Source organism: Lacrimispora sp. YZC11 (assembly GCF_057543815.1).
In genome coordinates this window covers 519,043-634,385 of the sequence record NZ_BAAJYQ010000006.1, presented here as the reverse complement: position 1 = coordinate 634,385, position 115,343 = coordinate 519,043, and the positions used below count along the sequence as shown (strand labels likewise).

At 45.2% G+C, this 115,343-nt stretch carries 105 protein-coding genes and 4 tRNA genes (2 of these 109 only partly in view); 89 read left to right on the top strand and 20 right to left on the bottom strand.

What is annotated here, in order from left to right:
* From glnA to AC27IJ_RS09195, 7 genes are all read left to right on the top strand, one after another.
* Window positions 1–274: the 3' end of a type I glutamate--ammonia ligase gene (gene glnA / locus AC27IJ_RS09225; RefSeq protein ID WP_312442191.1), read on the top strand. Its footprint begins 1,064 nt before the window's first position; 274 of the gene's 1,338 nt are visible here — the last part of the coding sequence; the start codon falls outside the window, past its left edge; the stop codon is at window positions 272–274.
* Between the two features lie 42 nt (window positions 275–316).
* Complete coding sequence (locus tag AC27IJ_RS09220; protein WP_312442192.1) at window positions 317–865, top strand: ANTAR domain-containing response regulator; 549 nt, start codon at window positions 317–319, stop codon at window positions 863–865.
* Window positions 866–880: 15 nt separating this feature from the next.
* A complete protein-coding gene (gene dapF / locus AC27IJ_RS09215) occupies window positions 881–1,693 on the top strand; it encodes a diaminopimelate epimerase (protein WP_312501064.1) in 813 nt (270 codons plus the stop codon).
* Between the two features lie 17 nt (window positions 1,694–1,710).
* Window positions 1,711–2,940 carry an LL-diaminopimelate aminotransferase gene (locus AC27IJ_RS09210; protein ID WP_312442193.1) on the top strand — a complete coding sequence of 410 codons (1,230 nt, stop codon included), beginning with the start codon at window positions 1,711–1,713 and terminating at the stop codon, window positions 2,938–2,940.
* A gap of 134 nt (window positions 2,941–3,074) precedes the next feature.
* A complete protein-coding gene (locus AC27IJ_RS09205; RefSeq protein WP_312442194.1) occupies window positions 3,075–3,530 on the top strand; it encodes an Lrp/AsnC family transcriptional regulator in 456 nt (151 codons plus the stop codon).
* A 92-nt stretch (window positions 3,531–3,622) separates the two neighbouring features.
* On the top strand, window positions 3,623–4,393 hold the full coding sequence (locus AC27IJ_RS09200; protein WP_312442423.1) for an N-acetylmuramoyl-L-alanine amidase: 771 nt from the start codon (window positions 3,623–3,625) through the stop codon (window positions 4,391–4,393).
* A gap of 167 nt (window positions 4,394–4,560) precedes the next feature.
* The gene (locus tag AC27IJ_RS09195; RefSeq protein WP_312442195.1) at window positions 4,561–5,463 is read left to right on the top strand and encodes a DUF368 domain-containing protein; all 903 of its coding nucleotides are present in this window, start codon (window positions 4,561–4,563) and stop codon (window positions 5,461–5,463) included.
* 56 nt (window positions 5,464–5,519) lie between these two features.
* Here the strand turns inward: AC27IJ_RS09195 and AC27IJ_RS09190 are convergent, their stop codons facing one another.
* Both AC27IJ_RS09190 and AC27IJ_RS09185 read right to left on the bottom strand, forming a co-directional pair.
* On the bottom strand, window positions 5,520–6,785 hold the full coding sequence (locus AC27IJ_RS09190; protein WP_312500980.1) for a peptidoglycan-binding protein: 1,266 nt from the start codon (window positions 6,783–6,785) through the stop codon (window positions 5,520–5,522).
* 109 nt (window positions 6,786–6,894) lie between these two features.
* Window positions 6,895–7,092 (bottom strand): hypothetical protein, encoded by a 198-nt coding sequence (locus tag AC27IJ_RS09185; protein WP_312500982.1) that lies wholly within the window; start codon window positions 7,090–7,092, stop codon window positions 6,895–6,897.
* A 355-nt stretch (window positions 7,093–7,447) separates the two neighbouring features.
* Here AC27IJ_RS09185 and AC27IJ_RS09180 point away from each other — a divergent pair, with 355 nt between their 5' ends.
* Window positions 7,448–8,521, top strand: a complete 1,074-nt coding sequence (locus tag AC27IJ_RS09180; RefSeq protein WP_487148492.1) for a carbamoyl phosphate synthase small subunit — start codon at window positions 7,448–7,450, stop codon at window positions 8,519–8,521.
* Window positions 8,521–11,715, top strand: coding sequence for a carbamoyl-phosphate synthase large subunit (carB, locus tag AC27IJ_RS09175; RefSeq protein WP_487148490.1), 3,195 nt, complete (start codon window positions 8,521–8,523; stop codon window positions 11,713–11,715). Before AC27IJ_RS09180 ends, carB begins: the two co-directional genes overlap by 1 nt.
* A gap of 48 nt (window positions 11,716–11,763) precedes the next feature.
* Here carB and AC27IJ_RS09170 read toward each other — a convergent pair whose 3' ends face one another.
* From AC27IJ_RS09170 to AC27IJ_RS09160, 3 genes are read right to left on the bottom strand one after another with little or no spacing between them, the layout of a single operon-like run.
* Entirely contained in the window at window positions 11,764–12,384 is a 621-nt protein-coding gene (locus AC27IJ_RS09170; protein ID WP_312442200.1) for a manganese catalase family protein, read from the bottom strand.
* Window positions 12,384–12,680, bottom strand: coding sequence for a spore coat protein CotJB (locus tag AC27IJ_RS09165; protein WP_312442201.1), 297 nt, complete (start codon window positions 12,678–12,680; stop codon window positions 12,384–12,386). Before AC27IJ_RS09165 ends, AC27IJ_RS09170 begins: the two co-directional genes overlap by 1 nt.
* Window positions 12,680–12,877 carry a spore coat associated protein CotJA gene (locus AC27IJ_RS09160; protein WP_312442202.1) on the bottom strand — a complete coding sequence of 66 codons (198 nt, stop codon included), beginning with the start codon at window positions 12,875–12,877 and terminating at the stop codon, window positions 12,680–12,682. Before AC27IJ_RS09160 ends, AC27IJ_RS09165 begins: the two co-directional genes overlap by 1 nt.
* Before the next feature lie 244 nt (window positions 12,878–13,121).
* Between AC27IJ_RS09160 and AC27IJ_RS09155 the strand changes: the two genes are divergently transcribed.
* Window positions 13,122–14,045: an NYN domain-containing protein gene (locus AC27IJ_RS09155; RefSeq protein WP_312442203.1), complete on the top strand. Its 924-nt coding sequence runs from the start codon at window positions 13,122–13,124 to the stop codon at window positions 14,043–14,045.
* Between the two features lie 96 nt (window positions 14,046–14,141).
* Here AC27IJ_RS09155 and AC27IJ_RS09150 read toward each other — a convergent pair whose 3' ends face one another.
* A complete protein-coding gene (locus tag AC27IJ_RS09150) occupies window positions 14,142–15,140 on the bottom strand; it encodes a YeiH family protein (protein WP_487148487.1) in 999 nt (332 codons plus the stop codon).
* A 129-nt stretch (window positions 15,141–15,269) separates the two neighbouring features.
* On the opposite strand from AC27IJ_RS09150, the gene AC27IJ_RS09145 reads away from it, so the two are divergent.
* The 31 genes from AC27IJ_RS09145 (at window position 15,270) to AC27IJ_RS08995 (ending at window position 43,263) form a co-directional block, all read left to right on the top strand.
* Window positions 15,270–16,151: a LysR substrate-binding domain-containing protein gene (locus AC27IJ_RS09145; protein WP_487148485.1), complete on the top strand. Its 882-nt coding sequence runs from the start codon at window positions 15,270–15,272 to the stop codon at window positions 16,149–16,151.
* Between the two features lie 241 nt (window positions 16,152–16,392).
* Window positions 16,393–16,465 (top strand) — tRNA-Val (locus tag AC27IJ_RS09140).
* A gap of 37 nt (window positions 16,466–16,502) precedes the next feature.
* Window positions 16,503–16,576, top strand: a tRNA-Met gene (locus AC27IJ_RS09135).
* 306 nt (window positions 16,577–16,882) lie between these two features.
* Entirely contained in the window at window positions 16,883–17,842 is a 960-nt protein-coding gene (locus AC27IJ_RS09130; protein WP_487148483.1) for a uroporphyrinogen decarboxylase family protein, read from the top strand.
* A 14-nt stretch (window positions 17,843–17,856) separates the two neighbouring features.
* Window positions 17,857–19,275, top strand: a complete 1,419-nt coding sequence (locus AC27IJ_RS09125) for an ABC transporter substrate-binding protein (RefSeq protein WP_487148481.1) — start codon at window positions 17,857–17,859, stop codon at window positions 19,273–19,275.
* A 160-nt stretch (window positions 19,276–19,435) separates the two neighbouring features.
* Window positions 19,436–20,305, top strand: a complete 870-nt coding sequence (locus tag AC27IJ_RS09120) for a carbohydrate ABC transporter permease (protein WP_312500992.1) — start codon at window positions 19,436–19,438, stop codon at window positions 20,303–20,305.
* Window positions 20,306–20,316: 11 nt separating this feature from the next.
* A complete protein-coding gene (locus tag AC27IJ_RS09115) occupies window positions 20,317–21,156 on the top strand; it encodes a carbohydrate ABC transporter permease (protein WP_487148478.1) in 840 nt (279 codons plus the stop codon).
* A 23-nt stretch (window positions 21,157–21,179) separates the two neighbouring features.
* On the top strand, window positions 21,180–21,815 hold the full coding sequence (locus tag AC27IJ_RS09110; protein ID WP_312442210.1) for a GntR family transcriptional regulator: 636 nt from the start codon (window positions 21,180–21,182) through the stop codon (window positions 21,813–21,815).
* A gap of 178 nt (window positions 21,816–21,993) precedes the next feature.
* Complete coding sequence (locus AC27IJ_RS09105) at window positions 21,994–22,920, top strand: diacylglycerol/lipid kinase family protein (RefSeq protein WP_312442211.1); 927 nt, start codon at window positions 21,994–21,996, stop codon at window positions 22,918–22,920.
* Between the two features lie 84 nt (window positions 22,921–23,004).
* Entirely contained in the window at window positions 23,005–23,547 is a 543-nt protein-coding gene (ispF, locus tag AC27IJ_RS09100) for a 2-C-methyl-D-erythritol 2,4-cyclodiphosphate synthase (RefSeq protein WP_312500993.1), read from the top strand.
* A gap of 103 nt (window positions 23,548–23,650) precedes the next feature.
* Window positions 23,651–25,054, top strand: coding sequence for a cysteine--tRNA ligase (gene cysS, locus AC27IJ_RS09095; RefSeq protein ID WP_312442213.1), 1,404 nt, complete (start codon window positions 23,651–23,653; stop codon window positions 25,052–25,054).
* The gene (locus AC27IJ_RS09090; protein ID WP_312442214.1) at window positions 25,039–25,497 is read left to right on the top strand and encodes a Mini-ribonuclease 3; all 459 of its coding nucleotides are present in this window, start codon (window positions 25,039–25,041) and stop codon (window positions 25,495–25,497) included. Before cysS ends, AC27IJ_RS09090 begins: the two co-directional genes overlap by 16 nt.
* Complete coding sequence (gene rlmB, locus AC27IJ_RS09085) at window positions 25,494–26,231, top strand: 23S rRNA (guanosine(2251)-2'-O)-methyltransferase RlmB (RefSeq protein ID WP_312442216.1); 738 nt, start codon at window positions 25,494–25,496, stop codon at window positions 26,229–26,231. Before AC27IJ_RS09090 ends, rlmB begins: the two co-directional genes overlap by 4 nt.
* Window positions 26,232–26,250: 19 nt before the next feature.
* The gene (locus tag AC27IJ_RS09080; RefSeq protein WP_312442217.1) at window positions 26,251–27,234 is read left to right on the top strand and encodes a transglutaminase-like domain-containing protein; all 984 of its coding nucleotides are present in this window, start codon (window positions 26,251–26,253) and stop codon (window positions 27,232–27,234) included.
* A 29-nt stretch (window positions 27,235–27,263) separates the two neighbouring features.
* A complete protein-coding gene (locus AC27IJ_RS09075) occupies window positions 27,264–28,316 on the top strand; it encodes a type II secretion system F family protein (RefSeq protein ID WP_313257502.1) in 1,053 nt (350 codons plus the stop codon).
* 11 nt (window positions 28,317–28,327) lie between these two features.
* Complete coding sequence (locus AC27IJ_RS09070) at window positions 28,328–28,651, top strand: FXYD domain-containing ion transport regulator (protein WP_312442219.1); 324 nt, start codon at window positions 28,328–28,330, stop codon at window positions 28,649–28,651.
* A gap of 15 nt (window positions 28,652–28,666) precedes the next feature.
* A complete protein-coding gene (locus AC27IJ_RS09065; RefSeq protein WP_312500994.1) occupies window positions 28,667–29,158 on the top strand; it encodes a DUF4860 domain-containing protein in 492 nt (163 codons plus the stop codon).
* The gene (locus AC27IJ_RS09060) at window positions 29,151–29,561 is read left to right on the top strand and encodes a hypothetical protein (protein ID WP_312442222.1); all 411 of its coding nucleotides are present in this window, start codon (window positions 29,151–29,153) and stop codon (window positions 29,559–29,561) included. Before AC27IJ_RS09065 ends, AC27IJ_RS09060 begins: the two co-directional genes overlap by 8 nt.
* 13 nt (window positions 29,562–29,574) lie before the next feature.
* Window positions 29,575–30,069 carry a short-chain dehydrogenase gene (locus AC27IJ_RS09055; RefSeq protein ID WP_312442223.1) on the top strand — a complete coding sequence of 165 codons (495 nt, stop codon included), beginning with the start codon at window positions 29,575–29,577 and terminating at the stop codon, window positions 30,067–30,069.
* Entirely contained in the window at window positions 30,066–31,133 is a 1,068-nt protein-coding gene (locus AC27IJ_RS09050; protein WP_487148472.1) for a type IV pilus twitching motility protein PilT, read from the top strand. The genes AC27IJ_RS09055 and AC27IJ_RS09050 overlap by 4 nt, the downstream gene beginning before the upstream one ends.
* Window positions 31,134–31,198: 65 nt before the next feature.
* On the top strand, window positions 31,199–32,143 hold the full coding sequence (locus AC27IJ_RS09045) for an L-lactate dehydrogenase (protein WP_313257501.1): 945 nt from the start codon (window positions 31,199–31,201) through the stop codon (window positions 32,141–32,143).
* Window positions 32,144–32,348: 205 nt separating this feature from the next.
* Window positions 32,349–32,421: transfer RNA gene (locus AC27IJ_RS09040), tRNA-Thr, on the top strand.
* A gap of 165 nt (window positions 32,422–32,586) precedes the next feature.
* A complete protein-coding gene (locus AC27IJ_RS09035; RefSeq protein WP_312442226.1) occupies window positions 32,587–35,139 on the top strand; it encodes a transglycosylase domain-containing protein in 2,553 nt (850 codons plus the stop codon).
* A 350-nt stretch (window positions 35,140–35,489) separates the two neighbouring features.
* Window positions 35,490–36,839: a magnesium transporter gene (gene mgtE, locus AC27IJ_RS09030; RefSeq protein WP_312442227.1), complete on the top strand. Its 1,350-nt coding sequence runs from the start codon at window positions 35,490–35,492 to the stop codon at window positions 36,837–36,839.
* Between the two features lie 128 nt (window positions 36,840–36,967).
* Window positions 36,968–38,428, top strand: a complete 1,461-nt coding sequence (gene gltX, locus AC27IJ_RS09025; RefSeq protein WP_312442228.1) for a glutamate--tRNA ligase — start codon at window positions 36,968–36,970, stop codon at window positions 38,426–38,428.
* Between the two features lie 99 nt (window positions 38,429–38,527).
* Window positions 38,528–40,372: an ATP-dependent helicase gene (locus tag AC27IJ_RS09020; protein ID WP_312442229.1), complete on the top strand. Its 1,845-nt coding sequence runs from the start codon at window positions 38,528–38,530 to the stop codon at window positions 40,370–40,372.
* 79 nt (window positions 40,373–40,451) lie between these two features.
* Complete coding sequence (locus AC27IJ_RS09015; protein ID WP_312442230.1) at window positions 40,452–40,976, top strand: cob(I)yrinic acid a,c-diamide adenosyltransferase; 525 nt, start codon at window positions 40,452–40,454, stop codon at window positions 40,974–40,976.
* A 99-nt stretch (window positions 40,977–41,075) separates the two neighbouring features.
* Window positions 41,076–41,408: a DUF1292 domain-containing protein gene (locus AC27IJ_RS09010; RefSeq protein ID WP_312442231.1), complete on the top strand. Its 333-nt coding sequence runs from the start codon at window positions 41,076–41,078 to the stop codon at window positions 41,406–41,408.
* A gap of 201 nt (window positions 41,409–41,609) precedes the next feature.
* The gene (locus tag AC27IJ_RS09005; RefSeq protein ID WP_312442233.1) at window positions 41,610–41,978 is read left to right on the top strand and encodes a helix-turn-helix domain-containing protein; all 369 of its coding nucleotides are present in this window, start codon (window positions 41,610–41,612) and stop codon (window positions 41,976–41,978) included.
* Between the two features lies 1 nt (window position 41,979).
* On the top strand, window positions 41,980–42,594 hold the full coding sequence (yedF, locus tag AC27IJ_RS09000; RefSeq protein ID WP_313257499.1) for a sulfurtransferase-like selenium metabolism protein YedF: 615 nt from the start codon (window positions 41,980–41,982) through the stop codon (window positions 42,592–42,594).
* Window positions 42,595–42,921: 327 nt separating this feature from the next.
* The gene (locus tag AC27IJ_RS08995) at window positions 42,922–43,263 is read left to right on the top strand and encodes a DUF6465 family protein (RefSeq protein WP_313257497.1); all 342 of its coding nucleotides are present in this window, start codon (window positions 42,922–42,924) and stop codon (window positions 43,261–43,263) included.
* 117 nt (window positions 43,264–43,380) lie between these two features.
* Here the strand turns inward: AC27IJ_RS08995 and AC27IJ_RS08990 are convergent, their stop codons facing one another.
* On the bottom strand, window positions 43,381–43,953 hold the full coding sequence (locus AC27IJ_RS08990; RefSeq protein WP_313152526.1) for a hypothetical protein: 573 nt from the start codon (window positions 43,951–43,953) through the stop codon (window positions 43,381–43,383).
* Between the two features lie 105 nt (window positions 43,954–44,058).
* Between AC27IJ_RS08990 and AC27IJ_RS08985 the strand changes: the two genes are divergently transcribed.
* Together AC27IJ_RS08985 and AC27IJ_RS08980 are read left to right on the top strand one after the other, a co-directional pair.
* On the top strand, window positions 44,059–44,190 hold the full coding sequence (locus tag AC27IJ_RS08985; RefSeq protein ID WP_312442237.1) for a hypothetical protein: 132 nt from the start codon (window positions 44,059–44,061) through the stop codon (window positions 44,188–44,190).
* 44 nt (window positions 44,191–44,234) lie between these two features.
* Window positions 44,235–44,330, top strand: coding sequence for a methyltransferase RsmF C-terminal domain-like protein (locus AC27IJ_RS08980; RefSeq protein WP_442913615.1), 96 nt, complete (start codon window positions 44,235–44,237; stop codon window positions 44,328–44,330).
* On the opposite strand, the gene AC27IJ_RS08975 is transcribed toward AC27IJ_RS08980, so the two are convergent.
* Window positions 44,293–45,216 (bottom strand): RluA family pseudouridine synthase, encoded by a 924-nt coding sequence (locus tag AC27IJ_RS08975; protein WP_487148465.1) that lies wholly within the window; start codon window positions 45,214–45,216, stop codon window positions 44,293–44,295. The genes AC27IJ_RS08980 and AC27IJ_RS08975 overlap by 38 nt on opposite strands.
* A gap of 87 nt (window positions 45,217–45,303) precedes the next feature.
* Between AC27IJ_RS08975 and AC27IJ_RS08970 the strand changes: the two genes are divergently transcribed.
* Both AC27IJ_RS08970 and AC27IJ_RS08965 read left to right on the top strand, forming a co-directional pair.
* Window positions 45,304–45,576: a U-box domain-containing protein 56 gene (locus AC27IJ_RS08970; RefSeq protein ID WP_312442239.1), complete on the top strand. Its 273-nt coding sequence runs from the start codon at window positions 45,304–45,306 to the stop codon at window positions 45,574–45,576.
* 38 nt (window positions 45,577–45,614) lie between these two features.
* The gene (locus tag AC27IJ_RS08965) at window positions 45,615–46,493 is read left to right on the top strand and encodes a YitT family protein (RefSeq protein ID WP_312500999.1); all 879 of its coding nucleotides are present in this window, start codon (window positions 45,615–45,617) and stop codon (window positions 46,491–46,493) included.
* A 43-nt stretch (window positions 46,494–46,536) separates the two neighbouring features.
* Here the strand turns inward: AC27IJ_RS08965 and AC27IJ_RS08960 are convergent, their stop codons facing one another.
* Window positions 46,537–47,781: a DNA polymerase Y family protein gene (locus tag AC27IJ_RS08960; RefSeq protein ID WP_487148462.1), complete on the bottom strand. Its 1,245-nt coding sequence runs from the start codon at window positions 47,779–47,781 to the stop codon at window positions 46,537–46,539.
* Between the two features lie 192 nt (window positions 47,782–47,973).
* On the opposite strand from AC27IJ_RS08960, the gene AC27IJ_RS08955 reads away from it, so the two are divergent.
* The 9 genes from AC27IJ_RS08955 to citC all read left to right on the top strand — a co-directional run bounded on the left by AC27IJ_RS08955 (window position 47,974) and on the right by citC (window position 56,446).
* A complete protein-coding gene (locus AC27IJ_RS08955; protein WP_487148460.1) occupies window positions 47,974–49,293 on the top strand; it encodes a serine hydrolase in 1,320 nt (439 codons plus the stop codon).
* 281 nt (window positions 49,294–49,574) lie between these two features.
* The gene (locus tag AC27IJ_RS08950) at window positions 49,575–50,420 is read left to right on the top strand and encodes a YitT family protein (RefSeq protein WP_487148458.1); all 846 of its coding nucleotides are present in this window, start codon (window positions 49,575–49,577) and stop codon (window positions 50,418–50,420) included.
* A gap of 135 nt (window positions 50,421–50,555) precedes the next feature.
* On the top strand, window positions 50,556–51,134 hold the full coding sequence (locus AC27IJ_RS08945) for a hypothetical protein (RefSeq protein WP_312442244.1): 579 nt from the start codon (window positions 50,556–50,558) through the stop codon (window positions 51,132–51,134).
* A 6-nt stretch (window positions 51,135–51,140) separates the two neighbouring features.
* Window positions 51,141–51,671 carry a citrate lyase holo-[acyl-carrier protein] synthase gene (citX, locus tag AC27IJ_RS08940; RefSeq protein WP_487148456.1) on the top strand — a complete coding sequence of 177 codons (531 nt, stop codon included), beginning with the start codon at window positions 51,141–51,143 and terminating at the stop codon, window positions 51,669–51,671.
* Window positions 51,672–51,776: 105 nt separating this feature from the next.
* Window positions 51,777–52,079, top strand: coding sequence for a citrate lyase acyl carrier protein (gene citD / locus AC27IJ_RS08935; protein ID WP_312501003.1), 303 nt, complete (start codon window positions 51,777–51,779; stop codon window positions 52,077–52,079).
* Entirely contained in the window at window positions 52,076–52,975 is a 900-nt protein-coding gene (locus AC27IJ_RS08930; protein ID WP_313257489.1) for an aldolase/citrate lyase family protein, read from the top strand. The genes citD and AC27IJ_RS08930 overlap by 4 nt, the downstream gene beginning before the upstream one ends.
* Before the next feature lies 1 nt (window position 52,976).
* Window positions 52,977–54,539, top strand: coding sequence for a citrate lyase subunit alpha (gene citF, locus AC27IJ_RS08925; protein WP_312442249.1), 1,563 nt, complete (start codon window positions 52,977–52,979; stop codon window positions 54,537–54,539).
* 3 nt (window positions 54,540–54,542) lie between these two features.
* Entirely contained in the window at window positions 54,543–55,430 is an 888-nt protein-coding gene (locus AC27IJ_RS08920) for a triphosphoribosyl-dephospho-CoA synthase (RefSeq protein ID WP_487148453.1), read from the top strand.
* Window positions 55,418–56,446, top strand: a complete 1,029-nt coding sequence (gene citC / locus AC27IJ_RS08915; protein WP_312501006.1) for a [citrate (pro-3S)-lyase] ligase — start codon at window positions 55,418–55,420, stop codon at window positions 56,444–56,446. The genes AC27IJ_RS08920 and citC overlap by 13 nt, the downstream gene beginning before the upstream one ends.
* Here citC and AC27IJ_RS08910 read toward each other — a convergent pair.
* On the bottom strand, window positions 56,436–57,122 hold the full coding sequence (locus AC27IJ_RS08910) for a response regulator transcription factor (protein ID WP_312442253.1): 687 nt from the start codon (window positions 57,120–57,122) through the stop codon (window positions 56,436–56,438). The two genes, citC and AC27IJ_RS08910, sit on opposite strands and share 11 nt — an antisense overlap.
* A gap of 113 nt (window positions 57,123–57,235) precedes the next feature.
* Between AC27IJ_RS08910 and AC27IJ_RS08905 the strand changes: the two genes are divergently transcribed.
* Together AC27IJ_RS08905 and AC27IJ_RS08900 are read left to right on the top strand one after the other, a co-directional pair.
* Window positions 57,236–59,413, top strand: a complete 2,178-nt coding sequence (locus AC27IJ_RS08905) for an ATP-binding protein (protein WP_487148450.1) — start codon at window positions 57,236–57,238, stop codon at window positions 59,411–59,413.
* Between the two features lie 125 nt (window positions 59,414–59,538).
* On the top strand, window positions 59,539–60,876 hold the full coding sequence (locus tag AC27IJ_RS08900) for a CitMHS family transporter (RefSeq protein WP_312442257.1): 1,338 nt from the start codon (window positions 59,539–59,541) through the stop codon (window positions 60,874–60,876).
* 74 nt (window positions 60,877–60,950) lie between these two features.
* Here the strand turns inward: AC27IJ_RS08900 and AC27IJ_RS08895 are convergent, their stop codons facing one another.
* The gene (locus AC27IJ_RS08895) at window positions 60,951–61,493 is read right to left on the bottom strand and encodes a beta-class carbonic anhydrase (protein ID WP_312501010.1); all 543 of its coding nucleotides are present in this window, start codon (window positions 61,491–61,493) and stop codon (window positions 60,951–60,953) included.
* Window positions 61,494–61,791: 298 nt separating this feature from the next.
* Between AC27IJ_RS08895 and AC27IJ_RS08890 the strand changes: the two genes are divergently transcribed.
* The 23 genes from AC27IJ_RS08890 to AC27IJ_RS08780 all read left to right on the top strand — a co-directional run bounded on the left by AC27IJ_RS08890 (window position 61,792) and on the right by AC27IJ_RS08780 (window position 91,808).
* Window positions 61,792–63,246, top strand: a complete 1,455-nt coding sequence (locus AC27IJ_RS08890) for an acyl-CoA carboxylase subunit beta (RefSeq protein ID WP_312442260.1) — start codon at window positions 61,792–61,794, stop codon at window positions 63,244–63,246.
* A 17-nt stretch (window positions 63,247–63,263) separates the two neighbouring features.
* Window positions 63,264–64,034 (top strand): OadG family transporter subunit, encoded by a 771-nt coding sequence (locus AC27IJ_RS08885; RefSeq protein ID WP_312501012.1) that lies wholly within the window; start codon window positions 63,264–63,266, stop codon window positions 64,032–64,034.
* 21 nt (window positions 64,035–64,055) lie between these two features.
* Window positions 64,056–64,472: a biotin/lipoyl-containing protein gene (locus AC27IJ_RS08880; protein ID WP_312442263.1), complete on the top strand. Its 417-nt coding sequence runs from the start codon at window positions 64,056–64,058 to the stop codon at window positions 64,470–64,472.
* 56 nt (window positions 64,473–64,528) lie between these two features.
* Entirely contained in the window at window positions 64,529–65,677 is a 1,149-nt protein-coding gene (locus AC27IJ_RS08875) for a sodium ion-translocating decarboxylase subunit beta (protein WP_312501014.1), read from the top strand.
* 67 nt (window positions 65,678–65,744) lie between these two features.
* Window positions 65,745–67,157, top strand: a complete 1,413-nt coding sequence (locus tag AC27IJ_RS08870; RefSeq protein WP_312442268.1) for an oxaloacetate decarboxylase subunit alpha — start codon at window positions 65,745–65,747, stop codon at window positions 67,155–67,157.
* A gap of 186 nt (window positions 67,158–67,343) precedes the next feature.
* Window positions 67,344–69,005, top strand: coding sequence for a S8 family peptidase (locus AC27IJ_RS08865; protein WP_312442270.1), 1,662 nt, complete (start codon window positions 67,344–67,346; stop codon window positions 69,003–69,005).
* A 292-nt stretch (window positions 69,006–69,297) separates the two neighbouring features.
* A complete protein-coding gene (locus AC27IJ_RS08860) occupies window positions 69,298–71,640 on the top strand; it encodes a dockerin type I domain-containing protein (RefSeq protein ID WP_313260259.1) in 2,343 nt (780 codons plus the stop codon).
* Between the two features lie 24 nt (window positions 71,641–71,664).
* Window positions 71,665–73,497 carry a cadherin-like beta sandwich domain-containing protein gene (locus tag AC27IJ_RS08855; protein ID WP_313260260.1) on the top strand — a complete coding sequence of 611 codons (1,833 nt, stop codon included), beginning with the start codon at window positions 71,665–71,667 and terminating at the stop codon, window positions 73,495–73,497.
* Between the two features lie 358 nt (window positions 73,498–73,855).
* Window positions 73,856–74,242: a GntR family transcriptional regulator gene (locus AC27IJ_RS08850; RefSeq protein WP_312442274.1), complete on the top strand. Its 387-nt coding sequence runs from the start codon at window positions 73,856–73,858 to the stop codon at window positions 74,240–74,242.
* 22 nt (window positions 74,243–74,264) lie between these two features.
* Complete coding sequence (locus AC27IJ_RS08845; protein WP_312442277.1) at window positions 74,265–74,885, top strand: excinuclease ABC subunit B; 621 nt, start codon at window positions 74,265–74,267, stop codon at window positions 74,883–74,885.
* Window positions 74,878–75,909, top strand: coding sequence for an ATP--guanido phosphotransferase (locus AC27IJ_RS08840; RefSeq protein WP_312442279.1), 1,032 nt, complete (start codon window positions 74,878–74,880; stop codon window positions 75,907–75,909). Before AC27IJ_RS08845 ends, AC27IJ_RS08840 begins: the two co-directional genes overlap by 8 nt.
* 109 nt (window positions 75,910–76,018) lie before the next feature.
* The gene (locus AC27IJ_RS08835) at window positions 76,019–78,469 is read left to right on the top strand and encodes an ATP-dependent Clp protease ATP-binding subunit (RefSeq protein ID WP_312442280.1); all 2,451 of its coding nucleotides are present in this window, start codon (window positions 76,019–76,021) and stop codon (window positions 78,467–78,469) included.
* 101 nt (window positions 78,470–78,570) lie between these two features.
* Window positions 78,571–78,984, top strand: a complete 414-nt coding sequence (locus tag AC27IJ_RS08830; protein ID WP_312442281.1) for an endosialidase — start codon at window positions 78,571–78,573, stop codon at window positions 78,982–78,984.
* Between the two features lie 162 nt (window positions 78,985–79,146).
* Window positions 79,147–80,544, top strand: a complete 1,398-nt coding sequence (radA, locus tag AC27IJ_RS08825) for a DNA repair protein RadA (protein ID WP_312442283.1) — start codon at window positions 79,147–79,149, stop codon at window positions 80,542–80,544.
* A 213-nt stretch (window positions 80,545–80,757) separates the two neighbouring features.
* On the top strand, window positions 80,758–82,305 hold the full coding sequence (locus AC27IJ_RS08820; RefSeq protein WP_312501022.1) for an alpha-glucoside-specific PTS transporter subunit IIBC: 1,548 nt from the start codon (window positions 80,758–80,760) through the stop codon (window positions 82,303–82,305).
* A gap of 22 nt (window positions 82,306–82,327) precedes the next feature.
* Window positions 82,328–83,677, top strand: a complete 1,350-nt coding sequence (locus tag AC27IJ_RS08815; RefSeq protein ID WP_312501023.1) for a 6-phospho-alpha-glucosidase — start codon at window positions 82,328–82,330, stop codon at window positions 83,675–83,677.
* A 154-nt stretch (window positions 83,678–83,831) separates the two neighbouring features.
* A complete protein-coding gene (locus tag AC27IJ_RS08810; protein ID WP_312442290.1) occupies window positions 83,832–84,590 on the top strand; it encodes a MurR/RpiR family transcriptional regulator in 759 nt (252 codons plus the stop codon).
* Window positions 84,591–84,911: 321 nt separating this feature from the next.
* Window positions 84,912–86,333, top strand: a complete 1,422-nt coding sequence (locus AC27IJ_RS08805; RefSeq protein ID WP_312442292.1) for an MBOAT family O-acyltransferase — start codon at window positions 84,912–84,914, stop codon at window positions 86,331–86,333.
* Window positions 86,334–86,350: 17 nt separating this feature from the next.
* The gene (locus tag AC27IJ_RS08800; protein ID WP_487148441.1) at window positions 86,351–87,403 is read left to right on the top strand and encodes a GDSL-type esterase/lipase family protein; all 1,053 of its coding nucleotides are present in this window, start codon (window positions 86,351–86,353) and stop codon (window positions 87,401–87,403) included.
* An 861-nt stretch (window positions 87,404–88,264) separates the two neighbouring features.
* Window positions 88,265–88,756: an HD domain-containing protein gene (locus tag AC27IJ_RS08795; RefSeq protein ID WP_312442297.1), complete on the top strand. Its 492-nt coding sequence runs from the start codon at window positions 88,265–88,267 to the stop codon at window positions 88,754–88,756.
* Between the two features lie 354 nt (window positions 88,757–89,110).
* Window positions 89,111–89,299 carry a hypothetical protein gene (locus AC27IJ_RS08790; protein ID WP_487148439.1) on the top strand — a complete coding sequence of 63 codons (189 nt, stop codon included), beginning with the start codon at window positions 89,111–89,113 and terminating at the stop codon, window positions 89,297–89,299.
* Window positions 89,300–89,806: 507 nt separating this feature from the next.
* Entirely contained in the window at window positions 89,807–90,853 is a 1,047-nt protein-coding gene (locus tag AC27IJ_RS08785) for a hypothetical protein (RefSeq protein ID WP_312442298.1), read from the top strand.
* Window positions 90,854–91,346: 493 nt separating this feature from the next.
* Window positions 91,347–91,808: a phage holin family protein gene (locus AC27IJ_RS08780; protein ID WP_487148437.1), complete on the top strand. Its 462-nt coding sequence runs from the start codon at window positions 91,347–91,349 to the stop codon at window positions 91,806–91,808.
* A 485-nt stretch (window positions 91,809–92,293) separates the two neighbouring features.
* On the opposite strand, the gene AC27IJ_RS08775 is transcribed toward AC27IJ_RS08780, so the two are convergent.
* The 3 genes from AC27IJ_RS08775 to AC27IJ_RS08765 all read right to left on the bottom strand — a co-directional run bounded on the left by AC27IJ_RS08775 (window position 92,294) and on the right by AC27IJ_RS08765 (window position 94,523).
* Window positions 92,294–93,235 carry an alpha/beta fold hydrolase gene (locus AC27IJ_RS08775; RefSeq protein WP_312501026.1) on the bottom strand — a complete coding sequence of 314 codons (942 nt, stop codon included), beginning with the start codon at window positions 93,233–93,235 and terminating at the stop codon, window positions 92,294–92,296.
* Window positions 93,228–93,812, bottom strand: a complete 585-nt coding sequence (locus AC27IJ_RS08770) for a MarR family winged helix-turn-helix transcriptional regulator (RefSeq protein WP_312442300.1) — start codon at window positions 93,810–93,812, stop codon at window positions 93,228–93,230. Before AC27IJ_RS08770 ends, AC27IJ_RS08775 begins: the two co-directional genes overlap by 8 nt.
* Window positions 93,813–94,013: 201 nt before the next feature.
* Complete coding sequence (locus tag AC27IJ_RS08765) at window positions 94,014–94,523, bottom strand: hypothetical protein (RefSeq protein WP_487148434.1); 510 nt, start codon at window positions 94,521–94,523, stop codon at window positions 94,014–94,016.
* Between the two features lie 74 nt (window positions 94,524–94,597).
* On the opposite strand from AC27IJ_RS08765, the gene AC27IJ_RS08760 reads away from it, so the two are divergent.
* Window positions 94,598–95,053 (top strand): hypothetical protein, encoded by a 456-nt coding sequence (locus AC27IJ_RS08760; protein WP_487148432.1) that lies wholly within the window; start codon window positions 94,598–94,600, stop codon window positions 95,051–95,053.
* Window positions 95,050–95,838, top strand: coding sequence for a tyrosine-type recombinase/integrase (locus tag AC27IJ_RS08755; protein WP_487148430.1), 789 nt, complete (start codon window positions 95,050–95,052; stop codon window positions 95,836–95,838). The genes AC27IJ_RS08760 and AC27IJ_RS08755 overlap by 4 nt, the downstream gene beginning before the upstream one ends.
* A 90-nt stretch (window positions 95,839–95,928) precedes the next feature.
* Here AC27IJ_RS08755 and AC27IJ_RS08750 read toward each other — a convergent pair.
* Window positions 95,929–95,999, bottom strand: a tRNA-Trp gene (locus AC27IJ_RS08750).
* Between the two features lie 437 nt (window positions 96,000–96,436).
* Between AC27IJ_RS08750 and AC27IJ_RS08745 the strand changes: the two genes are divergently transcribed.
* On the top strand, window positions 96,437–96,679 hold the full coding sequence (locus AC27IJ_RS08745) for an HPr family phosphocarrier protein (protein ID WP_312442304.1): 243 nt from the start codon (window positions 96,437–96,439) through the stop codon (window positions 96,677–96,679).
* 150 nt (window positions 96,680–96,829) lie between these two features.
* Entirely contained in the window at window positions 96,830–99,196 is a 2,367-nt protein-coding gene (locus AC27IJ_RS08740; protein ID WP_313258147.1) for an ATP-dependent DNA helicase, read from the top strand.
* 48 nt (window positions 99,197–99,244) lie between these two features.
* Here the strand turns inward: AC27IJ_RS08740 and AC27IJ_RS08735 are convergent, their stop codons facing one another.
* On the bottom strand, window positions 99,245–100,120 hold the full coding sequence (locus AC27IJ_RS08735; protein ID WP_312442305.1) for a LysR family transcriptional regulator: 876 nt from the start codon (window positions 100,118–100,120) through the stop codon (window positions 99,245–99,247).
* Between the two features lie 140 nt (window positions 100,121–100,260).
* Here AC27IJ_RS08735 and AC27IJ_RS08730 point away from each other — a divergent pair, with 140 nt between their 5' ends.
* The gene (locus tag AC27IJ_RS08730) at window positions 100,261–100,869 is read left to right on the top strand and encodes a sigma-70 domain-containing protein (protein WP_312442306.1); all 609 of its coding nucleotides are present in this window, start codon (window positions 100,261–100,263) and stop codon (window positions 100,867–100,869) included.
* 18 nt (window positions 100,870–100,887) lie between these two features.
* Window positions 100,888–101,499 carry a histidine phosphatase family protein gene (locus AC27IJ_RS08725; protein ID WP_312442307.1) on the top strand — a complete coding sequence of 204 codons (612 nt, stop codon included), beginning with the start codon at window positions 100,888–100,890 and terminating at the stop codon, window positions 101,497–101,499.
* 53 nt (window positions 101,500–101,552) lie between these two features.
* Here AC27IJ_RS08725 and AC27IJ_RS08720 read toward each other — a convergent pair whose 3' ends face one another.
* On the bottom strand, window positions 101,553–101,870 hold the full coding sequence (locus AC27IJ_RS08720; RefSeq protein WP_312442309.1) for a hypothetical protein: 318 nt from the start codon (window positions 101,868–101,870) through the stop codon (window positions 101,553–101,555).
* A gap of 310 nt (window positions 101,871–102,180) precedes the next feature.
* On the opposite strand from AC27IJ_RS08720, the gene AC27IJ_RS08715 reads away from it, so the two are divergent.
* Together AC27IJ_RS08715 and AC27IJ_RS08710 are read left to right on the top strand one after the other, a co-directional pair.
* A complete protein-coding gene (locus AC27IJ_RS08715) occupies window positions 102,181–105,930 on the top strand; it encodes a phosphoribosylformylglycinamidine synthase (RefSeq protein WP_487148426.1) in 3,750 nt (1,249 codons plus the stop codon).
* Window positions 105,931–106,206: 276 nt separating this feature from the next.
* Entirely contained in the window at window positions 106,207–108,117 is a 1,911-nt protein-coding gene (locus AC27IJ_RS08710; RefSeq protein ID WP_312501034.1) for an APC family permease, read from the top strand.
* A gap of 21 nt (window positions 108,118–108,138) precedes the next feature.
* On the opposite strand, the gene AC27IJ_RS08705 is transcribed toward AC27IJ_RS08710, so the two are convergent.
* Window positions 108,139–108,933, bottom strand: coding sequence for a MerR family transcriptional regulator (locus AC27IJ_RS08705; protein WP_312442314.1), 795 nt, complete (start codon window positions 108,931–108,933; stop codon window positions 108,139–108,141).
* Window positions 108,934–109,251: 318 nt separating this feature from the next.
* Here AC27IJ_RS08705 and AC27IJ_RS08700 point away from each other — a divergent pair, with 318 nt between their 5' ends.
* Window positions 109,252–110,541, top strand: coding sequence for an FAD-dependent oxidoreductase (locus AC27IJ_RS08700; RefSeq protein WP_312442316.1), 1,290 nt, complete (start codon window positions 109,252–109,254; stop codon window positions 110,539–110,541).
* Between the two features lie 55 nt (window positions 110,542–110,596).
* Here AC27IJ_RS08700 and asnB read toward each other — a convergent pair whose 3' ends face one another.
* The gene (gene asnB, locus AC27IJ_RS08695) at window positions 110,597–112,447 is read right to left on the bottom strand and encodes an asparagine synthase (glutamine-hydrolyzing) (protein WP_312442318.1); all 1,851 of its coding nucleotides are present in this window, start codon (window positions 112,445–112,447) and stop codon (window positions 110,597–110,599) included.
* A 27-nt stretch (window positions 112,448–112,474) separates the two neighbouring features.
* Window positions 112,475–113,845, bottom strand: a complete 1,371-nt coding sequence (locus tag AC27IJ_RS08690) for a citrate transporter (protein ID WP_312442321.1) — start codon at window positions 113,843–113,845, stop codon at window positions 112,475–112,477.
* Window positions 113,846–113,976: 131 nt separating this feature from the next.
* On the opposite strand from AC27IJ_RS08690, the gene AC27IJ_RS08685 reads away from it, so the two are divergent.
* Window positions 113,977–115,343: the 5' portion of an ATP-dependent nuclease gene (locus AC27IJ_RS08685; RefSeq protein ID WP_312501038.1), read on the top strand. Its footprint extends 490 nt past the window's final position; the window shows 1,367 of its 1,857 coding nt (coding positions 1–1,367); the start codon lies at window positions 113,977–113,979; the stop codon falls past the right edge of the window.

Here is a 115,343-nt window from a genome sequence, read left to right as displayed (position 1 = left end):
TCTTGACGGGATCGAAAAAGAGATGACTCCGCCGGAGAGCGTTGACAGGAATATATTTGCCATGCTGCCGGAGGAGATTTTGGAAAAAGGAATCGAGCATTTGCCGGAGACTCTGGGAGAGGCCATCGAGGACTTCCGTAAAGATGATTTTATGAAAGAAGTGCTGGGCGAACACATCTTTACCAAATACCTGGAAGCCAAGGAAACCGAGTGGCATCTGTTCCGGGCCCAGGTGACAGATTGGGAAGTGGAAGAATACCTGTATAAATATTGATGGTTTCTGTTTTCTTGTACGGTTATCTGGAGGTGAGAGTGTTTGACCAATGTGATAGTGGCATTTTCCAGAGAAGAGGATGCAAAAAATATTAAAAATATTCTTGTGAGGAACGGCTTTTCGGTAGCGGCGGTCTGCACCTCTGGTGCCCAGGCGGTAAACAGCGCCGACGAGTTGGGCAGTGGAATCGTAGTATGCGGCTGCAGGTTTGCAGATATGGTATTTTACGAGCTTTACGAATGCCTTCCCAAAGACATGCAGATGCTTCTTTTGGTGTCACCCAGCCAGTGGAGCGGCAGGGCGCCTGAAGGTGTGGTCTGCCTGGGCCATCCTTTAAAGGTACAGGACCTGGTAAGTACCTTAGAAATGATGGTGGAATCCCTTGCAAAAAGGCGGAAGAAATTAAAAAGCCAGCCAAAAGAGCGAAGCAGCGAAGAGAAGGAATTGATCAGACAGGCTAAGGAACTTTTGATGGAACGGAACCATATGTCTGAAACGGATGCCCACCGGTACATTCAAAAATGCAGCATGGACAGCGGAACCAATATGGTGGAAACCGCCCAGATGATCATGAGCCTGATCAATCGATAGTTGTGGGAGAGAATGATGAAATTTACAAAGATGCAGGGAACTGGTAACGATTACGTATATATCAATTGTTTTGAAGAATCCGTGGAAGCTCCTAATGAGCTTGCGAAAAAGGTCAGTGACCGTCATTTTGGCATTGGATCCGATGGGCTGATCCTTATCTGTCCTTCAGAAACAGCGGACTGCCGCATGAGAATGTTTAACGCCGATGGCTCGGAGAGCCAGATGTGCGGCAACGGCATCCGCTGTGTCGGTAAATATGTTTACGATCATCGTCTGGTGGAAAAAACGGAATTCGATGTGGAGACAGGAGCCGGGATTAAACATTTAAAGGTAAAACCTGAGAATGGCAGGGCTGTTAAAATCACGGTGGATATGGGAGTGCCGGAGATCACCAGCCAGGTGCCCGAGGCGATCTGCATTGAGGGAAAGGACTATGAGTTCATCGGCGTATCCATGGGAAATCCCCATGCCATTTACTATATGGACCATATTGACGGCTTGGATTTAGAGGCCATTGGGCCTGCCTTTGAAACCCATGAGCGTTTCCCGGAACGGACGAATTCGGAATTTATCCAGGTGGTGAACCGGAATTACATCCGCATGAGGGTGTGGGAGAGGGGCAGCGGGGAAACCTGGGCCTGCGGAACAGGAGCCACAGCCAGCGCGGTTGCCTCTGCCTTAAGCGGCCGCACCTCCCATACTGTCGAGGTGGAATTAAAGGGCGGCAATCTGACCATCCACTGGGACCGGGAAGGAAGCGGCCATGTGTTCATGACCGGGCCGGCAGCAGAGGTATTTGAGGGTGAATTTGACATTAATAATCTTTAAAGTAACAGGAGGAACCTATGGTAAAAATCAATGAAAACTACTTAAAACTTCCGGGAAGCTATCTTTTTTCCACCATTGCAAAAAAGGTAAATGCCTTTACTGAAGCAAATCCTCACAAGAAGATCATCCGGCTGGGAATCGGCGATGTGACCCAGCCAATTGCACCTGCCATTATCCAGGCTCTTCATGAAGCAGTGGACGAGATGGGGCATAAGGAGACCTTTCATGGCTATGCGCCGGATTTGGGCTATGGTTTTTTAAGGGAAATTATTGCTAAGGAAGATTACATTGCCAGAGGCTGCGAGATATCCCCTGATGAAATCTTTGTCTCGGATGGGGCAAAGAGCGATTGCGGAAATATCCAGGAGATCTTTGACGAAAGCTGCCGTGTCGCAGTTTGTGACCCGGTTTATCCGGTTTATGTAGATTCCAATGCCATGGCGGGAAGAACAGGGGTATACGAGGAAGAGGCCGGTAAGTGGAGCAATGTGATTTATATGCCCTGTACGGCTGAAAACCAATTTGTGCCGGAGCTGCCGGAAGAAACGCCGGATCTCATTTACTTATGCGTTCCAGGCAATCCAACTGGAACGACCCTGACAAGGGAGCAGTTAAAGGTATGGGTGGATTACGCCAATGACAATGGCGCGGTGATCCTTTATGATGCCGCTTATGAAGCTTATATTGTCCAGGATGACGTACCGCATTCCATCTTTGAGATAGAAGGTGCGAAAACCTGTGCCATCGAATTTCGTTCCTTTTCCAAAAATGCAGGTTTTACCGGGATCCGACTGGGCTTTACCGTCATTCCAAAGGCTTTGGTAAGGGGAGGGGTCTCCCTTCATTCCCTATGGGCCAGACGCCATGGAACCAAATTTAACGGAGCCCCCTATATCGTTCAAAAAGCAGGGGCAGCGGTTTATTCAACCGAGGGAAAAGCCCAGCTAAAGGAACAGGTGGCCTATTACATGAGAAATGCGAAGGCCATATACATGGGTTTACAGGAAGCAGGCTGTCAGGTTTACGGCGGCGTCAACGCTCCATATATCTGGTTAAAAGTACCTGAGGGAATGACCTCCTGGGAATTTTTTGACTGCCTCCTTGAGGAAGCCGGCGTGGTGGGAACTCCTGGAAGCGGGTTCGGGCCAAGCGGTGAGGGATATTTCCGTTTGACGGCGTTTGGAACCTATGAGAATACCTTGGAAGCCATTGACCGGATTAAAAAAATGCCATCCCTTAATAAATAAACGTTGACAAGTTTTTGATGATTGGTTATGATAAATTTAAGAAAGATCCATAAGTGTGGAGTTTTATTTAAAAGAACAAAAGCGTTCAGTGCCTTGGCGGTACTGGCGCTTTTCTTCTTTTTCGGGAGGAAAAAATGGATGACATCGATAAAAAAATAGTGAAGACATTACAAAAGAATGCCAGGGCATCCCTAAAGAATATTGCGGAAACTACTTTTCTGTCTTCTCCAGCAGTTTCCGCCAGAATTGAAAAGCTGGAGCGGGAAAAAATCATTACCGGATACCATGCTGCAGTGGATTCAAGAAAGCTGGGATATCATATTACCGCTTTTGTAAGTCTTGATGTTTCTCCGGGTGATAAGATCCGGTTTTATGGGGAAATGGAGTCCTTTTCCAATGTTCTGGAGTGCAACTGCGTTACAGGAGAATACTCCATGCTGCTAAAAGTGGCATTTCCAAGTACCATGGAGCTGGATATTTTTATTGGACAGCTGCAAAAATATGGAAAGACCAGCACTCAGATTGTATTTTCTACTCCAGTAGGGCCAAGAGATATGGATGTGATGGCGGAATTGGGAGAAAAAGAATAAATGCGGTACAAAAAAGTGGTACCGAGAAGGCTGCCTTTACATACTTTATATAATAGAAGTATGTGAAGGGAGTTTTTCTTTTGGCTGAGAGAATGATCGTAGTAATAGATGCTGGTCACGGCGGCACGGACCCAGGTGCGTCTCATGGTGGACGGCAGGAAAAAGATGATAACTTAAGGCTTGCGATGGCTGTGGGAAGAATTCTTGCAGACAACGGAATTGATGTCAGGTATACCAGAACTGACGATACCTATAATACGCCCCTTGAGAAGGCCACGATGGCCAATGATGCGGAAGCAGATTTCTTTGTGTCCATTCACCGAAATGCCATGCCGGTTCCAGGTACCGGTTCCGGAATAGAAGTTCTTGTATTTGAAGATAAAGGGGTGCCGGGCATGCTGGCCAGAAACATAGGGGAAGCCTTAAATAAGACGGGATTCGTCAATTTAGGCACAGTGGAACGTCCGGGATTGGTAATTCTCAGGCGGACAAAGCTGCCAACGGTTATGGTGGAAGTAGGATTTATTGATAACGAAGAGGATAATGCTTTGTTTGACCAGAATTTTCAGGATATTGCCCAGGCAATTGCAGATGGAACCCTGAATTCTATAAGGGAACAGGAAGAGACGCGTCCCGAATATTATCAGGTGCAGGTAGGAGCATACCGGGTTCACACTTTGGCCGAAGATGAAGTTAATACTTTAAAGGCCCAGGGATTCCCGGCATTTGTAGTTTATGAAGATGGACTATATAAGGTTCGCGTGGGGGCATTCCGCAATATTGATAATGCGGTGCGCATGGAGCATACTCTCAGACGGAACGGATATGACACGTTCATGGTAAAAAGACCGGCTGTGTTTTGAAATCTGGCCGCAGGGACGCAGGCTTTTAGAAAAAGCAACGCCCTTGCGGCTTCTTGTCATCCGCTTAAAGCGCTGTTAAGTAATGGCTGGAACCAGGGGAAAGATGTATTAGAAGAGGTTAAAAAGGCATAGGATATATCATATATGTTAAATACAGGAGGAATTGCTTGGAGTATATCAGTGAACTTCTAAAGGGTGTTATCATTGGTGTGGCGAACATACTTCCCGGCATAAGCGGGGGAATGCTTGCCATTACCATGGGAGTGTATGATAAGATCATTCATGCGGTAACGCAGCTGTTTAAGGAGCCTTTAAAAAGCCTTCGGATTCTCCTTCCCTATGGGGTGGGGGCAGTGGCCGGCATCGTTTTTCTGTCTCTGGCATTTGAATATCTTTTTCATACATATCCGCTCCAGACCAAAATGACATTTTTGGGAATGATCGGCGGCGGGCTCCCTTCCTTGTTTCAAAAATCATTTTCAAAAGACCGGGCAGACAGAAGAAAAGGGATTTTAACGGCTGCCCTTACCTGCGGAGCGGTCATTCTAATTACCTTTATTGCTGAAACAACCATTACTTCCGGCAGCAGCGGTGAGGGAATGAATATGGCTTCCGGTGCAGCTTATCTTTCTTCTGAAAAGTTCTGGGTATTCACGTTGTTTCTGGTGGGCCTGGTAGCTGCGGCCACCATGGTGGTGCCAGGGGTGAGCGGGTCCATGATTATGATGATGCTGGGTTTTTATGAACCAATACTGCAAACAAACAATGCCTGCATTAGAGCTCTTTCTACCTTTGATATCCAAAGTCTTTGGTACAATGGTATGGTGCTGGCGCCTTATGCAGCTGGTCTTTTAATCGGCGTATTTCTGTTTGCAAAAGTGGTGGAACGTCTGCTCACCCGCCATGAACGCCAAATGTACCAGGTTATCATAGGTCTTGTATTTTCCTCTCCTTTTGTCATTTTTTGGGATATGCCGTGGGAAATGGTGAAGCTGTATGAGCTGATGGGAGGAATCGCTCTGGCTTTGCTTGGATATGTAGCGGCTGAGATGCTTGGAGGAGAAGGATAGCATGAAATGGAAAAAAGGAGAAAGGTCTTTTCATTCAATAAGACCTTTCTCCTTTTTTATGAGTACTCTGCGATTCGTGTGATCCCTACATAAATGTGGGAAATCCTATACCATGTGGCAAAATCAATGATGCCGGTTACCGGAAGTCCGAAAATGGATTGGAACTGCCGGACTGATTCGGCGGTCGCCGGACCGTAGATTCCGTCAGCCGTGATACGGGGAATTGCGGTATAGACGGTAGCAATTGTATCAAGCTGCTCCTGGACCTGGCGGACCTTATCTCCGCTGGCGCCGATGGTTAAGTTATAACCGGGGAAGGATGAGGGGATTCCGGAAACCTGTTCGGCGGTATTGATATACATATTGCTTCCATAAAAGTGCCGCAGTATTTCAATGGCGGAGTAGCCCTGTTCTCCAAGGGTTAAGCTTCCCCACTGAGTCATCCAGTTAGGGCACTGGACCCTGTTGCCGTCACAGTACTGGGTAAGTATGGGCTGCCTGATACCTGGGCGGGATAAGTAATTGTTAAAGATTTCGTCAACGACCTGGGAAATGCTTTCATAAATGTTTCGTCCATAGATCCATTTATGGTCAAAGGCTGTGGAAGATGTAATGGTGAAACTATATCCCTGGTTCCTATACCATTCCGTATAAACCCGGTTTAAAGTAAAACTCATAATTGCCAGTACATTGGCTGTTATGGTGGACTGGGGCCAGGTGGCGTAAATTTCGCTGGAAGCCACGTTTTTAATATAATCAAGATAGGGAACGTAATAATTGGTGGCTGTCGGATCGGTAGGAACTCCGTCGTGGACCACGATTGTCTGAGGAATTACCACACGGCTTAAAACGATTTCCCCAGTTTCCGCCGTGGGTTTTACTTCGGCTTCCGCAATTTTAGGAGGATATTCACCATATAGGGTGTGGTCCGGGATAACAATGGGAACGTCCGGAGATACTTCCTGCTGGATGGGAGTCATGCGCACCGGCTGTATGGCCGTGGTCTGTGCAAGGATTTCCGTGCCGGAGATGGCAACGGGCTCAAAGCCCTGGGCCCGGATGTTGAGTGTGTATTCCGAGTAAGGCTGGGCAAGGCCGGGGGATAAGCTTAAGTCAATGGGAGGAGCAGCAAGGTTTACCTGCTCCGTCTGGCCGGATGAATTGGTGGTAAGATGTTCCACCGGACTCTCAGGATCTCCTTTGTAGGCAATGGATACCTCCGCATCCCGGATGGGGAAGTTGTTTTCCTGGGAAACTACATCTACCTGAAGAGCGCCGGTAGATGCGGTTTCCTGTGCCACAGCTGTCATGTATTTTTTCATAGAATGCCCCTTAATGAATTGATTATTACTAAATATATTAAGGGGTAAAAGGAATAATTACAAAAGCTCCCGCAGGTTAAAGATAAAATTCAATCCTGCGGGAAGCTTTTTAAAAAAAGGATGATTTTGATTCATGAAACATGGACTCCACATAGTTCCGCATTTCATCCCGGCTATCAATGCTTCTGGCTCCGTCTACAATCCTGTCTCTCTCATGTTCTGCAAGTCCGGCAAACCGAGTCAGAATATCCGAGTGCTGAGCTAGCTCCATGGTAAAGCCAATGGGCAGTTCGCTGTTATCAATCATATTTTATCACCTCAGCCTTAGTCTGTGCGGATTGTCCCGAAAGTATACTTTTGAAAAAACAACCAGGCATTTTGTATTATTATGCATGATTTATTGATTAAATGATAAATTATGCAGGATTTATAAGAAAATATAAGAAAATTAATAAGAAGAAAACAGTTGAAAAATGTCGCGGTATCATGTATAATCTATTCAATTTGGGCATTACAGTTCTGACATGCAGAAACATTTGGCGGCATACATATTCGCCTATTGGAGATACATTCTATCCGCCAAATTATGAATGGCATGGTTGAACCGTAGCATTACGGCAAGCTCAATAACCATAGCATTAAGAAAGGACAGGACTTTGCGTATGAAAGCTTTTTTAATACTGGAAGACGGCACTGTATTTAAAGGATCGAGTATTGGTTCAACCCGGGAAGTGATCAGCGAGATCGTATTCAATACTTCCATGACGGGTTATCTGGAAGTCCTCACCGACCCCTCCTATGCGGGGCAGGCGGTTGTGATGACTTATCCCCTGATTGGTAATTACGGTATTTGTCATGAAGATATGGAATCATTAAAACCATGGCCGGATGGCTACATTGTCAGAGAATTATCTAGAATTCCCAGCAACTTTAGAAGCGGGGATACCCTTCAGCATTTCTTAAAAGAACACAACATTCCAGGTATCAGTGGTATCGATACGAGAGCCCTAACAAAAATTCTAAGAGAAAAAGGTACTATGAACGGCATGATCACAACCGATGAAGGTTTTGACCTTGGCGAAGTCATTTTGCGTATGAAAAACTATTCTGTGACCGGTGTGGTGGAGAAGACCACCTGCAGGGAGAAATATGTACTTCCCGGCTGCGGAAAAAAGGTGGCCCTTCTGGATCTAGGGGCAAAGAATAATATCGCCCGTTCCTTACAGGAGAGAGGCTGTGAGGTGACAGTTTACCCTGCATTTGCGAAAGCAGAAGAGATTCTCTCTTCCCGCCCGGATGGAATTATGCTGTCCAACGGACCCGGCGATCCCAAGGAATGCGTGGAAATCATTGGGGAGATAAAAAAATTATACGAATCCAATGTGCCTATTTTTGCCATCTGCCTGGGACATCAGCTCATGGCTCTTGCCGCCGGAGCGGATACCCATAAGCTGAAATACGGCCACAGGGGGGGCAACCATCCGGTAAAGGATCTAGAAACCGGACGTGTGTATATATCTTCCCAGAATCACGGCTATGTGGTTGATGTGGATACCATTGATCCGGTGGTGGCTGTTCCTGCCTTTGTCAATGTAAACGACGGGACAAATGAGGGACTGAAATATATGAATAAAAACATATTTACTGTGCAGTATCATCCGGAAGCATGTCCGGGGCCCCAGGATTCCGGCTACTTATTCGACCGGTTTATAAAAATGATGGAGGTGGGAAAATAATGCCAAAGAATCAGGATATTAAAAAAGTGCTCGTTCTTGGCTCAGGCCCTATCATCATCGGCCAGGCAGCAGAATTTGATTACGCCGGAACCCAGGCCTGCCGTTCCTTAAAAGAAGAGGGAATCGAAGTAGTCCTGCTAAATTCCAACCCGGCAACCATCATGACGGATAAAGACATTGCGGATAAGGTTTACATTGAACCCCTGACCGTAGAGGTAGTGGAACAGCTCATTTTAAAGGAAAGGCCGGACAGCGTCCTTCCTACCCTTGGAGGGCAGGCAGGCTTAAACCTTGCCATGGAACTGGAAGACAAGGGATTTTTAAAAGAACAGGATGTGCGCCTGATCGGAACCACGGCCCTGACCATTAAAAAGGCGGAGGACCGGGAGCTGTTTAAAGAGACCATGGAAAAGATCGGCGAACCGGTGGCTCCCTCTGATATCGTAGAAAATGTGGAAGACGGCCTTAAGGTGGCTGAAAAGATCGGATATCCTGTGGTACTTCGGCCTGCCTATACCCTGGGAGGTTCCGGAGGAGGCATTGCTGAAAATCCGGGGCAGTGCCGGGAGATCCTGGAAAATGGACTACGTTTATCCCGCGTTGGACAGGTTCTTGTGGAACGCTGCATTGCAGGGTGGAAGGAAATTGAATACGAGGTGATGCGTGACGGCGCCGGCAACGTGATCACCGTATGTAATATGGAAAACATCGACCCAGTGGGCGTTCATACCGGTGACAGCATTGTGGTGGCTCCTTCCCAGACATTAGGGGATAAGGAATACCAGATGCTCCGCACCTCTTCCTTAAAGATCATCAGTGAGCTGGGAATCACAGGAGGCTGCAACGTGCAGTATGCCCTTCACCCGGAGAGCTTTGAGTACTGTGTGATCGAGGTAAATCCCAGGGTCAGCCGTTCCTCGGCCCTGGCCTCCAAGGCAACCGGTTATCCCATTGCAAAAGTTGCGGCTAAAATTGCATTGGGCTATACCCTGGATGAAATAAAGAATGCGGTAACAAAGAAAACCTACGCCAGCTTTGAACCGATGCTGGATTATTGCGTAGTTAAGATGCCCCGCCTTCCCTTTGACAAATTCTTAAGCGCCAAGAGAAATTTGGGGACCCAGATGAAGGCCACCGGTGAGGTCATGAGCATTTGCACCAATTTTGAAGGCGGCTTAATGAAGGCAATCCGTTCACTGGAGCAGCAAGTGGACAGCCTGATGTCCTATGATTTTACAGGGCTTACGGATGAAGAACTGGTTGAGACCCTTTCCCTTGTAGATGACAGAAGGATCTGGGTCATTGCCGAAGCATTAAGAAGAGGCATCTCCTACGAAAAGATCCATGATATTACTAAAGTTGATATATGGTTCATTGATAAGCTGGCAATTCTTGTGGAAATGGAAGAAGCCCTTAAAAACGGGCCTCTTACCCTGGATTTATTAAAGGAAGCAAAGAGGATTGAATTTCCGGATACGGTAATTTCCAGGCTGACAGGAATTCCCTCGCCGGAAATCCGACGGATGAGAAGGGATAACGGCATTATGGCAGCGTTTAAAATGGTGGATACCTGCGCCGCTGAATTTGCCGCTGAAACCCCTTACTATTATTCCTGCTTTGGAAGCGAGAATGAGGCGGTAAAAACCGCTGGAAAAAAGAAGGTGCTGGTTCTTGGCTCCGGCCCTATCCGCATCGGACAGGGAATTGAATTTGACTTCTGTTCGGTTCACAGTACATGGAGCTTCCGCAGGGAAGGATATGAAACGATTATTGTCAATAACAATCCGGAGACCGTGAGCACGGACTTTGATATCGCGGATAAGCTGTATTTTGAGCCCCTTACCCCGGAGGATGTGGAGAACATCGTTGACATTGAAAGGCCTGACGGAGCGGTGGTCCAGTTCGGCGGCCAGACAGCCATTAAGCTGACGCAAGCCCTGATCAATATGGGGATCCCCATTCTTGGAACGGCTGCGGAGGATGTGGATGCGGCAGAGGATCGGGAACTGTTTGATAAGATCCTGGAGGAATGCAGGATCCCAAGACCTGCAGGCCAGACAGTATTCACGGCAGAAGAAGCCAAGAAGGTGGCAGGAGAGCTTGGATATCCAGTACTGGTAAGGCCTTCCTATGTACTGGGCGGCCAGGGTATGCAGATTGCCATCTCTGACCAGGATATTGATGAATTTATTGGGATCATCAACCAGATCGCTCAGGAACACCCCATTCTGGTGGATAAATATATCCCGGGCAAGGAAATTGAAGTGGATGCGGTTTGCGACGGCAAGGATATTCTGATTCCCGGCATTATGGAGCATATAGAAAGAGCAGGCGTGCACTCCGGTGACAGCATTTCCATATATCCGGCCCAGAGCATAAGTGAAGCGGTAAAAGAAAAGCTGGTGGAATATACAAGAAGGCTTTCGAAAGCCTTGCACGTCAAGGGAATGATCAACATTCAATTCATTGTAAGCGGGGAGGAAGTATATGTTATTGAGGTAAATCCCCGGTCTTCCCGTACCGTGCCTTATATCAGCAAAGTGACCGGAATCCCCATTGTCCCCTTAGCGACCCAGGTCATCTGCGGGCATACCATAAAGGAGCTGGGGTATGAACCCGGACTTATGCGGGAGGCAGATTATATTGCTGTAAAAATGCCGGTATTCTCCTTTGAAAAGATCCGGGGCGCCGATGTAAGCCTTGGACCGGAGATGAAATCCACCGGAGAGTGCTTAGGAATAGCAAAGACCTTTAATGAGGCTCTTTACAAGGCATTCGCAGGGGCAGGGATCAAGCTTCCAAGGCATAAAAACATGATCATAACCGTGAAGGATTCCGATAAGGAGGAGATCATTGACATTGCCAGAAGGTTCCAGGCCCAGGGCTATAAGATATTTTCCACATCAGGAACGGCAAGAGCGCTTAACAGCCATGGGATAAAGGCTTTTATGGTTCGCAAGCTGGAGCAGGAATCACCAAACCTTCTGGACTTAATCCTGGGCCATGAGATCGATCTTGTCATTGATACGCCTACTCAGGGAGCGGACAGAAGCAGGGACGGATTCGTAATCCGCAGAAATGCCATTGAGACCGGTGTGACGGTATTGACTTCCTTAGATACGGCGGCAGCCTTAGTGACCAGTATGGAGAACAAAGCCAAAGAACTTACCCTGATTGATATTGCCAGGATTTAAATAAAGAAAGAGCTGAAACAGGTGGGAAACCTGTTCCAGCTCTTTTGCTTATTGCATAGAGTTCTTGACAAATTGTTTGTCAAATTCCGGGTTATAATAATAAAAGTTTTTAGAATTTAAATTGGATTTGATTTTTTCTAGAGCTTCACCAAACCGCTGAAAATGCACTACTTCCCTTTCCCGAAGGAATTTTAACGGTTCCCTTACATCAGGATTCGGTATGATCCGGATGAGGTTTTCATAGGTTGTCCTTGCCTTCTGCTCGGCTGCCAGGTCTTCGATTAAATCGGTAATGGCATCACCCTTGGACTGGAATTCACAGGCATTAAAAGGAACTCCGGCCGCAGCAGTGGGCCAAAGTGCCGTGGTATGGTCAACATAGTAGGCATCAAACCCTGCGGTCTTAGCCTGTTCCACAGTCAGATTTTTCGTCAGCTGATAAATGATAGAGCAGATCATCTCCAGATGCCCAAGCTCTTCTGTACCAATGTCCGTTAAAAGTCCCCCCACTTCCTTGCATGGCATGGAATATCTTTGGGAAAGATAACGCATGGAAGCTGCCAATTCTCCATCAGGTCCGCCAAACTGGCTGATAATGAGAGAAGCTGTTTTCGGGCATGTTTCTTTGATATTTACAGGGAACTGCAATCTTTTTTCGTAATTCCACATTATAAGTTACCTCCTTCCCAAGGCAGCGGGCCGTCTACCCAGGTAAAATGCTTTTGTCCTGCATATTTTGTATTGGTTTCTGTTTTGTTGTTGGTATCAGGGCAGACACAGTTTATGGTAAGAGGTTCAAAGTTTTCCGCATAGGTTTTTAAAAGTTGTTTTCTTTGATCCATAGCCTGTTTAAAGGCTGTTAATGCATTTTCATCCACAGGATGAGTATCTAAATATAATGTTAAATCATTAACAGTAAAGCTTACTTCTGTGATCTGCTTTAAAAGAGCTTTTTGATCAGCCATTATTGTTCACCTCCCGTTACATAAAAAGGCAGGTTAAGGGATGGAAAAATAGTCCCATGTTTTAAGGCTGTCTGTGGATCATAAGGCTGTTCCCAGGGCTGCATGGGAATCGTAGCAATAGCCAGTTGAACCGTTTTTGAAGGTGTTGCAGAATTTCCCTTTGATGTGTCACATCCACATGAGGTACTTGAATTCATAATAACACTCCTTTCCTGTTTCTTGCCCATTTTTTAGGCATAAAGGTGCACCTGTAAGGTGTTTTTAGTTATTCTTTAAGCTTTCTTCCTTAGTATGGTTGAAATAAAATAAAATACGTTGCAAAAATTATCCCATTTTATCCACTGTAATGATATTGTAATATATTGAAAAATGAAATATAATGGAAAAGCAGGAGCGAATTGACAGAAAAAATGAAAATAATAAAGACGGGAGAGCAGAGTATTGAGCGATAAGAAATTTGCAGTATTGATTGATTCGGATAATATCTCCGCAAAGTATATTACAAGTATTCTGGATGAAATGACCCGCTATGGGGTCATTACTTACAAAAGAATTTACGGGGATTGGACAAGCTCCCAGATGGGAAAATGGAAAATGGAGCTATTAGAAAATTCAATCACTCCCATCCAGCAATTCTCCAATACCGTAGGAAAGAATGCAACCGATTCCGCCATGATCATTGATGCCATGGACTTGCTGTATACGGACAATGTGGAGGGATTCTGCATCGTGTCCAGTGACAGCGATTTCACCCGTCTGGCCAGCAGGCTTCGGGAGTCCGGTAAGGAAGTCATTGGAATGGGAGAGGATAAGACTCCAAAATCTTTCCGGGCGGCCTGCACGGTTTTTACAAATCTGGAAGTCCTCCTTGATCAGGATGAAGAAGGTACCGGAGGAGGCGCCATAGGCAAAGAGGTGATTGAACAGGATATCACTTCAATTATTTTAGAGAATGAAGATAAGAATAAGGCAACAGGCCTTGGGGAGATCGGCAACCGCCTTGTGAAGAAATATTCCGATTTTGATGTAAGAAACTACGGCTACAGTTCCCTGTCCAAATTTTTGGAGGAAATGGGCGGCTTTGAACTTAGAAAATCCAATAATGTGGTAACTGTTCGGATGAAGGACAACCGTACCAAAAAGCATGAGCTGGATGATTTTGCAGTGGGACTGGTAAAGGGCAGCGGAAAGAACGGTATGGAGCTGGCAGCTTTGGGGAATGGCATACACCGTAAATTTGCAGATTTTAAGGTAAAGGATTACGGGTATTCCACTTTCTCAAAATTTGTCCACAGCATCGGACAATTAGAGGTTCGGGAGAATAAAAATAATAATAAGACAGTGTATCTGAAAAAAGAAGAGTAAATAAGGTTGGCCAGGAAAATGAAATCCATGTTTCCTGGCCGTTTTATTTCTGTTAATGCGTCAGGCGCAGGAATTCCTGCTTTCCTGCATCTGGCTTTACCAGATTCCTAGAATCACTTGAAGGACCAGGCTTACCACAGATATCCCTAACCAGCAGCAAAAACCTAATAAAAGAGGCTTTTTGCCTGTCCGTATCAGCTTAATTAAATCGGTATTGGTTCCAATCGCTCCCATAGCAAGGATAATAAAGAGCTTGCTTAAGTCTTTTAATGAACCGGTAATGCCTGCTGGTATGGGAAATACCGTGGTGATTATGGAAGCAAGCAGGAAAAAGAGTACAAAGGACGGAAAAACTTTCCCAATGGAGATGGAGCGTTCCGAAGTTTTTTTTTCTTTTCCGGTTTTGTAACACGCCAAAAACAGCGTAATGGGGATGATGGCCAGGGTTCTGGTCAGTTTTACGATAGTGGCTGCTTCCAGGGTGTTGCTGCCGTACATGCCATCCCAGGCGGATGCGGCGGCCGTTACGGAAGAGGTATCGTTAATTGCAGTTCCGGCAAACAGGCCAAAGCCTTCATTGGAAAGTCCCAAAGCCGAACCTAAAGCAGGAAAAAGCAGAGCGGCTATGATGTTGAAAAAAAAGATGACAGATATGGACTGGGCGATTTCACTGTCATCGGCGTCAATAACCGGAGCTGTTGCGGCAATGGCAGAACCTCCGCAGATGGAAGAGCCCACGCCGATTAAAATGGAGGTTTTGCCGGGAAGCCGCAGCGCACGGGAAAGGAAGTATGCAATCAAAAGGGAAGTGGAGATGGTTGCCAGGATGATTGGCAGGGCTTCCCTTCCCTTTTGAAGAACCGTAGCCAGATTCATGGAGAAGCCCAGGAGTATCACGGCGTATTGCAGGATTTTTTTGGAAGCAAAAGCCACTCCCGGCCGGAAAAATTCCTTCTCTTTTACAAGCGGTGCCAATGCCATGCCGATGAGAATAGCAAAAACAGGGCCGCCGATAACCGGGAAGGCTTTTCCTAAAAACCATGCGGGAGCGGATATTAAAAGGCAGAGAAGAGCGCCTGGGGCGTATTTTTTCATAAGTTAAATCCTCCTTTTTGAATTGGCTTTATTATATTGGATAATAACAATAAAATAAAATTATTTATATTTATTAAATCATAAAAATATGTTATGGTTAATGGAGAAATAAAAAGGAGAATATAATTTATGCTGGATTTTCGGATTGATACTTTTCTTACAGTATGTCGTTACATGAACTTTACAAAGGCAGCCGGTGAACTTCATATCACCCAGCCTGCGGTATCCCATCATATCCATTATTTAGAAAACAAGTATGGAGTCAGGCTGTTTGAATACAATGGAAAAAAGGTGAATTTAACGGAGGCGGGAAAAGTTTTCTTATCGGCTGCCATAACCATGAAGGATGATGAGCTGCATTTAAAGAAGATCATGGAGCAGCAATCCGGAAAAGGCGGGAGGCTGGTGTTTGGCGCTACCATGACCATAGGAGAGTATGTGATGCCGGAAGCTCTGATAAGGTTCCTTCGTCTTTATCCGGAGACAGCGGTTCAGATGGTGGTTGGGGATACCAGGGAGCTGCTTTTAAAACTGAATGAAGGGGAGATTGAATTCGCTTTGGTTGAGGGGTTTTTCCAGAAAAAGGAATATGATTTTCTGGTATTTGCCTCGGAGCCGTTTGCAGCCGTCTGTGCCCCGGACTATGAGTTTCAGCGGGAGATCGTAAAAGTGGAGGATCTTCTAGGGGAAAGGCTTTTTATCCGGGAACCCGGCTCAGGAACCAGGTATGTCTTTGAGCGTTATCTGGAAGGGAAGAATTTACTGCTCCATGATTTCCTTAATATAATGGAAATCAGCAACATTGGTGCCATGAAACAAATGGTGGCAAAAGGGCAGGGAATTACATTTCTTTATGAAGCTGCAGTAAAGGAGGAATTAAACAGGGGCATTTTAAAAAGAATAGAATTGGAGGATTTTCAGCTGATCCATGATTTTACTTTCATATGGAGAAAGGGAAGTATTTATAAATCTTATTATAAGGAGTTGTTTGACATTCTCCATGGGGAATGAAGGTTGGTTAAAGGCATCTATCGACCTCCTGCTTGCGAATCAACCGGATTTACCGGAATATTTCCTCAATTCAACCGCATAAAAATGACAGAATTCCCCGTAAAACCGAGGTTTTAAAAAAGACAGGAAAAAATGAAAATAATTGACAAAAAAGTGTTGACAATTAATACAATTAATATTATACTAATGTAGCAGTCGGGAACGAAAGAAAATTAAAGAGTTTCTGGACAAAGAAAGCACTGGGATCTTAGCTCAGCTGGGAGAGCATCTGCCTTACAAGCAGAGGGTCACAGGTTCGAGCCCTGTAGGTCCCATTGATAAGCGGACACGCTTATCCATTCAATTAAATATGGCGGAATAGCTCAGTTGGCCAGAGCACACGGTTCATACCCGTGGTGTCGAGAGTTCGAATCTCCCTTCCGCTACTTTTTAAGACATCTGTTATATAACAGATGTCTTTTTTTTGCGCATTCCCGTATAAACCAGAGGCATACCATGGTGTTTAAAAGAAAACTTATGGAACTGATACAATCACAGGATTGTAATGAGGCGTAGCATTGTAAAGTAAAGTGCATCTTCCCGTAGTCAGAAAGCAGTACGCAAAGACAAATTGCACAAAATAAAAAAAATATATCAAGAAAAGTATAAAATATGACCATAGATATATTGACAATTGATAATAACAGTGATAATATCAGTAGTATAAACAGAAGAGCAAAGGAGATATGGTTATGACAAAGAGAGAGCGGGTTTTGGCAGCCATCCAGGGAAGAGAGGTGGATTATGTGCCCACCGGATTTTCATTACACTTTCCGGAAAGCGAGGCAAAAGGAGAGAAGGGAGTGGAGTCCCATCTTGAATTTTTCCGTCAGACAGATACGGATATCATCAAGATCATGAATGAGAACCTGGTTCCTGATGCAGGAGAAATCAGGATTCCTGAGGACTGGAATAAAATACCACGCTATTCCTTAAATGATGCCTTCATGAAAAGCCAGATTGAGATGGTAAAGAGAATCATGGATAAGGCAGATCCTGATGCATTCTCTCTGGGCACGCTTCACGGCATTTGTGCATCCGCCATTCATCCCATTGAAGCGCGTTATGGTTATGAGAGCGTAAGAGAATTGTTCTGTACCCATATCAGGGAGAATAAGCAGCCGGTTCTGGAAGCATTTAAGAGAATAGCAGACGGCATGTGCCAGCTGGCAGTAAAATATAAGGAGCTGGGACTGGATGGAATATATTACGCAGCATTAGGCGGAGAGAAGCATTACTTTACGGATGAAGAATTTTCAGAAATGATGGAGCCTTTTGACAAGGAGATATTAAAGGCTTCCAAAGAAGCAGGAGGTATTAATTTCCTTCATATGTGTAAAAATAATTTAAATATGAAGAGATATGAATCCTACAACGGCTTGGCTGATGTGGTAAACTGGGGTATTTATGAGACAGATTTCAGCCTTGAAGAGGGGAAACGGCTATTCAACGGCATAACCGTCATGGGCGGACTTGCCAACAGAAGCGGAGTCATGGTAGAAGGGACCATAGATGAACTGAAAGCAGAAGCTAAGAAGGTAATTCGTGATTATGGAAAAACATCATTCATCCTTGGCGCTGACTGTACACTTCCTACAGAGATTCCTTATGAGAGGATCCGTGCAATCACAGAAGTGGCAAGAGAGATGTAAGAGGAGGAGAAAAAATGAAAAGAACAGTAGCAAGCTTTTTGGCAGCAGTGATGACGGCAGGCATGATTGCAGGCTGCGGGGGGAACGGCGCCGGTACGGGCAGTACAACGGCATCCGCCGGTGACGGCACCCAGACAGCAGACAAGGAGAAAAGTACGGCAGAGGATAAAACCGTTTATCCGGCAGGTACCATCACCATTTACGGCACAGGCCAGCCCCAGTATCTTCAGGAGTACTATGATGCCTGGCTGGCTGATCACAAAGATATTGCTCCGGACGTAAAGATTGAGATTGTGCAGACAGAGGGACATGCCCAGAGCCGTGAAAAAATCACCATGACTGCATTGGCAGGTGCAGATGACGACCTTCCTGATGCTACATATCTTGACCCGGTGAATATCATGGACCTTTCTCAGGCAGGGATCCTAAAGGATGAGACAGACTTTCTAAAGTCCTACATGGATAAGATGGTGGAGGGCGCCGCCAATGATGCTACATTAAATGGCAAGATTTACGGACTTCCGGAATCTGTACGCCCTAATGTGTTATTCTATAACAAAGACATATTTGAAAAATACGGTGTGGATCCGGCGATGATGGAAACCTTTGACGGTTATGTGGAAGCAGGGCGCCTATTAAAGGAAAAGAGCAATGGTGAGGTATATTTATCCTACATCAGCCCCAGCAGCAAGACCTGGAGGTACTGGGGGAGAAGAGGTCTTATGCCTCAGGCCAATGGGAGAATCTGGGATGATAACGGCAGTATTGTAATAGGAGAGGATGAAGGAACAAAGCTGGCTTTGGGAACTTTGGACACTTTATATTCCGAAGGGCTGCTGTTAAAATCTGAAATCATGGAACCTGCATTATATGATGAAATATATGGGCAGAAAGTGGCCACCTTCTATATCGGTGCCTTCTGGGATGAATTCATGAGAAAGAACTGCCAGTCGACGGCAGGACAGTGGCGGGTCATGTCTTCCCCTGTGTTTGACGGCGTTGGCAAGGCAGGGGCTCCCGTATCATCCTATTTCTGTATCGTAAACAAGGGGGATAATGTATATGCCGGGCTTCTGGAGCAGCTTTGGAAAGATTTTACCTTTGATACCCAGTCCAGGAATACATGGGTAAAATCCATGGAGTCCCAGAATGCTCCATATGCCAACCCTATTTCCTTAGAAATGCTTCAGGATAACTTCTGGAAAGAGCCTTCCAGTTTCTATGGCGGTATGTCCTTCCGGGAGATAGAGGGCAAGTGTCTGGAGAACGGTGCAGCCAATCTGGTTGTCACACCTCAGGATGCAGAGGCAGATGGAATTATCTCGGCAGAGATTGAGAATTACGTGGCAGGCAACCAGACCATGGATCAGGCCATCGCCAATATGGATAAGAACTTAAAGGCTAAAATCGGCCAGGCGGAAATCATCAAGTAGCATAAAACTTTATAAGGGGAAGGAACTGCCTTCCCCTTGTATTTGCGCCAGCCATAAGCCGGAGGAATATGCTAGCACATTCATCAGGCAAGTGCCGCGTTAACGAAGAAAAACTCCCATAGCCCGTTTTTCTTCGTTGTAAAATGTGAGGAGAAATCATATGCTTAAAACATTGAATAAATATAAAACTCCCTATCTGTTCATACTGCCGTTTTTCCTGTTGTTTCTTGTATTCCAGCTGATCCCTGCCATCTGGACCTTTTACATCAGCCTTACCAACTGGAAGGGGATCGGGACGCCGAAGTTTTGCGGAGTTGGCAATTATAAGAAGCTGCTGATTGACAACATGTTCTGGGATGCTCTGGGGAATACCGTAGAATACTGGATTACAGGCCTTCTATTCATACTGGTGCTGTCTGTGCTCATTGCAAGCCTGTTAAATTCCGATCTGCTCAAAGGAAAAGCATTTTTCAGGACAGTTACATTCCTGCCTAATATTTGTGCGGCCATTGCCATGGGATTGATTTTCAGAATGCTCTTTGATGAGAATGTGGGCCTGTTTAATGAACTGCTGGTTTCCCTTGGAGTGGAAAAGGTCCCCTGGCTCACCAGTACTAAGTATTCCAGGATTCCGGTTATTATGCTGAACGTATGGAGAAATACCCCCTGGTTTACCATGATCGTATTTTCCGGCCTGTTAAACATACCCAGGGATTACTATGAAGCAGCCACTGTGGATGGTGCCAATAAGTGGAAACAGTTTTTTTATATTACCCTGCCTTCCCTGAGCAATATTCTGTTTTTCTGTTCCATTACCCTTACTGTGGACAGCTGGAAGATTTTTAATGAATCCTACATTTTGCCTGGGCCGGGTACGTCCAACACATCCTTGTTCCAGTATATGTATGAATCGGGATTTAATATTTTCAATATGGGTTATGCGTCCGCCATCGGCGTAATCCTGATTGTGATACTGGCTGTCCTTTCAATGATACAGATGACAGTGAAGAAAAGACAGGGAGAATTATAGGAGGAAAGATTATGGGATATACGAATAAGAAAAATCTGGCATCCTTTGCAGTTCATGGGGCATTAATCATAATCTCCCTGATCTGCATTCTTCCTATATTATGGATGTGCCTGATTTCCATTAAGCCAACTTCAGAAAGCATCAGCGGATTTCAGTTCATTTGGATTGCAAATCCTACGTTAAGCAACTTTAACAAGTTATTTTCCATGATACCTGTTGCTGCAAACTTTTTTAACAGTGTATTTACCACAGTTATGGGAACGGTGACTTCTCTGTTCTTCTGTTCTCTGGCAGGATTTGCCTTTGCAAAGTACAAGTTTCCGGGAAGAAATTTCCTGTTTTATTTTGTTATTGCAACCATGCTGGTTCCGCCGGAGGTAGGGGCTGTTCCCATGTTTGTCATCATGAAGAAACTGAATCTGATTAACAGCTTATGGTCCCTGGTGATTCCGAGGATTGCTACAGCTGTAGGCATTTTCTATATGCACCAGTATATAAGCGACGTGCCCGATGAACTGATTGAGGCGGCTAAAATAGACGGATGCAGGGATTTTGGGATCTTTCGGCGGATTATCCTGCCGGTTATTAAGCCGGCTCTGGCTTCCTGGGCGTCCGTAACCTTGATTGCCAGATGGAATGACTTCTTCTGGCCTTTGCTCTTCTTAAGAAAACAGGCGAAATATACACTGATGGTCACCATTTCTCTGCTGCCTGTCAGTGAGGGTCTTTCAACGCCCTGGCCTGTAATTCTTTCAGGTACAACACTTGTAATTATTCCGATAATTGTGTTATATTTAATATTACAGACATTTCAGAAAGCTGGAATGATGGCAGGGGCTGTAAAAGGCTAATAACGAAAAGAAAAAGGGGAAACATGATGCAGGGCCAATCTATAAAAAACCAGGTGTATGAGGGCATATTGAAAGATATCCTGGATGGTGTCTACCAGGCAAATGACATTATTAATGAAAGAACAATCATAGAAAAATACGGGGTCAGCAAGACTCCGGTGAGAGAGGCCCTGGTACAGCTGTGCAGTGAAGAGGTGCTTAATAATATTCCAAGATTCGGCTACCAGCTTACTGCGATACTTCCAAGCCAGATAATGGAGATTATAGAATACAGGAAAGTGATTGAATTGGGTGCTCTGGAGTTGTGTTTTTTCCGCCTTACCAAAGAACAGATTGATGAATTAAAGCGTCAAAACGAAGAGGCGGTACGGCTTATCGATACCAGGGACTCAAAGATACACTGGGAAGCCAATAATCTTTTTCACAGGACATTGTGCAGCTACTGTGGGAACGGCTATATACAGAAATCACTGGCAGATGCTATGAATATCTGTACCAGGATATCCAACCAATATTTTACAAAGCTATGGAATGAAAGTAAGGTTTCCGATGGAACCAACCATGTCAATCTGGTAGCGGCCATTGAGTCCGGAGATTTGGAGCTGGCAAAGGCGATTTTGATTAATGATGTGGAATCATTTAAGCATGAGATATTATAAAGAACGGGATTAATACAGGAATGTAAGAAGGGCGCCGCTGTCCGGACTGATTGATCAGCCTGGGCAGAGCCGCTCTTTTCTGTTACGGTATAAGTGCCAATGGGTTTTTCCATAATTTTTATATTCATTTCTCCTGTTTTATGATATACTAACAAATAGCAAAAAGTGGAGGGATTCCATGTACTATTTTATCGTAAACCCGAATTCACGCTGCGGACGGGGAAGAAACGTTTGGAAGAAATTGGAAAGAGTGTTAAAAGCCGGTCATGTGGAATATTCAGCATTTCTTACGGAGAAGCCAGGAGATGCCAGGAGATTTGCCAGAGAACTGACAGAAGGCTGCAGGGAATCAAGCGTTATCATAGGGGTAGGCGGAGACGGAACTGTAAATGAAATCCTGGATGGGCTTTCCTTTTGCGGCTCTGTTACTTTTGGGTATATTCCCGCCGGATCTGGTAATGATCTGGCAAGAAGCTTAAAGCTGCCAAAGAATCCGGTCCGGTGCTTAAAGAAAATACTACATCCAAAATACTATAAGCTCATGGATTACGGTGTTCTATCCTATGGAGATGGAGAGATATCCCACCGCCGCTTTATGGTCAGTGCCGGAATTGGGATGGATGCGGCTGTTTGTCATAACATCCTTAATTCAAAGTCAAAGGGATTGCTCCATAAGCTTTGCATCGGGAAACTTATCTATCTTCTTGTAGGGATCAAGCAGCTGATCCTTGCCAAGCCCTCAAAAGGGTATATTCTTTTAAATGGGGTCCAGAAAGTTGAGTTTAGCCATGCTTATTTTATATCCGTACACATCCACCCTTATGAGGGCGGCGGATTTAAATTTGCACCGGATGCAAATTTTGAAGACGGGCAGTTGTCAGTCTGTGTCATGAATAACCGAAAAAAAAGGAAACTGATCCCTGTGCTGATCCGATCCCTTATGGGAAGAAAGTCCTTACACATGGGCATCAGGTTTTATACCTGTGAGGAAGTTATGATTCATATGGACCGTCCAATGGCAGTCCATGTAGATGGAGAAAGCTGTTTTTGCCAAAACGATGTGCAGCTTCGATGTATTAGCAAAAAGCTGCGTATGATTGTATAGAAATATATATATTATAGAAGAAACACCCTACGGGTATACCATTATGCCCAAAAAACGTGGGCAAGAAAGAGGAAAGGAAGAATTATGAGAATTGGACAGGGATATGATGTGCATAAATTAGCGGAAGGAAGAGATTTGATCCTGGGCGGCGTAAAGATTCCTTATGAAAAGGGACTTATGGGCCATTCTGACGCAGATGTGCTGGTCCATGCAGTTATAGATGCTCTTTTAGGTGCTGCTGCTCTGGGAGATATCGGAGAACATTTCCCGGATACGGATCCAAAGTATAAAGGGGTATCCAGCATTGAACTTTTGAAGCACGTAGGCGGACTTTTGGAGGAGCAGGGATATGTGATCGAGAATATTGATGCCACTGTCATTGCGCAAAAGCCAAAGCTTCTTACCTATCGGCGGTCCATGGTACAAAACATTGGGGATGCCCTGAAGCTTCCCGAAGGAAAGGTCAATGTAAAAGCCACTACAGAAGAAGGTCTTGGCTTTACCGGAAAGGAAGAGGGAATATCTTCACAAGCGATAGTCCTGTTGACATCCATGGGAGACTACTGTTTTGATGACAGGATCATGGCTCCTGATTGTAAAGGCTGCTGCGGAGGCTGCAAGAAATAAAAACAGGTTTGATGGGACACCCTGCGGGTATATCATTTCGCCCGGTAAAGAGGGGCGGGCCCTGCCCAAAAAGCGTGGGCAGTAAAGAGGAAAGGAAGAGACTATGAAAATTTATAATACATTATCCAGGCGGAAAGAAGAGTTCGTTTCCCTGGAGCCTGGAAAGGTCCGCATGTATGTTTGCGGACCAACGGTTTACAATTTCATACACATTGGAAATGCAAGGCCCATTATCATATTTGATACGGTCCGGAGATATTTTGAATATAAAGGCTATGAGGTTAACTTTGTATCAAACTTTACCGATATAGATGATAAGATCATTAAAAAGGCAATTGAAGAGGGCGTGGATGCGGATACCATTTCCAAGCGTTATATTGAGGAATGCAAAAAGGATATGGAAGGGCTGAATGTAAAGCCTGCAACCAGAAGTCCCCTGGCAACAGAAGAAATCTGCGGTATGCTGGATATGATCCAAAATCTTATTGCCTCCGGCCATGCCTATGCGGCGGAAGACGGAACGGTTTATTTCCGCACCAGTTCCTTTGAGGGATATGGAAAGCTGTCCCATAAGAATCTGGAAGATTTACAGTCCGGTTTCCGTGAGATCAAGGTGACCGGTGAAGATGGAAAAGAGGATCCGACTGATTTCGTGCTTTGGAAGCCGAAAAAGGAAGGAGAGCCTTACTGGGAGTCTCCATGGTGCGAAGGGCGGCCTGGCTGGCATATTGAGTGTTCCGTAATGTCCAGGAAATATCTTGGGGAACAGATTGATATTCATGCTGGCGGAGAAGATTTAATCTTCCCTCATCATGAGAATGAGATCGCCCAGAGTGAGGCGGCAAATGGAAAAGAATTCGCAAAATACTGGATGCACAACGGCTTCTTAAATATCGATAATAAGAAGATGTCCAAGTCCCTGGGCAATTTTTTCACTGTCCGGGAAATCAGTGAAAAATATGATTTACAGGTGCTGCGCTTCTTTATGCTGAGTGCCCATTACAGAAGCCCAATCAATTTCAACGCCGATTTGATGGAATCATCAAAGAACGGATTAGATAGAATATTAACCGCAGTTGAAAAATTAAAGGGCTTAGAAGCTTCTGCGAAGACAGATAAACTTCGTGACAATGAGGATAAAAATGCCGCACAGGAGCTGGTTTCCAAATATGAAGCTGCAATGGATGATGACTTCAATACAGCAGATGCTGTTTCCGCCATATTTGAGCTGGTAAAATTAAGTAACTCCACCACAAATGAAGACAGTTCCAGAGAATATGTGACTTATTTAAAAGAAACCATTGAAAAGCTGTGCGATGTTCTTGGAATCATTACGGAAAAGGATGAAGAGATCCTGGATGACGAGATAGAAGCCATGATCGCGGGCAGGCAGCAGGCCAGAAAAGACAAGAATTTTGCTCTTGCCGATGAGATCCGCGGTAAGCTTTTAGAAAAGGGCATTGTTCTGGAGGACACCAGGGAAGGTGTGAAATGGAAGAGAATATAACATCACTTGCAGCGTTTTCAGAATTTTTTAAGGATACATTAAAGCTAAAAGAAGTGGATGTGAAATCCTATTCCCCACTGGCATTAGCGTATATCGGAGATGCGGTTTATGAATTGATCGTTCGGACAAAGGTTATGAACCATGGAAGCACCCAGGTGCATAATATGCATAAGAAGAGTGCTATGCTGGTGAACGCAGGAGCGCAGGCTGGGATCATCCGCCGGCTTCTTGAAGACGAAGACTTAACTCCGGAAGAGGTAGCAGCATACAAGCGGGGACGCAATGCCAAGGCAGTGACAACTGCAAAGCACGCTACCGTTGCTGATTACAGGACTGCAACCGGATTTGAAGCCCTGTGCGGCTATCTGTATTTAAACGGCAATTTTGACCGTCTGATCACTCTGGTAGGCAGAGGACTTGAACGAATAGGAGAACTGGAATGATAGAGGAATTTACCATAGAAGGAAGGAATGCGGTATTGGAGGCATTCCGTTCCGGAAAGACGATTGATAAGCTGTATGTACAAAAGGGAGTCCAGGATGGCCCCATCCAGTCCATTATCAGGGAAGCAAAAAAAAAGGACACCATCATTAATTTTGTGGAAAGAGAGCGCTTGGACCAGATGTCTGAGGAAGGGCACCATCAGGGTGTCATTGCCCATGCTGCGGCCTATGAATACGCAGAGGTGGAAGATCTGTTAAAGGCAGCGGAAGAAAAGGGGGAACCTCCCTTCCTCTTCTTATTAGACGGGATCGAAGACCCTCACAATCTGGGGGCGATCATCCGTACGGCCAATCTGGCTGGGGCCCATGGGGTCATAATTCCCAAGCGCCGGGCCGTGGGACTTACGGCAACGGTTGCAAAGACCTCGGCAGGAGCGCTTAATTATACACCTGTGGCTAAAGTGACCAATCTCACAGCTACCATGGAAGAATTAAAGAAAAAGGGGATGTGGTTTGTCTGCGCCGATATGGCTGGAGAAGTGATGTACCGGCTCGACTTAAAGGGGCCCATCGGCCTTGTGATCGGCAGTGAGGGAAGCGGCGTGGGAAAACTGGTTAAGGAAACCTGTGACATGGTGGCTTCCATACCCATGAAGGGGGATATTGATTCCCTGAATGCTTCTGTGGCAGCAGGAGTGCTGGCTTATGAGGTCGTAAGACAACGTTTGGGATAATAGATGAGGAGTGATGATTATGAAAAAGAATGGTACGGCTATGGCGGCTGCTTGCGCGGTGATACTGTTTTCTTTCAGCGGCTTTGTATCAGGCAGTAATATTGCTGCGGCGGACAGCACAGAGGGAAGCATTGAGTGGAAGACCGTAGTGAGCATTGAAGATGAAGCGGTTCCTCTTTATTCAAAGCCTTCCGGGAGCAATGTGAGAATCCCTCAGGCTCCGGGAACAGTCACATATGGAAACGGTTCTGCGCTGGTAGATGCTTCCAACGCCAGTCATGGTTATGTGATGGTCCAGTATAGTGGAAATTCTTCCAAGATAAAAGTACAGGTAATAAAAAGCGGAGGGGAAACGTATTCCTATGATTTAAATGCCAGATCTGCTTATGAGGTATTTCCTCTTACGGAAGGAAACGGAAAATATACGGTCCGTGTTTTAGAGCAGGTGCAGGGCAACCAGTACGCCATAAAATCCAGCAGTGAAATCAATGTAACACTTGCGGATCAGTTTGATCCATTCCTTTATCCAAATCAGTACGTAAATTTTTCCACAGGCAGTGCGGTGGTGAAAAAGGGGGAGGAGCTTGCGGCTTCTGCGCCTGATTCCATTGGCGTTGTGACCAATGTCTATAATTATGTGGTAAAGAATTTTACCTATGATACGGCACTTGCAAGCTCGGTTCAGTCCGGCTATCTGCCTAATGTAGATCAGGTGCTGTCCCAGAAAAAGGGAATCTGCTTTGATTATGCGGCAGTTATGACTGCCATGCTGCGTTCTCAGAATATCCCTACGAAGCTTGTGGTTGGTTATACAGGCAGCCTTTATCATGCATGGGTCAATGTTTATATTGACGGCCAGGGCTGGGTGGATAATATCATTTATTTTGACGGATACGACTGGAAGCTTATGGACCCGACGTTTGCATCCTCCGGAGGCGCTGACCCAAACATACAGCAATACATCACAAACAGCTCCAACTATAAGGCGAAATATACATACTAAAGAACATCATTATAAAGGAGATACGACAGATGAAAACGAAAGCGAAAATGGGATATTCCGCAAGGGAACTTTCCGCTTTTTGCCTTCAGATATCAATTCTTCTCCACGCTGCAATCCCTCTTGATGAGGGATTGTCTGTTATGGCGGAGGATTCCGTATGGGGGGAAGAGAAACATATTCTTATGCAAATGGCAGAAGAAGCTGAGCTAGGTGTTCCTTTCTCAAAAGTACTTGAAAATACAGTTTTTTTTCCAGCCTATGTGATCCGGATGGCAAAGCTGGGGGAGGAAACAGGAACCCTGGATCAGATCATGGAATCATTAGCCGGATATTATGAAAAAGAGCATATTCTTATGAAAAGTATAAGGAATGCAGTCACTTACCCAATCATCATGATTTTCATGCTTCTGGTGGTTCTTCTGGTCTTATTTACCAGGGTTATGCCCATATTTGAAAATGTATACCAACAGCTGGGGGCAGAGATGTCGCCGGTTTCTCTTGCTGCAACAAAGCTTGGAGGCGTGTTCTGTGCAGTTTCTCTGGTTCTTGGGATCCTTTTGGCTTTTGCGGCTGCCCTGGTGTGGCTTCTTGGCAGAAAGGGGAAAAAGCTCCTGATTGCGGAACGGCTGATCCAGTGGATAAAAAGAAGGAGCCGCATGGCTCTTGCAATTTCCAACCGGCGCTTTACCTCGGTCCTGGCACTGACCCTTCACAGCGGACTTGAGCTGGAAAAGGGCATGGAGCTTGCAGGGCAGCTGGTTGATAATCAGGCTGTGGAAGAAAAGATCAGGCAGTGTGCGAAAGAGCTTGAGGCAGGAACCGACTATTATACCGCCATGAAGAACACCGGGCTGTTTAAGGGCTTTTATGTGCAGATGATAAAGGTAGGCACCAGAAGCGGGCGGCTGGACCGGGTCATGGAGGAAATCTCCAAGAGTTATGAAGATGAAGCGGATACGGTCATGGAACATATGGTCAGCCGGTTTGAACCTACGGTGGTAGCTGTGCTTGCCGTTGCGGTAGGGTTGGTGCTTCTGTCTGTCATGCTTCCTCTTGTCAGTGTCTTGTCGGCGATCGGATAGGGGGCACTTAAATGAAGAAATGGAAACAATCTCCCAGGGAGGACCTGGGCCAGGTGATTTCACTGGTGGGTTTTGTCTGTGCGGTGGTTCTTTTTGTGTCAGGGATCCTCATTTTTTCATGGAAAGCCGATACAAAGGGAGCAGAGACTCTTCGGGATGCCATACGCAGGGCTTCGGTGCAGTGCTATGCCATTGAGGGAAGATATCCGCCAAACGTAGAATATCTGGAAGAAAATTATGGAATACAAATTGACAGAAACCGGTATGACATATTTTACAGCGGCTTTGCTTCCAACTTTATGCCGGATATAACAGTCAATCCCCATGAACGATAACCAGGAGGTGGGCATTTGAGCGGAAAAGAAAACCAAAGAGGCCAGATGGCCAATGCTCTGTTTACCATACTGCTGTTTCTTGTCTTTGTACTCTGCGCTTTATTTTCGGTACTCATTGGAGGTAAAGTCTACGAGAATATCAATGGCAGGGCAGAGGATACCTACCAAAAGGATGTGGCCTTAAGCTACATAGCCAATAAGGTGAGGCAGGGAGATGAAGCCGGCATGGTTTCTCTGACGGAGATGGCTGGAATCCCTGTTCTTAAGCTGGAACAGGAGATACAGGATTCGGTTTATGTGACCCTTATTTATTACCAGGATGGCAGACTATGGGAATTATTTACAGATGAAGAAAGCGGCCTGGGGGTAGGAGATGGAAATGAAATTCTGGAATGCAGCCCCGTTACCCTGGAAATGGATGGCAGGCTTCTACATATAAAAACGGAGGGGGAAGGCGGAGGCAGCCTCTGGCTTTCCCTAAGAAGCGGAGGGATGGACGATGCATAGAAAACACCCCTCAGGCGTATTTATGATGGAGATGATCGCTGTAGTTTTTTTCTTTATCCTTTGTTCAGGCATCTGCATAAAAACATTTGTTACAGCAGATTTCATGAGCCGGGAAGCGGCGGATTTAAACCAGGGTGTGCTGATCGCCCAAAGCGTAGCGGAGGTCTGGAAGGATCATGGCCCGGAGGGACTTGTAAAAAGATTTCAGGCTTATGGACCGGAGGACGGTTCTGAAAGCTATGTTATGGGATTTGACGGGGCCGGTAATCCCTGTGAAAAAGAGAAGACTGTTTTTGGTGTAAAGGCAGAAGTTTCTGAGCCCGGACAGACGGAAGTGACTGTAAGCAGAAACGGAAAACATGTCTATTCCCTTACGGTGTACGGACATGAGACGAAACATTGACGGAGGTGGGACCATGGCAAAACAGGAAAAAGCCTACAAGGCCAATATAGGAAGTCCTTCCTTTATACTTATATTCATTGTTATGTGCCTGATAACCTTTGGGATGCTTTCCCTTAGCACGGCAAAAAGTGAGCGGAATCTGGCGGAGCGCAATGCTTTCGCTGTGACGGAGTACTACCGTGCAGATGGAGAGGGAGAGGCATTTTACCAGATGGTTTTAATAAAGGCGGCAGATGCCCGGGGAAAGAACCTTGGTCCTCAGGAGCGAAAGGAGTTTTTAGTCCGGGAGCTTGGTGATGCCTATGCGCCGGAGGAGGAAACTGTAACCGTAAATATTCCCATGGAACGGTCCCAGGCCCTTTCCATAGAACTGGTTTTGAATCCGGAGGAGAAGGAAGATATCCGGATATCAAAGTGGAAGGTGGTTCAGACAGAGGATTATGAAATTGATAATTCCATGCCGGTGTGGACAGGCGGGGAGACAGAGAATCAGGAGACTGGAAGATGAAGGCAATCGATTTGTTAAGTGCTGCCGTGGCGCAGAATGCATCGGATATTTTTCTGGTGCCAGGCATGCCGTTTTCCTATAAAATAGGAAGCAGAATTATAAATCAGAATGAAGAAAGGCTGTCTCAGGCTCAAATGGAGGAATTGATCACGGAACTATATGAGCTGGCAGGAAACAGGACCATGGAAAAGGTTCGGGAGCATGGGGATGATGATTTTTCCTTTGCCCTTCCCGGAGTTTCCAGATTTCGTTCCAGTGTGTTCCGCCAGAGAGGTTCCCTTGCAGCGGTGATCCGGGTGGTGACCTTTGAACTGCCTGATTACAGGACACTTAATATTCCTGAGACGGTTATGGATATTGCCAGAAAGACAAAGGGATTTATCCTGGTCACAGGACCGGCGGGAAGCGGCAAGACGACTACCCTGGCCTGTATCATTGACAAGATCAATAATACCCGCAACTCCCATGTGATCACCCTTGAAGATCCTCTTGAATACCTTCACCGCCACAAAAAGAGTGTGGTGACCCAGAGAGAGGTTACGACGGACACGGACAGCTATGTGACCGGCCTTCGTGCGGCTTTGCGCCAGGCTCCGGACGTGATCCTTCTAGGAGAGATGAGGGATTATGAGACCATACGAATTGCCATGACGGCTGCGGAAACCGGTCATCTGGTGATATCAACCCTTCATACGGTGGGAGCGGCCAATACCATTGACCGCATCATTGATAATTTTCCGCCAAACCAACAGCAGCAGATCCGGATGCAGCTTTCCATGGTGGTTCAGGCCGTGGTTTCCCAGCAGCTGATCCCTGCCGTGGATGGCAGTGTTTATCCGGCGTTTGAAATTATGTTTTTCAATAATGCCATCCGGAATATGATCCGAGAGGCCAAAACCCATCAGATCGATTCCGTGATCGCCACCGGCCAGGGAGAAGGTATGATTTCCATGGATACCAGCCTTTTGAGTTTATATAAAGAAGGAAAGATCACCAGGGAAAACGCCATCATTTACAGCGGCAACAGCGAATTAATGGCAAAAAAGATCGACCGGGTGCTGTAAGCGCGCATAGTTTGCATTCCAGGCTGATACACTATCCATATCAATGAGAGGAGAGCGGACGGATTATGAGAACAGATAAAAGAAAGGTTGCATTAGTCGGAACTGGCATGGTTGGAATGAGCTATGCCTACTCCCTTTTAAACCAGGGTGTTTGTGATGAACTGGTTTTGATTGACATCAACCGGAAAAGGGCAGAAGGCGAGGCAATGGATTTAAATCATGGACTTGCTTTCTCCACATCCCACATGAAGATTTATGCAGGTGAATACAAAGATTGCTCGGATGCGGACATTGTTGCGATCTGTGCGGGAGTAGCCCAAAAGCCCGGGGAGACAAGGCTTGATCTGCTAAAGCGCAATGCGTCCGTTTTCCAGTCCATCGTGCAGCCGGTAACGGAATCAGGCTTTAATGGAATTTTCCTGGTGGCTACCAATCCGGTGGATATTATGACGAGAATTACCTATTCTTTGTCAGGCTTTAATCCTAAGCGGGTGCTTGGAAGCGGCACTGCTCTGGATACGGCCAGGCTCCGGTATCTGTTAGGGGAATCCTTGCGGGTGGATCCGAGAAATGTCCATGCCTATGTTATGGGAGAGCACGGGGACAGTGAGTTTGTGCCCTGGAGCCAGGCCATGATCGCCACAAAGCCCATCCTGTCCCTTTGCGAAGAGGAGGGGTTGGCGTGCAGGGGAGAACTGGAGCGGATCGAAGACGAAGTCCGCGGAGCGGCTTACCGGATCATTGAGGCCAAGCAGGCCACTTATTATGGGATCGGCATGGCCCTCACCAGAATCACCAGGGCCATACTTGGAGATGAAAACAGCGTTTTTACGGTATCTGCCATGCTGCGGGGAGAATACGGGCAGTCGGAGGTATACGCAGGAGTCCCTTGTATTATCAATAAAAACGGAATTCAGAGAATCATTTCCCTGTCATTGACGGAAGAAGAGATGAAACAGTTTCATCATTCATGTGATACTCTTCGGGAAGGTTTCGAAGGTATTTTATAAAAAAACGATGGAAGAGAACAGAAAACAGAAAGCTGGTTTCCTGTTCTCTTCCGGGTCTATGGACCCTGATATGAGAATGAAATAAGTGGTTAAAATCTGAAGTTTTTGCTATTGTTTGTATATCAGTAAAAAAATCAAAAAAGCGTTGACAAACAGATTTTCCCATGCTATGATATACGAGGTTCAGCGATGAACGAGTAAAGATGCTGATGTGGCACAGGTGGTAGCGCACCTCATTGGTAGTGAGGAGGTCACGGGTCCGAGTCCCGTCATCAGCTCTGAAAACAAACGGGAAGTCTTAATAAAGAGGCTTCCCGTTTTTGTCATATGCTGAGGTTGAAAGAAGGACTTCTTTCGGTCTTGAGCTTGTGAATCAACCGGATATGCAGCATATCCCCTTGATTCAATTGGATACAAAAATGATGAAAAGGAGGTACATTGATATGGGGAAGAAAAAAAAGAAACGCAAAAGTCCCTGGGCCATATTCTTTCGGCCCATTAAAGTCATTCTTTTCGTATTTCTGGGAATTATGGTTTTGGGATGCCTGGCCGGCGGCGTTGTATTCTTAAAATATCAGAATGATATTATGGCCTGCAAAGAAAAGGCAGATGCCATTATGAGCAAAACGGTAAAGACTGATTTTTCCCAGCCCACGGATACGAGAATTTATGATTCTGCCGGAACTTTGATCGGAACTATCAATTCCGGTCACTATGAATACGTCCCGATTTCAGGGATCAGCAAGAACCTTCAAAATGCTTATATTGCCCAGGAGGACAGAAGGTTTTATAAGCATCATGGCATCGACTACAAGGGGTTATTGCGTGCAGGTGTCGTATACTTAAAAAACAAAGGGACAGCCACCCAGGGAGGAAGCACCATCACCCAGCAGGTTATTAAGAATACCTATCTGACCCAGGAAAGAACTATACAGAGAAAGCTGACCGAATTTTTTGCAGCGCCCCGCATGGAGGATAAGTATTCCAAGTCAGACATCCTGGAATTTTACTGCAACACCAATTTCTTTGCGAACCGGTGCTATGGTGTATCTGAGGCCAGCCGCTATTATTTTGATAAGGAAGCAAAGGATTTGACTGTCTGGGAGGCGGCCACCCTGGCGGGCATCAGCAATAATCCGTCAAGGTATGATCCGGTGGCCCATCCGGAAACCTCAAAATGGAAGAGGAACCAGATCATCGACAATATGGCTATCTGTAAGTATATTACGGAAGAGGAAAAGGAGAATGCCAAGGCGCAGCCCTTGACGGTTGCTAAGATCTATGAGCCGGGAACAAAGGAAAATTATCTGACAAGCTATGCCATACACTGCGCTGCCCTGGAATTAATGAAAAATGAGGAGTTTGTTTTTCAGTATGTATTTGGCAACCAGGCCTCTTATGATTCTTATAAGGAACAGTATCAGGAACTTTATCAGGCGAAGAGCGATATGATCCGGAACGGAGGCTTTGAAATACATACAAGCCTGGAATCGTCTATCCAGAACTCCTTGCAGGAGACCATTGACAACCGGCTGAAAGGCTTTAAGGATCTGCAGGAAAATGGAAAATTTGCCTTACAGGGTGCGGCGGTATGCATTGACAACGATACCGGATATGTGGTAGCCATTGTGGGCGGCCGGGGTACGGATGATGAGTACAACCGGGGATTTTTAAGCAAGCGCCAGCCGGGGTCTACCATAAAACCGCTGATCGACTATGCTCCCGCCTTTGAAACCGGATATTATTATCCTTCCAGGCTGGTGAATGACCATCTGTTTGATAAAGGGCCCAAGAACAGCGGCGGAAATTATTATGGCAATGTTTCCGTGAGAGATGCATTGAACCGAAGCCTTAATACGGTGGCCTGGCAGGTTCTGGGAGACATCGGTGTTGACAAAGGCATCGGCTATCTGGGAAAGATGCATTTTGCAGGCATAAGCTATCTGGATAACGGAAACAGCAGTATGAGCATCGGAGGCTTTACCGAAGGTGCCAGAGTAGTAGATATGGCAAAAGGATATTCGGTCCTGGCAAACAAAGGGATGTACAGCAATAAGACCTGTATCGTCAGCATAGAAAGCCAGTATGACGGTGAGGTATATAATGGAAACCAGGCGGATGAGAGAATATTTACGGAAGATACTGCTTACATGATCACCGACGTGTTAAAGGGTACGCTGGATAAGCCTTACGGAACAGGCTATGGCCTGGGACTTGGCATTCCGGCTGCCGGAAAGACAGGAACCACCAACAGCAATAAGGACACCTGGTTCTGCGGGTATACAAAACATTACACCACGGCTGTCTGGGTAGGTTACGACACTCCAAAGGCCATGCCCGGAGTTTATGGAAAAACCTATTCAGGAAAGATCTGGCAGGACTTCATGACCGGGATAAACAACGGACTTCCGGTTCTGGATTGGGATATGCCTGCAACGGTCTCTCTTTGGAATGTAAATTCCACAGGGGAGAAAACCGATGCCGAAACAGGGAGGAAGGATTTGTTTTCCTCTGTAGCAGAGTCAGCGGCAAAAGCTAATGGAAGTAAATGGAAGGCAGAGGAAGAGCGTAAAAAGCTGGAGGCCCAGTCCCAAAGAGATCTAGAGGCTTCCCAGCAAGCCAGGCAGGCGGTGGATCAGACGGTTTCTTCTCTCCAGTCCCTGATCGGGGAAATCTCTGCCCTGGGGCACAGGGACAGCTTCACAGAGGAAAAGATAAGTACCGCTTACAGCCTTTTAGACCAGTTGGCTGGCACCGAATATTATGATGGATTAAAGACGCAGCTGGATGAGGCAGCAAACCGCGCCGCATCCCTGCCCATACAGGAAGATTCTTCGGGAAAACCCCAGGAGATCGGTCCGGGAGTCACAAAGCCAAAAGAGACGGTTCCGCCTGTTTTCCCGGGAGATATAGATTCGGATGAGGAAAATGGTCATATCTTTAGTCCGGCAGGCCCTGATTCTGGAGTGGAAGCGGTAGGGCCAGGTATGGATTAATAGAGAAAAAAGGGTTAGGGGTTGCATTTTATGATGGCAGCTGTTATCCTTAATTGAGAAAATCATTTAGGAAAGGAAGTGAATCAGAGTGGAAGGTCGAAGTCAGAAGATGGAAGCAGACAGTGATCATAGGCGTATGGCAGTGAGGGCAGAATCCTGTACTTCGGGTCTGCTCTGGTCTCGCTGCCGTTAACAGAGTACGGTTCTCTGCGTTTATGATAGCCATGAATTACAGGCTGGTTCTGTAATTGTGGCTATTTTGCGTTGTAGGAAACTGCCTGCAATGCAGAATTTGTTTTGCTTCCATATAGCCGCGACGGAAAAACAAGTTCATGTGGAGGAAGAGTGAAATGCAGGAGAGTTACAATATGGAAGAGCTGATGGGTCTAGCAGACAGCCGTCAGTTCCGAAAGCTTAAGGATATGCTGATGGAATTCAATGAAGTGGATATTGCAGCGTTCATTGAAGCTTTGGATTCAGAAAAAACAGTGGTGGTGTTCCGGATGCTTCCTAAGGAGATGGCCAGTGATGTGTTCGCATGTCTGGAGGTGGACAAGCAGGAACACATTATAAACAGCATGACTGATCACGAACTGGGAACAATAGTAGAAGATTTATTTGTGGATGATGCGGTGGACATGCTGGAGGAGCTGCCTGCCAGCGTGGTAAAAAGGGTTCTGCGGAATGCGACCACTGACACCAGAAAGCTGATCAACCAGTTTTTAAACTATCCGGAAAACAGCGCCGGAAGCATCATGACGGCTGAGTATGTGGGGCTTAAGAAGACCATGACTGTGGCCCAGGCCTTTGACTATATCAGGAAGCATGGAGTGGATAAGGAAACCATTTACACCTGCTATGTGATGGATGCAACAAGAAGGCTGGAGGGAGTGGTCACGGTCAAGGATTTATTAATGAATCCCTACGAGGTAGCCATCGGCGACATCATGGATGCCCATGTGATAAAGGCGGTCACAACGGAGGATCAGGAAGCCGTGGCGGACAGCTTTCGGAAATACGGTCTTTTAAGCCTTCCGGTGGTGGATCACGAAGACCGCCTGGTAGGCATCGTTACCGTTGATGACGTAGTGGAGGTTATGGAACAGGAGGCCACAGAGGATTTTGAGAAAATGGCAGCCATGATCCCAAGTGAAAAACCCTATTTAAAAACCAGCGTGTTTCAGCTGGCGAAAAACAGGATTATGTGGCTTCTGGTACTGATGATCAGCAGTATGGTGACCGGCGGGATCCTGGCCAGATATGAATCGGCCTTTGCGTTGATTCCTTTGCTCGTGACCTTTATCCCCATGCTTACGGATACAGGCGGCAACGCAGGTAGCCAGAGCAGCACCATGATCATCAGAGGGATGGCTGTGGGAGAGATTGGAACAAAAGATGTTTTCCGTGTGTTATTTAAAGAATTAAAGGTAGCCATCCTTGTAGGACTGATTCTGGGGCTTGTGAATTATGTCCGTCTGATCATCCTTTATCCCGGGCAGGAGATGCTTTGCCTGACGGTGATGCTCAGCCTTTTGATCACAGTTATCGTGGCAAAGACCATTGGAGGAATTCTTCCCATTGCTGCCAAGGTGTTCCACATGGACCCGGCAATCATGGCGGCCCCTCTCATTACCACAATCGTGGATGCGGTCAGCCTGATCATATATTTTAAGCTGGCCTGCAGGCTCCTGGGATTATAATTGCTTTGGAAATTTCCGCTAAATCATTGTTTTTTCCAATGGTTCGTTATATAATGAACTACGTGGCTTTGGCGTGACTTCCATTAACCGGCCCATTACGAGAAAGAAGATATAGGAGTGTGTTCACAATGAGTAAAATAAGAACAAGATACGCACCAAGTCCTACGGGCCGTATGCACGTAGGGAATTTAAGAACTGCATTGTATGCTTACCTGATTGCAAAACATGAAGGCGGTGATTTCCTTCTCCGCATTGAAGATACGGATCAGGAGCGTTTTGTGGAAGGTGCTGTCGAGATTATTTATAGAACCTTAAAAGAGACAGGGCTGAACCATGACGAGGGCCCGGACAAGGATGGCGGCGTAGGCCCCTATGTACAGAGTGAGCGCCAGGCCTCCGGTATTTATTTAGAATACGCGAAAAAGCTTGTAGAAAAAGGGGAAGCTTATTACTGCTTCTGTACCCAGGAAAGGCTGGATTCCCTTAAAAAGACTGTGGATGGCCAGGAGATCATGACTTATGATAAGCACTGCCTCCATCTTTCCAAAGAAGAGGTAGAAGCCAATTTAGCGGCAGGTCAGCCTTATGTTATCCGCCAGAACAATCCTACAGAAGGAACAACTGCTTTCCATGATGAGATATACGGCGACATTTCCGTGGACAACTCGGAGTTAGATGATATGGTCTTAATCAAATCCGACGGATTCCCCACTTATAATTTTGCAAACGTGGTAGATGATCATCTCATGGGAATTACCCATGTAGTGAGAGGAAACGAATACTTATCCTCTTCCCCGAAATATAACCGTCTTTATGCCGCATTTGGCTGGGACGTTCCGGTATATGTACACTGTCCGCTGATCACCAACGAGGAGCACAAGAAGCTGAGTAAGAGAAGCGGCCATTCCTCTTATGAAGACCTGATCATGCAGGGCTTCATTTCCGAAGCTGTTGTGAATTACGTTGCTCTTTTGGGCTGGTCCCCTGTGGGCAACCAGGAGATTTTCTCCCTGGATGATCTGATTAAAGAATTTGACTTCCTCAATATCAGCAAATCCCCTGCAGTTTTCGACATGACCAAGCTGCGTTGGATGAACAGCGAATATATGAAATCTATGGACTTTGAAAGTTTCTACCAATTGGCGGAGCCTTATCTGAAGGCAGTTATTAAGAAAGATCTGGACTTAAAGATGATTGCGGCCATGGTTAAAACAAGAATCGAAGTTTTTCCGGACATTGCAGAACACATTGACTTTTTTGAGACTTTGCCGGAATACGATACTGCCATGTACACCAATAAGAAGATGAAGACAGGCAGCGAAACCTCTCTTGACCTATTGCAGGATGTGCTTCCAATTCTGGAAGCTCAAGAGGATTACAGCAATGGTGCGCTGTATGAAACGCTTTCAAAGTATGTTTCCGAAAAGGAGTATAAAACCGGTTTTGTTATGTGGCCCATCCGCACCGCGGTTTCAGGAAAGCAGATGACCCCCGCAGGCGCTACCGAGATTATGGAGATCCTTGGAAAAGAAGAAACCCTTAGGAGAATTAGAAAGGGAATCGAACTTTTAAGCAATGGGGCTCAATAAGTTATAGTTATAGAAGCAGAGGCTCCGGATATTACCGGACCTCTGCTTTTCTTTGATGGGGTCTGCCGCTTAAGGCATGATTCCAAAATGGAGGAGAACATGAAGGAACAGGTCACATATGAGGGAGCCCAGAAGGAGGCGGTCCTTCACCACAAAGGTCCCATGCTGGTCCTTGCCGGTCCAGGTTCAGGAAAGACCTTTACCATCACCCACCGGATATGTCATTTGATTGAGGCGTACGGTGTGGACCCGACAAATATCCTGGTCATCACATTTACAAAAGCAGCTGCCAGAGAGATGAAGGAACGTTTTGAAAGCCTTGTGGACGGCAGGCCGTCTGCGGTCAGCTTTGGAACCTTCCATGCCATATTTTTCCGGATCCTGAAGTTTGCCTACCGGTACGATGCCCGCAGCATTGTGAGGGAGGAGCAGAGGATCCAGTACATAAAGGAAGCCATGGATAAGAACCAGGTAGAAGTAGAGGATGAGGCGGAATTCGTGACCTCCGTCCTTTCAGAAATCAGCTCCGTAAAAGGAGAGATGATTGACCTGGATCACTATTATTCCAAAAACTGCTCTGAGGAAATATTCAAACAGATCTATCTCACGTATGAGGACCGGCTCCGCAGGGCCAATCTCATTGACTTTGACGACATGATGGTGATGTGCTATGAATTATTTGTCCAGCGGAAGGACATCTTAGACGCGTGGCAGAAAAAGTATCAGTATATCCTGGTGGATGAGTTTCAGGATATTAACCGGGTGCAGTACGAAATTGTCCGGATGCTGGCAGCACCGGAAAATAATCTGTTTATCGTGGGTGATGATGACCAGTCTATCTATCGTTTCCGGGGAGCAAAGCCGGAAATCATGCTGGGTTTTGAAAAGGATTATCAGGGAGCTAAAAAGGTCCTTTTAAATATTAATTTCCGAAGTACCAAAGAAATTGTGGAAGCTGCCGGAAAGCTGATCGCCCACAATGAGATGCGTTTTCCTAAAAGGATCATTACGAAAAAGGGGCATGGAAAGCCGATTGTCACAAGAGTCTGGCAGGACCCCCAGGAGGAAACTATAGAAATTGTCCAGGAAATCATGGCTTATGCAAAGGCAGGGTTTGATTGGCAGGAGATGGCGGTCCTTTACCGGACAAACCTGGGACCAAGGCTTTTGATCGAAAAGTTCATGGAATATAATATCCCCTTTTCCATGAAGGATTCGGTGCCCAACCTATACGACCATTGGATCGCAAAAAACATTATTTCTTATATCCATGCGGCGTCCGGCGATTTATCCAGGGCCAATGTTCTCCAGATCATCAACCGGCCGAACCGCTACATCAGCCGGGACGCGGTGGAAAACAATCCGGTGAACTGGGAAGCGGTAAAATCTTTTTATCAGGATAGGGGCTGGATGGTGGAGCGGATCGAACAGCTGGAATATGATTTAAAGATGATAAGGAATATGGCGCCTGTGGCTGCTGTAAACTATATCAGGAAAGCGGTGGCTTATGACGATTACATCCGGGAATACGCCCAGTACCGGAGAATGAAGCCGGAGGAGCTTTTGGAGGTTTTAGACCAGCTTCAGGAGAGCGCGGCCGGTTATCCCACTGCGGCGGAATGGTTCCGGCATATGAAGGAATATGGAGAAGAATTAAAAGCCCAGGCTCAGTCAGGGGAAGGAAATTCCAGGGGAGTCGCCCTTATGACCATGCACAGCTCCAAGGGCCTGGAATACAGGATCGTCTACATTCTGGATGCCAATGAAGGCGTGACGCCTCACCATAAAGCAGTTCTTCCGGCAGATTTAGAAGAGGAGCGGCGGATGTTTTACGTTGCCATGACAAGACCTAAGGAGCGGCTTCACATCAATTATGTGCGGGAAAGATACAGCAAAAAGCAGGAGGTTTCCCGATTTGTCCGGGAATATCTGGAACGGGAATGACCTTGAATAAGGAAACACCCTGCGGGTATACCTTTATGCCCTAAAAGCATGGGCAGTAATAAGGAAAGGAGAAAGAGATATGAAATCCTGTGTACACATATACTGTGGGGATGGTAAGGGAAAGACAACGGCTGCCATAGGACTGGCCGTGCGCGCCTGCGGCAGCGGGAAACGGGTGCTCATTACCCGATTTTTAAAAACTGATCATTCCGGCGAAGTAAAGGCACTATGCGGGCTTTCCGGAATTACAGTCACGCCCTGTGAGCGGAGCTTTGGCTTTTTTTCCAGGATGTCCCCTGAGCAGAAAAAGGAGGCAGGCATCTACTATTCCCAATTATTGGAGATGACCTTAAACAAGGCGGTAATGGAGAATTATGACCTGCTTGTTCTGGATGAGATCATGGCAGTATGCAATTTTGGTCTTGCAGAGGAAAAAAAGGTTTTGGAGTTTCTCTCTGCACGTCCGGAGGGGCTTGAAGTGGTTCTCACAGGAAGAGATCCCTCAGAAAAGCTTGTAGAAACAGCGGATTATGTGTCGGAAATCAGAAAGGTGAAACATCCATACGACCGAGGAATTTCAGCAAGACAGGGAATTGAATATTAAAGGTAAAATCCCTTGATTTTTGCCGGATTGTTTGATAGAGTGGAAATAGGCGTTAGAAAGCGCCGTACAACTAGATTAAGAAAAAAGAGAGGTATCGGGATGGCACAGGATCCTAATTTAGAGCGAGATGATATGGAACCGCAGGAGGAAATGACAGTTACACTGACCCTGGATAACGGATCAGAGCTGGAGTGCGTAGTACTTACCATTTTCACGGCAGGCGAAAGAGATTATATAGCACTGCTTCCGATGAATGGCCCTGAGGCGGAAGAGGGAGAAGTTTATCTGTACCGTTATTTTGAGAAGGAGGACGGGCAGCCGAATCTTGAAAATATTGAAGATGACGAGGAATATGAGATTGTTGCGGATGCCTTTGACGAATTACTGGACGATGCGGAATATGATGAACTGGTAGACGAAGACGAAGAGTAAACAAAGGAAAAGCCGGGGCAGGTCCTTAAAAGGGACCGGTCCCGGTTTTAAGATTTATATGGAACATGTGTTTATAAAACCTTACAAATCATAGAATACTACTACTAATAATGGAAGTATATGCAGCAAGTATTGCAATCTATAAAACCTGCGTTCTATATACTACTATAATTGTATCTATGGGAAGTGAGGAATATCTGTATGGACAACGAGGCGGTACTTAAGAAAATCGAGGAAATCAACAGAAGCAAAGAGTGGTCTATGTACAGGTTATCAAAAGAAAGTGGGATTGCTCAGTCCACATTGTCCAGTTTGTTTGGAAGAAGAGCCAATATCAGCCTTCCAAAACTCGGCAGGATTTGCAATGCATTTGGTCTAAAAATGTCGGAATTCTTTTCTTTGCTGGAGGAAGAGGCAAAATGCGGGGAATCACGGCAGAATGATTATGAAATCATTGAGATGGTACAAAAGGCGACAATGCTGTCTAAGAATAACAGACGGCTTTTGCGGTCTATGATTATTGTAATGGAAGAACTGGAAAGAGAAAATAGAAGAAAAGGAGAACGGTAAAATGGAAAAAATTGTTGATGCCAGAGGCCTTACTTGCCCTCAGCCGGTTATTAAGGCAAAAGAGGCATTAAAGGATATGGGAGAGGGTACATTGAAGGTCCTTGTGGACAATGAAATTGCTGTTCAGAATGTAATGAAGCTTGGGAATTATGAGGGTGTTGCTCCGGTTTCAGAGAAAAAAGCGGAAGGGGAATATGAAATCCTGTTCCACGTAAACAGAAAATCCGGCAGTATGGAAGAAACGGTCAACGAAGAAGAATGCCTTCCCGATGCCAGAAAAAAAGGCCTTGTAGCGGTACTTTCATCGGATCAGATGGGAGGAGGCAATGAAGAGCTTGGACGCATTCTGATGAAGGGATTTGTTTATGCTCTTACCAAGCTGGAAGAGCTTCCTGAGACGGTTCTCCTTTACAATGGGGGAGCCAGGTTATCCGTGGAAGGCTCTCAGTCCCTGGAGGATCTAAAGAGCTTAGAGGCGCAGGGCGTGGAAATCCTCACCTGCGGAACCTGCCTGAATCATTATGAATTAACAGACAAACTGAAAGTTGGCTCGGTAACCAATATGTATGAAATTGTAGAAAAAATGGCTGGCGCCCGTCTGGTGATCAGGCCTTAACACTCCCGGTTTCATGGGCAGTGGATGGTTTTTATTGACAAAACAGAGGTTTTTGTTCTATAATTCACTCAGCTAATTTTTAACATCACTGGCAGGCTTGACTTGTAGTTACAGTTAAGTCATGCAGAAACATCTGTTTAATTTGTGCGTGGGAGCTTGCTCCTTAAGCACAAATTGTACAAATATTTCTTAGGGCGGACGCCCGGCATGAATAATTTGGCGGTTTACGCATATGTCTTTTAGAAGTACGTTCTATCCGCCAAATTATGAGTGGCATGACTGAGTTGCAATGGTTGTCACCGTTTTATTTGTTTGAGGAGGAGAATTATGGAAAACAATAAAAATGCAGGAAAAAAACCAGCAAAAGCCCCAGAAGAAACGGCAGTTGGAAAAATAGCGGCTGCTGCCAAGAAAGCACCTGTGAAAAAAAGCACTGCGCCAAAGAAAACATCTGTAAAGAAAAAAGAGCCGGAAGTTTCGTTCTTTCTGGAATATTCCGGAAAACAAGTTGCCGCAGGAGAAGTGCTGGAAGCAGTTAAAAAGGATTATCTGTCAAAGCATGAAGACGCTGAAGTGAAAACACTTGAAATATACATAAAACCAGAAGAAGATACCGTTTATTATGCTGTGGACGGAGAAGGCTCCGATCAGTATAAGATCTTATTGTAGTATTTCCGCTGACACTGCCCCGGTATGTTCTTATATCCGGGGTTTGTGCCCGGCAAAAGGTCAGTGCCCGTAAGAAGATTCTTTCTTCCGGGTACTTTCCTTTTTTAACATGGGTTTTTATCTCCGCAATCTCCACATGATTTTAGGAGCCTGGATCCTGCGGTAAAGCTTTTCAAGCAGGATCGTACAGGAGAGAGTAAAAAATATTTCCAAAACTGTGCTCACGATTCCTGTCAGGAAAAAGAGTAAGGCAGACAAAACCGTTATCACCAGTAAGCATTGCAGATAGGGCTGGTAAACCGCCTGATTCATGCAATAGAGCTTCCAGATGATCATATACAGGCAGATAAGAAGAGAAATTGATGCTAAAAAGGATAAAACAACATGAAGGACCGCATGAAAAGGCTGTGAGTCCGGCAGATAAGGCGTGATGACTGCCAGAGCCAGAAGCAAAAGGGCAGTGGTGCTGATCACGGTTTCCTTTCTGTTCCGGGGAAGTCCGCCTATGATCCGTTTTAAAACATAATAAAAATACGTTCCAACGATAACGCCCCATAAAAGAAACAGGTTTTTTCTGGAAGATAAATTTCCTAATACGGAAAAATTCAATGAGAACCAGTCGGTTCCCCAGGCAAACAGAATGGTATATATGGGTATAATGAAGTAAGCAGTAATGGTTATTAAGGACATAAGGCACCTCCGGACAGTCGTCTCTTCCTATTTTGGCACTTACTTCGAAAAATAATGACAGATTGTGTTATTTTTATATAAAAATTAAAATTCAGAGGATAAACAATGATTCAATTACCGGATGAGTTCAGAGAAAAAATGAAAGGGCTTTTAGGAGCAGAGTATGATTCATTTATAGAAAGCTATGATAAGGAACGGGTTCAGGGCTTAAGGGGAAATTCTTTAAAGATTTCCTGAGAGAAATTTGATGAGATCTGCCCATTTCAGTTGAGAAAGATTCCATGGGCAGCCGAAAGATATTATTACCAGTTGGGTTTTCCAAGCTGGCCGGGGGGATTCTTAAAAATCATTATCCCAAAGGCCTCCGTTGGATGTGATTCCAATGAACTGCATGTCCTCAGGTAAGGGCGCCTCAAAAGAAAGAGGCTCCTTTTTGATTGGGTGGAGGAAATCCAGCCGGAAGGAATGAAGGGCCTGGCGAGTGATGTAACGGTAGTCCGGATGATAAAGAAAATCTCCTGGCAGGGGATGGCCGATGGATTTTAAATGGACCCGGATCTGATGGGTGCGGCCGGTTTCCAGACAAAGTCCTGCAAGGGAATGCCCTGTCACAGGGTCATAATAAAGCCGCTTATAATGAGTGCGAGCCTCTTCTCCATTTATCCGGTCCACACACCGCTCAATGGTGGAGCCGTCTACCCGGGAAATGGGAGCGTCAATGGTTCCGCTTAGAGGAAGCATTCCCTGGACAACCGCAAGGTAACGGCGGTGAATCTCTCTTTTTTTCACCATATCTGAAAGAATGCAGGCGCTTAAGGGATTTTTTGCCAGCACTAAAAGCCCGGTGGTATCCCGGTCCAGCCGGTTGATGGCCCGGTAGATAAAGGCCTCGTTTTTTTCTTTAAAATAATATGCGATTCCGTTGGCAAGGGTATGATCAAAATTACCCTGGGACGGATGGATAGGAACGCCGGCTGCCTTGTTGATGACCAGGATATGTTCATCCTCGTACTGAATTTGAATCGGCATGGGTGTGGGAACAATATTCTTAGAGCTTTCTTCCTCACAGATAAAGACAGATAAAAGCTCTCCCGGCTTAAGAACCCGAGTCGTATAGACAGGCTCTCCTTCCACCGTTATTCCGTTTGACCTGTTCCGAAGCTGCCGGATCAGGCTCTGGGAATATCCCAGGTTTAAGAGATACTGTTTCACGGTCATATCTTCAAGGGTCTGTTTTATGGTATAAGTCATAGTCATTTTCATAAACCGATTCTATCATGCAGGGTTGTGATTGACAAGGAGAATCTATGGGTTATAATTAGCTGGTAGAAATTGAAAAAAGGGGGTTTGATGATGTTTGATCAGGATATTTATGAAGTATTGGAAATGGAATTTGAAAGAAACCACATAATGGAAGATGTGGATGAGGTTCTGCTTGATTTGGCCGAAGCAATTGCTGACAGGGGGATTATGGATAAAGAATTGGTTTTGACGGAATCCTATGGTAAGACACAGATTCAGGTGTCCGGAGTCTGCTCCGATGAAGAGGGGGAAGTGAACGTTCTCATTAAACAGGTGCGGATTGGAAAACAGGAATTTGAAATTAATGATTATTTTCTATAAGGTGAAAGCAGGGCGGAAGAAATGGAGGCAGCATACTCATGATGAAAATCAAACAGGAATATTCGCCAAAGGAGCTGGGGATCGATCTTCTGTGCGATCTGGTGGGAGCATTTTTATTTAATATTGGAATCTATAATTTTGCGGTAAATGCGGAATTCGCTCCGGTAGGAGTATCCGGTATCGCACTGATTCTGCGCCATCTGTTCGGTCTGCCAATGGGCATTACCAGCATGGTTCTTAACATTCCCATCGTGTTAGTCAGTTACAAGCTTTTGGGAAGGCGGTTTTTGCTCCGTTCCATGAAGAGTATGGTCATCTTTGCCCTTGTGCTGGACTATGTAGTTCCTTATCTTCCGGTTTATCTGGGAAATCCCTTGTATGCTTCTGCCTGCACCGGAATTTTTTCCGGTCTGGGGCTGACCATCGTCTATTTAAGAAACTGTTCCACAGGAGGCACGGACTTTCTGGTCATGGCGATCCGGAAGATTTTTCCTCACCTGACCATTGGTCAGATATCTCTTGTGGTGGATGCCATAGTAATCATTGCCGGAGGTTTGGTGTTCCGCAATTTAGATGCGGTCATCCTGGGTATGCTCTCCACCATAGTGACCACCATGGTAATCGACAAGATCATGTATGGCCTGGGAGCCGGAAAGCTGGTTTTTGTGGTCACCTTCCATGCGATAGAGGTGGCTCAGAGAATCGAGGAAAATACCGGACGGGGCTGCACGTTTCTTCAGGGCCAGGGCTCCTATTCCCTGGATGAAAAGAAAGTGATCATGTGTGCCTGCAACAACAGCCAGGTGGTGCCTATCCGCCGTGCGATCCACGAAATAGACAAGGAAGCATTCCTCATTATTACGGATTCCAATGAGGTTTATGGAGAAGGATTTAAAGCCATTGAAGGGCAGCTTTAGGCTAAGGGTGTATCTGAAAACATAGCAGTTTTCAGATACACCCTTATTTTATGCCGGATTTCCCGTGTCCGGATGTATGGTCTACGATGGCGTCTTTTTTTAAAAAGCTGGCTCTTTTGACGCTGTCTGTCCCGAATTTGCTGCGGATATGATCCACTGCCTTTTCCATTTCCTTCATCTTGCGGACTTGCTCGGACTCAAAAAGATTAAGCTGGCAAAAGCCTTCCTCTGAAATCTTGGTGGTACGCACGCCGATTAATCGCAGGGGGGTGCGGTCCCAAAGCTCTTTAAGCAGCTTACAGGCGTTTTCATAAATCACTGTGGTGGAGTCTGTAGGATTGTTTAAGGTCATCTGATGGGACTTGGTATTAAAATTCCAGTCCTTGATCTCCACACAGACGCAGTCGCTCATGACATGATCTGCACGTAGGCGGGCACCTACGGTCTCACTTAATGAAAGAAGTACCTGGCAGGCAATGTCAAAGTCGTTTATATCATGGGAAAGGGTGGTGCTGTTTCCGTAGCCCTTATTTAAGGGCTCCCGCTCTTCCACGGGAGAGGTATCAATGCCCAGGGCATAATCATGGATCAGCAGGGCATACTTTTCCCCCAGCAGGGGCTTTAAGTGGCTTACGTTGCAGGCCGCAAGCTCCCCTATCGTGTGTATGCCGATGCCTTCCAGCTTTTTCTGGGCGGAATGGCCCACAAAAAACAGTTCCCGAATGGGGAGGGGCCACATTTTGGAAGGTATTTCATGGGCAAACAGGGTGTGGCAGAGATTGGGCTTCTTAAAATCCGAGGCCATCTTAGCCAGGAGCTTGTTGGGAGCGATACCGACGTTCACCGTGAACCCCAGGTTCCGCCAGATCCTTTCCCGTATCTGGTTTGCCACTTCAAGCGGGGAGCCAAAGAGGTGGATGGTGGAGGTCATGTCGAGAAAGGCTTCGTCAATGCTGAATTTTTCAATATCAGGGGTGTAATCGGACAAAAGCTCCATCAGTTCCCGGGATTTTCTTAGGTAAACATCAAACCGGGCCGGAACAACGGTCATGGCAGGGCACTTGCGCAGAGCCTGGGTGATGGGTTCCCCGGTTGTTATTCCAAATGCTTTCGCGGGCGTGGATTTTGCCAGAACGATCCCATGCCTTAAAGAGGCGTCACCGCCTACTGCCGATGGAATGGTGCGTAAATCCAGGGCACCTGGGTCAGCTTCCAGACGGCTGACAGATTCCCAGCTTAAATATGCGGAATTTACGTCTATGTGAAAAACTAAGGGTTCCGGTACCATATCCGTCTCTCCTTTGACATAATTTACTTAATAAAGGCAAGCCTTAATTCAGCCTGAATTTTACCCTAAAGGGCATTTAAAGAATCGAATTTCCTTTTCTCTCATTATACCGAAAATACGTTCGGAAAGTAAAGGGAATAATTAAAAAAACTGCGGAATAGGATAAATTAAATTCATGGGGGAGGCTCTTTCATGAGGCATGCCATAGGAATACTGCTGGCAGCAGTGTTTGTCTTTCTTATAGGGACAGGAACTGCTGCGGTCAGGCTGGCAGGAAAAGAGGCCGTAAATGAGAACACAACAGTAACAGAGGAGAAAGGAGAAAAAAACGCACCGGTTCAGACAAAGGATGAGCTAAATCTTTATGCCCAATCAGCAGTTTTGATGGATGCCTCTACCGGCCGCATTTTATACGGAAAAAATGAGAATCTGGTCCGTCCCATGGCCAGCACCACAAAAATCATGACCTGCATCCTCGCTTTGGAGCATGGGAATCTTTCTGACACAGTAACTGCCAGCCAGAATGCGGCTTCCCAGCCTAAGGTCCATCTAGGGGTCTATAAGGGAGAGAAGTTTCTACTTAAGGATTTACTTTACAGCCTTATGCTGGAATCCCATAATGACGCTGCCATGATGATCGCAGAGCACGTAGGAGGGAGCCAGGAGGGATTTGCCAGGCTGATGAACCAAAAAGCCAGGGATTTAGGCTGTGAAGATACATATTTTATCACACCCAATGGTCTTGATGCCAAAGAAGAAAAGGATGGACAGGTGAAGCTGCATTCTACAACGGCAGCGGATTTAGCCAGGATTATGAACTACTGCATCGGTCAGTCGCAAAAAAAGGAGGAATTCTTAGAGATTACGGCAACAAGAAGTTATTCCTTTGCTGACCTTGAAGGAAAACGCTTCTTTTCCTGTAATAACCACAATACCCTTCTGGGGATGATGGACGGGGCGTTTTCAGGAAAGACAGGATTTACCGGAGGAGCCGGCTATTCATATGTGGGAGCAGTCCAGGATGACGGAAGGACCTATACCATTGCTCTTCTAGGCTGCGGCTGGCCGCCCCATAAGGCCTATAAATGGTCAGATGCAAGAAAGTTGTTTCAGTACGGGATGGAACGCTTTCATTTGAAGAATGTTTATAAAGATGTAAGCCTTCCTGATATTCCGGTAAAAGGGGGGATTCCTTCCTCCGGCCGCCTGGATGAACCGGTCATGATAGCCTGCGGCATTGGCGGAGAGGAAGAGAAGACCATAAACCTTCTTCTGGCGGATGAGGAGGAGGTCACGGTGCAGACAGAGATTCCAAAGGAATTAAATGCACCGGTGCGTAAGGGACAGACGGTGGGAAATGTCATTTACCGCTTAAACGGAGAAGTCATTAAAAGCTATCCGGTATATTTAACCGAAGGGGCGGACCGCCTGACTACGTTTTGGTGTATTAAAAATATTTTCATTAAATATCTGTCCATGCCGGGGGTCATGGGAATTATCCCTGACCTATAGGATACGTGTAAAAGGAGGAAGGAAACGTCAGCGTTTCCTTCCTCCTTTCTGTTCTCTATTAACGGCAGGTCTGTTCACATTCCGGTTTAAAGGAAATACGGTATTGATCCGGTGTCTTAGATTTATAAAAAACTGTCCAGTGGGAATCATATCATATTAAATTGATGTTTCAAGCACTGAATGAAATAAGGACAGGATCGGCAGAAAATAAATTGTATAAAACGATGGCACATGGTATATTAAGAGTGTTTGTTTATACAAGGAAAGGAAATTACAAAAGTATGAATATGAAAAAAATCGCAACAGTGCTTGTGGGAAATACCATTTATGCCCTGGCTGTATCCCTGTTCATTCTGCCGGGGGGGCTGATCACAGGCGGAACGACTGGACTTGCTTTGGTGGCCCATCACCAGTTCGGGATTCCCGTAGCTGCTTTTGTGGGAGCCTTTAATATTATAATGTTTGTGGTGGGAGCCTTGTTTTTGGGAAGGCAGTTTGCATTTACCACCATGATCAGCACCTTTTATTATCCGTTTATTTTGGGGATATTTGAAAATCTGTTCGGTCAGGCGGCAATGACAGATGACCGGATGCTGGCAACTGTTTTTTCCGGACTTTTAATCGGCGTGGGAATCGGCATGGTGATAAGGGCCGGTGCTTCCACCGGCGGAATGGATATTCCCCCTTTGATCCTGAACAAAAAATGGAATCTGTCCGTATCCATGACCATGTCGGTTTTTGACTGTCTGATCCTGCTGTCACAGATGATATTTTCCAATAAGGAGCAGATCCTTTACGGAATCCTGCTGGTGCTATCCTATAGCACGGTGCTTGATAAGGTGCTTTTGATCGGCCGCAATCAGATGCAGGTAAAAATCATAAGCGAAAAGTATGAAGAGATCAGTCAGGCCATCCAATCCCGGATGGACAGAGGAACCACCCTGCTTGCCAGTGAAGGAGGGTATTTAAGAAAAGCTTCCTTTACGGTTCTTACCGTAATTTCAGGGAGGCAGCTTTCAAAGGTCAATGAACTGGTCATGGGGATCGATCCTAATGCATTCATGATCATCAACCAGGTCAATGAGGTGCGGGGAAGAGGATTCACCCTCCATAAAGAATATAAATAATGGATAAAGAACCGACGAGAATCTTACAGAAAGATGACTAAGGTTTACGGTTTTAGAAACTCTATTGACTTATCATCCTGACAGGTGCTATACTGTGCCCGGATTAGAAAATGGACGCAGGGAGGAATCGGAAAAATGCTGAAAAAGAAAATCAGTTTATTTTGTTTGGCCGTTGCGTTTGCTGTGTTGTTTACAGCTGGCTGCGGCAGGAAGCAAGCTGCAGATTTGGGCGGAGCTCCTTCGGAAGCGGCAAAAACAGAAACTGCGGCCGACAGGATGGAGAAATTAAGGACGGAAGATAATGCGGATGATGAGACTGTTCCGGAAGAGGATGTGAACCAGTCAGGGCCGGGAATAGAGGCCGTGGAAAGTGAGGAAAGCGCCGGGACGGAAAAAAAAGTGGAGGCGTTTGCTGAAAAGATCCAGGAAACGGTAGGAGACCGGGATCTGCAGGCATTTGCGGACCTTCTGTTTTATCCCTGTACTTTCATAACAGGCGATGGGGAGACAATCACCTTTAACAACCGGGAAGACTTATTTAAGCAAAACCCTGACATGGTGTTTGGAGATGACTTAATGGTAGCGGTAGCCAATGTGGATACGGTTTCACTGAAGATGACGGATAAAGGCGTGATCATGGGAGAAGGAACATCGAAAATCACCTTCCAGGAAAGACAAGATGGAAGCTTTGGGATAACAGAAATCAAGGAATAAGACAGAATGAAAGAGAATGTAACTTTACATGAGATGCTTTCTTTCCGTGAAAAGAAAGTAGGAATGCAGGAAGCACTTCGAAGAAAGCACGATAAGGCCACGATTGTGGCTCTAGGAATGAATATTCCCGGCCCAACAAAAACCTCTCCCGGCATCCTTGTGGCATTTTCCGCAGGGGGAGAGGAATTGGACAGCCTTTTTTTTGAAAATGGGCTGACTGTGTTGGAAGAGACCGTGGTAAAAGAGAAGGCTGGTTACTTAAAGCTCTATGCAGTGAAAAGCCTTGATCCCCTTCTTGTGAAAAGATTAACGGTTCGCATGGAAGAAACCCATCCTCTTGGAAGGCTGTTTGATATTGACGTATACGATGAGGCAGGAAACGGGATCGGCAGAGCAGAATTAGGATCCCCTGTGCGGAAATGCCTGATATGTGAAAAAAATGCAAAGCTATGCGGCCGCAGCCGGAGCCATACGGTGGAGGAACTTTACGGACGTGTTGAGAGCATCATAGATTCCTGGTTGAAAGGGGGCAGATGAAAATCTGCCCCCTTTCTTAATAAATTTTAAGGTTCCTTTTTTCCCTGATTAAGATTCTCCCTATAAAATGAAGATATAGTAAATAAAAGGGAGGCTTTAAGCAAAATGGAGATAAAAAAACCAGCCATGGCCGGTACATTGGAATCAAGTGACTGTCAGGTGACTGTTGAGCCAGGTGATGGTAAAATCGATTTTGTACTGGAAAGCGCAGTAATAAACCAGTATGGCAACAAGATCCGGAAGGTGATCATGGAGACTCTTAAGAATCTGGGAATCAATAATGTGAGGATCACGGTTGTTGATAAGGGAGCACTGGACTGCACCATTAAGGCGCGTGTGGAAGGAGCGGTATCCCGTTCCACGGACCAGTTCGAAAATATTCTCTGGGGAGGCATAAGGAAACGATGAATCCGAATAAGAAACGGCTCAGAAGAACCATGATGTTTTTAAATGCCCAAAAGCCGGGCCTCATTAAAGATCCGTATATTTATAAACCAGATTCCATTATGCTGGATTTGGAGGATGCGGTCGCAGAAAACCAGAAGGATGCAGCAAGATTTTCCCTCTATCATGCACTTTTGGAGATCGATTACAGGGACTGTGAGCGGGTGGTCCGGATCAATGGTCTGGATACCCCATATTGGAAGGAGGATATCCGCTGTGCGGTTGCAGGCGGCTGTGATGCGATCCGGGTTCCTAAAACAGAAAGGCCTGAGGAGATAAAAGCAGTGGAAGCGGAGATCCGGATTGCAGAAGAGGATTTCGGCATTCCGGAAGGAAGGACCCTCATTATGGCAGCTATTGAATCCGCAAGAGGGGTGGTTAAGGCGCTGGAGGTTTGTGAGGCTTCCGGGCGGCTGTTTGGAATCGCACTTTCCGGCGGGGACTATACCAAAGACCTTCAGACCTATATTACAGGAACCGGAATTGAGCTGATGGGAGCCAGACAGAACTTAATCATAGCGGCCAGGGCAGCAAAGATCCAGTGCTTTGATACCGTTTATACCAACCTTGATGATATGGAAGGCTTCCGGCGGGATGTGGAAACTATTCATTTGATGGGGTTTGACGGGAAATCCATTATCAATCCGCGTCAGATTCCGGTTGTCCATGAGATCTTTACGCCTTCACAGAAGAATATTACGTTTGCAGAAAAGGTCGTTAAGGAAATCGAGGACAAACGTGCAATGGGAATTGGCGTATTTACCGTAGACGGAAAGATGATCGACATTGCATTCTATGACGGGGCCAGGAGAACTATAGAGCTTGCCAAGGCCTCCGGTGTATATAAAGGAGATTTGTAAGATGATTAATGCAGTAGGGAGAGAGATTCCGGAAGAAATCTTAAAATTGACAGGAAAAAAACCTTTTATGGGAGTTCATCACTTTGATGGATATGAGTATAAAAAAGACGGTCCGGTGACAAAGTGCATGATCAATTCGGAGGAAAGCAAGCTGGCGGACAGCATTCACGGCTGTCTGGTAAAATGCGGGATCAAGGATGGCATGACCCTGGGCTTTCATCACCATTTCCGGGAAGGCGATTATGTGGTAAACATGGTGATGGAGGAGGTCCACAACATGGGAGTCAAGGATATCACCATCTGTGCAAGCTCTCTTGGCAAGGCCCATGATAAACTGGTGGATTACATTGAAGATGGGACCATTACCGGAATACAGTCTTCCGGTGTCAGAGGGAAGATCGGCAGGGCCATATCGGAAGGAAAATTAAATGGCCTGGCAATTATGCGTTCCCACGGTGGCAGAGTCCGCGCCATTGAAACCGGAGAGGTGAGGATCGATATCGCATTTATCGGTGCCCCCACCTGTGATGACTATGGAAACTGCAGGGGCATCGGCGGAAAGTCGGATTGCGGGGTTCTCTCCTATTCCATGGTGGACGCAGATTACGCCGATAAGGTGGTCGCAATCACGGACTGCCTGGTGCCATTCCCAAACTTCCCCGCCCATATTTCCATGACAAAAGTAGATTATGTGGTAGTTGTTGATGAGATTGGTAATCCGGAGAAGATTGCAACCGGGGCCGCAAAACCCACCACAGATATGCGCAAGCTTATGATGGCCGATTACTGTACCCAGTTTGTCGTCAATACCCCGTATTTTAAGGAAGGATTTTCTTACCAGACCGGGGTAGGCGGAGCTTCCATCGCCTCCACCATTTCTCTTGCAAAAATCATGAAGGAGAGAAATGTGCGCATGCGCTTCGGGGTAGGAGGCCTTACAAAGCCCATGTGCGACTTATTGGAGAACAATCAGGTAGATGCCCTGTTAGATACCCAGGATTTTGATCTGGATGCAGTGGAATCCGTCATCAATCCCAAACATTTTCGAATCAGTGCCGGAGAATATGCGGATCCCTTTAACAAAGGGGCCGTTGTAAACAAGTTGGATTTTGTAATTCTGGCTGCCCTGGAAGTAGATGTGAATTTTAACTGCAATGTAGTGGTGGGTTCTGACGGCATGATCACCGGCGCTCAGGGAGGGCATCCGGACACTGCGGCCGGAGCAAAATGTACCATAGTGATCTCTCCATTGCTGCAGGGAAGGATTCCGGCTGTTTGCTCAGAGGTCACAACGGTTACGACTCCCGGCGAATCCATTGATGTGGTGATCACGGATTATGGCATTGCAATTAATCCGGGAAGGCAGGATTTGATCCAGTGCATGAAAGACGTGGAACTGCCGTTTAAGACCATAGAGGAACTGCGGGACATCGCATACTCCATTGCGGGAGAACCGGAAAAGGTGCAGTTTGATGAAAAAATTGTAGGAATCATCGAGGGCCGGGATGGTACCATCATGGATGTGGTGCGTAAGATCAAGGAGTTTCAGTTTGCAGGAGAATAAACAATGAATAGCAGTTCTGGTGTGAATTTTAAAGGGGCATTGGAAAAGGCGGCTTTCCACATCGGGAACATGGCTTACCAGGCTATGCTTGAAGAGGTTTATACGACGCCCAAGCCCGGCCTGGTGGATCTATATTCTGCAGGTGCCCATAAAGACATGGACGTTACTTCCTTTGAGAGGAGTGCCAAAGCCCTGGAGCCGTATTTTGCCTCTATGGCCTTAGAGGGCATGAGCCTTTTGCACACGCCGGGGCTGCTGTTTGAACGCATCCGCCGGATTGGCCTGTCCGCAGAGAAGGCCATGTACAAGGCTACGGCAGGAGTGAATACCCATAAGGGGATGATCTTTCACATGGGAATCTTAAGTGCGGCCGCCGGAGCATGCATTGGAAGGCAGAGAGCTGTGACCATAGAATGCCTGGTAAAGATGGAGCAAGCCATGGTAAGAGAGACTCTGGTAAAGGAAGTGGAGGAAATGCAGTCCCTGAACCAATGTAGGATTACGGGTGCAAGGGGAGAGGCCATAAGCGGCTATGCTTCCGTACGCGGCATCGCCCTTCCCATCATGGCAAAAGGACTTAAGGAAGGCAGGGACTGGAATCAGATCAAACTGGAAACTTTGTTTATGCTCATGAGCCGGGTAGAGGATTCCAACATCATTGCAAGGCATGATCCGTCCGTCCTTTTGAAGGTTCAGTGCACGGCAAGGAATTTTCTCCGTGCCGGAGGGGCTTACGGGGATAAAGATATGGTGATGCTGAAACGAATGGATGCGGATTTTATAAAGAGAAATATAAGCGCCGGAGGGTGTGCGGATCTTCTGGCTGTGGCAATTTTCATGAATGAACTGGTAAAAGTGCCGGTGATGGGGAGGATTCTATGGAATTCGTAAAGCTGGAAGGAAGGCCGTTAAAAGGTAAAGAGCTGGAACTGTTAAAGGATTTTTTAAAACGGAATGACCTGGACTATGACCAGGGAATCGAATACAGCGTATGTCTCCTTGATGAGAATTACCGGATCCAGGCTACCGGCTCAGCGGAGCAGAATGTTTTAAAATGCATTGCAGTTGATAAAAGCGTAAGAGGAACCGGCCTGACCGGGTCGGTCATCTCATGTTTGACCCAGTATGAATTTGAGAACGGCAGATCCCATATTCTTATGTACACAAAACCGGAAAACAGGGAAATGTTTGAGGATCTTGGATTTTTTACGGTGCTACTGACCGATGATGTCCTTTTTATGGAAAACAGGAAGAGCGGGTTCAAAGAGTTTGTGAACCGTCTGATCTCAGAGTCTCCGGCTGAGGCGCTGAAACCAGGCATGGTCATCGGCTCCATCGTTGCCAATTGCAATCCATTTACTTATGGCCACCGGTATCTGGTTGAACAGGCCCTTAACTGCTGTGACTATGTCCATGTACTGGTTCTTGCCGATAACAGAAGCAGTTTTGGAGCGGATGAACGATTTTTTATGGTACGGGAAGGAATCAAAGACCTTCCCCGTGCGGTTGTTCACCAGGCAGCTGATTATGTCATCTCCGCAGCGACCTTTCCAACTTATTTTATGAAGGAAAAGGTCCATGCGGTAAGAGCCGGCTGCCGCCTGGATTTAGAGCTTTTCGGCAGGCGCATCGCCCCGGCTCTTGGGATAACAAAGCGCTTCGTAGGAACAGAACCAGTATGCGCAGTCACCGGTCATTACAATGAGGAAATGAAAAAGATCCTGCCCCGGTATGGAATCTCGGTATCGGAATTCGAGAGGATGTGTTCCGGGGGAGAGGCAATCAGTGCATCTGCAGTCCGGAAATGGTATGAAAAGGGAGACTTTGAAGGATTAAAGGGCCTGGTGCCTGAAACGACACTGGAATACCTTGAACAGAAAAAAAAAGGCCGGAGGCCTACGGGATAAACCGGTATCCAAGGCCTCTGACTGTTACGATATGGACCGGCTTTTGCCGGTCTTCTTCGATTTTACCACGCAGGCGGTTGATATACACCATGATGGAGTTATCGTCTATGGCAACACTGTTTCCCCACACATGATCGTAAATCATGTCTTTTGTAAATACCTGGCCCGGATGCTTTAAGAACAGCAGCATCAGACTGCTTTCTTTGGAAGAAAGTACAATCTCTCTTCCGTTTTTATAAAACCGCATGGTAGAATTATTGTAAGTGAAAGATCCGCATTCCAGGATATCCGAGCTTTCTAACATCTGATTTTTGTTCCGGCGGATCAGCGCTTTTACCTTGGCTCCCAGAACCAGGGGACGGAATGGCTTGGTTATGTAATCATCGGCGCCGACAGAAAGTCCGTAAAGTGAATCGTAATCCTCGTTCCTTCCGCTTACGATCATAACCGGAGTCTGGTTGCCCTGGCTGCGCAGTCGTTTGATGACCTCAAAGCCTTCCATATCACCCAGCATCACGTCCATGAGGATCATATCGTAAGTGTGGTTTTTGAGTTGATTCAGTGCGGCAATTCCACTGTCCGCGACGTTGGTTTCCAAATCATTGCTGTGCATGACTTTCTCCAATAACTTGCAGACTGCCGGATCGTCATCCACAATTAATACTTTATCAGACATAGCTTCCCCCTAAGATTAAATTTATGTAGAAAAATATCGAAATAATTCTAAAATTATTATAATATTAACCCGGAGACAAGTCAATGAGGAACAGGTAAATAGAGGATGGATTCATGAGCGATATAAAGGAAAACAAGAGATATGGGACGGGATTCATGATTTGCGCCATGGCCTCCGTGCTGCTCATTTTCTGCTGTCTTTTATTCAGCATCTGGGAGGAGTATAAAGAAACGATTATAAATAATCAAAAGAAACAGATGCTTTTGACAACCCAGAGCATGGGAGAAAATTTAAAGATTTTCATTGAAGGATATCAAGCGGATTTAAATGCCCTTTGCGCGATAGAAGATGAGAACAACAAAAAGACAGGCAGGGAGGATTGGAGCATACTCCAGAGTTATGTGACGAATCACAGCCGGTTTGTTTTTGATGTTATTTTGGAGGATGAAAACGGAAGATTATTAAAAAGTGTGAATGGATATGGAGTGACGTCTACGTATTCCGTCACAGAGATCGGACAGGATATAAGCTTTCGGCAGTGCAAACTGGGAAATGGAGAAATGTATTTGATTTTAAAGAAAATTCTTCCTAACCGCAATTCTCTTTCCGTAGTCTTAAATGAAAAAAATTATTACAATTTTCTTGTTTCCAATATCCGCCTGGGAACCAATGGGTATGTGGTAATCAAGGACTCAAAAGGGATTATCCTCATTCACCCTCAGGAAAGACAGTGGGGGATCAATGTGATTTCAGGCAGACAGGAGATGTTTCCGGATAAGGATTTGACAAGCCTGCAGCAGATGATAGAAAACCAGAACAGAGGAGAGGCAGGAGTCTCTGAGTATTATTCCTACTGGTGGCTGGACCCGGAGGTTCCTGAGGTGAAAAAGATCAGCGCCTATTCCCCGGCTATCATAGGAAGCGGTTTTTTGGTAGTCAGTGCGGTGATTGACTATAATGATATCTATATCCCTGTTGCAGCCGGATTTTTCAAGCTGGGCCTGGTCTTTTTGGGAATTGTTTCAGTGGTCCTCGGAATGGTGTTCTATATAGGCGATCTGCGGGTCCAGAAGAGGAAGGATACAGAAGAGATCGCCTATCTTTGGGAGCTTAATAAAATTTTAGAAGAACTGCACCAGAGTGAGGAAACGACTGCCCACCAGCAGAGGCTTCAGATCATGGGAACTATGACCGGAGGCATTGCCCATGAGTTTAATAACTTACTGACGCCGATCATGGGATATGCCGAATTGCTAATGCTTGATCTTACGGAGGGAGCGGAAAACTATGACAATGCAACGGAGATATATGAAGCTTCCAGAAAGGCAAAAGAGATAATCCAGCAGATCTCTTCCTTAAGCCGGAAAAATTTGGAGACTGCCTTTAAAAACATAAATGCCGCAAAGGTACTGGGCCGTGCCATAAAGATGGTAAGCTCCGTATGCCCTGCCCATGTGCATCTGAAGAAAGAAATCGCCTTATCTGATGAATGTTTCTTAGGAAACGAAACCCAGATGAATCAGGTGATATTAAATATCTGTGTGAATGCAATCCACGCAATCGGTCACAGGGGAGGGACGATCACCATAAGCGGCAGCAGGGTGGGTTCCGAGGAATTAAAACAGTACAAGGTTTTCCCTGTTTCAGAAGAGTGGAACTACTACTTAAGGATTGACATCGCTGACGACGGGGAAGGCATGAGCGAAGAGGTGTTAAAGCAGATTTTTGATCCGTTTTTTACGACAAAGAAAAATGGAGGCGGTACGGGCCTTGGTCTTTCTCTGGTTGAGCAGATTGTCCATTCCCACAAAGGTTTTGTTTTTGCTGAAAGCAGACCGGGGGAAGGAAGCATCTTTCATATTTTCCTTCCTGTAAATGAACAAAAAGAGCAGGAAGGGCAGCAGGAAACAGAGGCGGAAAATGGAGACCGCTTAAGACTTCTGGTCATCGATGATAATCCAAAGGTATTACGGCTTCTGGAAAAGAATTTCAGCAGGCTTCATGTGCCGTTGACGGCCTGCATGGACTTTGAGGAGGCCAGGAGAGTTTTGAAGGAGCGGGAAATAGATGCCATTGTGGCGGAGCATTATATTGCCGGGAAAAGCGGTACGGATTTTTGCATGTCCCTTCAGGGTCAGTATCCGGAAATCATCCGGATCATTATGACGGACCGGGTAACGAAGGAAATTCTGGAAGCAAAGAGACGTAAAATAATTGATGAATACATCGACAAACCGGTTTCTGACTCCGCCATTTTAAAGGCAGTTAAAAACTGTGAGGAAAGAGTGTAAAAAAGGCCTAATCTTAACAACTTTTAATTTTTCTCTTAAAGAAGTGAAAGAGAGAAGGAGGAAGGGTGTAAGGTTAGGCTTTTATAATGTCCCTATAAATAAAAAGTATAGAGGAGGAAGAAAACATGAATGAGACAATGCTTGCATTATTAGGTTTTGCAACCATTATCATGATCATTGTTTTACTGCTGAAAAATGTTACTGTTCCGGCACTGGCATTTATCGGAGTATCTACCGTAAGTGCACTGATCCTGGTTTTGACCGGAACCTTCACAGTCAGTGAAGTTGGAAAGTTTATTTCGAAGGGGGTATCCGGGGTACACTCGACGGCTGCGCTGTTCATATTTTCCGTGCTTTTTTTCGGGATTATGACCGACGCAGGAATGTTTGACCGCATCATAGATGCGCTTATGAAAAAAGTGGGGAACAATGTGGTTGGCGTGGCTTTTATGACCAGCATTATCGCCATAATCGGCCATTTAGATGGAGGCGGTGCTTCTACGTTCTTGATCACCATTCCAGCCATGCTGCCAGTATATAAGAAATTGAAAATGCGTCCGACCACGCTGCTTTTAATATGCGTCACCTCCATGGGTGTCATGAACCTGCTTCCCTGGGGCGGCCCGACCATGCGTGCAGCCTCTGTATTGGAAATAGAAGCCAATGTCCTTTGGATGAAGCTTTTGCCGATGCAGGCGGTGGGTATCGCAGTTGCTCTGTTTACTGCGTTTTTCTGGGGAGTTGTTGAAAAGAAGAGAGGGGCTGGAATCAATAGCACTCTGGTCATAGAAGATAACGAAGCTTTGGAAGAAAGTGCTTCTACCGCCACTATCGGGGAACTGGCAAGGCCAAAGCTGTTTGCTTTTAACGTGATCCTCACATTAGTTGTCATTGTTGCGCTTGTTTTCATGCCGATGCCTTCCTATTATATTTTCATGATTGGATGTGTCGTAGCACTTTTAGTCAACTATCCGGGTGCGAAACTTCAAAATAAGATCATTAAGTCCCATGCGGGTCCTGGTCTTATGATGGCATCCACCATTCTGGCAGCCGGTGTATTTCTTGGAGTATTGGAAGAAAGTGAGATCATGAACCACATGGCTAACGCACTGGCTTCATTCATACCCCAGTCCATGGGTCATTTCCTGCCATTAATCATCGGAGTGCTGTCCGTGCCGCTGACCTTATTGTTCTGTACGGATTCCTATTTCTATGGTCTGCTTCCGGTTTTGATCGGTATAGGAAACAAATTTGGCGTAGATCCTGCCCATACTGCCATAACTATGGTGGTCTGCCGAAACTGCGCAACGTTCATAAGCCCTGTTGTACCGGCCACGTTCCTGGGAATCGGCTTGGCAGGAGTGGAGATCAAAGACCATATTAAGACCTGCTTCCTGTGGATATGGGGAGTGAGCCTGGTTTGCCTGGTGGCCGGCCTTTTACTTGGTGTACTGACTATTTAATAGAATCCAAAAATAAAATTCAAATGGAAAGACGCCGGAATTTAATTCCGGCATCTTTCTTTCCTATGTCTGGATCAGGAAACCGAGTCCAGCCTGCCGCAGGTAATATCCATTACAAAGCCTTGAATCTCTACATTGGCTGGCATGAGAGGATGGGTTTTCAACAGGGAAACGGATTTCTCAACTGCGGCTTCCGTGTCTTCAAAGCCTTTAAACCAGGCTTCAAAGTCCAATCCATCCTCTTTCAGCCCGCGTATGGTTTCCCTGTCAATGCCACGTTGAATCAGATGGGCAATGATTGCTTCAGGTGATATAACGGCTGCTCCGCAGTCGGTATGGCCGATGACCATGATTTCTTCCACACCCAATTCCAGAACTGCGATCAGCAGGCTGCGGATTGTGTTGTCAAAAGGATCTAAAATGATACCGCCTGCATTTTTTATTAGCTTTACGTCTCCGTTATGGATTCCAAGTGCGGCTGGCAGAAGCTCTACCAGGCGGGTATCCATGCAGGTTAATATGGCAAGCCTTTTTTGAGGATATTTGTTTGAAGCAAAGGATTTATAAGAACCGTTGCTGACAAAAGTATCGTTGTACTTTAAAATTTCTTTGATCATAATCTGCCTCCTTTTTATCGTATAGGTCAATAATAGAGGAGAAACCTTAATCAGGAATAAAATACTGTCTTAAAGATTGTTTAGTTTGTTATATCAGGATTTTAGACTGCTTTGCACAAATTGTGCTGTATTTGAAGTTAAAATTTTCAATATAATATGAAAAATACTCTGTTCAGTACTTGAAATTTACCTAAATTAGTTATACAATTATAATTGGCAGAAATTGGTGTTATTGCATAGGACTTTGTTAATAGTTTAACAAATGACTGTAAAAAATTACAAAATGGAGGATTGCAAGATGAGTAATTCAACAGAAACATCGGCAAGCGGCCGGATTCATGCTTTGCTTGACGAGAACAGTTTTGTTGAAGTTGGCGGCCATGTTACCGCTAGGAACACAGACTTCAACATGACGGCAAAGGAAACTCCTGCTGACGGTGTTGTTACTGGCTATGGTACCATTGAAGGATGTCTTGTTTATGTGTACAGCCAGGACGCATCAGTTCTGGGCGGCTCTGTAGGCGAGATGCATGCAAAAAAAATCACGAAACTCTACACTATGGCAATGAAGACCGGCGCACCGGTCATCGGTCTGGTCGACTGTGCCGGCTTAAGACTTCAGGAAGCAACCGACTCTCTAAACGGATTTGGTGAGATTTATATGAGCCAGACCCTGGCGTCCGGAGTAATTCCTCAGATAACAGCAATATTTGGAACATGTGGCGGCGGCATGGCCGTTTCCGCAGCAATGGCAGACTTCACCTTTATGGAAACCAGGGGCGGCAGACTGTTTGTCAATTCCCCCAATGCCATTCAGGGAAATTATACAGAAAAGTGCAATACTGCTTCCGCGGACTATCAAAGCAGGGAAACCGGCATGGTGGATTTCACGGGAGAAGAGGATGACATTTTAAATAATATCAGGACTCTCATTTCCATACTTCCTGCAAACAGTGAGGATGACATGTCTTTTGATGAGTGCAATGACGATTTAAACCGTATATGCTCCGATCTGGAGAATTATATTGGGGATACGGCGATTGCATTGACTCAGATTTCCGATAATCATTTCTTTATGGAGACCAGGAAGGAATATGCTGCTTCCATGGTAACCGGTTTTATCCGTTTAAACGGCATGACAGTTGGCTGTGTTGCAAATAGAACGGAATCCTATAATGAAAGCGGCGTTAAGACAGGGGAATATGATGCTCTTTTAAGCGGGCGGGGCTGTGAAAAGGCTGCAAGATTTACTAATTTCTGTAATGCATTCAGCATACCGGTTCTCACTTTTGTAAATGTAAAAGGGTATGAAGCCTCCAAGTGTTCTGAGAATAAGATTGCCAGGGCGGCTGCAAAGCTTACCTATGCCTTTGCCAATGCCACGGTTCCAAAAGTGACGGTTATTCTGGGGCATGCCCTTGGAACCGCCTATCTGACCATGAACAGCAAATCCATTGGGGCAGACATCGTTTATGCATGGCCGTCGGCCTGCATCGGAATGATGGAACCGGACGAAGCGGTAAAAATCATGTATGCGGATGAGATTGCAAAGGCTGAGGATGGAAAAGCACTTTTCAGCGATAAGGCGGAAAGCTACAGGCTGCTTCAGTCCAGCGCCCTTTCTGCAGCTAAGAGAGGATATGTTGATGATATCATAGATGCCGGCGAAACAAGAGCACGGGTCATTGCGGCATTTGAGATGCTGTTCACAAAGAGAGAGGATCGTCCGGCAAAAAAACATGGCACGATTTAGAATGAGGTGACAGGTATATGAAACTGAATATGAAACGAGTAGCATTGGGACTTATTATGGCAGCCTGCCTCTTTTCATTATCTGCGTGCAGCAAAGCCGATACCCCAGCCGAAGAAATTGATGCCAGAATCCAGACACAGATGGAGCAGCTTCCCGGTTCCTTCCTGGAGCTGTATACCGGCCTTGAGGATAGCCAGGTCTCTGAATTCAGGAAGAACATGCAGTCCCAGGATGAGTATGCTGCCCTGGCTGAGGGCGTGGATTCCTGGGAGAATATAAAGAATGAGCTTGGCGCCCTGGTATCAATCGGCGATACGGTGAAGGTAGAAGCCATTGACCATGGGTACAGCGCTACAATCGAAGCAGAATTTGAAAAGAGAAATATGGAATTTTCCATTACAACAGATACAAAGCTCACGAAGATCACAAGTGTGGCGTTTGTACCGGAATATTCCTTGGGCGAGCGGATGGAAAAGGCCGTGTTCAACACCCTGATGGGAATGGGAACTGTATTTATCGTGCTGATTTTCATCAGCATGCTCATCGGATGCTTCCGATATATCGGTAAGTTTGAAGATAAGATAAAGGGCAAGGCACAGGAGCCTGCTCCAGCACCCCTTCCTGTGGTGTCTGTGACTGCAACAGAAGAGGAAGAAGAACTTTTAGATGACTTAGAACTGGTAGCAGTAATTACTGCGGCTATTGCAGCATCTGAAGGAAGTTCGCCAAGGGGCCTTGTGGTCCGCTCGATCAGACGGGCGCCGGCCGGTAAATGGAAAAAAGCTTAATCAATCAGGAGGAAGATCATCATGAAAAACTATACAATTACAGTAAATGGGAATGTTTATGAAGTAACCGTAGAAGAAGGTCCAGCCATAAGTGCACCGGCAGTTGCTAACAAGGCATCGGCGCCTGCCCCTGCCCCAGTTCCTTCTGCCCCAGCTCCCTCTGCCCCGGCGGCTGCGCCAGCACCGGCAGCTTCGGTGAAGGCAGCCAGCGCAGGTTCAGAAGGCGGTCTTAAGATAGCAGCTCCCATGCCAGGCAAGATTCTTGGAGTTAAGGCAAGCCAGGGACAGGCTGTTAAACGGGGAGATGTGTTGATTCTTCTTGAGGCAATGAAGATGGAGAACGAGATCGTAGCACCTTCCGATGGGACCGTTGCCAGCATTAATGTAGCGACCGGCGATTCAGTAGAAGCAGGAGCAACCTTGGCTACATTAAACTAGTACGGAAGGATCCGCTGTAAAGACAAACAGAGCGGATCACATATGGAGGGATTAACATGGATTATATTAGTAATACATTTACAAATCTTCTTCAGCAGACCGCATTTTTTAATCTGACCGCAGGAAATATGATCATGATCCTGGTAGCCTTCGTGTTTTTATACCTGGCTATCAGGAAAGGCTTTGAACCCCTGCTTTTGGTGCCGATTTCCTTTGGTATGCTGTTGGTTAATATCTACCCGGATATTATGAAGGAAGCTGGAGCGGATGGCTCCGGAGGCGGACTGCTGCATTATTTCTTTAAGCTGGACGAATGGGGCATCCTGCCTCCCCTGATTTTCATGGGCGTGGGAGCTATGACGGATTTTGGACCTTTGATCGCCAATCCAAAGAGTTTTCTTCTGGGAGCGGCGGCTCAGTTCGGTATCTATACCGCGTATTTTCTAGCCATTTTCATGGGCTTTAGCGATAAGGCGGCTGCCGCTATCTCCATTATCGGAGGGGCTGACGGACCTACTTCCATATTCCTTGCAGGAAAGCTGGGAATGACTTCCCTCATGGGTCCCATTGCGGTTGCGGCTTATTCCTATATGGCGCTGGTGCCCATTATCCAGCCGCCGATCATGAAGCTACTGACAACGGAAAAAGAGAGAAAGATCCGGATGGAGCAGCTTCGTCCCGTATCAAGGCTTGAGAGGATCTTGTTCCCGATCATCGTAACAACGGTCGTATGCATCATTCTTCCTACAACAGCTCCTCTGGTGGGCATGCTGATGTTAGGCAACTTATTTAGAGAATCCGGCGTGGTGAAGCAGCTGACGGAGACTGCCGGCAATGCCTTGATGTATATCGTGGTAATCCTGTTAGGTACTTCCGTAGGTGCTACGACCAGTGCGGAAGCATTCTTAAACATGGATACAATTAAGATCGTTATTTTAGGCCTGGTGGCATTTGCGGTAGGAACAGCCGCCGGTGTGCTGTTTGGCAAGCTGATGTGCAAGGTTTCCGGCGGCAAAGTAAATCCCCTCATCGGCTCCGCAGGCGTATCTGCGGTCCCCATGTCAGCCCGTGTATCCCAGAAGGTCGGTTCTGAGGCAGATCCTACCAATTTCCTGCTGATGCATGCCATGGGACCAAACGTGGCAGGTGTTATCGGCACGGCGGTTGCGGCTGGTACATTTATGGCAATATTCGGAGTAAGATAACTATCCCATGGAAAGGCTTTATGCCTTTCCGTTAATCAGAAGAATTGACAAACATGGAGGTAAGACAATGGCAGAAATAGAGAAAAAGCCGGTTAAGATTGTGGAGACAGTCCTTCGTGACGCTCATCAGTCTTTGTTTGCTACAAGAATGACAACCGAGCAGATGCTTCCCATCATTGAGAAGATGGATAAAGTTGGCTATCATGCGGTAGAGTGCTGGGGCGGCGCAACCTTTGACGCATGCCTTCGTTTCTTAAAGGAAGATCCCTGGATAAGGCTTAGACAGTTAAGGGATGGATTTAAGAATACAAAGCTGCAGATGCTGTTCCGGGGACAGAACATCCTGGGCTATAACCATTATTCCGATGATGTGGTAGAGTATTTTGTCCAGAAATCCCTGGCTAACGGCATTGATATTATCCGCATTTTTGACTGCTTTAATGATCTCCGCAACTTACAGACTGCAGTGACTGCGTGCAATAAAGAAAAAGGCCATGCACAGGTAGCTTTAAGCTATACCCTGGGAGAAGCTTATACACTGGATTACTGGAAGGACATTGCAAAGAGGATCGAGGATATGGGAGCTGATTCCATCTGCATCAAAGACATGGCAGGGCTTTTAACGCCCTACAAGGCAGATGAGCTGGTACGGGCGTTAAAGGAATCCACAAAGCTTCCGATTGACTTACACACCCACTATACCTCCGGCGTAGCTTCCATGACTTATTTAAAGGCGGTTGAAGCAGGCTGTGATATCATTGATACCGCAATGTCCCCTCTTGCCCTTGGAACCAGTCAGCCGGCTACTGAGGTCATGGTTGAGACTTTCCGCGGAACGGCTTATGACACGGGCTACGACCAGAACTTATTGGCGGAAATCTGTGCATACTTCCAGCCCATCCGGGAGGAAGCGTTAAAGAGCGGACGTTTAAATCCAAAGGTATTGGGCGTAGACATCAAGACCCTTCAGTATCAGGTACCTGGCGGCATGCTATCCAACCTGGTGAGCCAGTTAAAGGAAGCAGGTCAGGAAGACAAGTATATGGAAGTACTGCAGGAGATTCCTAAAGTACGAAAAGACTTTGGGGAACCACCCCTTGTTACCCCGTCTTCCCAGATCGTCGGGACCCAGGCTGTTTTAAATGTCATTAGCGGTGAACGCTATAAAATGGTAACGAAAGAGACAAAGAAGATTTTCATGGGCGAGTTCGGACAGACGGTTAAACCATTTAATCCGGAAGTCCAGAAGAAGATCATCGGCGATGAGACGCCGATCACCTGCCGCCCTGCCGATTTGATTCCTCCCCAGCTTCCTCAGTTTGAGAAGGAATGTGCACAGTGGAAGCAGCAGGATGAAGATGTGCTTTCATACGCCCTGTTTCCTACGGTTGCCAAGGAATTCTTCCAGTACCGGGCCGCACAGCAGACCGGCGTAGATTCATCTTTGGCAGATAAGGAAAATAAGGCTTATCCGGTATAGCCTTCATAAAAAAGGTCTCCCAATATTGGGAGGCCTTTTTTTACTTTATAGGAAAATGGATTATACCGCCCGGGATTCCAGCAACCTGAGGTGGAGACTGGATTAACGAAAGTGTTATTTTTCCGTACAGATGATCATATAATGACTTGAAATGGGACTTGTTGTTCGCGGAGGTTTATCATTAAAATGCCAGACGAAAAATATTTTGATTTATTAATAAATAATGAGTTTGCAAAAGGCTTGCAGCAAACATATGATTTAACTTTTATAAACGACAGATACTCTGTTCTTCATGTACCTGCCAGAGAATTCAATATGTGTCTTCTCGGACACCGGCCATATTCTATATTTCCCAATATTTTCACCCTTAACTCTACTTATAGTCTGGAAAAATCAAGTGTAAAACCATTTCAATACAACCCTGACTTTTCTTTGTTTGGCCAGGGCATTTTGATCGGATTTGTTGATACCGGAATTGACTATCAGCATCCGGCTTTTCTTAACAATGATGGTTCCACGCGGATTCAGTCTATATGGGATCAGACCATAGAAGATGGAACACCTCCGGAAAATTTCACCTTTGGCAGCGAATATAGTAAGGATTCCATTAACGGCGCATTAGTTGACGATGATCCCTTTTCCATTGTCCCGACCCGCGATGATAATGGACATGGCACCATGCTGGCCGGTATTGCTGCCGGAACTCCTGATTTAAGCGGAGATTTCAGTGGAGTGGCTTCTAAAGCTGAACTTGTGATTGTCAAGTTAAAGCAGGCTCAATCATACAACCGCCAAATTTTTTGTGTCAGAGATGATATCGACTGCTATCTTGAAACCGATATCATGCTTGGTATCGAATACCTTCGTTCCGTAGCTTTAAGGCTGGATCGCCCCTTGGTTATATGTATTGGACTGGGATCCAGTCAGGGCGGCCATGGCGGACACGGAGCTCTTTCCGCTTATTTAAACAACCTGTCCACCTACTACGGGATAGCGGTATGCATTAGTGCTGGGAATGAAGGGGGAATGAACAGACATTATCAGGGGAATTTTGAAGAACCATATTATAATAAAAATTTTGAACTGCGGGTCGATCAATCAGATCCTGATTTCTTTTTGGAGCTATGGAACCATTCTCCATACCGGATATCCATTTCCATTACAACGCCCCTTGGTGAAAATACCCAGATCGTCTCCCCTAAATTTAATGAATGCCGTGAATTTAAATTTATTTATGGACCCACCACCTTATACATCAATAATTTCATTATGGAAGAAAAGAGCGGCAAACAGCTTATACTGGTGCGGTTTAAACAGGCTGTGAGCGGCCTGTGGAAAATCAGAGTCACAAATATGGATAAGCGCCCATCTGCCTTTAACGCATGGTTACCTTCCGGTCCTATCATAACAACGGGTACATTCTTTCTTGAAGCAACAGCGGATATTACCATTACAGATCCTGGAAATGCAAATAATTCTCTTACTGTAACCGCATATAATCAATTAAATGACAGCATTCTCATCGATTCCAGCAGAGGATTCTCTGCAACCAGGATTCCCCTTCCCGATCTTGCTGCTCCCGGATTTCAGCTTACATGTCCATTGCCTGGGAGGAGATATGGAAGTGCCACCGGTACCGGAGCCGCTGCTTCACACGTTGCAGGAATACAGGCTATGATCATGGAGTGGGCCATTCTCCGTGGCAATTATACTACGATCACAGGCAGAGATATTAAAATGCTCCTGATAAAGGGCGCCTATCGTAACAATTATCTTGTATACCCCAATTCCATATGGGGGTATGGAGTTGTCAACGTTATGGGAGTTTTTATGCAGATTGCTACTTAAATAACAGATAAAAAACAAGGCACTGGAACTTCTATTATGGTATACTGCATCCAGAACATCCTACATTAACAATCTGGCTTTTTTTGCACAGGTATTTACACTCCTAAGTGAAGAGCAGGAAGCTGAGAAATCTTTTATAAGTATAAAGATTTTCTTACAAATATTTCCATTTGTCTGAACTTTAGCTGATTCAGTTGACACATGGTATCATTTGTCATTATAATAAATAAATGTATAATTTACATGTAATTGGAAATTTATTAAATACAAGAGGACATATTGGGAGAAACAGATGAAAAAGTATAAAAGAGCTCGTAAGATGGCCGTTATTCTGGCCAGTGTCCTGGTGATGGACTCTTACATGGGAGCGGTTTCGCCATACATAAATGCTTATGCTTATACGGAGAAGGCTGCAACGGTTAATGCCACCTCATTGAATGTGAGAAGCGGCCCGGGTACGACTTATTCTGTCGTTACAAAATTAACGAATGGGGCATCGGTAACAGTGATCGATGAAAAGAACGCTTCGGATGGAGCGCTTTGGTATCAGATCCGGGTGTCCGGTTCCGGCGGCCAGGCGGTTACCGGATATGTTTCTAAAAGCTTTCTAAAGTTTCCAGCCTCCTATACCAATGATGCGGATTTTGAGTCACGGCTTACGGCAGAAGGTTTTCCTGAAAGCTATAAAGCAAAGCTTCGTTCGCTCCATGCCCAGTATCCCAAGTGGGTATTCCGCGCACAGCATACAAATCTGGACTGGAAAACGGCCATTAAAGAAGAAAGCCAGGCAGGAAAAACCCTGGTCCACACCAACAGCCTGTCATCCTGGAAATCTACGGTAGATGGCGCTTATAACTGGGACTCCAGTACATGGATCGGATATGACGGAAGCACCTGGGTCACCGCTTCTGAAGATATTGTAAAATATTATATGGATCCCAGAAATTTTCTTGATGAGACCAATGTTTTCCAATTTATGACCCACACCTATGACAGCAACAAGCATACGGCAGAAGGATTAAAGACCATGGTAAAGGGGTCGTTTTTATCCGGGGAATCTGCTGGCGGAAGCAGTAACCAGGGAAATACGGACAGTTCTTCCGGCGGCGGCACCGCCATAGGACCAGGGGGGGCCACAGGACCGGGAGAGGCGATTAATCCTGGGGCTGGGGCAGGATCGGAAACCGATTCAGGAAAGGCCAGCTTAGAAGGGCCGCCGCAGGCTTCCATAACGCCAAAAAACCTTCCCATCGCCATGGAATACGGACCGGGAGCCAGCCTTACGGGACCGTCCTCATCAAGTACCACTGGAACGGTTTCAGGCAGCAGCGCCTTTGTGAACATGATCATGAATGCGGCTGCCCAGTCTGGCGTGAATCCTTACGTCCTTGCAGCTATGATCATTCAGGAACAGGGATCTTCCGGAACAGGCAAAAGCATCACAGGAACAGAGTCCGGTTATGAAGGATATTATAATTTTTTCAATATAGAAGCATATCAATCCGGAAATATGACTGCGGTGCAAAGAGGCTTATGGTGGGCGTCCCAGTCCGGCAATTACGAAAGGCCATGGAATTCTCCTGAAAAATCAATTTTAGGCGGAGCGTTCTATTATGGTAATAACTATGTAAAAGTTGGGCAGGATACCTTTTATCTGAAGAAGTTCAATGTACAGGGGTCTAACTTATATAAACACCAGTATATGACCAATGTGCAGGGAGCTGCATCAGAGGGTGCTGTTTATTCAAAGGCCTATAACAGTGATATGAAACAGACAGAGCTTGAGTTTAAGATACCGGTTTATAACAACATGCCTGAAAACGCCTGCAGCCAGCCTACCGGCGATGGCAATCCCAACAATAAGCTGTCCGGCTTAAGCGTGGAGGGATTTGCCATGACTCCGACCTTTAGCCGTGATACCCTTGAATACAACTTAATTGTGGATTCCGGAGTATCTAGCATAAACGTGTATGCAACTGCCCTTAGTTCTTTGGCTTCTGTCAAAGGGACAGGGACGATAGCACTTTCAAGCGGAAATAATGATATTAGGGTGGCGGTTACTGCCCAAAATGGAAGTGCCAGGGAATACGTCCTTCATGTAGTGCGCCAGAACAATGGCCCGACTTATTCCTCAGGTGCTGGTACCGGAACAAGCTCCGGCTCCGGCGGCAATACTTCTTCCGGTTCCGGCGGCAATACTTCTTCCGGCCCTGGCAGCAACACCGGCCCCGGTGTATCCAAGCCTTCCGGTACGGATAATGCAGGAACACCAGGAGGAAGCAATGTGTCCATAGCTCCTGATGGTTCCACGAATATATCTGTTCAGGCTTCTACGGGAGTCATAGCCCAGGGACCTGGAACTGACATTAAGGTGACGGAAGCTGCCACAAGCAGCCCGCAGCAGACTCAGGCACCTGCCGCCGGCCAGTCCTCCGCCAATGCCTCTGCCAATGCAAAAGGAGATATCAATGGCGACGGAAAAATAAACAGCCTGGATGTTCTGAAGCTTCAGCGTTACCTTCTGGGTTTGGAAAGCATATCTGAGAAGGGCAAGCTGGCAGCTGACTTAAATGGAGACGGCAAGGTGAATTCACAGGATCTTCTGCTTTTGCAGAAAAAAATCCTCGGACTTTAAAGTCCAACAGAAATAGGAGACAATATGAATAGGAAACTAAAAAAACTGACGGCTGGTTTGATGCTGGCCTGTGTGATTGCCATATCCTGTCCTCCCGGACAACTGGTATCCTGGGCCGCAGATGCCAAGATCGCGTTTTCTGACCCATCGGTCATGGTGGGGAACGAAGTAACGGTAAGCATGAAAGTAACCAGTGACAGCGCCCTGGGTACGGCGGAAATCATGCTGGCTTATGATCCGAATATTTTGGAGTTTGTCAGCGGAACCAATGCAAATGGCGGCGCAGGTGCTATTAAGGTCTTGGGAACCATGGATTCTGCCGATCAGAAAGCCTTTAGCTTTACCTTAAAGTTTAAGGCTTTACAGGCGGGAAGCACCCAGATCAGCGTAACTTCCCAGGAAATCTATGATGTGGATTCCCAGGCGCTTTCTTTAAGCAAGCAGGGAAATGCATCGGTCAAGGTCACATCTCCTGCCACATATTCAAAAGATGCGACGCTGAAATCATTAAAAATTTCCCCAGGGACCCTGACACCGGCGTTTTCCGCGTCTGTTGACAGCTATACGGCAGAGGTTGATGCCAATACAACGGACCTGGTAGTAAATGCGGTTGCAGCCAATGCGGGCGCCCATGTAACGCTTCAGGGAGAAAAGGGCTTAAAGGCCGGAGCAAACCAGGTAGTTGTCAAGGTAACTGCAGAGGATGGGCAGACCGTTAAGAATTACACCATTCAGGTTAGTAAAGCAGAGGGAGGAGAAACAACCCCTGCCACAGGAGGAAGTACGGAAACGTCTGAGGCCGAGTTCGGCGCAGCAACGGTGACCATTAACGAAACCGAATACAGCATTGCTTCATCCTTTGATGAAGCTGCGCTTCCAGAAGGTTTTGAGTCTTCGACTTATACCTATAAGGGAACGGAAGTCATGGCTGGAAAAGGACTGGAAAAAGACCTGCTTCTGCTTTATTTAAAGGATTCCGGAGGAAACGGCGGATTCTACATTTACAATGAAGGCTCAGATTCCTGGTCCCAGTTCGTACAGGTGGAGACCGTTGCCAAGGCTATTGTCATCATTCCTCTTGACAAAGATACGGTTGTGCCGGAAGGTTTCCATGAACGTCAGGCCGATATCGACGGCGCGCGAGTGACCAGCTGGGTGGAAAACTCAGAGGCTGAGCCTCAGTATTGCCTGTTCTATGCAATGAACTGGAACGGGGAGAAGCATTTCTACCGTTATGATCTTTCTGAAAAGACCATACAAAAATATTATGCTTCCGGGGTTTCCAATAGTAAGTATGTGGAAATGGCAAACACATACGATCAACTGACCAAGGATTACTACAGGCAGTTCTACATTCTCATTGCTGTGAGCGTCATGGCTCTTGGCTTGCTCGTTGCCGTGATCGTTCTTGTAAGAAGAGGAAACGGATCCGGCCCCAGCCGGCCCGGCAGGGACAAATCCGGAAAAGGCAAGGAACAAAAACCGGCTGATGACCGGCTGTGGGCTGAGCCGGAGGAAGAAATTCCCACAAGCAAGATCAAAAGATACAGCAGGGAAGAGTTTGACAGACAAAGCTCCGGAACGGAACTGGATCCGGAATATCAGGAAGAATCGATGGACGAGCCTGATTACGCCGAAGATGAAGGACAAGAAGTCCAGGAAGAGGATGATTTTCTCGAGGAAGCCAGCTTAGAAGACCTGGAACGGGATCTGACATCTTCCGGAGCAGGGCGTTCCGGGAAACCTAAGGGAAAAGGCGGTTCAAGGCCTGGCTATAAGGAGCCGGAAGGCTTTAAGGAAGAAGAGGAGCTTACAAAGGACGAAGACGACTTTGAGTTTCTGGATCTGGATGATTAAAGAAATGTAAATAATTGAATTACCAACTATTAAAATAGATTAAATGGAAGTGACGAAAGCACCTGAATGAAGGTGCTTTCGTTATTGGCTCTTATCATATGGGAGCGGCTATTCCATTCCATGTGTTATTTTACCTTCCTTACCTTTCTTTTTTAATCCATGCAAAATCTCCGGATTACTGGGCGGGTTATAGAAAAAATCAATTTATAATTTAAGAAGTTCGACCATATAATGACCAGCAGGACAGAGCACAGATGACAATTAAAAGGGGAATGATGCCAATTGATATTTTATGTTGATAAAGGCAATGAGTTGTGCTATTATGTGTATAACAGATATAACGAAAGATGGTGAAAATATGTTTTTACAAATTGATTTTAACAGTGATGAAGCGATTTACATCCAGCTTCGGAACCAGATAATCATAGGAATCGCCACTGAAAGTATAAGAGAAGGAGACCCCCTGCCTTCCGTGCGCCAGATGGCCGACAACATAGGTATTAATATGCATACGGTAAATAAGGCGTACTCTGTGCTGAAACAGGAAGGGTTTGTCAAGCTGGACCGCCGTAAAGGGGCCGTAGTGTCGCTGGACGTGGATAAAATCCAGGTCCTTGATGAAATGCGCAAAGATTTAGGTGTTGTGCTTGCCAGAGGAGTCTGTAAAAATGTGTCATGTGAAGAGGTTCACCAGCTGGTTGACGAGATATTCCAGTCGTTTTTAAGGGGCCAGGGGGAAGAGTGATTCACTGGATTGGAGGTTCTTTATGTTATGTGAAAAATGTAAAATTCGCGAAGCAAATATACAATATACAGAAGTAGTGAATGGTACGAGGAAAGAACATCATTTTTGTGCCCAGTGTGCAAAAGAGATGGATTTTGGAGTGTACGCAGCTATTTTTGACGGGGAATTTCCCTTAGGAAAGCTGCTTTCCGGCCTTTTGGGAATAGAAGATAAGGATCAGGAGCCAGATAAGCTCCATCAGATTCTGTGCCCGACCTGCGGAACTAGCTACGATGAATTTGTCAGAGACAGCAGATTTGGCTGTGCAGATTGTTACAGCGTATTCGGTCCTCTTATGGAAGACAGTTTAAAGCAGCTTCATGGAAATCTTGTCCACACGGGAAAAACACCGGTTTACCAGAAGCAGGAATACATGAACATGAGGTTGGGAACCAGCGATAAGGAGGAGGTTTCTGGGGAAGATGCCTCCGGCTTGGAGAACGAGCACTCGCCATCACACCGGAAAGGCAAAGACAATCATGAGGAAATCTTTCAGTGGGATGCCAAATTAAAGGATGCCCTGCGTTTTGAGGATTACGAGATGGCAGCCGTATGCCGTGATAAGATAAGAGAGCTGAAGAAAGGAAATGAGACAGATGCTTAGATGGTTTGAACAGAAGGATACTGGTCGGCCGGGAGTGATAAGCAGCCGGATCCGCCTGGTCAGAAACTGGCAGGATTACCGGTTTCCTGCAACGCTTGATGAAAAAGAAAGCGGCGAGATGGTCCGCAGACTTGAGTATGGCTTAAAGGATTTAGGCAAGGCAGAAGGCAGAAATTTTGAATTTGCCATGCTTGGGGAACTGGAAGAACTGGACCGGACGGCTCTTAAAGAGCGGCGGGTACTTAATTCGGCGGCCGTCTTAAATAAAAAGCCTGCCGGCATTCTTATCTCTGAGAATGAAGACACAGGCATCGTGCTTAACTGTGATGACCACATCCGGATCCAGCTTCTGCAGATGGGTCTTCATCTGGAGGAGCTTTGGGAACGGGCGGGCAGGCTCGATGATTATATCAATGAACGGTTTGCATATGCATTTGATGACCATTACGGTTATCTTACCTCATTTCCCACCAATATGGGAACCGGTTTAAGAGCATCGGTGGTGGTGCATCTTCCCATGCTGTCCCAGGGAAGAAAGTTCCAGGGTCTTATCAGTGATATGGGCCGCTTCGGGGCCTCCATACGGGGCGTTCATGGGGAAAGGGATGAGAACTTCGGCTCCCTTTATGAAATATCAAACCAGAAAACCCTGGGTCAGACGGAGCGGGAGATCCTGGATACGGTTACAAAGGCAGCGATCCAGCTGACCAACCAGGAGTTACAGGTAAGGAAGCTTTCTCTCCAAAGGCACAGGGAGGAGAGAGAGGATGAGGTTTACAAATCCTACGGGGTATTAAAATACTCCAGAAGGCTGACTTCCAGGGATGCCATGATTTTCCTATCACAGATCATGGCAGGGCTGGCAGACGGTCTGATCCACACAGAGGAAGACTTTTCCGTCTACCGCCTGATGTTAGGAATCCAGCCGGCGAATCTGCAAAAGATTTCAGACCGTCCATTGAGCAAGGAAGAACTGGATGGAGCCAGGGCGGAATTTATCCGGAGGGAATTGCCGGAACTGTAAGAAATGCTCATTGCGGATTTCTTATAGTTAACACGGCGGCCGCCGAATGAACATGCAAACATGTTCGCCCGGCACCCGCGTAAATTAAAATGACAGGAGGATTGCATTTATGATAGACAGATTTACGACAAAGGCCAGGACAGCCATTAATTTAGCCGTGAAGGCAGCGGAACGTCTCGGCCACAGCTATGTTGGAACGGAACACTTATTAATCGGTCTTTTAGAAGAGGGCGGCGGAGTGGCTGCCAGGGTACTGGAAGAAAACGGGGTAAAAGAGGATAAGGTTTTAAACCTGATCAGCCAGCTGATCGCTCCGGATCAGGCAGTCCGGCTGAAAGAAGACAACGGGTATACTCCGGGTGCCAGAAGGGTCCTGGAGAACAGCTACCGGGAAGCTGTGCGGTTTAAGGCAAACTTAATCGGTACGGAGCATTTGCTCATTTCCATAATCCGTGACAATGATTGTGTCGCTTCCAGGCTTTTAAATACCATTGGAATCAGCATTCAAAAGCTTTACATTGATGTGCTGTCAGCCATGGGTGAAGATGCTCCTGCCAATAAGGAAGAGCTTATGAAATCGCCAAAGACTAAGGGCAGCACACCGACACTTGACAGCTACAGCAGGGATTTGACGGAGCTTGCAACACAGGGAAAGCTGGATCCGGTCATTGGAAGAGAATCGGAGATCAAGCGCTTAATCCAGATTTTAAGCAGGAGGACCAAGAACAATCCATGTCTCATCGGAGAACCTGGAGTGGGTAAGACCGCAGTTGTGGAAGGCCTTGCGCAGATGATAGTAGAAGGCGACGTGCCTGAAACCATTGCAGGAAGACGGCTTCTGACCCTGGATTTATCCGGCATGGTGGCCGGTTCCAAATACAGGGGAGAATTTGAAGAGAGAATTAAAAAGGTGATTGCCGAGGTGATCGATGATGGGGAAGTCCTTCTGTTCATCGATGAAATCCATACTATTATCGGTGCCGGCGGAGCGGAGGGAGCCATTGACGCCTCCAATATATTAAAACCCTCCCTGGCAAGAGGAGAATTGCAGCTGATCGGCGCCACCACCATTGAAGAGTACCGTAAATATATTGAAAAGGACTCTGCCCTGGAACGGCGTTTCCAGCCGGTTACGGTGGAGGAACCTTCCGAAGAGGCTGCTATCGGCATATTAAGAGGGCTTAAAGGACGGTATGAGGACCATCACAAGGTAACCATTACAGACGATGCCTTAAAAGCTGCGGTAAAGCTGGCTTCCAGGTATATCAATGACCGTTTCCTTCCGGATAAAGCCATTGATGTCATTGACGAGGCTTCTTCCAAGGTGCGTTTGACCACTTTTGTGGAGCCGGCAGAGATTAAGGAACTGGAGGCAGAGATCGAACTGCTGGAGGACCAGAAGGAAGCCGCTATTAAGGCTGAAGCTTACGAAAAGGCAGGGGCTATTAAAAAGAAGCAGGAAAAGAAGCGGGAAAAGATAGAAAAGATCCGGGAACGTTGGCAGAAGGAAAAAACTTCAAAAAACCTCATAGTAGATGAGGGAGAGATTGCTGATGTGGTATCAAGCTGGACCAAAATTCCCGTAAGAAAGCTGGAAGAGGGAGAAAGCGAACGCCTCCGCAATCTGGAAACCATTCTCCATGAGAGAGTAATCGGTCAGGAGGAAGCAGTTACCGCTGTTTCAAAGGCCATACGGCGGGGAAGAGTGGGACTTAAGGACCCCAAGCGCCCCATTGGCTCCTTCCTGTTTTTAGGGCCTACTGGTGTGGGAAAAACTGAGTTATCCAAGGCTCTTTCCGAAGCCATGTTCGGTACAGAAAACGCTATGATCCGGGTAGACATGTCTGAATATATGGAAAAGCATAGCGTTTCCAAGATGATTGGCTCGCCACCAGGATACGTAGGCTATGACGAAGGCGGACAGCTTAGCGAAAAAGTCCGCAGGAATCCTTATTCCGTTATCTTGTTTGATGAGATCGAAAAGGCCCATCCCGATGTATTTAATATCCTGCTCCAGGTGCTTGATGACGGCCATATTACAGATGCACAGGGCCGGAAGATTGATTTTAAGAATACCATCATCATCATGACCTCTAATGCCGGAGCGGAGAATATCATATCTCCCAAACGTCTGGGCTTTGGTGCGGCTGCGGATGAAAAGGCTGATTACAAGATCATGAAGGACCGGGTAATGGAGGAAGTAAAGCGTCTGTTCAAGCCGGAATTCATTAACAGGATCGATGAGATCATCGTATTCCATACGTTAAATAAGACTCACATGAAGGATATCGTGACGATCATGGTGAAGGATATCATGAAGCGGACATCGGAACAGATGAGCATCACCCTGACAATCGAAGAGGATGCTAAGGAATACCTGATCAATAAGGGATATGATGTGAAATACGGTGCAAGGCCGTTAAGGCGTACCATTCAGAACTGCCTGGAGGATAAACTTGCAGAAGAGATATTAAATGGAACGGTAAAAACAGGGAATCACGTTATTGTGGCAGCCGGTGAGGACGGACTAAAATTTTCTGTTAAGGAGCTGGTAAAATAGCTAGCCATTTTATATCAATTCGTGTATAATAGCTACAAGCGTAAACATTTGTTCATCGCTTTAAAAAGGATAAGTAAACAAAATACTAGGAGGGCAAACCAATGCCGGTAATTGAAGAGTTAATCCGCACAGAACAAGACGGAACGATCAGTTTTGGAAATTACAAATTAAAGACAAAGTCAAAATTGCAGGATTTTGAGCACGACGGTGATTTATATAAAGTAAAGACATTTTATGAGATAACCAAGCTGGAACGCAACGGCATGTTCGTATACGAATCCGTACCAGGAACTGCTGCCATGAATTTTACCGTATCCGATGACGGTGTGGAATTTTTAGTAGATGGTGACAAGGATGCCCAGCTGACCATTCAGCTGGCAGAGGATACCGAATATGAGGTATATGTGGATGGTGCTGCCGTTGGAGGCATGAGAACCAACATGAGCGGAAAGCTGTCCATAAGCGTGGAACTGAATGAAGAAACACCTGTAGCAGTGAAGATCAAGCGAAGATAACAGGATGAGAAGCTGGGTTCGGCTCTTTTATGAAGAGCCGGACCCAGATTTTTGCGCGGGCAATGAACCTGACTAATATGCATGCATATTCTTTCGGCGAATGCCGCGGCAACTGAGAAAAACCTGTAAAGCGTGTTTTTCTTAGGTTAGGAGGGAATTCCCATGGCAAAGGGGAAAACAACCGCATTCTTTTGCAAGGAATGCGGATATGAATCGGCAAAGTGGCTGGGGCAGTGCCCGGCCTGTAAGGAATGGAATACGTTTGTGGAGGAGCCTTCCGGAAAAAAGGAACCTGCGGCTAAGAGGGGAATTGGAGCAAATGGGGAAGGAACTGCCGGGAGTCACTTTATGAATGCGAAACCCTCCCGGTTGTCTGAAATTCACTTAGACGAACAGGACCGGATGAAGACCGGATATGAGGAACTGGACCGTGTCTTGGGCGGGGGAGTAGTCAAAGGCTCTCTTGTGCTGGTTGGCGGTGATCCAGGTATTGGAAAATCCACGCTGCTTTTGCAGGTATGCCGCAATCTGGCGGCAGACAGCAGGAAGGTGCTTTACATATCAGGAGAAGAATCCCTAAAACAGATCAAACTGCGTGCGAACCGGATCGGGGAAGTGAAGGGGGATTTATTATTCCTTTGTGAAACCAGCTTAGAGCTGATTGAACGTGCCATTGAGGAAGAAAAGCCGGATGTGGTGATTATTGATTCCATACAGACCATGTTCCGGGAAGAGATCTCTTCCGCCCCGGGAAGTGTCAGCCAGGTGAGGGAATCCACCAATATCCTGATGCAGATCGCCAAGGGGGCAGGAATCGCCATATTTATCGTAGGTCATGTGACAAAAGAAGGTGTGGTGGCCGGTCCCCGAGTCTTAGAGCATATGGTTGATACGGTTTTGTATTTTGAAGGAGACCGAAGCGCTTCTTACCGGATCATCCGGGGAGTGAAGAACCGTTTTGGCTCCACCAATGAGATCGGCGTTTTTGAAATGATTGAGAGCGGGCTTTCCGAGGTGAAAAATCCTTCGGAATACATGCTCAGCGGAAGGCCGGAGGATGCCTCCGGTGCGGTGGTAGCCTGTTCCATGGAAGGTACCAGGCCCATGCTTTTGGAGGTTCAGGCTCTGGTCACTCCAACAGCTTTTGGCATGCCCAGACGTACTGCGGCCGGTACGGATTATAACCGGGTGAATTTACTGATGGCTGTTTTGGAAAAACGGGGCCATTATGACTTATCTCATTTTGATGCTTATGTGAATATTACGGGTGGTTTGCGTATGAATGAGCCGGCTTTGGACTTAGCTATTATTATGGCGATTGTGTCCAGTATGAAGGACAAGGCCGTGGACCCGAAAACCATTATTTTTGGGGAAGTGGGATTGGCAGGAGAAGTGCGGGCCGTGTCTATGGCACAGCAGAGAGTGAATGAGGCGAAGAAGCTGGGCTTTGATACCTGCGTGTTGCCGGAAATTTCCCTGGGAAAGATGGGGAAGGTGGAAGGGATGCGCCTGATTGGAGTCGGGAATGTGAGAGAGGCTGTTGTTAGGGTTATGGGGTGAAGCCATTTAAGGCTTCACCCTTATTTTATTTAGAGATATTACTTTATCTATAAGCAATTGAGAAATTTCCCGCGATAATGGGAAAAATAACAGATGTTCTGACCTTGTACCGAAAGCGCTTACAAGGCTATTTTTTTATATGCCTGTATGATATGTTATTTACGGATGAAGATTTTCGCGAAAAATCACATTTACCTATAGGAGGATATTATTATGATGGAGAAACTGCAGCGGTTTGGAGGAGCGATGATGGCACCCGTAATGCTTATGCCATTTGCCGGTATTATCATCGGATTCTCGACCATTTTCATGAATGCAGATATTATGGGGGCATTAGCAGCAGACACTACGCTCTGGTATAAATTTTGGTCCATGATGTATGATGGGGGATATGCAATTTTTAATCAGCTTCCATTATTATTTGTTATTTCATTACCCATTGGCCTGGCTAAAAAGGCAGCAGGGCGCGCGGCGATGGAATCTTTTGTAATCTATATTATTTTTAACTACTTTATCCAATCTCTGCTTACATTCTTTGGTGATACCATGTTCCATGTGGATTTTGCCCAGGAAATAGGCGGCACAAGCGGACTTACAATGGTTGCAGGAATTAAAACCATGGACATGAGTGTGATTGGAGCCATTATGATTGCTGCAATTGCCGTATGGATCCACAACCGCTGGTATGATAAGAAGCTTCCCAGCTTAATAAGTTCTTTTCAAGGATCCGCTTTGATTGTCATTATTGGATTTGTTTTCATGATACCAATGGCTTTTGCCGTGTGCGTTGTATGGCCTGGCGTTCAATCCGCTATTTTAGGATTGCAGGAGTTCTTATCAAAGTCCGGTAATTTAGGCGTATTCCTGTTTACCTTTTTAGAACGTATAACACTTCCTACCGGCTTGCATCATTTCTTATGGACACCGTTTGATTTAGGTCCTGCGGTAATTGCAGACGGCAACTGGACACACTGGATGGCTCACGTAAATGAATACGCCGCTTCCACAGCACCCTTAAAGGAATTGTTTCCCACCGGCGGATTTGCATTATATGGAAACTGCGCCGTCTGGGGAATGCCTGCCATAGCGCTGGCTATGTATAAAACGGCCCGTCCGGAAAATAGAAAGAAAGTTGCAGCGATGCTGATTTCGGCTACAATACCTGCTGTATTATGCGGTATTACTGAGCCAATTGAGTTTACATTCTTATTTATATCACCCATGCTGTTTGCGGTAGGTGCGGTTCTTGCCGCTTTACTTTCGACTGTTTTGTACATGTTCGGAGTCGTTGGTTATCAAGGCGGGGGACTCATGGATTATATCACCTACAATTGGATGCCGATGATGAAGAATCATATGGGAGAAGTTATTACTCATATTGTGATCGGTTTGATCTTCTCCGTTATCTATTTTGTGGTATTTTACTGGGCGATAAAGAAATTCAATATTATGACTCCCGGCAGAGAAAAGGATATGGGCAGTGAAGTAGAATTAGGTAAACAGACCAGTTCTTCATCAAATGTCTTCCATGACGAAGCTGTTGGCTTTTTACAGGCTTTGGGAGGTAAGGAAAATATCGAAAGCGTTACAAACTGTATGACAAGATTGCGTCTCAGTGTAAAAGAGGAAAGCCTTGTTGCAGCAGATGAGGATTTTAAGAAATATAATGCAAAAGGCGTTGTCCGTAAAGGGAAAGCAATACAGGTTATCATTGGTTTTGATGTAGAAAATGTAAAAAATGAATTTGAAAAACTGTTATAAATGAATAAATGAGGTGGATAAAATGTTAAATACAGAATTAGAAAAAAGTTCAGTTGTTATTGCCGGCGGCGGAAGCACCTACACCCCGGGAATTATACTCATGTTATTGGAACATTTAGATCGCTTTCCCTTAAGAGAGATTAAGTTTTATGATAATGACCCACAAAGGCAGAAAGTAATTGCAGATGCATGTGAGATCATTATTCATAAGAAGCATCCGGAAATTGAGTTTCTGGCAACCTGTGATCCTGAGGAAGCATTCACGGATGTTGACTTTGTTATGGCACACATTCGTGTTGGTAAATATAAAATGCGGGAGCTGGATGAAAAGATTCCACTGAAATACGGGGTTGTTGGCCAGGAAACATGCGGTCCCGGCGGAATTGCATATGGAATGCGCTCCATTCAGGGTGTATTAGAATTGGTTGATTACATGGAAAAATATTCGCCGGATGCATGGCTGTTAAACTATTCCAATCCGGCTGCCATAGTAGCAGAAGCCACCAGAAGACTGCGGCCGAAATCAAAGATTCTTAATATTTGCGATATGCCCATCAGCATTGAAAATAATATGCTAAAGATTTTAGGCTATGAAAAACGTAGTGATATTATTACTCAGTATTATGGACTCAATCATTTTGGCTGGTGGTATGGCGTAAGAAGCAAAGACGGAAAAGACCTGATGCCTGAGTTAAAAAAGCATGTGAAAGAAATGGGATATTTTATTCCGACAGATGTAGATGAGGCAAAGCAGCATGGAGATTCCAGCTGGAATGAAACCTACCGTATGGCAAAGGACATTTATGCAATTGATCCGGAAACCCTGCCGAATACGTATTTGAAGTATTATCTTTTACCGGATACTGTTGTAAAGCATTCAGATATCAATTATACAAGAGCAAACCAGGTCATGGATACAAGGGAAAAGGAGGTTTTCACAGCATGCCGTACGATTGCCGATAACAAGGCGTTTGAAGGTGATGAATTATCTTTGGATGAACATGCTTCCTATATTGTGGATCTGGCAACGGCATTAAAGTTCAATACTTATGCAAGAATGCTTCTGATTGTTGAAAATAATGGAATTATTGAAAACTTTGATAAAACAGCAATGGTAGAAGTGCCATGTCTGGTGACCTCATCAGGACCTCAGCCTTTGTCAGTTGGTACCATACCCACCTTCCAGAAGGGTCTGATGGAAGAGCAGGTAGCTGTTGAGAAATTGGTCGTAGATGCCTGGATGGAAGGTTCTTATCAGAAATTATGGCAGGCGATTGCGCTGTCCAAAACGGTTCCAAGCGTAACTGTTGCAAAACAGATTTTGGATGATTTATATGAAGTAAATAAGGAATATTGGCCGGAACTGAAATAAGATGAATTGCAAAAGAGGGGATAGTTTATATATTTTATTGGAAAATGACAGAATCTTATCTGTCATTTTTCTTATATTAGAGCCGGATATCGATAGTATATTTTTTGCCCGGGATATGATACTATGAAAGAAATATTTAAAATGAGGTGGCATCATGCTGATTGAAGCGATTAATAAAAATTATGATAAATTAAATGAATCAGACATTCAGAGCCTTTCTATCATCATGTCAATTGTATATAAGATTTCTGAAATGAGTATTGAAGACCTGGCAAATGAATGCAATACATCGAAGAGCACTATTTTAAGATTAACTCAAAAGCTGGGGTTTTCCGGATACAGTGAATTTAAGAACTATTTGAAATGGGAAAATAAAGAACATGTGAAAGATAAAGATAAGGATATCAAATCAAGCGTAAGAAGTGATTTTTTAAATACGTGCCAGCAGATAGAATCATCTGCGAATCTGCCTATCATAGCAAAGGAAATTCATAAGTCTCAAAATGTTGTTGTTTATGGTACGGGACAGGCCCAGCGCCATTGTGCAATGGAAATGCAGCGTTTGTTTATGCAGATGAATAAATATATCTATTATGTAGGTGCCAGTGATGAGCTTTGCATGCTGTCAAAGAATCTGGGGCCAGATGATTTAGTAATTGTGATTTCTTTGTCCGGGAATGTGCAGAAAATAAAGGATACGCTGCAATTGCTTCATTTGAAGAAGGTGAAAATAGTATCTATAACAAATCTTCAAAGTAATTTGTTGGCGGGTATGAGTGATTATAGTTTGTATGCGGTTAGTAGTCCTGTTTTGATTGGGGAACATCTGTATCATAATTCTTTTGTTAATTTTTTGACTGTTATTGAGTATGTATTTTTGAGTTATATTGAGGTGAGAGAAGGATACTCTTGATTATAGACGTAAAAATGGGATATATGACTATAGTGCTGCATCTCAATTGATTAAAGGTGTAGATTAAAGAATAGTTTTGAAATCCAAGGTTTTTGCTATTATGGAATGAATAAGCCGGTCAAAAAGACCGGCTTATTTGTATATTGAATACGTGGAAAAATTGGAAAAACACCAGCATCGTAATCAACTATATCCTTAGTCTGATATTCTAAATCATAATTTTAATTTACAAAAAAATACAAAATTTTACAGGATTCTGCAACTTTTCGGCTTCCAGTTTCGTCTAATATAATAAATACAAATGTTAGGAATAAATGTTATATGATTTTTAGTAGCTTGGAGTTTATATTTCAATTTCTTCCAGTGTTTCTGCTTCTTTATTATGTGTGCCCGGCCAGAGCAAAAAATTTCTGCCTGCTTACAGGAAGCCTGCTTTTTTATTTTTATGGAGTTGCGGACCATCCGGCCTATATGGTGCTTTTGCTGTTATCTGTCTGCGTCAATTACTGCATTGGCAGGAAAATGAAACGATACAAATCTCGCTTAAGACGTGGGAGATGGCTTCGCCTGGGAATCGCCTACAATCTGTTTTGGCTGATTCTGTTTAAATATTCCGGCTTTCTGATTGAACAGATCAGTTTATTGCTTCAAAATGGAGGGCTGGAGAAAGCAGCCCTTCCTTTTCCTCATCCGGCTCTTCCACTGGGAATCAGCTTTTATACCTTCCAGGCCATTTCTTACCTGGTCGATGTGTATCGGAGGGATGTGGCACCAGAAAAATCATTTCTGGACTTTGCCCTGTATATGACCATGTTTCCTCAGCTCATTTCCGGACCGATTGTAACCTATGCTTCTCTCAGGGAGTTAATTAAAAAGCGGGTCCACACCCTGGAACAAGTGGAAGAAGGACTTCGGGAATTTACAATCGGACTGGGATTGAAGATGCTGCTTTCAAACCAGATAGGCGGACTGTGGAGCCAGATTGGAGCAGTAGGGTATGAAAGTATTTCAACGCCTCTTGCATGGATGGGACTGGCAGCTTTCAGCCTGCGGCTATATTTTGATTTCTATGGCTATTCCTTGATGGCTAAGGGACTGGGAAGGATGTTGGGATTCCCTCTTCCTGATAACTTCAACCATCCCTATATGGCTCTGACCATGACAGATTTTTGGCGCAGATGGCACATGACTCTGGGCGGCTGGTTTCGGAATTATGTATACATTCCACTGGGTGGAAACCGTGAGGGATCCCTGAAAACCTTCCGAAACATGCTTGTAGTATGGCTCCTGACCGGACTATGGCACGGAACAAGCCCAAACTTTCTCTTATGGGGAATTGTGCTGTTTGCACTGATTTCATTGGAGAAGCTGGGACTGGGAAAACTGCTGGAACGCTGGAGAGCTGTGGGGCATGTGTATATGCTGTTTGCAATTCCTCTTACATGGATGCTATTTGCAATAACGGATTTTTCACAGTTGGGAATTTATGTTCAGCGGCTGTTCCCCTTTCTTGCGCCTGCCGGTAAATATACATATTTTGCTGGAGATTTCCTGAAATACGGAAAGATCTACGGACTGTCCTTAAGCGCCGGTTTCATTTTCATGACCGGTCTCCCGCGAAGACTGTATGACCGAAAACGGGAAAGCCTGTGTACAGCAATTGCCCTTCTGATCATATTCTGGCTGTGCGTCTATTGTATGAAAATGGGTGCAAATGATCCGTTTATGTATTTCAATTTTTAGATTGTGAGGAAAAAGCGATGAGAAAATACTGGTTTACCCTTCTTTTGGCCGTCAGTCTGGTTTTGACTGCCGTTCTGCATGTATCAGCTGGAAGCATAGGTCAGTTAACCTCCTTGCGGCTGTACCTGGCAGAGAGCAAATGGTCGCATGGGGACAGTATAGACACAACCGACAGTATAGAAGAAACTGATGGTTTAGATGAAACTGATAGCATAGACGAAACTGATAGCATAGACGAAACTGATAGTATAGCCGAAACTGACAGTTCAGATGGAACTGACAGCTCAGACGAAACTGACAGCTTAAACGAAACTGCTGATGAGAAAGCAATAGACGGTGTAAGCAAAGCAAGTGGTGCAGACACAACAGACAGTTCGAGCGGGACAAATGATATGAATGCAGAAGATGCTACAGATGGAGAAAAGGCTCGTCTGGACGTAAATGCAGGGCAAACAACAGATTTTGCGCCGTCTGCCAAGTTCCTGCAGTTAGGACAAAGGCCAAAGCCACCGGAAAATTTCGAAGGTGTACTGTTTGTTGGAGATTCCAGAACCATGGGACTTTCCGAGTATGGAGATTTGGGTAAAGCCTCAGTATTTGCCAACTCCGGCATGAGCGTTTTCAATGTATTAACTGCCCGTATCTCATCAGGAGGTGACAAAGTGACTCTGGATGAGGTTCTTTCAAGCGATCATTACCAGATGATTTATCTGATGTTGGGCATCAACGAACTGGGTTATGATATGTCCCAGACTATAAAACAATATAAAGAGGTTTTAGACAAAATCAAAGAAAAGCAGCCAGAAGCAATAATGGTCCTGGAAGCAAATCTCCACATTACCAGTGAAAAATCAGAAAAAAGTCCTGTTTACAGCAACAATAAAATTAATAGGCTGAATCAGGAAATACAGAAGATAGCGGATGAAAATAGCTGCTATTATATTGATGTTAATGAAATATTTGACGATGAAGGAGGCAGCCTGAATCAGGCATACACGACAGACGGTTCCCATGTGCTGGGAAAATATTATGCCCAGTGGGTAAAATGGCTGAAGGAAGAAAAGGTTTAATTAATTTAGAACTTTATGGTATTGCCTATTAAGAGATATTTAGATCAACACCTGTCGAAATTAAATCGATGGGTGTTTTCTTTTAGTAAAATTTAGTGGATGATATTAATAAACATTAAAGTGGGGCTGTATACAGATATGATGATATTTTCAATTCCAACGACAATAATAATAGTTCTAATTGGCTTGCTCTTATATGCTTTTTTCGTTAGAGTGACACATTTAACAATGCTAAGTAAAAAGGATAAACGTGAGGGAATAGCTAGGTTTCCTTCAATTGTACACATTGGAGGGTTGGATGCGCCTAGGGGGTGTAAGTGCCATAGTATTAAGCAGAAGATAGGTATTCATGGGCTTAGAAAAACGATGGCCTACCAGTATATCACAAACGCTCCGGATAAAAGTCAGGCATTATTGGAAGTAGCAAGTCAGCTTGGTCATAGTGATCCACGAATCACAGAAAGATATGCCTGTTTAGAATAGAAAGATATTGAGGATGGAAATCAGAGAATGTCATTTATATGTGATAAGTAATGTGGTAAAATAGAATCAACCACTTCGTAAAATATACAAACGTGGCGGTAAAGAATGCTTTTTAGACTTGATAAGAGAAAAATTGATATTTATTACACTTAAAGAAACAGTAAGGCAAAAGATTATTTCGTATCTAGTAAATGATTTCCAGATACCACAAGGATAATCTTTTCAAATTTATCATGTAAGCAAAAATTTTGAAAAAAATCCGGTTTTCATTAAGTTACTCTTAAATTGGTGGTTGAGATACAGAGGAAAGTAAACGAGTATATTAGAATTTATCAGATCTTTGATATATCAAAAGTAAATAATAGGAGGAACTAACATATGAACGTTTCAGAAATCGCAGCAAAGATGATTATTTATTCTGATGGAAATCTTCACGACATCAATCATTTTATGAAAGTATATGCTTATGCAAAAACCATTGGAGAATGTGAGAAGCTGGACAGTAATACACAAGCTGCCCTTGAAGTTGCCGCTATTATACATGATATTGCATGTCCGCTATGCCGGGAAAAATACGGGAATACCAATGGCCAGTATCAAGAAATAGAAGGTACAATTTTAGCCGAAGAGTTTCTTAAGGATTCCGGCTATTCCGATGAATTTATTAAACGTGTAATCTATTTGGTTGGGCATCATCACACGCTAAAGAATATAGAAGGAATGGACTATCAGATTTTGATAGAAGCAGATTACCTTGTAAATGCAGATGAAGGTAATTATTCGGAGTCAAATATCCGTAATGCGATGGAACATATCTTTATAACTGACACTGGTATTTCCTTGTTGAAATCCATCTATAAACTCAGATAAATTAGGATTAACGAATTATTGCACAGTTGGTGCACTGATAGACTATTTTGCTTCTGAAATTGGATTCTCTATAGCTTGGGGGTGCTGGATTTTTTAAAAATCAAGACGTAACATGGAATGGTGTAATTTTATTACTAGTGGTTAATACACTGTTGTTTGCAAGTGTTATTTTTACAAGCTATTATAGAGACGATAGTCGGAGACTTCCAACCATGGATGAACGAGTTGATCGGCAGATGAAGAAATTGGAAGAGCTGTAACAATGGCAAGATACGAATGAATAGATTTATATTCTAAATAAATGCGTGTAGGGTCTTATATTGATCCAGTTTATCAGTAAACAGGAGGTTTAAAATGAATGAAGTAAGAATATCTAATAGCATTTATATTTCAATGGCTACTTTTGAAAGTTTAATAATATGTATGCTAAGAGCTAATTCGTCAATTGCATATTATCATGGTACGATATGGCTGTTTCCGCTATTATTAATATCAGTGCCAATTTACCGAGTAATCAGAGGGGAACTTAACAAAAATAATTAGTCTGAGTGAAATATAAAAAAATATTTTTTTTTTATTAAAGGGATGTTGACACGTAACATCCCTTCCTGAATACGACATCTCAATAATATAGAAATTCGAAATTCTATCATGGTATATAATTAAAGATTGCTAACTACGATATTAAGTTGGTGGTCTTTTTTTGGATGACTTATGGGAATAAATTAAGCGTTTCAATGAAGAGAGAATACGATATGAAGAGAGCAAATAATAAATTCTGACTCATAAAATAAAGGAGAGACTAACACTATGGAAGAATTAAATAATAATAAAGAAGAATTTGAGATTCTTCCGATATTCAGACTGTTGCTATTTATATCATGGTGCTGAAGGAACAGTGTTTTGACAAAGAATAAATGAATCATTTTATTTTTCTTTACATCAAAACTGTATTATATAAGTTTAAGAAAAATGTAAACAAAACAAAACAAAATCTTGTTATAATATAAAAAAATCAGAAAATAAATAATTAATACCGGAGGTGAGCATTTGAGTAAATATATGATAATTCTGGGAACAGCTATTACAATCATTGGCTTAACCGCATGTATCAAAAAGCTTCCTAATCCAGAAACGGTAAACACTGTGTCCGAAACCACAATTGCTTCACTGCCAGCTATAACTGAGTCAGAGGCAACAACAGAGATAACAACAACAGAAAAATTAAACAAAGAATTCTCAACTGAAAAAGTACTGCCCATGCTGTATATAAATGGTCAGCTCTATCGACTACTAAGCAAACAGGGTGAACCAATGGGGGATTCTGGCTGCGTAGATGGATATATTTTGTCCTCCGTAGACCCGGAAGAGGTACCGACAGAACATGAGCAGTCCAATTTTGGTAGTGAAGGAAACCCATATTGTCTGGAAGAAGAATATGGAGAACTGGTTGCAATGGTGGCCGATGAATGGCTGAGGTTTACGGATGTAGACTTAATTGCCCAACCGGTAAATTATGACCTCTTGACTTCTGACTTAGCACTCCTGGGAGCAGATGGTATTGAACTCAATTATGCTGATAGTGAAAGTCTTGTCTTTCATAGTTATGCAGGCTTATTTCGATGCGAAAAAAGCAACGATAACTGGGTTATGAAACAAAGCCTTGACCTGATACCGCTGGAAGCTAACGCAACACAGGGGGACCAATATTCTTATATCAGTGCAGACAGAGATACAGCCTTAATCTCACCGAAATGCTATGCACCAGATAATGAGATACCGGTCACTTTTCAGTATCTCTTCGCTGAAGACAAACTGGAACTGGTAGGAAGATTTCAGGATTATGCAGATTCTAATCTGGTCTGGAGTTATTCAGAAGAAGCCATGTCCATCCGACAAAAACTTTGTGATAAACAGGATCTGGATGGATTGTGGATTTCCAATCTCTATCCCATTGCAGAAATGAACTCGAATGTATATGGTTTTATTTTGGTCGGATCTGATGGCCTGGAGTCTATCCAGTATGGTCTCTACTGGAGTGATCTGGATCAGTTAGAATTGGAGCCTGTCAGAGAGCAAAGGGTGCTTCATGAATGATAGAATTTAGACAGTGATGCATCAGGGAAATGTCAAATAGTGTAAATGATTTACTACTGAACATAAAATCGAACTCTGTTATTAGAACCTGCATTCGTAAAAGCGAATTTGCCTTGTGGACCGAAGTTCATTAGAGACAATCAAGTAAATTGTAGGATGAATTGCGACTTTCATAGGGACCGGAGGTAAGTGATTTGAAATTATAGTAGGTTGATGTCAGATGAAACTTTCGTCAGATAATATATAGATCTAATTTAGATACTGTTGCTGTAGTAATATCCCAGCAATATGGTGTAATTGAGCGGCGGTGCCAATGTGTGAATAATCTTCATGTAACATAACCTGCAACCATACTGGAAGTTTTATAAAGTAAACTCTAGTGCTAGTACTTTTAAAGAGTAATTGGGATAAATTGTTATTCATAAAATCACCTCAAAAATATAATGTGATGAATGAGAAATAATAATACAGGAAGTAACTGGAAGTCGCGGTTATGCTGATGGTGGTAATGGCAAGCAGACCATTTTGCCGCAAGTGCATGACCCTCCTGTTTGTCCTGATCGCCTTCCGCCTGGATTTAGCCATATGGACTAATTACATAAGGGACATGGTGATTATCGGATTTATGGCAAATGAACTGATCTCAATCGTGGAGAATGCCGGGCTTATGGGTCTGCCGCTTCCTGCGGTGCTGATCAAAGCCTTTTATATGGTGGTTGGTCAGGAGGTGGCCTATATAAATAAAAAAGGACGCCCTGCTGGACGTTCTTTTTTAATATATAAGCTCAGTCCGTTTTTTGTCCGTTTAATGTTACTTTTACAAAATATTATATATACTTTTTTTTACAACAAAAAAGCCGGAAATCCTTATATTTACAAAGAATTCCAGCTTTTAAATTCTAGCAGGGGAAGAGGGGCTCGAACCCTTATATACTCCAGAAAACGTTATAAATAAAGGAGGAAAAGACACTTCATCCGCACATGTATTCAATTTTGTAGTCAAAATATTATGATTACAATAATTAGTACCATCGCTTGACAATGTACAACAAACCGCAGAATAAAATGATTTGAAAAACAGGTCAAATTTTCCATTCAATCTGGACATATTCGCTTGTGCGGCGGGAGTTTTTTATGTTAAATAATAATTTTTACTTGCCTTTGTCGTTGATTTTTTTACCATAACCACCTTACTTAACTTGCCGTTTTCTTCGCTGTATTATTAATCACATAAACACCGATTATTCCGAGTAATAGAACACACAACAGAATATATGTTAATTGAGGTATAAAATCTAACAGTACCTTGCCTTGCTTTATACCATCTAGCATATCCATAAAATGCTTTTGCGGGATTACAGTACATATCGCCCTTAGAATAATATTGCTGGGCGAGAAAGCCATAAACCACCCGCCTTGTAGTGTACGTTAATATTTTGATTACAGTCTTTCACGGACGACTTGTAGAGCCTTTGCAAATTCCATGGGTTGCTCAAACATAGGGTTGTGTCCGGCGTTGGGAATCACGATTAGAGATTTATAGTCAGCGCTGATTGTTTCATAATAGGCAGTAGATAATTCAATAGGTGCATTTGTATCGTTCTCTCCCAGTATATAATGGACAGGGACATTATAACGATTTCCAAGAGAGAATAGGTCAACAGAAAACAACTCCTTTATAATCTTCCGATTCGCTTTTGAAAAACGGGTCATATTGATTAAATCATGCCACTTGAAAGAAGGGCTTTTGAACATGGATTTTATAAGATTCCATGTTCCCGCATCCTTTTCATAGCTTTCTTGTACTTTGCGGACAATGGGAAGCTTTCTCATCGTTTCGTCAAAATCGTTTGTCGGATATTCACCAATCTGCTGTAGCATTCGCACATGTTTTTCATTACCGCTTGTTTGTGCTAATTTCATTGCGTTCTCGTAGCCCACGCGCTCATTTTCCACCATATTAACGACCTGGCCGCTTCCAATGTAAGCGGATACATGTTCGGGATGCTTTAGAACATATAAAGAGCCTAAAACACTGCCCCAAGAATGACCTAAAAGCACTATTTTATCGGTTTGATACTTTTGTTTCAGGTGCTGAACAATACCATGCAAATCTTCAATCATCTGCGAAATAGACTCGGGATTGTTTTTTCCTTTATTCCTTTGCAGTGTTTTCCCTGCTCCGCGCTGATCCCATTGAACATGGGTAAACATATCTCCCCATGATTTATCAAACATATAAGCAAATAGGGATTCTGAAAATCCCGGCCCACTATGCAGATACAACAGTACCGGCGTTCCGAGGCTTTTGGAATAGTGCAGCAAATAATGTTCAATGCCGTTTATACGGACAAATTCTTCCTTATATGTCTTATCACTCATTGGGTGATGCCTCCTTATTGTTTCGATTCCGGCGTAAAGCGAATTTTTTTAAAGCCTTTGTTTGCGCTTCTTGGTATCCTTCCATACTATCAAATTTATAATTGACATCTTCCTCAAAACCGTCCTGCTCTTCCCCATCAAAGTCATATAATTTTTTTAATAAGCCCCATAGAGTTTCCAGCTCTTTGCAGGTAAAATCGTTGAAAATATCAGCCATAAATTCTATTGATTTTTCACCGCATTCCAACAATATCTGAATACCCGTTTCCGTGATTGCTACATTGATTGCACGTTTATCCCGCTTACTCGGTGTTGAAGCTATATAGCCTTTATTTTCCAAGTTGGTTAGCAACTTGTTTGCGCTCTGTTTGCTCGTGCCTAATTTCCTCGCTATGTTGACAAGTGTTGTTTCATCTTCCGGCAAGTGGGCAATCGCCATTAGTATCATGTATTGTCTTGCCGTTACACTTTCAAAGTAGCTGTCACCCAATATTTGCAGCTTGTTTGTAACGGAAAAAAAAGTTGCGTAAGTTTGCCCCATCAAGTCTAACTCCCGAAGCTCCTTAGAATAATCCATAAAATTCTCCTTTTTAGTGTAGTCAGCATGGTTACGATATTATATTAGCAGATTGATTTTACTTTGTCAACATGGTTACTAAAATGTTTTTAGGCTTTTCGCTAAACTGGCAAGCAATTCATGTGTATATACATATCCATGAAACGCTTGTTGGGGTTGCTCCCCAAACCCGCCACTTATGGACAAAATGTCCAGAAGTGCTTATTTTTCCTTTTCGGTTTTCTTTACGGGCGGGGCAAGCTCTTTCTGTTTGCCGCTCCAATCGTCCAACAGTTTGATGATCTGCTCCTTCATTAAGTTCATCACCGATATAATCACCTTGTCGACCTCCTTTATTTGTTCGCACAGAATAGCGTCAATCACATCACCGTGTAACAGGCCCTTGCCTTCAAGCTCCCGCATAGCTTTGCCTGTGACAGCGAGGGCGGACTGCTGGCCCTCCAGCGAAACGGCGATCATGTTTTGATTTTTGCGTTTGATGAACGAAAGCTCCACAGCGGAAGTGAAGCCGAGCTTTTTTTCGTCCATCGCTTTAGTCAGATCGGGAACAAGCTCGGTCAGGCGGATATACTGCTGTACCTGTTTCCCTGTGATATTGTTTCGCTCACCAACAATATCAATCGACCACTTTCCCGCGTCCTTATCCTTGCTCTGGACATTTTGTCCAGAAGTTTCCTTCGCCCCCTGATGCTTGATGGCCTCCACCTGCATTTTGAGGGATTGGGCCTTGACATATAAGCCGTCCTTCGGGGCGGTATTTTAATAAGGAAGGATAAAGAAGGTTATTGACTCAAGAAGAATTATTGAAATATACTCTTAGTAATGGTATGATTAACTTGGATGAAGTGTCAAAACAAGTTAAGATGGAAATGATCAATAGAATAGAAGAAGTCCATAAATACAAAATCACTCCGTTGCAAGGAGCTAATGACCAAAGGTGGCAAACTTATATAGTGGACAGGACTAAAAAAACAGGTAGAAAGGTAATTAAAGCGGCTACAAAAGAAAAGCTTTATAAGAAATTAGCCGAATATTATGGAATCACCGAAGATCCAAACGGATTAACAATGGCAGATATCTTTAAAGAATGGATTCCGTTTAAGAGAAGTATTACAAATTCTGAAGACACCATTTATAGGCATATAAACCATTGGAGAAGATATTGTGAAAACTGCAATATAGTGCGTATACCGATGAAAAATATAAAACCATTCAGTTGGATTCGTGGGCTAATAGCATGATTAAAGACTATAATATGACTCGGAAAGAGTGGCAGAATATTAAAACAGTAATTAGCGGCATTTGGGATTATGCCTATAGAAGTGGAATTATATTAAGCAATCCATGGTTAGCAATAAAAATATCGGTGAAATTTAGACAGATATCTAAAAGGACTCCAGAAACACAAGTGTTTATTGGTAATGATATAAATAAGCTAATCTTTAAATGTCAAGAACTGTATGAAACTACGAATAACGAAGCATACATTGCAATCATCTTTAATCTTTATTGTGGATTAAGAGTAGGAGAATTGGTAGCGTTAAAAGTGAGTGATATTAATTTTGATCAAGCATATCTTCATGTTGAAAGAGAAGAAGTTCATATTAGAACCAGGAACGATGATAATAGTATATCCTATGAATGGAAAGTTGAGAACCATACAAAAACATATACCAGCAGATACGTCCCACTGATACCAAGAGCAATTGACATATTAAAAAATCTAATATCAAAAAACGGTAGTTATTCCTCAAATGATAGATTCTTATTTACAAAGAATGGTAGTCATTTGAATACAAATCAAATAAGTGTGGCTTTATCACACGCATGTAAGCAAGCCGGTATTCAGCAAAAATCAACGCATAAAATAAGAAAGACGTTTGCTAGTAAACTAGATGCGGGTGGGGTTCCCACTGATGAAATAAGGACTTTATTAGGTCATACAGATGCTCAGACAACATTGGGATATATTTTTAATCCGCTTCCAAAGGACGAAACATTAAATATGATTCAAAATTCATTCTAAAATTTAGGTGTAGTCAAGTGTATTCAACGGATAAAAATGGAAAAACCCCAAACTCCTTATAGATACAAAGGAATTTAGGGCACATTAAAACAGGGGAAGAGGGGCTCGAACCCCCATTTACGGTTTTGGAGACCGTTGCTCTACCATTGAACTATTCCCCTATGGATCGGCATTATATCTCTGCCTGAGCACTTAGAGAGTATAGCATAGAAGTTTTTAATTTGCAACAGTTTTTAGGAAAAAATAAAAAATTAATTCTGCTGTTATTGAATCGCTGTTTGTGGTAAAATATTAAAGAAAAAGAAGTCCATGGGCAGAAGTCGTGTTCCATGGGCTTGGTTTGGCGTTTTATATGAAAATCATAAGTTAAAACTGTGAAATTGAATTAGAATGAAAAGTATTAATGATAATCATTCCCAAAATAAAACTTGTCTCATCAAAAATATGCTTATCTACAAAGCTTTCCCTCGGAGATAATTACAGGATATGCACAAAAAAGGGCCATATAATCGTATATGAAACATAATTTGACAAATCATGTCAAACGTGATATATATAATCTATAACTTTTTCTTCACTATAAAAAGGAGTTTTGATTATGAAACAGTTAAAGATTATGTTGCCAACTGTTGCTGAGGCGAAGAATTTTGTTGCTGCTGCTGCTAAATGTGATTTTGACATAGACGTGTATTACAATAGAGTAACCATTGACGCAAAGTCTATATTAGGAGTATTGAGTTTAGATTTGACACAGGTTTTGACCGTTGAGTTTAACGGGGAAGATGCAGAGTTTGAGGCATTTCTGGAAGCAAAAGCTCCAGATAAATGTTCAGCAGCATAAACAGATGCAACGGAAAGAGGGAATTGTATGCCGTACGGCCTGCAGTTCCCTTTTTTAATTCACGGAATATGCTCCGCGATGGATGCACACTCTTTGTTTTTAGGTGAAAAGGGGAAAAACGGGAAAAAAAAGGAAGGAGGGGACGCCGGAGTGGAGGAGACAGAGAAAAAAATCCTGAAAATATCTGTCAGGAATCTGGTTGAGCTTGTTCTGCGGTCCGGCGACCTGGATAACCGGCGGACTGGAGGAGCTGAGAAGACTGCCATGCAGGAAGGGAGCCGGATACACAGGAAGATCCAGCGCCGCATGGGAGCGGATTACCGGGCGGAAGTGGTGTTAAAGCATGAGGTGGAAGTGGATCAGTTTCAAATTCTGGTGGAGGGGCGGGCCGATGGCATCATTGAGAAGCCGGAAGGGGTGACCATTGATGAGATCAAAGGCATGTATATGGATTTATCCTATTTGTCAGAGCCCATTGAAGTACATTTAGCCCAGGCCATGTGCTATGGGTATTTTTACTGTTATGACCACCAACTGAATGGGGCTGTCATGCAGATGACCTACTGCAACATTGAAACAGAGGAGATAAGGCGTTTTAAAGTGGAAAAATCCTTTGAGGAGCTGGAAAGCTGGTTTCAGGGTCTGATTCACGAGTACATTAAATGGGCAAGATATTTATACAACCATGGAATAAGAAGAGATGAGTCCATAAAGGAGCTTTCCTTTCCCTATCCCTACCGGAAGGGGCAGCGGGAGCTTGTGGTGGCCGTTTACCGAAGTATTGCCAGAAAGAGAAACCTTTTTATCCAGGCGCCTACGGGAATCGGAAAGACCCTTTCCACCGTTTATCCGGCCATAAAAGCCATTGGGGAAGGGCTTGGAGATAAATTGTTTTATCTGACTGCAAAAACCATAACCAGAGGAGTGGCGGAAGAAGCCTTTGATATCTTGCGGGAGCATGGGCTGTATCTGAAATCAGTGACCATAACGGCAAAGGAAAAGCTGTGCTTCCTTGAAAAACCGGAATGCAACCCAGATGCCTGTCCCTATGCCAGGGGGCATTTTGACCGGGTGGGCGATGCGGTATACGATATTATCCACAAGGAGGCCGGAATCACCAGGGAAACGGTGCTCCGTTATGCAGAGGAACACCAGGTATGTCCATTTGAATTCTGCCTGGATATCAGCAACTGGGTGGATTCCATCATCTGTGATTATAATTATGTGTTTGACCCCAATATCCGCCTGAAACGGTATTTTTCCGAAGGCATTTCCGGAGATTACTTATTTTTGACAGACGAGGCCCATAACCTTGTTCCAAGAGCCAGGGAAATGTACAGCGCAACGGTCTATAAGGAGGAGTTTCTTCTTATTAAAAAGATTATGAAACCTGTGAGTCCGAAGCTTGTCAGGATGCTGGAGCGGTGCAACAAAGAACTTCTGGAAATGAAACGGGAATGCGAGGATTTTAAAATCCTGGATGACATCCGGTTTTTTATGACCAGTATCATGACCCTTTTCGGGGAAATGGAAAAGTTTATGGAGGCCGGTGAGGAATTACCGGACCGGGACCTGGTTCTGGATTTCTATTTTAAACTGAGGGATCTTCTGAATATCTATGACCGCCTGGATGAAAATTACCGGATTTATACAGAACTTTTGCCCGATGGACGCTTTATGCTCAGGCTATTTTGTGTTAATCCTGCAAAAAACTTAAAAGAGTGTCTGGATAAAGGGAACAGCACCGTGTTCTTTTCTGCCACACTGCTTCCGATTCGGTATTATAAGGAACTGCTAAGCGGTGACCAGGAAGAATATGCGGTATATGCCCAGTCGCCCTTTGATCAGGAGAAGCGTCTTCTCATGGTCGCTTCTGATGTCAGCAGCCGCTATACCAGAAGAAACCGCCGGGAATATCAGAAGGTAGTGGATTATATGTGTAAGATTGTGTCAGCCCGTAAAGGGAACTACATGGTGTTTCTGCCGTCTTACCAGTATTTAAAGGCAGTGGAGGCGATCCTTGAGGAAGCAGGAGAAGTGAAACAGGAGTTTACTTGTATGTCCCAGGCATCCCACATGAGCGAACAGGAGAGGGAGGAATTTCTTAAGGAATTTTCTGAGGAGCGGAAGGATTCCTTTGTAGCTCTTTGCGTCATGGGAGGCGTATTTTCAGAAGGCATTGATTTAAAGGAAGGCCGTCTGATCGGAGCCATTATCGTGGGTACCGGTCTTCCCATGGTCTGTACGGAGCAGGAGATCTTAAAGGGGTACTTCGATTCCAGGGAGCAGAACGGGTTTGATTACGCTTACCAGTATCCTGGGATGAACAAGGTCATGCAGGCAGCAGGAAGGGTAATCCGCACGGTCCGTGATGAGGGAGTCATCGCATTGCTTGATGAGAGGTTTTTAAAACCAGACTATCAGGCCCTGTTTCCAAGGGAATGGGATGAGTATTATGAAGTGCAGTTGAAAAATGTGGACGAAGTGGCCCGGAACTTTTGGATGGGTCGAAAGTAAAAGCTGCCGCCCTAAAGAGGGCGGCAGTGAAAAAGTCTGTCATACCGGTCAGAGCATGTCCATGAATTGTTTGGAAGCCTGGGAAACGGGTATGTTTTCATTATAAGCCACGACCATCTGGCGGGTAGGAAGCTTTTCCGAAAGCTTTACCTGGAATAAGTCCCTGTCATTTTCAGGAATGCAGAAATCAGGAACAAATGCGATCCCCAGGCCGATGCGGGCTAAGTCGATCAGAAGGTCGTTGCTGCTCAGTTCGATTTCAGGAACCAGATCAAGCTGTTCCTTTTGGAACATGTGATGAAGGAATTCACTGGTGGTACTCTTTCTTTCCAGCATCAGAATGGGATGGGTCTGGAGAGTCCCAAGGCTTACGGTCTGTCCTTTTAACGGGAAATATTCCTGATTGGCAACGAATACATCGGCAAATTCGTTGATGACCCGGATATTCTGAGAGCTTAAAAGCCCTGAGTTGGGATAATTGGTAATGATAAAATCCACCTGCCCGCTTTCCAGAAGATGAGCGCATTCTATGGAAGTCTGGTTGGTGACCTTAATGTGTACATTGGGGTAGGTTTTATGAAACTTATTTAAATATGGAACCAGGTAGTAGCGGCAGATGGTGTCGCTGGCGCCGATCCGCAGCTGTCCGCCGTTTAAGGTATTGGCCTCCAACAGCTGGTTTTCTCCCTTTTGGATCAGATTAATAGCTGGTTCTATGTGCTTTAGGAGGATGTCTCCTTCCGGAGTAAGCTGGACCTTTTTCGTGCTCCGGACAAAAAGGGTCTGGTTCAGTTTCTTCTCCAGCACCTTGATGGACTGGCTGACTGCCGACTGGGAGATGAAAAGCTGTTTGGATGCCTCCGAGAAGCTTAAAGTGGTGGCAACGTGGTAAAAGACTTTATAAAGTTCATAATTAATATCCATTATTAGTCCTCCTTATAAACATATGGATATTCTATCACGGATCTGATTGGTTTGTAAAGGCGTTTGACAAATTTCCTGAGGCGCGGTATAGTACGGGCACAGGAGCCAGGATATGAAAAAGAGAAGGAGAGTATAAGAGCATGCATGATGATTTTTACCAGATGTATCTGGAAGAGATGGGACATATCCCTCCCTGTACCAGGGAAGAACAGGAAAGGCTTTTAAAGGAAGCGGCAGAGGGCAGGAAGGAAGCGAAAAAAAGGCTTGTGGAAGGAAACTTACGGGCTGCCCTGGAATATTCCAGGGAATATGACGGCAGGGGCGTGCTTATGACGGATCTGGTACAGGAAGCCAATATGGCTCTCATGGTGGCTGTGGAAGAGTATGTCCAGTCGGAAGACAGACCGGAGTTTGACAGCTATGTAGGCCAGAGGATCAGAAAAGCCCTTGATGCAGCTGTGGAGGAGCAGCAGTTTGCAAAGCAGACAGAAGAAGAGCTGGCTGCCCGGGTGAATGTGCTCCAGCAGATATCCCAGCTTCTTGCCAAAGAACTGGGACGAGAGGCTACGGTAGAAGAACTTGCAGACAAGATGAAGATGACCGTGGATGAAATAAAGGGGATCATGAAAATAGCAATGGATGCCATGAGCATGAATGCCGAAACCATGGACTTAGAAGCCCTGGCAGGAGTGGAGGGCATTGAAATTACTGAGGATGAAGCGGCTGAAGATTACGATTACGAAGAATAAGAGACTGGGAGAGATGAGATGAAAATATATCTGATACGCCATGGACAGACGGACTGGAACATCCAGGGCAGGATCCAGGGGAGTCACGATATTCCCCTTAATGAAACGGGCCGCAGTCAGGCAGAACTGCTGGCAAAGGGCATGGATTCCCGCCCGGTTACCAGGATTTTTTCCAGCACCTTAACCCGTGCTATGGAAACAGCCGAAAGGATCAGCAGCAGGCAAAAGGTGGAAATTTACTCTATGCCCCAGCTTATTGAAGTAGAATTCGGCAAATGGGAAGGCATGACATGGGATGAGATCATGGAAGCGTATCCAAAAGAATATAAGCTGTGGACCTTAAGCCCTGATGAGGCATCCCCTCCAGGCGGGGAAACCCAGGATCAGGTGATAAGCCGCTGTGTCCTGGCGGTTGGGGAAATATTAAGAATCACCGGCGGCAGAGAGGACGTTGCCATCGTATCCCACGGCGCCACCATCGCCTATATTGTCTCCTATATGATGCGCAATCATCCGGAGGTAGAAAGCATTATTGTAGAAAATGCAAGCATTACAACGGTCAATTACAGTCCGCTGACGGAAGATTTCATGCTTTTTGAAATGAATGATACCTCCCATATGGAGGAATAAAGAAAGAGAAGCAAGGCAGCCAAAAGGCTTCCTTGCTTCTCTTGAACCGGTACTTAATCAAATAGTGTTTCTATAAGGATTTTCACCATGGAAGGGGTGGTGCTGATATACAGCGTATCCCTCCCAGCGCAGCGCAGGGAAGTCTGCATAAGTACTTCTTTTGAAGCGGAATCGTCAAAGATACTGACCATATTGGCGCAGGATTCCACAATAGAGTTAATCTGCCCGGCTTTTTCAATGAACTTTTCAATGTGTTCCTCTTGAAGCTGCAGGCATACCTCCAGATAGGGACTTAGTTCCTCTTTCTTTAATCGGACGTTTTCAAATGAATATTTTTGGGATAAGTCCTTTAATTGCTGATGAAGATCCATAAAATCTAGCACTCCTTTATAAAAAAATCTTTTATTACTATAGTTCAAATTTTTCAAATTTTCAAGTATTTTTATAAAAAATGACGAAATTTGTCGAAATGCGTCGAAAGTAAGAAGGACCAGGTGATACATAAGGCAGGCTGATGATTTCTGACAGCAGATGGAATCAATAATATTAACTATACTGATTAATAACATAAGATATATTAATTTCTCTAATTTATGTATTCTGTGGTATGATGGATATACGAGATTAACAGGGAAGTTCCTGTCCGGATAAACCATGGGGAGTTTTTGCAAGGAGGAAATCATGAGTGTAAGAAGAGTGTATGTTGAGAAAAAACCGGCCTATGCTGTAAAGGCAAATGAATTAAGAGAGGAAATCGCAGGATATCTTGGTATCAATGCGGTGACCGGTGTGAGGGTGCTGATCCGCTATGATATGGAGGCTCTGTCCGATGAAGTCTATGGGCCGGCTCTTACCGCTGTTTTCTCAGAGCCTCCTGTGGATGAGGTTTATGAAGAGGCTTTTCCGAAGAAGGACGGGGATGTGGTTTTTACTGTTGAATACCTGCCGGGCCAGTTTGACCAGCGGGCTGACTCCGCGGAGCAGTGTGTGAAGCTTTTAAAAGAGGATGAAGAGCCTGTGATCAGGTCCGCAGCCACCTATGTGATTTCCGGCGCTCTTACAGAAACCCAGATTGCCGACATCAAATCCTATTGCATAAACCCGGTGGATTCCAGGGAAGCAGATGAAAGAAAGCCGGCAACTCTTTCTGCAATGTTTGAGACTCCTGAAGATGTCATCGTTTTTCATGGTTTTACGGACATTGCAGAAGATGAATTAAAGGAATTGTACGAGTCCTTAAATCTGGCAATGACCTTTAAGGATTTTCTCCATATCCGGAATTACTTTAAAGAGGCAGAGCAGAGAGACCCGTCCATGACAGAGATAAGGGTTCTGGATACCTATTGGTCGGATCACTGCCGCCATACCACGTTTCAGACGGAATTAAGGGATGTAACGTTTTTAGAAGGAGATTACCGCAAGCCCATTGAGGATACTTACAGGCAGTACCTGGCAGACCGGGAGGTGGTCTTAAAGGAAAAGAGCGGCAAGTTTGTATGCCTTATGGAGCTGGCCCTCCTGGCGATGAAGAAGCTTCGCATGGAGGGAAAGGTGGAGGATCTGGAGGTATCCGATGAGATCAATGCCTGCAGCATTGTTGTCCCGGTCCTGATTGACGGTGAGGAAGAAGAGTGGCTGGTGAATTTCAAAAATGAAACCCACAATCATCCAACGGAAATCGAGCCTTTTGGCGGTGCGGCCACCTGCCTTGGAGGAGCGATCCGTGACCCCCTTTCCGGTCGTACCTACGTATATCAGGCTATGCGGGTAACCGGATCGGCTGACCCTACAAGACCATTAAGCGAAACATTAAAGGGAAAACTTCCCCAGAGAAAGATCGTAACAGGCGCTGCAAACGGCTACAGCTCCTACGGTAACCAGATCGGTCTGGCAACTGGGTATGTGAAGGAGATTTATCACCCGGATTATGTGGCAAAGAGAATGGAAATAGGCGCTGTCATAGGAGCTGCCCCAAGAAAGAATGTCATCCGGATGACTTCGGATCCTGGGGACATGGTCATTCTCCTTGGGGGCCGTACCGGACGGGACGGCTGCGGCGGAGCCACCGGCTCCTCCAAGGTCCACACGGAAGCTTCCATTGAGACATGCGGTGCAGAGGTCCAGAAGGGGAATGCACCCACAGAACGAAAGATACAGCGTCTGTTCCGAAGGGAAGAAGTGAGCAGGCTCATTAAGAAATGCAATGACTTTGGCGCAGGAGGCGTGTCGGTTGCCATAGGAGAGCTGGCAGACGGCTTGCGGATCGATCTGGACAAGGTGCCCAAGAAGTACGCGGGACTGGACGGCACGGAAATTGCCATCTCCGAATCCCAGGAACGCATGGCGGTTGTGGTTGATCCTTCAGATGCGGACCGGTTCCTGGCCTATGCAGCAGAAGAAAACCTGGAGGCAGTGGCAGTAGCAGTAGTTACGAAAGAACCAAGGCTTGTGATGAATTGGAGAGGAAAGACCATTGTGGACATCAGCCGGGCATTCCTTGATACCAATGGGGCTCATCAGGAGGCCTCAGTTGTTGTGGAAGTTCCTGACAGAGAAACACGCGCGTTTATGAGACCGGAGATTTCTGATACCAGGGAGGCCTGGCTGAAGCTGCTTTCTGATTTAAATGTCTGCTCCCAGAAAGGGCTTGTGGAAATGTTTGACAGTTCCATAGGGGCTGGAAGCGTGTTCATGCCCTATGGAGGCAGATATCAGCTGACAGAGACTCAGACCATGGTGGCAAAGCTTCCGGTGCTTCATGGAAAGACCGATACCGTAACCATGATGAGCTGCGGCTTTGATCCTTATTTATCAAGCTGGAGCCCATATCACGGCGCAGTATATGCAGTATTGTCCTCTGTTGCCAAAATTGTGGCATCAGGCGGTGATTACAGAAGGATCCGTTTTACCTTCCAGGAGTATTTCCGCAGGATGACAGAGGATCCGGCTCGCTGGAGCCAGCCATTTTCCGCCCTCCTTGGGGCATACAGCGCCCAGATTGGATTTGGCCTTCCTTCCATCGGAGGAAAGGACAGCATGTCAGGCACCTTTCGTGACATTGATGTACCGCCGACGCTTGTTTCCTTTGCCGTGGATGTTGCAGACCGGAAGCATGTCATTACACCGGAATTTAAAAAGGCGGGAAGCAGGATTGCAGTATTCCGGATTGAAAGGGATTCCTATGATCTTCCGGTATACAGCCAGGTTATGAAGGGGTATGAAGCGCTGTTTGAGGATATCTGCGCAGGCCGCATTATATCCGCCTATGCCATAGAGGGCCATGGGATCTGTGAGGCGGTCAGCAAGATGGCTTTTGGAAACCGGATGGGCATAAGGATCGGGCACAATGTAGACCCGGGAGATTTCTTTAAGGCCGGCTGGGGAGATGTGGTATGTGAAGTTCCGGAAGGAAAGCTTGGGGAACTGGCGGTTTCCTATACCGTCATCGGTGAAGTCACGGATACGGGCGTGTTTGAATACAGCAGTACAGCCATTGCCATTGATGAGGCCTTAAAAGCGTGGTCAAAGCCACTGGAAGATGTGTTCCCCGTGGAATCAGGAACAGAGAAGGCTTCTGTTTCGGAGAAGCTTTATGAGACAAAGGATATTTACGTTTGCAGGAACAAGGTGACAAAGCCAAATGTATTCATACCGGTGTTTCCTGGTACAAATTGTGAATATGACAGCGAAAGGGCCTTTGATAGGGCTGGCGCCAATGTGGTGACAAAGGTATTCCGGAATTTATCGGCCCAGGATATCAGAGAATCCGTGGAAGTATACCGCAGGGAAATATCCAAAGCCCAGATCGTCATGTTTCCCGGAGGATTTTCCGCCGGTGATGAACCGGATGGTTCTGCCAAGTTCTTTGCCAACTTATTCCGGAACCAGGTGATCAAAGAGGAAATTGGGAAGCTGTTAAATGAAAGGGATGGACTGATGCTGGGGATCTGCAATGGATTTCAGGCTCTCATCAAGCTGGGGCTTGTGCCGGAAGGCGTGATCACAGAGCAACGGCAGGATTCCCCCACGCTGGCGATGAATACCATTGGCCGCCATATTTCCAAGATGGTTTATACAAAGGTGGTGACCAATAAGTCGCCGTGGCTTTCAGGGACTGAATTAGGCGGCGTTTATTGCAATCCGGCTTCCCACGGTGAAGGTCGATTTGTCGCAGAAGAGAAATGGATAAAGAGGCTGTTTGATAACGGTCAGGTGGCTACCCAGTATGTGGATGACAAGGGCTGTCCTACGATGGATGAGTGCTGGAATCCCAATGGCTCCTACATGGCAATCGAGGGCATTACAAGCCCTGACGGGCGGATTCTGGGCAAGATGGCTCATTCTGAGCGCCGCGGCGAATCGGTAGCCATGAACATTTACGGAGAACAGGATATGAAGATTTTTGAATCCGGCGTGAAATATTTCCGGTGAGCAGAGTACGCTCATTGCTTGCAGTAATAATTTGTGTAACCCGGAACATTATAAAATAAAAAACGTTTCTTCTGCGGACAGCATCCCAGGAAGAAACGTTTTTTGTTTTATACGACTTAAAATTGTAACACTTTTTAACGGCTGGAAGGAGGTATCTGCTCTTGACAATCCATAAATTTAAGCCTATGATTCATCAGGAATATTTTTATTTATTATTCAGATATCTGGCAATACTAAATTTATGGAAAGATAATGTAACAGAGAGGAAATTAGGATATGCACTCAAAAAGAAAGATAAAAAATATATTTTTGGGAAATACATTGAAAAACAATGATCTGGAAGGAGAAAAGATGGGGATCCTTTGGGGAGTACCCATTATGGCAAGTGATGCGGTATCTTCAGTGGCGTACGCAATTGAAGAAATGCTGCTAGTTCTGGCTCCTGTCCTGGGACTGTCGGCGGTTCATTACCTTGGGTATATCACTTTGCCGATCATACTGCTTTTTTTAGTTTTGGCTTTTTCCTATTCGCAGATTATTGCAAACTACCCTAACGGCGGAGGCGCCTATATCGTATCTTCTGAAAATATTGGAAGAGGCTCATCAATGGTAGCTGCATCTGCCCTGATCATTGATTACGTGATGACGGTAGCAGTCAGCCTTTCTGCGGCAACGGCAGCCCTTATTTCCGCTTTTCCGGAGTTTGCTGATTACCGCCTGTTGTTTGCCCTGCTTTTTCTATGCGTAATTACACTCCTTAATTTAAGGGGAATGAAAGAGTCTTCCAAGCTTTTCGGAGCTCCTACTTATGTATTTATCATTATCATGCTGATACTTATTGTAACCGGTTTTTTAAAGCTTATAACGGGGAATTTACCACCGGTCCATTATTCTGAAAATATGCAGCCTGTTGCAGGCGGAGCCGGAACTATTTCCCTGTTTCTTCTCCTCCGGGCCTTTTCTTCCGGATGTTCGGCCCTCACGGGAGTGGAAGCAGTGAGCAATGCGGTTCCAAGCTTTCGTGAGCCGTCACAGCGGAACGCCAAACGTGTACTTTTTATTCTGGTAGGGATCATTATCACCATTCTCGGAGGTGCGGTGCTGCTGGTTACTTCTTTAGATATCATCCCTTTAGAGGGAAAAACTGTGATCTCCCAGCTTGGCATGGCAGTGTTCGGGCCAGGGCCAATGTTTTATATTCTACAGTTTGCAACCTCTCTTATTTTGTTGTTGGCTGCTAATACTGCATATAACGGTCTGCCTACGCTGCTGGCGATTCTGGCGGCTGATGGACTTGTGCCCCGTCAGTTCATGCACCGTGGGACAAGGCTCAGCTTTTCCAATGGAATTATGTTCATCTTTTTTGCAGTAGCATTTCTGCTGATTGTATTTAAGGCAGAAACCCATTATCTGATTCCTTTTTATGCCATCGGAGTTTTCTTGTCATTTACCTTGTCCCAGTACGGAATGTTGGCCAGATGGATCCGGGTGAAAGGAAAAGGTTATTGGTATAAAATGTGTATCAACGGCCTTGGTGCACTTATGACGGGAACGGGAACGATCATTGTATTTGCGACTAAATTTTCACAAGGCGCCTGGGCACTGGCCATTCTCATACCGGTTCTTGTTTATATCATGCACCGTATTGAAACGCACTATCAGTTTGTCAGCCAGCAGTTGGCGGTCAACGACTTTATGTCCCATTATCACAAAAGCACCAGTCATGACACCAATCTTTGCATTGTACTGACTGGAGGAATTAACCGGTCCGTGCTGAAAGCACTGAATTATGCAAATTTAATCACTTCCAATGTGGTTGCTCTGAACATAGCTACAGATGAGAAACAAAGTCAACAGCTTCAGAAAAAATGGAAGGAAACAGGCATCGATATACCCCTTGAGGTCATCATGTCGCCTTACCGGGAACTTATTGAGCCTGTTGAAGAGTATATCAGCAAAAAGGAAGCCGACTTGCCTCCGGGAGATATGATCACTGTCGTTATGTCCCGCTTTATGGAAGAGAGCTGGTTTGCCAATATTCTTCATAACCAGACCACTTATTTTATTATGCAGAGGCTGAGAAAGCACAGAAATGTTTCTATGGTTCTGGTTCCATATATTTACAGTACAGCGTTTAAGCCTGCTCCAAAGCAGAAAGACGAAAATACGGATAAAGACAAAGCATAAATGACAGGCAAGTAAAGTCTTCTATGCCTGAATCGGCAGATATACTTCGATGTAATTAATGGGTGTATCTGCTTTCTTTTCCTGGTCTTCCTTTGCTGTATCCTTAAAGGCACAGCTTAGTAAATGCCCGCTGTAGGCAACTCCGGTAGGAGAATAGCCATTTTGCCTTGCCCAGTCTGCTGCGTCTAAAATGGCCTGTGTTTCTAAAACAGGACTGCCTGAGGCGACCACGGTATAGACACAGCGTTCCTGCTTTAGTAAGGGATAATCGTTTAATGCCTGTTTTATTTTCATGATGGATGCAGTATATTCTGCGATCATGAAGAATTCGTTTATCTGTTTCGCATGATTCTCTTTTATCTGGTATTCCTGGCAGATATAACATAAATCAGAGATGTCTGCCTGGTTGATGAAATGGTTGTCCGGCATCTGGTAATGGGGAGGCATGGTACGTAAGTCATAACGGTTTAAGTATTTTTCCACGTTTTGGTAGTGTTTGTGCAAATGGGTCAGATGGATGAGGGATTGCCGGTGCTTTTCCACCTGCTGTTTTTCCTCTGTGATTTTTTCCTGAATCATGGAACAGTAGGAAGGAAAGGAGCTTTTATACAGGATACGGCCGATATCCTCGATGCTGAAGTTCAGTCTACGGTAAAACATGATGCTTGAAATCTTTTTGATATCTTCATATGTATAGGTTCGGTAACCGTTTTTTTGCTTTTCCGGCTGTATGATCCCCTTTTTTTCATAAAAACGAAGGGTGTCCCGGCTTAAGCCTAACCGGTTGGAAACTTCTCCAATGCTGTATTTTTTCATTATGATTCCTCTTATTAGTCCGCAGTGCAGCCAGTGAATCCTTTGGATTCACTCACGGGCATTCGCCCTATGAAACAGGCCAACAAGATTTTCGTTGTGCTTGCTCATCAGAAAATCTTCCCCTGTCCTATTTCGCACTGCTCATTGCTTACGTGTATAGTTTACCATAAAAAGATGGTTCTTCGGCTTTACGGTTTTCTTTCTATGCTTACGAATTATTAACGGAAAGAAGCTTGAAATCGTAAAAAACTATGTTATGATAGTATCAGAAAGAAAGCTTGTACTTACATAAGAGACGTGAGAAGGGGGTATTTTTACATGGGAGAAAGTAAGAAGAATATGGTCAAATGCCTGGTATGCGGTGCCGTATTTGAGGAGGGAAATGAGGTTTGTCCGGTATGCGGTGTGGGGCCGGAAAATTTTGTCCCTTATGAGGAGGAAGAAAGGAATTTCCATAAAAATACAGAGGAGTTATACCTCATACTTGGTAATGGCGCGGCAGGTGTCAGTGCGGCAGAGGCGGTCCGGGAAAGAAATTCCACCTGCTCCATTGTCATGGTGACGAAAGAGGACTGCCTGCCTTACTCAAGGCCCATGCTGACAAAATCCGTGATGGGAAAGGATGAAAGGGAAGAATTGCTTCTTCATGACCCGGCATGGTACGAAGAGAAACGTATCTTAAACCTTACGGGAAAACGGGCGGAGAAGATTGATATCAGGGAAAAGGAAGTCACCTTTGATGATGGGATCCGGCTTAAATACGACAAATGCATCTATGCATTGGGATCGGAATGCTTCATTCCTCCTATACCTGGAAGTGAAAAAAATGAAGTGGTCGCCATACGCCGGCTTTCTGACATTGAGAAGCTCAATTCCCTCCTTTCAGAATCAAAGCGGGCCGTGGTCATTGGCGGCGGAGTGCTGGGACTGGAGGCAGCCTGGGAATTAAAAAGATCAGGACTTTTTGTGACGGTATTGGAGCAGGGCGACCAGCTTATGAAGCGCCAGCTTGATCAGGAAGCCGGTGAGTTTTTAAAATCCATCATTCTGGAAAAGGGGATTGATGTGAAATTCCAGGCAGTTACCCGGGAGATAGAAGGGGAAGAGAAGGTGACCGGTGTCCGCTTGGAGGATGGTACGGTCCTGCCTGCAGATCTGGTGGTCATATCCGCAGGAGTCCGGGCCAATGTATCCCTGGCAGAAGATGCCGGGGCTAGATCCGGGCGTGCGGTAATCGTTAATGAGCACATGGAAACCACTGTGCCCGGCATTTATGCATGCGGGGACTGTGCGGAATATGAAGGGATCAATTATGCCATCTGGCCTCAGGCCGTGGAGATGGGCAAGGCAGCAGGAGCCAATGCCGCCGGAGAGAGGATTTCCTATAAAACCGTGACAGCAGCTCTCACATTTAATGGCATGGATACTTCCTTATTTGCAGTGGGTGACCCGGGAAAGGACCCTGGAAGAACCTATGAAGTACGCCGGGAAGAGGATGGAGAGAAGAAGATTTACAAAGCGTATTATTATGAAGAAGGCAAGCTGACAGGCGCCATACTCATTGGCGATACGTCGGATATGGGAAGAATTCTGGAAGAGATTGAATAAAGGATCAATAAAGAGGTGTAAAGGTCTTTTGTAAGACTTTTGCACCTCTTCGTTTTTATTCCACTGAGATGTGGTATTTTTCCAGCCAGTAGTTGATCTGAAGGATATAAGCAAGCATCTGGGGACCAGCCATGAGCTGACCGTACCAGGGCTTTCCGTAATCAGAAGGACTGGTCAGGAGTTTTTCCAGCTTCTTCCCATCTAAAAACTCCATGACAGGAGCAGAACCGCCGCCTATCATTTCCTCTACCCGTTTGACCAAAAGGGCCTCATAATTGGTATCATAGGTCTTGGGATACGGAGATTTTCTGCGGAACAGGATCTCATCAGGCAGAAGCCCCCTACCAGCCTGGCGGAGGAGATTTTTAACGATCCCATCCCTTGTTTTCATATCCCAGGGAACATTCCACACGTATTCGATGATCCGGTGGTCTGCAAAAGGTACCCTGGCTTCAAGGCCGGAATACATGCTGTCACGGTCCATCCGGTTTAATAAGGTCTGCATAAACCAGCGGAGATTCAGATAGGAAATCTCTCTTCTTCTAGCTTCTTTTGGATTATCCCCGGAAAGGACGGGAGTTTCCGCCACAGATTTTTCGTAGGCTTCCATAACATACTCATCCATTTTAAGATAATCCAGAAATTCATCCTTTAGGACGGCCTTTCGGGGCCCTAAGTCCATGGTCCAGGGGAAGGCCTGGGCTTTAAAGCATTCTTCCTTATGAAACCAGGGGTATCCTCCGAATATTTCATCTGCACACTCCCCAGTCAGAGCAACCTTATTAAACTTTTTGACCATAGAACAGAAGTGGAGCAGGGAGGAGTCAATGTCACCCATGGCCGGTAAGTCGTGGGCAAGAACGGAGTCAAAAAGCCGGTCCGCCTGGGTCACGTTGTCGCATTCCAGGTAATGGTGGTCGGAGTCTAAAAATGTCACCATCTGGTCTACAAAGGGGCGGTCCTGTGAGGGCTGGAAGGTGCTGGCTTTAAAGAATTTATCATTGTTAACAAAATCAAAGGAAAAAGTAGTAAGCTGTTTGCCCTGTTTTTTTAACTCTGCAGCACAGACAGCCGAGACCAGGCTGGAATCCACCCCTCCTGACAAAAAGGTGCAGATGGGTACGTCGGAAACCATCTGCCGGCGGATGGAATCCTGAACCAGGAATGAGGTCTTTTCAATGGTTTCCTCATAGCTGTCCTCGTGGGGCCTGCTTTCCAGCTTCCAGTAGCATTTCAGATGGAAGCCGTCCTTAGAACAGAGAAGCATGTGGCCCGGGAGTATTTCATTGATCCCCTTAAAGACCCCGCAGCCGCAGGTGTGGGCCGGTCCCAGAGAGAAAACCTCGTTCAAGCCTTTTCGGTCTAAAACAGGACGGATTCCGGGATATGCAAAAATTCCTTTTAGCTCTGAAGCAAAGATGATTTCGCCATCCCGTATGGTATAAAAGAGAGGCTTTATGCCGGAGCGGTCCCGGCAAAGGCATAACCGCTCCCGGAATGAGTCCATGATGGCAATGGCGAAAATACCGTTTAGCTGTTTCATAAAATCAGGACCGTATTCCATATATCCGGTTAAAATCACTTCCGTATCAGAGGTGGTGGAAAAAGAATGGCCACGCTCCTCCAAGTCCCGTCGGAGCTCCTTTGTGTTGTAAATTTCTCCGTTGTACACAATTCCAAAGGTTTTGCCTGCCTCAGTTTTTGTTATCGGCTGGCGGCCGGTGGTCAAGTCGATAATGGATAAACGGGCGTGAGACATGCCTCCCTGCTTAAATAACCAGATTCCTGAATCGTCAGGCCCCCGGTGCTTCTGGGTTTCTGACATCTGTCTTAAAATGCTCTCATAAAAGGTTTTATCTTTCTGGTAATCGTAATCAGGATTGTAAAAACCAGCAATTCCGCACATGGAAATCCCTCCTTAAAGCTGGATCATCTATAAAAGGAAACAGGCAGTGATAAAAGTAGCAAGAAAACCGATCATGACCGGAGGAATATTTTTTCTGGCAAGCTCCAGGGGATTTACGCTGCAGATGGCTGCAACGGGTATGAGCCCCCAGGGGACGATGGTACCTCCGCCGACGAAAATTGCGGCAATCTGTCCCAGGGTAGCCAGAATAGGAACCGAGGCCCCAACAGCCGTACCAAAGGTGTGGGCCAGGGAGCCGGTAAGAGGAAGCCCGGAAAAACCTGAGCCATCCAGGCCAGTTAAGCCTCCGATCACCAGCTGGAAAAAGGCTGCCATATATTTATTGAGAGGAACGTTGTGAGCCAGCCAGATGGCCCAGTCATTCATAATGCCTCTCTGGAACTGATCTCCCAAGATGGAAGAGATCCCTTCTCCTCCTAAAAAGAAAAAGGCCCCGATGATGATGACGGGAGCAAAGATCCGTATGGCAAAGAGAAAGCCTTCCGTAACGTAAGACGTCACCTTTTCCAGAGATTGTTTGCCAAAACCTAAAACTGCCCCAATGCACATGATCAGGACGGCTGTTCCGGAAACCATACTGGTGGCATCTCCTCCCTTTAGGTCAAAAGCCAGCATAAGAAGGATGTCGGCCAGGAAAAGAAGAGGGGTCAGGATCGCCATTACAACCGTGGCAATACCGGTATCATGGTGTTCGGCCGTATTCTGGATATGGACTTCCTGACAGCAGGCTGCGATTTCGTTCCTGTTTAACAGATATGCAGAAACTACTGTAACAATGCCCATTACGAAAAACAAAGGCCGCCCCTTGGTCAGGATGTCAGAGGCTGAGATGGAGGCTGCGCCTGCGGAAATGGCCGGAGCGCCCTGGATGACAAAATCGTAACTTAATGCAATTCCATGGCCGAATAAGTTCATGGCCATGGCGGCCGCCAGAGGATCCAGACCGGCTTTGACTGCAAAGGGCAGCATGATCGCCCCCACCAAAGCCACGGATGGGGAAGGCCAGAGAAAAAGGGAAAATACCAGCATGGTCCCCCCCAGGATCCACCAGGTGAGGGATGGTGATTTCATGACCTTTGACATGGGAATCATCATCAGATAGTCGCTACCCAAGTCTTTTAAGCATTTAGACAAGGCTGTGACAAGGGCAATGGTGGCGATGATATCCATAAACTCCCTGGAAGCATATAAGATGGCGTTGAATACGGTCATGATGCCTCCGGTCAGAGACTTAAGGCCTACAAGGCCAAGGAGGAAGAGAAAAAGGATACAGACCAGGGGCGTATCCTTCCGGAGAACCATGACAGTCAGGATTACAATGACGCCAATGAGATAAATATAGTGCAGAGGTGTGAGCACCAGATAAGGATCATACATAGGAACCACTCCTGTGAAAAGAATATATTCTATACTATGATAAAAGAGAAAGGACAGTGTGATTTTTTTTCTGCCAGAACTTGAAATTTTCCTGTTCGCCTTTTATACTGGGTTTTATAAAGGAGAGGCCTATGCAGATAACATCCGTACATATTAAAAATTTTAAATCCATACAGGATATGGAGATTCAAAATGTGGAAAATGCCCTGATACTGGTGGGGAAGAACAATACGGGAAAAACAGGTGTCTTAGATGCCATACGGGCAGCTGCGGGTGCCTATGAAGTTACGGAAGAGGATTTTAACGAGAAGAAGCAGAATATAGAGATCACCATGACCCTGGCTATTACGCCGGAGGATCTGGCTTCCTTTCACAGAGGAGGGGTGGTGAGCCAGTATAAGCGGTTCGTTGCATGGCTCCATGATTTTGAAACAAAGCTTCCTTCTTACCGGGAAGGCAGCCTGACCTTCACTTATCAGATCAACTGGAACGGGATCGTCCGGTTTAAGGATGGATACCGGAAGAATAACCGGTATATCAGGGATATCTTCCCCAGGCTCTACTACATTGACTCGGAACGGGATTTAAACCAGTTTCAGAATGATCTGCTGCTTTTCCAGGAGGATGACCAGCTGTCAAAGCTTAGGGCCCACGTGTGCATGTTTGACAGCGCCAGGGAATGCAACCAGTGCTTTAAATGCATTGGACTGATCAACCAGAAGAAGCCGGAAGAGCTGCAGATCTATGAGACGGCTAAGCTGCTGGAATATAAAATGTATCAGTTAAACTTAAATAATTTTGCCGAAAGGGTCAATGACAATTACAGAAAAAACGGCGGCTATGAGGAAATCCGCTTTTCCTTAAACTGCAATCCCTGTGAATTGTTTAAAGTAACAGCGGAGACTTATCATGAGGAGCGGGGAAAGCTAAGCTCCATAAATAACTTGAGCAATGGCATGAAAAGCCTTTATATGCTGTCTCTTTTGGAAACTTACACAGAGGGCGAAAAACGGATTCCCAGCATTGTCATCGTAGAAGACCCTGAGATTTTCCTCCACCCCCAGCTACAGAAAATATCCAGTGAAATCCTTTACCGGTTATCCAAAAAGAATCAGGTGATTTTTACCACTCATTCTCCCGGAATGCTGTTTAATTTCACCAGACGCCAGATCAGGCAGGTGGTGCTGGATCAAGACGGCTATTCCGTTGCCAGGGACAAAACCGATATCGATGCCATTCTGGATGATCTGGGTTATGGAGCCAACGATCTTTTAGGGGTCAGCTTTGTGTTCATTGTGGAGGGCAAACAGGATAAGAGCCGTCTGCCCCTGCTGTTGGAAAAATATTATTCGGAAATCTATGATAAGGAGGGAAACTTATCCCGGATCTCCATCATCACAACCAACAGCTGTACCAATATAAAGACGTATGCCAATTTAAAGTACATGAACCAGGTATATTTAAGGGATCAGTTCTTAATGATCCGGGATGGAGACGG

Bases quoted from the DNA above. Each gene is read 5' to 3' on its own strand.
- dapF (WP_312501064.1), top strand. From the start codon at position 881: ATGAAATTTACAAAGATGCAGGGAACTGGTAACGATTACGTATATATC.
- AC27IJ_RS09210 (WP_312442193.1), top strand. From the start codon at position 1,711: ATGGTAAAAATCAATGAAAACTACTTAAAACTTCCGGGAAGCTATCTT.
- AC27IJ_RS09205 (WP_312442194.1), top strand. From the start codon at position 3,075: ATGGATGACATCGATAAAAAAATAGTGAAGACATTACAAAAGAATGCC.
- AC27IJ_RS09200 (WP_312442423.1), top strand. From the start codon at position 3,623: ATGATCGTAGTAATAGATGCTGGTCACGGCGGCACGGACCCAGGTGCG.
- AC27IJ_RS09190 (WP_312500980.1), bottom strand. From the start codon at position 6,785: ATGAAAAAATACATGACAGCTGTGGCACAGGAAACCGCATCTACCGGC.
- AC27IJ_RS09185 (WP_312500982.1), bottom strand. From the start codon at position 7,092: ATGATTGATAACAGCGAACTGCCCATTGGCTTTACCATGGAGCTAGCT.
- AC27IJ_RS09180 (WP_487148492.1), top strand. From the start codon at position 7,448: ATGAAAGCTTTTTTAATACTGGAAGACGGCACTGTATTTAAAGGATCG.
- carB (WP_487148490.1), top strand. From the start codon at position 8,521: ATGCCAAAGAATCAGGATATTAAAAAAGTGCTCGTTCTTGGCTCAGGC.
- AC27IJ_RS09170 (WP_312442200.1), bottom strand. From the start codon at position 12,384: ATGTGGAATTACGAAAAAAGATTGCAGTTCCCTGTAAATATCAAAGAA.
- AC27IJ_RS09165 (WP_312442201.1), bottom strand. From the start codon at position 12,680: ATGGCTGATCAAAAAGCTCTTTTAAAGCAGATCACAGAAGTAAGCTTT.
- AC27IJ_RS09160 (WP_312442202.1), bottom strand. From the start codon at position 12,877: ATGAATTCAAGTACCTCATGTGGATGTGACACATCAAAGGGAAATTCT.
- AC27IJ_RS09150 (WP_487148487.1), bottom strand. From the start codon at position 15,140: ATGAAAAAATACGCCCCAGGCGCTCTTCTCTGCCTTTTAATATCCGCT.
- AC27IJ_RS09145 (WP_487148485.1), top strand. From the start codon at position 15,270: ATGCTGGATTTTCGGATTGATACTTTTCTTACAGTATGTCGTTACATG.
- AC27IJ_RS09130 (WP_487148483.1), top strand. From the start codon at position 16,883: ATGACAAAGAGAGAGCGGGTTTTGGCAGCCATCCAGGGAAGAGAGGTG.
- AC27IJ_RS09125 (WP_487148481.1), top strand. From the start codon at position 17,857: ATGAAAAGAACAGTAGCAAGCTTTTTGGCAGCAGTGATGACGGCAGGC.
- AC27IJ_RS09120 (WP_312500992.1), top strand. From the start codon at position 19,436: ATGCTTAAAACATTGAATAAATATAAAACTCCCTATCTGTTCATACTG.
- AC27IJ_RS09115 (WP_487148478.1), top strand. From the start codon at position 20,317: ATGGGATATACGAATAAGAAAAATCTGGCATCCTTTGCAGTTCATGGG.
- AC27IJ_RS09110 (WP_312442210.1), top strand. From the start codon at position 21,180: ATGATGCAGGGCCAATCTATAAAAAACCAGGTGTATGAGGGCATATTG.
- AC27IJ_RS09105 (WP_312442211.1), top strand. From the start codon at position 21,994: ATGTACTATTTTATCGTAAACCCGAATTCACGCTGCGGACGGGGAAGA.
- ispF (WP_312500993.1), top strand. From the start codon at position 23,005: ATGAGAATTGGACAGGGATATGATGTGCATAAATTAGCGGAAGGAAGA.
- cysS (WP_312442213.1), top strand. From the start codon at position 23,651: ATGAAAATTTATAATACATTATCCAGGCGGAAAGAAGAGTTCGTTTCC.
- AC27IJ_RS09090 (WP_312442214.1), top strand. From the start codon at position 25,039: ATGGAAGAGAATATAACATCACTTGCAGCGTTTTCAGAATTTTTTAAG.
- rlmB (WP_312442216.1), top strand. From the start codon at position 25,494: ATGATAGAGGAATTTACCATAGAAGGAAGGAATGCGGTATTGGAGGCA.
- AC27IJ_RS09080 (WP_312442217.1), top strand. From the start codon at position 26,251: ATGAAAAAGAATGGTACGGCTATGGCGGCTGCTTGCGCGGTGATACTG.
- AC27IJ_RS09075 (WP_313257502.1), top strand. From the start codon at position 27,264: ATGAAAACGAAAGCGAAAATGGGATATTCCGCAAGGGAACTTTCCGCT.
- AC27IJ_RS09070 (WP_312442219.1), top strand. From the start codon at position 28,328: ATGAAGAAATGGAAACAATCTCCCAGGGAGGACCTGGGCCAGGTGATT.
- AC27IJ_RS09060 (WP_312442222.1), top strand. From the start codon at position 29,151: ATGCATAGAAAACACCCCTCAGGCGTATTTATGATGGAGATGATCGCT.
- AC27IJ_RS09055 (WP_312442223.1), top strand. From the start codon at position 29,575: ATGGCAAAACAGGAAAAAGCCTACAAGGCCAATATAGGAAGTCCTTCC.
- AC27IJ_RS09050 (WP_487148472.1), top strand. From the start codon at position 30,066: ATGAAGGCAATCGATTTGTTAAGTGCTGCCGTGGCGCAGAATGCATCG.
- AC27IJ_RS09045 (WP_313257501.1), top strand. From the start codon at position 31,199: ATGAGAACAGATAAAAGAAAGGTTGCATTAGTCGGAACTGGCATGGTT.
- AC27IJ_RS09035 (WP_312442226.1), top strand. From the start codon at position 32,587: ATGGGGAAGAAAAAAAAGAAACGCAAAAGTCCCTGGGCCATATTCTTT.
- mgtE (WP_312442227.1), top strand. From the start codon at position 35,490: ATGCAGGAGAGTTACAATATGGAAGAGCTGATGGGTCTAGCAGACAGC.
- gltX (WP_312442228.1), top strand. From the start codon at position 36,968: ATGAGTAAAATAAGAACAAGATACGCACCAAGTCCTACGGGCCGTATG.
- AC27IJ_RS09020 (WP_312442229.1), top strand. From the start codon at position 38,528: ATGAAGGAACAGGTCACATATGAGGGAGCCCAGAAGGAGGCGGTCCTT.
- AC27IJ_RS09015 (WP_312442230.1), top strand. From the start codon at position 40,452: ATGAAATCCTGTGTACACATATACTGTGGGGATGGTAAGGGAAAGACA.
- AC27IJ_RS09010 (WP_312442231.1), top strand. From the start codon at position 41,076: ATGGCACAGGATCCTAATTTAGAGCGAGATGATATGGAACCGCAGGAG.
- AC27IJ_RS09005 (WP_312442233.1), top strand. From the start codon at position 41,610: ATGGACAACGAGGCGGTACTTAAGAAAATCGAGGAAATCAACAGAAGC.
- yedF (WP_313257499.1), top strand. From the start codon at position 41,980: ATGGAAAAAATTGTTGATGCCAGAGGCCTTACTTGCCCTCAGCCGGTT.
- AC27IJ_RS08995 (WP_313257497.1), top strand. From the start codon at position 42,922: ATGGAAAACAATAAAAATGCAGGAAAAAAACCAGCAAAAGCCCCAGAA.
- AC27IJ_RS08990 (WP_313152526.1), bottom strand. From the start codon at position 43,953: ATGTCCTTAATAACCATTACTGCTTACTTCATTATACCCATATATACC.
- AC27IJ_RS08985 (WP_312442237.1), top strand. From the start codon at position 44,059: ATGATTCAATTACCGGATGAGTTCAGAGAAAAAATGAAAGGGCTTTTA.
- AC27IJ_RS08980 (WP_442913615.1), top strand. From the start codon at position 44,235: ATGGGCAGCCGAAAGATATTATTACCAGTTGGGTTTTCCAAGCTGGCC.
- AC27IJ_RS08975 (WP_487148465.1), bottom strand. From the start codon at position 45,216: ATGAAAATGACTATGACTTATACCATAAAACAGACCCTTGAAGATATG.
- AC27IJ_RS08970 (WP_312442239.1), top strand. From the start codon at position 45,304: ATGATGTTTGATCAGGATATTTATGAAGTATTGGAAATGGAATTTGAA.
- AC27IJ_RS08965 (WP_312500999.1), top strand. From the start codon at position 45,615: ATGATGAAAATCAAACAGGAATATTCGCCAAAGGAGCTGGGGATCGAT.
- AC27IJ_RS08960 (WP_487148462.1), bottom strand. From the start codon at position 47,781: ATGGTACCGGAACCCTTAGTTTTTCACATAGACGTAAATTCCGCATAT.
- AC27IJ_RS08955 (WP_487148460.1), top strand. From the start codon at position 47,974: ATGAGGCATGCCATAGGAATACTGCTGGCAGCAGTGTTTGTCTTTCTT.
- AC27IJ_RS08950 (WP_487148458.1), top strand. From the start codon at position 49,575: ATGAATATGAAAAAAATCGCAACAGTGCTTGTGGGAAATACCATTTAT.
- AC27IJ_RS08945 (WP_312442244.1), top strand. From the start codon at position 50,556: ATGCTGAAAAAGAAAATCAGTTTATTTTGTTTGGCCGTTGCGTTTGCT.
- citX (WP_487148456.1), top strand. From the start codon at position 51,141: ATGAAAGAGAATGTAACTTTACATGAGATGCTTTCTTTCCGTGAAAAG.
- citD (WP_312501003.1), top strand. From the start codon at position 51,777: ATGGAGATAAAAAAACCAGCCATGGCCGGTACATTGGAATCAAGTGAC.
- AC27IJ_RS08930 (WP_313257489.1), top strand. From the start codon at position 52,076: ATGAATCCGAATAAGAAACGGCTCAGAAGAACCATGATGTTTTTAAAT.
- citF (WP_312442249.1), top strand. From the start codon at position 52,977: ATGATTAATGCAGTAGGGAGAGAGATTCCGGAAGAAATCTTAAAATTG.
- AC27IJ_RS08920 (WP_487148453.1), top strand. From the start codon at position 54,543: ATGAATAGCAGTTCTGGTGTGAATTTTAAAGGGGCATTGGAAAAGGCG.
- citC (WP_312501006.1), top strand. From the start codon at position 55,418: ATGGAATTCGTAAAGCTGGAAGGAAGGCCGTTAAAAGGTAAAGAGCTG.
- AC27IJ_RS08910 (WP_312442253.1), bottom strand. From the start codon at position 57,122: ATGTCTGATAAAGTATTAATTGTGGATGACGATCCGGCAGTCTGCAAG.
- AC27IJ_RS08905 (WP_487148450.1), top strand. From the start codon at position 57,236: ATGAGCGATATAAAGGAAAACAAGAGATATGGGACGGGATTCATGATT.
- AC27IJ_RS08900 (WP_312442257.1), top strand. From the start codon at position 59,539: ATGAATGAGACAATGCTTGCATTATTAGGTTTTGCAACCATTATCATG.
- AC27IJ_RS08895 (WP_312501010.1), bottom strand. From the start codon at position 61,493: ATGATCAAAGAAATTTTAAAGTACAACGATACTTTTGTCAGCAACGGT.
- AC27IJ_RS08890 (WP_312442260.1), top strand. From the start codon at position 61,792: ATGAGTAATTCAACAGAAACATCGGCAAGCGGCCGGATTCATGCTTTG.
- AC27IJ_RS08885 (WP_312501012.1), top strand. From the start codon at position 63,264: ATGAAACTGAATATGAAACGAGTAGCATTGGGACTTATTATGGCAGCC.
- AC27IJ_RS08880 (WP_312442263.1), top strand. From the start codon at position 64,056: ATGAAAAACTATACAATTACAGTAAATGGGAATGTTTATGAAGTAACC.
- AC27IJ_RS08875 (WP_312501014.1), top strand. From the start codon at position 64,529: ATGGATTATATTAGTAATACATTTACAAATCTTCTTCAGCAGACCGCA.
- AC27IJ_RS08870 (WP_312442268.1), top strand. From the start codon at position 65,745: ATGGCAGAAATAGAGAAAAAGCCGGTTAAGATTGTGGAGACAGTCCTT.
- AC27IJ_RS08865 (WP_312442270.1), top strand. From the start codon at position 67,344: ATGCCAGACGAAAAATATTTTGATTTATTAATAAATAATGAGTTTGCA.
- AC27IJ_RS08860 (WP_313260259.1), top strand. From the start codon at position 69,298: ATGAAAAAGTATAAAAGAGCTCGTAAGATGGCCGTTATTCTGGCCAGT.
- AC27IJ_RS08855 (WP_313260260.1), top strand. From the start codon at position 71,665: ATGAATAGGAAACTAAAAAAACTGACGGCTGGTTTGATGCTGGCCTGT.
- AC27IJ_RS08850 (WP_312442274.1), top strand. From the start codon at position 73,856: ATGTTTTTACAAATTGATTTTAACAGTGATGAAGCGATTTACATCCAG.
- AC27IJ_RS08845 (WP_312442277.1), top strand. From the start codon at position 74,265: ATGTTATGTGAAAAATGTAAAATTCGCGAAGCAAATATACAATATACA.
- AC27IJ_RS08840 (WP_312442279.1), top strand. From the start codon at position 74,878: ATGCTTAGATGGTTTGAACAGAAGGATACTGGTCGGCCGGGAGTGATA.
- AC27IJ_RS08835 (WP_312442280.1), top strand. From the start codon at position 76,019: ATGATAGACAGATTTACGACAAAGGCCAGGACAGCCATTAATTTAGCC.
- AC27IJ_RS08830 (WP_312442281.1), top strand. From the start codon at position 78,571: ATGCCGGTAATTGAAGAGTTAATCCGCACAGAACAAGACGGAACGATC.
- radA (WP_312442283.1), top strand. From the start codon at position 79,147: ATGGCAAAGGGGAAAACAACCGCATTCTTTTGCAAGGAATGCGGATAT.
- AC27IJ_RS08820 (WP_312501022.1), top strand. From the start codon at position 80,758: ATGATGGAGAAACTGCAGCGGTTTGGAGGAGCGATGATGGCACCCGTA.
- AC27IJ_RS08815 (WP_312501023.1), top strand. From the start codon at position 82,328: ATGTTAAATACAGAATTAGAAAAAAGTTCAGTTGTTATTGCCGGCGGC.
- AC27IJ_RS08810 (WP_312442290.1), top strand. From the start codon at position 83,832: ATGCTGATTGAAGCGATTAATAAAAATTATGATAAATTAAATGAATCA.
- AC27IJ_RS08805 (WP_312442292.1), top strand. From the start codon at position 84,912: ATGATTTTTAGTAGCTTGGAGTTTATATTTCAATTTCTTCCAGTGTTT.
- AC27IJ_RS08800 (WP_487148441.1), top strand. From the start codon at position 86,351: ATGAGAAAATACTGGTTTACCCTTCTTTTGGCCGTCAGTCTGGTTTTG.
- AC27IJ_RS08795 (WP_312442297.1), top strand. From the start codon at position 88,265: ATGAACGTTTCAGAAATCGCAGCAAAGATGATTATTTATTCTGATGGA.
- AC27IJ_RS08790 (WP_487148439.1), top strand. From the start codon at position 89,111: ATGAATGAAGTAAGAATATCTAATAGCATTTATATTTCAATGGCTACT.
- AC27IJ_RS08780 (WP_487148437.1), top strand. From the start codon at position 91,347: ATGCTGATGGTGGTAATGGCAAGCAGACCATTTTGCCGCAAGTGCATG.
- AC27IJ_RS08775 (WP_312501026.1), bottom strand. From the start codon at position 93,235: ATGAGTGATAAGACATATAAGGAAGAATTTGTCCGTATAAACGGCATT.
- AC27IJ_RS08770 (WP_312442300.1), bottom strand. From the start codon at position 93,812: ATGGATTATTCTAAGGAGCTTCGGGAGTTAGACTTGATGGGGCAAACT.
- AC27IJ_RS08765 (WP_487148434.1), bottom strand. From the start codon at position 94,523: ATGCAGGTGGAGGCCATCAAGCATCAGGGGGCGAAGGAAACTTCTGGA.
- AC27IJ_RS08755 (WP_487148430.1), top strand. From the start codon at position 95,050: ATGATTAAAGACTATAATATGACTCGGAAAGAGTGGCAGAATATTAAA.
- AC27IJ_RS08745 (WP_312442304.1), top strand. From the start codon at position 96,437: ATGAAACAGTTAAAGATTATGTTGCCAACTGTTGCTGAGGCGAAGAAT.
- AC27IJ_RS08735 (WP_312442305.1), bottom strand. From the start codon at position 100,120: ATGGATATTAATTATGAACTTTATAAAGTCTTTTACCACGTTGCCACC.
- AC27IJ_RS08730 (WP_312442306.1), top strand. From the start codon at position 100,261: ATGCATGATGATTTTTACCAGATGTATCTGGAAGAGATGGGACATATC.
- AC27IJ_RS08725 (WP_312442307.1), top strand. From the start codon at position 100,888: ATGAAAATATATCTGATACGCCATGGACAGACGGACTGGAACATCCAG.
- AC27IJ_RS08720 (WP_312442309.1), bottom strand. From the start codon at position 101,870: ATGGATCTTCATCAGCAATTAAAGGACTTATCCCAAAAATATTCATTT.
- AC27IJ_RS08715 (WP_487148426.1), top strand. From the start codon at position 102,181: ATGAGTGTAAGAAGAGTGTATGTTGAGAAAAAACCGGCCTATGCTGTA.
- AC27IJ_RS08710 (WP_312501034.1), top strand. From the start codon at position 106,207: ATGCACTCAAAAAGAAAGATAAAAAATATATTTTTGGGAAATACATTG.
- AC27IJ_RS08705 (WP_312442314.1), bottom strand. From the start codon at position 108,933: ATGAAAAAATACAGCATTGGAGAAGTTTCCAACCGGTTAGGCTTAAGC.
- AC27IJ_RS08700 (WP_312442316.1), top strand. From the start codon at position 109,252: ATGGGAGAAAGTAAGAAGAATATGGTCAAATGCCTGGTATGCGGTGCC.
- asnB (WP_312442318.1), bottom strand. From the start codon at position 112,447: ATGTGCGGAATTGCTGGTTTTTACAATCCTGATTACGATTACCAGAAA.
- AC27IJ_RS08690 (WP_312442321.1), bottom strand. From the start codon at position 113,845: ATGTATGATCCTTATCTGGTGCTCACACCTCTGCACTATATTTATCTC.